115 protein-coding genes, 1 pseudogene and 2 riboswitches (1 of these 118 running past the window's edge) are annotated in these 115,343 nt (G+C 61.5%); of the genes and pseudogenes, 8 read left to right on the top strand and 108 right to left on the bottom strand.

Going from position 1 to position 115,343, the window contains the following annotated elements:
• The 8 genes from recA to AMA01_RS05815 form a co-directional block, all read right to left on the bottom strand.
• Nucleotides 1–677 carry the 5' portion of a recombinase RecA gene (gene recA / locus AMA01_RS05850; RefSeq protein WP_067848738.1) on the bottom strand. 391 nt of this gene lie to the left of the window's left edge, so 677 of the gene's 1,068 nt are visible here — the first part of the coding sequence; it begins with the start codon at nucleotides 675–677; the stop codon falls past the left edge of the window.
• 227 nt (nucleotides 678–904) lie between these two features.
• A complete protein-coding gene (locus AMA01_RS05845) occupies nucleotides 905–2,485 on the bottom strand; it encodes a DEAD/DEAH box helicase (RefSeq protein WP_067848736.1) in 1,581 nt (526 codons plus the stop codon).
• A 4-nt stretch (nucleotides 2,486–2,489) separates the two neighbouring features.
• Nucleotides 2,490–3,788 carry a competence/damage-inducible protein A gene (locus tag AMA01_RS05840; RefSeq protein ID WP_082744012.1) on the bottom strand — a complete coding sequence of 433 codons (1,299 nt, stop codon included), beginning with the start codon at nucleotides 3,786–3,788 and terminating at the stop codon, nucleotides 2,490–2,492.
• 28 nt (nucleotides 3,789–3,816) lie between these two features.
• On the bottom strand, nucleotides 3,817–4,398 hold the full coding sequence (gene pgsA, locus AMA01_RS05835; protein WP_067848732.1) for a CDP-diacylglycerol--glycerol-3-phosphate 3-phosphatidyltransferase: 582 nt from the start codon (nucleotides 4,396–4,398) through the stop codon (nucleotides 3,817–3,819).
• Nucleotides 4,399–4,440: 42 nt separating this feature from the next.
• Nucleotides 4,441–4,935, bottom strand: coding sequence for a YajQ family cyclic di-GMP-binding protein (locus tag AMA01_RS05830; RefSeq protein ID WP_067848730.1), 495 nt, complete (start codon nucleotides 4,933–4,935; stop codon nucleotides 4,441–4,443).
• Between the two features lie 45 nt (nucleotides 4,936–4,980).
• Nucleotides 4,981–5,919, bottom strand: coding sequence for a helix-turn-helix domain-containing protein (locus tag AMA01_RS05825; protein WP_067848728.1), 939 nt, complete (start codon nucleotides 5,917–5,919; stop codon nucleotides 4,981–4,983).
• Nucleotides 5,920–5,948: 29 nt separating this feature from the next.
• Complete coding sequence (locus tag AMA01_RS05820) at nucleotides 5,949–6,719, bottom strand: DUF3388 domain-containing protein (RefSeq protein ID WP_067848725.1); 771 nt, start codon at nucleotides 6,717–6,719, stop codon at nucleotides 5,949–5,951.
• 24 nt (nucleotides 6,720–6,743) lie between these two features.
• Nucleotides 6,744–7,781 (bottom strand): hypothetical protein, encoded by a 1,038-nt coding sequence (locus tag AMA01_RS05815; protein WP_067848723.1) that lies wholly within the window; start codon nucleotides 7,779–7,781, stop codon nucleotides 6,744–6,746.
• Between the two features lie 148 nt (nucleotides 7,782–7,929).
• On the opposite strand from AMA01_RS05815, the gene AMA01_RS05810 reads away from it, so the two are divergent.
• Nucleotides 7,930–8,280 (top strand): hypothetical protein, encoded by a 351-nt coding sequence (locus tag AMA01_RS05810; protein ID WP_067848721.1) that lies wholly within the window; start codon nucleotides 7,930–7,932, stop codon nucleotides 8,278–8,280.
• Nucleotides 8,281–8,325: 45 nt separating this feature from the next.
• On the opposite strand, the gene AMA01_RS05805 is transcribed toward AMA01_RS05810, so the two are convergent.
• From AMA01_RS05805 to AMA01_RS05785, 5 genes are all read right to left on the bottom strand, one after another.
• On the bottom strand, nucleotides 8,326–8,907 hold the full coding sequence (locus AMA01_RS05805) for a hypothetical protein (protein ID WP_067848719.1): 582 nt from the start codon (nucleotides 8,905–8,907) through the stop codon (nucleotides 8,326–8,328).
• A 62-nt stretch (nucleotides 8,908–8,969) separates the two neighbouring features.
• The gene (locus AMA01_RS05800) at nucleotides 8,970–11,396 is read right to left on the bottom strand and encodes an FtsK/SpoIIIE family DNA translocase (protein WP_067848828.1); all 2,427 of its coding nucleotides are present in this window, start codon (nucleotides 11,394–11,396) and stop codon (nucleotides 8,970–8,972) included.
• 63 nt (nucleotides 11,397–11,459) lie between these two features.
• Entirely contained in the window at nucleotides 11,460–11,663 is a 204-nt protein-coding gene (locus tag AMA01_RS05795; RefSeq protein ID WP_067848825.1) for a YlzJ-like family protein, read from the bottom strand.
• Nucleotides 11,663–12,442, bottom strand: a complete 780-nt coding sequence (locus AMA01_RS05790; RefSeq protein WP_067848717.1) for a ClpP family protease — start codon at nucleotides 12,440–12,442, stop codon at nucleotides 11,663–11,665. The genes AMA01_RS05795 and AMA01_RS05790 overlap by 1 nt, the downstream gene beginning before the upstream one ends.
• 168 nt (nucleotides 12,443–12,610) lie before the next feature.
• A complete protein-coding gene (locus AMA01_RS05785; protein ID WP_067848715.1) occupies nucleotides 12,611–14,266 on the bottom strand; it encodes a ribonuclease J in 1,656 nt (551 codons plus the stop codon).
• A 521-nt stretch (nucleotides 14,267–14,787) separates the two neighbouring features.
• On the opposite strand from AMA01_RS05785, the gene AMA01_RS05775 reads away from it, so the two are divergent.
• Complete coding sequence (locus AMA01_RS05775) at nucleotides 14,788–15,882, top strand: Leu/Phe/Val dehydrogenase (protein WP_067848711.1); 1,095 nt, start codon at nucleotides 14,788–14,790, stop codon at nucleotides 15,880–15,882.
• A gap of 53 nt (nucleotides 15,883–15,935) precedes the next feature.
• Here AMA01_RS05775 and AMA01_RS05770 read toward each other — a convergent pair whose 3' ends face one another.
• The 27 genes from AMA01_RS05770 to rimP form a co-directional block, all read right to left on the bottom strand.
• On the bottom strand, nucleotides 15,936–16,694 hold the full coding sequence (locus AMA01_RS05770; protein WP_067848709.1) for a 3-hydroxyacyl-CoA dehydrogenase: 759 nt from the start codon (nucleotides 16,692–16,694) through the stop codon (nucleotides 15,936–15,938).
• Between the two features lie 32 nt (nucleotides 16,695–16,726).
• Complete coding sequence (locus tag AMA01_RS05765; protein WP_067848707.1) at nucleotides 16,727–17,905, bottom strand: thiolase family protein; 1,179 nt, start codon at nucleotides 17,903–17,905, stop codon at nucleotides 16,727–16,729.
• Between the two features lie 4 nt (nucleotides 17,906–17,909).
• Nucleotides 17,910–19,556, bottom strand: a complete 1,647-nt coding sequence (locus AMA01_RS05760) for an acyl-CoA synthetase (RefSeq protein ID WP_067848704.1) — start codon at nucleotides 19,554–19,556, stop codon at nucleotides 17,910–17,912.
• 36 nt (nucleotides 19,557–19,592) lie between these two features.
• Complete coding sequence (locus AMA01_RS05755) at nucleotides 19,593–20,663, bottom strand: enoyl-CoA hydratase/isomerase family protein (protein WP_067848701.1); 1,071 nt, start codon at nucleotides 20,661–20,663, stop codon at nucleotides 19,593–19,595.
• 18 nt (nucleotides 20,664–20,681) lie between these two features.
• Nucleotides 20,682–22,124 (bottom strand): CoA-acylating methylmalonate-semialdehyde dehydrogenase, encoded by a 1,443-nt coding sequence (locus AMA01_RS05750; RefSeq protein ID WP_067848698.1) that lies wholly within the window; start codon nucleotides 22,122–22,124, stop codon nucleotides 20,682–20,684.
• 24 nt (nucleotides 22,125–22,148) lie between these two features.
• Entirely contained in the window at nucleotides 22,149–23,039 is an 891-nt protein-coding gene (locus AMA01_RS05745; protein WP_067848691.1) for an NAD(P)-dependent oxidoreductase, read from the bottom strand.
• Between the two features lie 7 nt (nucleotides 23,040–23,046).
• Nucleotides 23,047–24,783: an acyl-CoA dehydrogenase family protein gene (locus AMA01_RS05740; protein ID WP_231862833.1), complete on the bottom strand. Its 1,737-nt coding sequence runs from the start codon at nucleotides 24,781–24,783 to the stop codon at nucleotides 23,047–23,049.
• A 167-nt stretch (nucleotides 24,784–24,950) separates the two neighbouring features.
• Nucleotides 24,951–26,192, bottom strand: a complete 1,242-nt coding sequence (locus AMA01_RS05735) for a class I SAM-dependent rRNA methyltransferase (RefSeq protein WP_067848682.1) — start codon at nucleotides 26,190–26,192, stop codon at nucleotides 24,951–24,953.
• A gap of 20 nt (nucleotides 26,193–26,212) precedes the next feature.
• Nucleotides 26,213–27,103 (bottom strand): 4-hydroxy-tetrahydrodipicolinate synthase, encoded by an 891-nt coding sequence (dapA, locus tag AMA01_RS05730; RefSeq protein ID WP_067848679.1) that lies wholly within the window; start codon nucleotides 27,101–27,103, stop codon nucleotides 26,213–26,215.
• Between the two features lie 15 nt (nucleotides 27,104–27,118).
• Entirely contained in the window at nucleotides 27,119–28,336 is a 1,218-nt protein-coding gene (gene dapG / locus AMA01_RS05725) for an aspartate kinase (protein ID WP_067848668.1), read from the bottom strand.
• 19 nt (nucleotides 28,337–28,355) lie between these two features.
• The gene (locus AMA01_RS05720; protein WP_067848665.1) at nucleotides 28,356–29,393 is read right to left on the bottom strand and encodes an aspartate-semialdehyde dehydrogenase; all 1,038 of its coding nucleotides are present in this window, start codon (nucleotides 29,391–29,393) and stop codon (nucleotides 28,356–28,358) included.
• A 29-nt stretch (nucleotides 29,394–29,422) separates the two neighbouring features.
• Nucleotides 29,423–30,025 (bottom strand): dipicolinate synthase subunit B, encoded by a 603-nt coding sequence (locus AMA01_RS05715; protein WP_067848662.1) that lies wholly within the window; start codon nucleotides 30,023–30,025, stop codon nucleotides 29,423–29,425.
• A complete protein-coding gene (dpsA, locus tag AMA01_RS05710) occupies nucleotides 30,016–30,927 on the bottom strand; it encodes a dipicolinate synthase subunit DpsA (RefSeq protein ID WP_067848660.1) in 912 nt (303 codons plus the stop codon). The genes AMA01_RS05715 and dpsA overlap by 10 nt, the downstream gene beginning before the upstream one ends.
• 122 nt (nucleotides 30,928–31,049) lie before the next feature.
• Nucleotides 31,050–31,499: a dUTP diphosphatase gene (gene dut, locus AMA01_RS05705; RefSeq protein ID WP_067848822.1), complete on the bottom strand. Its 450-nt coding sequence runs from the start codon at nucleotides 31,497–31,499 to the stop codon at nucleotides 31,050–31,052.
• Between the two features lie 14 nt (nucleotides 31,500–31,513).
• On the bottom strand, nucleotides 31,514–32,779 hold the full coding sequence (locus AMA01_RS05700) for a M16 family metallopeptidase (RefSeq protein ID WP_156468413.1): 1,266 nt from the start codon (nucleotides 32,777–32,779) through the stop codon (nucleotides 31,514–31,516).
• A 48-nt stretch (nucleotides 32,780–32,827) separates the two neighbouring features.
• Nucleotides 32,828–33,790, bottom strand: a complete 963-nt coding sequence (locus AMA01_RS05695) for a polysaccharide deacetylase family protein (protein WP_067848658.1) — start codon at nucleotides 33,788–33,790, stop codon at nucleotides 32,828–32,830.
• 61 nt (nucleotides 33,791–33,851) lie between these two features.
• A complete protein-coding gene (locus tag AMA01_RS05690; RefSeq protein WP_082744004.1) occupies nucleotides 33,852–36,059 on the bottom strand; it encodes a polyribonucleotide nucleotidyltransferase in 2,208 nt (735 codons plus the stop codon).
• A 110-nt stretch (nucleotides 36,060–36,169) separates the two neighbouring features.
• Entirely contained in the window at nucleotides 36,170–36,436 is a 267-nt protein-coding gene (gene rpsO / locus AMA01_RS05685; protein ID WP_082744002.1) for a 30S ribosomal protein S15, read from the bottom strand.
• A gap of 189 nt (nucleotides 36,437–36,625) precedes the next feature.
• Nucleotides 36,626–37,612 carry a bifunctional riboflavin kinase/FAD synthetase gene (locus AMA01_RS05680; protein WP_067848647.1) on the bottom strand — a complete coding sequence of 329 codons (987 nt, stop codon included), beginning with the start codon at nucleotides 37,610–37,612 and terminating at the stop codon, nucleotides 36,626–36,628.
• 4 nt (nucleotides 37,613–37,616) lie between these two features.
• Entirely contained in the window at nucleotides 37,617–38,525 is a 909-nt protein-coding gene (gene truB, locus AMA01_RS05675; RefSeq protein ID WP_067848644.1) for a tRNA pseudouridine(55) synthase TruB, read from the bottom strand.
• Nucleotides 38,513–39,532: a DHH family phosphoesterase gene (locus tag AMA01_RS05670; protein WP_067848640.1), complete on the bottom strand. Its 1,020-nt coding sequence runs from the start codon at nucleotides 39,530–39,532 to the stop codon at nucleotides 38,513–38,515. The genes truB and AMA01_RS05670 overlap by 13 nt, the downstream gene beginning before the upstream one ends.
• 21 nt (nucleotides 39,533–39,553) lie before the next feature.
• Entirely contained in the window at nucleotides 39,554–39,910 is a 357-nt protein-coding gene (gene rbfA / locus AMA01_RS05665; RefSeq protein ID WP_067848637.1) for a 30S ribosome-binding factor RbfA, read from the bottom strand.
• 28 nt (nucleotides 39,911–39,938) lie between these two features.
• On the bottom strand, nucleotides 39,939–42,539 hold the full coding sequence (gene infB / locus AMA01_RS05660; RefSeq protein WP_269447886.1) for a translation initiation factor IF-2: 2,601 nt from the start codon (nucleotides 42,537–42,539) through the stop codon (nucleotides 39,939–39,941).
• Nucleotides 42,454–42,903, bottom strand: a complete 450-nt coding sequence (locus AMA01_RS13550) for a L7Ae/L30e/S12e/Gadd45 family ribosomal protein (RefSeq protein ID WP_230087840.1) — start codon at nucleotides 42,901–42,903, stop codon at nucleotides 42,454–42,456. The genes infB and AMA01_RS13550 overlap by 86 nt, the downstream gene beginning before the upstream one ends.
• The gene (gene rnpM, locus AMA01_RS05655; RefSeq protein ID WP_067848634.1) at nucleotides 42,893–43,174 is read right to left on the bottom strand and encodes an RNase P modulator RnpM; all 282 of its coding nucleotides are present in this window, start codon (nucleotides 43,172–43,174) and stop codon (nucleotides 42,893–42,895) included. The genes AMA01_RS13550 and rnpM overlap by 11 nt, the downstream gene beginning before the upstream one ends.
• 16 nt (nucleotides 43,175–43,190) lie before the next feature.
• Complete coding sequence (gene nusA, locus AMA01_RS05650; RefSeq protein WP_067848630.1) at nucleotides 43,191–44,309, bottom strand: transcription termination factor NusA; 1,119 nt, start codon at nucleotides 44,307–44,309, stop codon at nucleotides 43,191–43,193.
• 43 nt (nucleotides 44,310–44,352) lie between these two features.
• Entirely contained in the window at nucleotides 44,353–44,826 is a 474-nt protein-coding gene (gene rimP / locus AMA01_RS05645) for a ribosome maturation factor RimP (protein WP_067848627.1), read from the bottom strand.
• Nucleotides 44,827–45,064: 238 nt separating this feature from the next.
• On the opposite strand from rimP, the gene typA reads away from it, so the two are divergent.
• The gene (gene typA, locus AMA01_RS05640) at nucleotides 45,065–46,894 is read left to right on the top strand and encodes a translational GTPase TypA (protein ID WP_067848624.1); all 1,830 of its coding nucleotides are present in this window, start codon (nucleotides 45,065–45,067) and stop codon (nucleotides 46,892–46,894) included.
• Between the two features lie 16 nt (nucleotides 46,895–46,910).
• Here typA and AMA01_RS05635 read toward each other — a convergent pair whose 3' ends face one another.
• The 11 genes from AMA01_RS05635 to rpsB all read right to left on the bottom strand — a co-directional run bounded on the left by AMA01_RS05635 (nucleotide 46,911) and on the right by rpsB (nucleotide 59,452).
• Nucleotides 46,911–47,807: a prephenate dehydratase gene (locus AMA01_RS05635; RefSeq protein WP_067848623.1), complete on the bottom strand. Its 897-nt coding sequence runs from the start codon at nucleotides 47,805–47,807 to the stop codon at nucleotides 46,911–46,913.
• Between the two features lie 16 nt (nucleotides 47,808–47,823).
• Nucleotides 47,824–48,213: a VOC family protein gene (locus AMA01_RS05630; protein ID WP_067848622.1), complete on the bottom strand. Its 390-nt coding sequence runs from the start codon at nucleotides 48,211–48,213 to the stop codon at nucleotides 47,824–47,826.
• A 14-nt stretch (nucleotides 48,214–48,227) separates the two neighbouring features.
• Nucleotides 48,228–52,550 (bottom strand): PolC-type DNA polymerase III, encoded by a 4,323-nt coding sequence (locus tag AMA01_RS05625; RefSeq protein WP_067848621.1) that lies wholly within the window; start codon nucleotides 52,548–52,550, stop codon nucleotides 48,228–48,230.
• A 21-nt stretch (nucleotides 52,551–52,571) separates the two neighbouring features.
• Nucleotides 52,572–53,834, bottom strand: coding sequence for an RIP metalloprotease RseP (gene rseP / locus AMA01_RS05620; RefSeq protein ID WP_230087857.1), 1,263 nt, complete (start codon nucleotides 53,832–53,834; stop codon nucleotides 52,572–52,574).
• Nucleotides 53,835–53,847: 13 nt separating this feature from the next.
• Entirely contained in the window at nucleotides 53,848–54,996 is a 1,149-nt protein-coding gene (locus tag AMA01_RS05615) for a 1-deoxy-D-xylulose-5-phosphate reductoisomerase (protein ID WP_067848620.1), read from the bottom strand.
• Between the two features lie 23 nt (nucleotides 54,997–55,019).
• On the bottom strand, nucleotides 55,020–55,814 hold the full coding sequence (locus AMA01_RS05610) for a phosphatidate cytidylyltransferase (protein WP_067848813.1): 795 nt from the start codon (nucleotides 55,812–55,814) through the stop codon (nucleotides 55,020–55,022).
• A gap of 12 nt (nucleotides 55,815–55,826) precedes the next feature.
• A complete protein-coding gene (locus AMA01_RS05605) occupies nucleotides 55,827–56,594 on the bottom strand; it encodes an isoprenyl transferase (RefSeq protein ID WP_082744000.1) in 768 nt (255 codons plus the stop codon).
• Nucleotides 56,595–56,629: 35 nt separating this feature from the next.
• Nucleotides 56,630–57,187, bottom strand: a complete 558-nt coding sequence (gene frr, locus AMA01_RS05600) for a ribosome recycling factor (RefSeq protein ID WP_067848606.1) — start codon at nucleotides 57,185–57,187, stop codon at nucleotides 56,630–56,632.
• Complete coding sequence (gene pyrH, locus AMA01_RS05595; RefSeq protein WP_067848602.1) at nucleotides 57,180–57,914, bottom strand: UMP kinase; 735 nt, start codon at nucleotides 57,912–57,914, stop codon at nucleotides 57,180–57,182. Before pyrH ends, frr begins: the two co-directional genes overlap by 8 nt.
• Nucleotides 57,915–57,998: 84 nt before the next feature.
• Nucleotides 57,999–58,652: a translation elongation factor Ts gene (tsf, locus tag AMA01_RS05590; RefSeq protein WP_082743998.1), complete on the bottom strand. Its 654-nt coding sequence runs from the start codon at nucleotides 58,650–58,652 to the stop codon at nucleotides 57,999–58,001.
• A gap of 98 nt (nucleotides 58,653–58,750) precedes the next feature.
• Nucleotides 58,751–59,452: a 30S ribosomal protein S2 gene (gene rpsB, locus AMA01_RS05585; RefSeq protein ID WP_067848806.1), complete on the bottom strand. Its 702-nt coding sequence runs from the start codon at nucleotides 59,450–59,452 to the stop codon at nucleotides 58,751–58,753.
• A 320-nt stretch (nucleotides 59,453–59,772) separates the two neighbouring features.
• Between rpsB and AMA01_RS05580 the strand changes: the two genes are divergently transcribed.
• On the top strand, nucleotides 59,773–60,051 hold the full coding sequence (locus tag AMA01_RS05580) for a hypothetical protein (RefSeq protein ID WP_067848599.1): 279 nt from the start codon (nucleotides 59,773–59,775) through the stop codon (nucleotides 60,049–60,051).
• A gap of 53 nt (nucleotides 60,052–60,104) precedes the next feature.
• Here the strand turns inward: AMA01_RS05580 and AMA01_RS05575 are convergent, their stop codons facing one another.
• From AMA01_RS05575 to topA, 38 genes are all read right to left on the bottom strand, one after another.
• Nucleotides 60,105–60,569, bottom strand: a complete 465-nt coding sequence (locus tag AMA01_RS05575) for a hypothetical protein (RefSeq protein ID WP_156468412.1) — start codon at nucleotides 60,567–60,569, stop codon at nucleotides 60,105–60,107.
• Nucleotides 60,570–60,732: 163 nt separating this feature from the next.
• A complete protein-coding gene (locus AMA01_RS05570; RefSeq protein WP_231862832.1) occupies nucleotides 60,733–61,335 on the bottom strand; it encodes a hypothetical protein in 603 nt (200 codons plus the stop codon).
• Between the two features lie 15 nt (nucleotides 61,336–61,350).
• On the bottom strand, nucleotides 61,351–61,788 hold the full coding sequence (locus tag AMA01_RS05565) for a chemotaxis protein CheD (RefSeq protein ID WP_067848803.1): 438 nt from the start codon (nucleotides 61,786–61,788) through the stop codon (nucleotides 61,351–61,353).
• A 43-nt stretch (nucleotides 61,789–61,831) separates the two neighbouring features.
• Nucleotides 61,832–62,452, bottom strand: coding sequence for a chemotaxis protein CheC (locus AMA01_RS05560; RefSeq protein WP_067848589.1), 621 nt, complete (start codon nucleotides 62,450–62,452; stop codon nucleotides 61,832–61,834).
• Nucleotides 62,449–62,916, bottom strand: a complete 468-nt coding sequence (locus tag AMA01_RS05555) for a chemotaxis protein CheW (RefSeq protein ID WP_082743996.1) — start codon at nucleotides 62,914–62,916, stop codon at nucleotides 62,449–62,451. Before AMA01_RS05555 ends, AMA01_RS05560 begins: the two co-directional genes overlap by 4 nt.
• A gap of 17 nt (nucleotides 62,917–62,933) precedes the next feature.
• Nucleotides 62,934–64,928 (bottom strand): chemotaxis protein CheA, encoded by a 1,995-nt coding sequence (locus tag AMA01_RS05550; protein WP_082743994.1) that lies wholly within the window; start codon nucleotides 64,926–64,928, stop codon nucleotides 62,934–62,936.
• 4 nt (nucleotides 64,929–64,932) lie between these two features.
• Complete coding sequence (locus AMA01_RS05545; protein ID WP_067848586.1) at nucleotides 64,933–65,532, bottom strand: CheB methylesterase domain-containing protein; 600 nt, start codon at nucleotides 65,530–65,532, stop codon at nucleotides 64,933–64,935.
• Complete coding sequence (locus tag AMA01_RS05540) at nucleotides 65,529–66,416, bottom strand: AAA family ATPase (protein WP_067848582.1); 888 nt, start codon at nucleotides 66,414–66,416, stop codon at nucleotides 65,529–65,531. Before AMA01_RS05540 ends, AMA01_RS05545 begins: the two co-directional genes overlap by 4 nt.
• Nucleotides 66,409–67,557 (bottom strand): flagellar biosynthesis protein FlhF, encoded by a 1,149-nt coding sequence (gene flhF, locus AMA01_RS05535; RefSeq protein WP_067848579.1) that lies wholly within the window; start codon nucleotides 67,555–67,557, stop codon nucleotides 66,409–66,411. The genes AMA01_RS05540 and flhF overlap by 8 nt, the downstream gene beginning before the upstream one ends.
• Nucleotides 67,554–69,602: a flagellar biosynthesis protein FlhA gene (flhA, locus tag AMA01_RS05530; RefSeq protein ID WP_067848574.1), complete on the bottom strand. Its 2,049-nt coding sequence runs from the start codon at nucleotides 69,600–69,602 to the stop codon at nucleotides 67,554–67,556. Before flhA ends, flhF begins: the two co-directional genes overlap by 4 nt.
• A gap of 6 nt (nucleotides 69,603–69,608) precedes the next feature.
• Nucleotides 69,609–70,694 (bottom strand): flagellar biosynthesis protein FlhB, encoded by a 1,086-nt coding sequence (flhB, locus tag AMA01_RS05525; RefSeq protein ID WP_067848569.1) that lies wholly within the window; start codon nucleotides 70,692–70,694, stop codon nucleotides 69,609–69,611.
• 3 nt (nucleotides 70,695–70,697) lie between these two features.
• The gene (locus AMA01_RS05520) at nucleotides 70,698–71,474 is read right to left on the bottom strand and encodes a flagellar biosynthetic protein FliR (RefSeq protein WP_067848566.1); all 777 of its coding nucleotides are present in this window, start codon (nucleotides 71,472–71,474) and stop codon (nucleotides 70,698–70,700) included.
• Nucleotides 71,475–71,744: a flagellar biosynthesis protein FliQ gene (fliQ, locus tag AMA01_RS05515; RefSeq protein WP_067848562.1), complete on the bottom strand. Its 270-nt coding sequence runs from the start codon at nucleotides 71,742–71,744 to the stop codon at nucleotides 71,475–71,477.
• A gap of 17 nt (nucleotides 71,745–71,761) precedes the next feature.
• Nucleotides 71,762–72,580 (bottom strand): flagellar type III secretion system pore protein FliP, encoded by an 819-nt coding sequence (fliP, locus tag AMA01_RS05510; RefSeq protein WP_195867276.1) that lies wholly within the window; start codon nucleotides 72,578–72,580, stop codon nucleotides 71,762–71,764.
• Nucleotides 72,577–73,038 carry a flagellar biosynthetic protein FliO gene (locus AMA01_RS05505; protein ID WP_067848793.1) on the bottom strand — a complete coding sequence of 154 codons (462 nt, stop codon included), beginning with the start codon at nucleotides 73,036–73,038 and terminating at the stop codon, nucleotides 72,577–72,579. Before AMA01_RS05505 ends, fliP begins: the two co-directional genes overlap by 4 nt.
• Entirely contained in the window at nucleotides 73,038–73,397 is a 360-nt protein-coding gene (locus AMA01_RS05500) for a response regulator (RefSeq protein ID WP_067848559.1), read from the bottom strand. The genes AMA01_RS05505 and AMA01_RS05500 overlap by 1 nt, the downstream gene beginning before the upstream one ends.
• Before the next feature lie 30 nt (nucleotides 73,398–73,427).
• Entirely contained in the window at nucleotides 73,428–74,570 is a 1,143-nt protein-coding gene (gene fliY, locus AMA01_RS05495) for a flagellar motor switch phosphatase FliY (RefSeq protein WP_067848554.1), read from the bottom strand.
• A complete protein-coding gene (gene fliM / locus AMA01_RS05490) occupies nucleotides 74,557–75,543 on the bottom strand; it encodes a flagellar motor switch protein FliM (RefSeq protein ID WP_231862835.1) in 987 nt (328 codons plus the stop codon). The genes fliY and fliM overlap by 14 nt, the downstream gene beginning before the upstream one ends.
• A 21-nt stretch (nucleotides 75,544–75,564) precedes the next feature.
• Nucleotides 75,565–75,999, bottom strand: a complete 435-nt coding sequence (locus AMA01_RS05485; protein WP_067848548.1) for a flagellar basal body-associated FliL family protein — start codon at nucleotides 75,997–75,999, stop codon at nucleotides 75,565–75,567.
• Nucleotides 75,996–76,214 carry a flagellar FlbD family protein gene (locus tag AMA01_RS05480; RefSeq protein WP_067848545.1) on the bottom strand — a complete coding sequence of 73 codons (219 nt, stop codon included), beginning with the start codon at nucleotides 76,212–76,214 and terminating at the stop codon, nucleotides 75,996–75,998. The genes AMA01_RS05485 and AMA01_RS05480 overlap by 4 nt, the downstream gene beginning before the upstream one ends.
• A 45-nt stretch (nucleotides 76,215–76,259) precedes the next feature.
• The gene (locus AMA01_RS05475) at nucleotides 76,260–77,171 is read right to left on the bottom strand and encodes a flagellar hook-basal body complex protein (protein ID WP_067848542.1); all 912 of its coding nucleotides are present in this window, start codon (nucleotides 77,169–77,171) and stop codon (nucleotides 76,260–76,262) included.
• Nucleotides 77,172–77,231: 60 nt separating this feature from the next.
• On the bottom strand, nucleotides 77,232–77,615 hold the full coding sequence (locus AMA01_RS05470; RefSeq protein ID WP_067848539.1) for a hypothetical protein: 384 nt from the start codon (nucleotides 77,613–77,615) through the stop codon (nucleotides 77,232–77,234).
• Nucleotides 77,612–78,103: a flagellar hook capping FlgD N-terminal domain-containing protein gene (locus tag AMA01_RS05465; protein WP_067848536.1), complete on the bottom strand. Its 492-nt coding sequence runs from the start codon at nucleotides 78,101–78,103 to the stop codon at nucleotides 77,612–77,614. The genes AMA01_RS05470 and AMA01_RS05465 overlap by 4 nt, the downstream gene beginning before the upstream one ends.
• Nucleotides 78,104–78,114: 11 nt before the next feature.
• Entirely contained in the window at nucleotides 78,115–79,377 is a 1,263-nt protein-coding gene (locus AMA01_RS05460) for a flagellar hook-length control protein FliK (RefSeq protein ID WP_067848533.1), read from the bottom strand.
• Between the two features lie 26 nt (nucleotides 79,378–79,403).
• Nucleotides 79,404–80,138: a MotE family protein gene (locus tag AMA01_RS05455; protein WP_067848530.1), complete on the bottom strand. Its 735-nt coding sequence runs from the start codon at nucleotides 80,136–80,138 to the stop codon at nucleotides 79,404–79,406.
• On the bottom strand, nucleotides 80,114–80,569 hold the full coding sequence (locus tag AMA01_RS05450) for a flagellar FliJ family protein (RefSeq protein WP_067848527.1): 456 nt from the start codon (nucleotides 80,567–80,569) through the stop codon (nucleotides 80,114–80,116). Before AMA01_RS05450 ends, AMA01_RS05455 begins: the two co-directional genes overlap by 25 nt.
• Nucleotides 80,566–81,888 carry a FliI/YscN family ATPase gene (locus AMA01_RS05445; protein ID WP_067848524.1) on the bottom strand — a complete coding sequence of 441 codons (1,323 nt, stop codon included), beginning with the start codon at nucleotides 81,886–81,888 and terminating at the stop codon, nucleotides 80,566–80,568. The genes AMA01_RS05450 and AMA01_RS05445 overlap by 4 nt, the downstream gene beginning before the upstream one ends.
• Nucleotides 81,878–82,540 carry a FliH/SctL family protein gene (locus tag AMA01_RS05440; RefSeq protein ID WP_231862831.1) on the bottom strand — a complete coding sequence of 221 codons (663 nt, stop codon included), beginning with the start codon at nucleotides 82,538–82,540 and terminating at the stop codon, nucleotides 81,878–81,880. Before AMA01_RS05440 ends, AMA01_RS05445 begins: the two co-directional genes overlap by 11 nt.
• 118 nt (nucleotides 82,541–82,658) lie before the next feature.
• Nucleotides 82,659–83,669, bottom strand: coding sequence for a flagellar motor switch protein FliG (gene fliG / locus AMA01_RS05435; RefSeq protein ID WP_067848519.1), 1,011 nt, complete (start codon nucleotides 83,667–83,669; stop codon nucleotides 82,659–82,661).
• A gap of 39 nt (nucleotides 83,670–83,708) precedes the next feature.
• Nucleotides 83,709–85,232, bottom strand: a complete 1,524-nt coding sequence (fliF, locus tag AMA01_RS05430) for a flagellar basal-body MS-ring/collar protein FliF (RefSeq protein ID WP_067848516.1) — start codon at nucleotides 85,230–85,232, stop codon at nucleotides 83,709–83,711.
• A 31-nt stretch (nucleotides 85,233–85,263) separates the two neighbouring features.
• Nucleotides 85,264–85,560, bottom strand: a complete 297-nt coding sequence (locus AMA01_RS05425) for a flagellar hook-basal body complex protein FliE (protein ID WP_067848513.1) — start codon at nucleotides 85,558–85,560, stop codon at nucleotides 85,264–85,266.
• 11 nt (nucleotides 85,561–85,571) lie between these two features.
• A complete protein-coding gene (flgC, locus tag AMA01_RS05420) occupies nucleotides 85,572–86,006 on the bottom strand; it encodes a flagellar basal body rod protein FlgC (protein ID WP_067848510.1) in 435 nt (144 codons plus the stop codon).
• Nucleotides 86,007–86,011: 5 nt separating this feature from the next.
• Complete coding sequence (gene flgB / locus AMA01_RS05415; RefSeq protein ID WP_067848505.1) at nucleotides 86,012–86,416, bottom strand: flagellar basal body rod protein FlgB; 405 nt, start codon at nucleotides 86,414–86,416, stop codon at nucleotides 86,012–86,014.
• Between the two features lie 193 nt (nucleotides 86,417–86,609).
• Nucleotides 86,610–88,004: an ATP-dependent protease ATPase subunit HslU gene (hslU, locus tag AMA01_RS05410; RefSeq protein ID WP_067848501.1), complete on the bottom strand. Its 1,395-nt coding sequence runs from the start codon at nucleotides 88,002–88,004 to the stop codon at nucleotides 86,610–86,612.
• A gap of 11 nt (nucleotides 88,005–88,015) precedes the next feature.
• A complete protein-coding gene (hslV, locus tag AMA01_RS05405; RefSeq protein WP_067848497.1) occupies nucleotides 88,016–88,561 on the bottom strand; it encodes an ATP-dependent protease subunit HslV in 546 nt (181 codons plus the stop codon).
• Nucleotides 88,551–89,474 (bottom strand): tyrosine recombinase XerC, encoded by a 924-nt coding sequence (locus AMA01_RS05400; RefSeq protein WP_067848492.1) that lies wholly within the window; start codon nucleotides 89,472–89,474, stop codon nucleotides 88,551–88,553. The genes hslV and AMA01_RS05400 overlap by 11 nt, the downstream gene beginning before the upstream one ends.
• Nucleotides 89,471–90,784 carry an FADH(2)-oxidizing methylenetetrahydrofolate--tRNA-(uracil(54)-C(5))-methyltransferase TrmFO gene (trmFO, locus tag AMA01_RS05395; protein WP_067848489.1) on the bottom strand — a complete coding sequence of 438 codons (1,314 nt, stop codon included), beginning with the start codon at nucleotides 90,782–90,784 and terminating at the stop codon, nucleotides 89,471–89,473. Before trmFO ends, AMA01_RS05400 begins: the two co-directional genes overlap by 4 nt.
• A 12-nt stretch (nucleotides 90,785–90,796) precedes the next feature.
• Nucleotides 90,797–92,887, bottom strand: coding sequence for a type I DNA topoisomerase (topA, locus tag AMA01_RS05390; RefSeq protein WP_067848484.1), 2,091 nt, complete (start codon nucleotides 92,885–92,887; stop codon nucleotides 90,797–90,799).
• Nucleotides 92,888–93,127: 240 nt separating this feature from the next.
• Between topA and AMA01_RS05385 the strand changes: the two genes are divergently transcribed.
• Nucleotides 93,128–94,015 carry an MYG1 family protein gene (locus AMA01_RS05385; protein WP_067848481.1) on the top strand — a complete coding sequence of 296 codons (888 nt, stop codon included), beginning with the start codon at nucleotides 93,128–93,130 and terminating at the stop codon, nucleotides 94,013–94,015.
• 75 nt (nucleotides 94,016–94,090) lie between these two features.
• Here the strand turns inward: AMA01_RS05385 and AMA01_RS05380 are convergent, their stop codons facing one another.
• From AMA01_RS05380 to AMA01_RS05355, 6 genes are all read right to left on the bottom strand, one after another.
• The gene (locus AMA01_RS05380) at nucleotides 94,091–94,879 is read right to left on the bottom strand and encodes a cell wall hydrolase (RefSeq protein WP_067848477.1); all 789 of its coding nucleotides are present in this window, start codon (nucleotides 94,877–94,879) and stop codon (nucleotides 94,091–94,093) included.
• 5 nt (nucleotides 94,880–94,884) lie between these two features.
• Nucleotides 94,885–95,026: riboswitch (cyclic di-AMP (ydaO/yuaA leader) on the bottom strand.
• 78 nt (nucleotides 95,027–95,104) lie between these two features.
• Nucleotides 95,105–95,743, bottom strand: a complete 639-nt coding sequence (locus AMA01_RS14035; RefSeq protein ID WP_376738332.1) for a L,D-transpeptidase — start codon at nucleotides 95,741–95,743, stop codon at nucleotides 95,105–95,107.
• A gap of 325 nt (nucleotides 95,744–96,068) precedes the next feature.
• Nucleotides 96,069–97,169 (bottom strand): DNA-processing protein DprA, encoded by a 1,101-nt coding sequence (gene dprA / locus AMA01_RS05370; protein ID WP_067848472.1) that lies wholly within the window; start codon nucleotides 97,167–97,169, stop codon nucleotides 96,069–96,071.
• Nucleotides 97,170–97,303: 134 nt separating this feature from the next.
• Complete coding sequence (gene sucD / locus AMA01_RS05365) at nucleotides 97,304–98,203, bottom strand: succinate--CoA ligase subunit alpha (RefSeq protein ID WP_067848470.1); 900 nt, start codon at nucleotides 98,201–98,203, stop codon at nucleotides 97,304–97,306.
• 15 nt (nucleotides 98,204–98,218) lie between these two features.
• Nucleotides 98,219–99,373 (bottom strand): ADP-forming succinate--CoA ligase subunit beta, encoded by a 1,155-nt coding sequence (sucC, locus tag AMA01_RS05360; protein WP_067848467.1) that lies wholly within the window; start codon nucleotides 99,371–99,373, stop codon nucleotides 98,219–98,221.
• A gap of 187 nt (nucleotides 99,374–99,560) precedes the next feature.
• Nucleotides 99,561–99,938, bottom strand: a complete 378-nt coding sequence (locus AMA01_RS05355) for a hypothetical protein (RefSeq protein ID WP_067848463.1) — start codon at nucleotides 99,936–99,938, stop codon at nucleotides 99,561–99,563.
• 127 nt (nucleotides 99,939–100,065) lie between these two features.
• Here AMA01_RS05355 and AMA01_RS05350 point away from each other — a divergent pair, with 127 nt between their 5' ends.
• Together AMA01_RS05350 and AMA01_RS05345 are read left to right on the top strand one after the other, a co-directional pair.
• Nucleotides 100,066–101,517 carry a YifB family Mg chelatase-like AAA ATPase gene (locus tag AMA01_RS05350; RefSeq protein WP_067848461.1) on the top strand — a complete coding sequence of 484 codons (1,452 nt, stop codon included), beginning with the start codon at nucleotides 100,066–100,068 and terminating at the stop codon, nucleotides 101,515–101,517.
• A 79-nt stretch (nucleotides 101,518–101,596) separates the two neighbouring features.
• Nucleotides 101,597–102,391 (top strand): polysaccharide deacetylase family protein, encoded by a 795-nt coding sequence (locus AMA01_RS05345; protein WP_231862829.1) that lies wholly within the window; start codon nucleotides 101,597–101,599, stop codon nucleotides 102,389–102,391.
• Here the strand turns inward: AMA01_RS05345 and AMA01_RS14250 are convergent.
• The 11 genes and pseudogenes from AMA01_RS14250 to AMA01_RS05295 form a co-directional block, all read right to left on the bottom strand.
• Nucleotides 102,377–102,622 (bottom strand): annotated as a pseudogene (locus AMA01_RS14250) (YraN family protein); the annotation flags it as partial. The gene AMA01_RS05345 and the pseudogene AMA01_RS14250 sit on opposite strands and share 15 nt — an antisense overlap.
• A 7-nt stretch (nucleotides 102,623–102,629) precedes the next feature.
• Entirely contained in the window at nucleotides 102,630–102,887 is a 258-nt protein-coding gene (locus AMA01_RS05340; RefSeq protein ID WP_067848458.1) for an EscU/YscU/HrcU family type III secretion system export apparatus switch protein, read from the bottom strand.
• On the bottom strand, nucleotides 102,874–103,716 hold the full coding sequence (locus AMA01_RS05335) for a hypothetical protein (protein ID WP_231862828.1): 843 nt from the start codon (nucleotides 103,714–103,716) through the stop codon (nucleotides 102,874–102,876). Before AMA01_RS05335 ends, AMA01_RS05340 begins: the two co-directional genes overlap by 14 nt.
• A gap of 241 nt (nucleotides 103,717–103,957) precedes the next feature.
• A complete protein-coding gene (locus AMA01_RS05330) occupies nucleotides 103,958–104,608 on the bottom strand; it encodes a ribonuclease HII (RefSeq protein ID WP_067848452.1) in 651 nt (216 codons plus the stop codon).
• Nucleotides 104,609–104,680: 72 nt separating this feature from the next.
• Nucleotides 104,681–105,571 carry a ribosome biogenesis GTPase YlqF gene (gene ylqF / locus AMA01_RS05325; RefSeq protein ID WP_230087844.1) on the bottom strand — a complete coding sequence of 297 codons (891 nt, stop codon included), beginning with the start codon at nucleotides 105,569–105,571 and terminating at the stop codon, nucleotides 104,681–104,683.
• Between the two features lie 68 nt (nucleotides 105,572–105,639).
• Nucleotides 105,640–105,984 (bottom strand): 50S ribosomal protein L19, encoded by a 345-nt coding sequence (gene rplS, locus AMA01_RS05320; RefSeq protein ID WP_008336457.1) that lies wholly within the window; start codon nucleotides 105,982–105,984, stop codon nucleotides 105,640–105,642.
• A 380-nt stretch (nucleotides 105,985–106,364) separates the two neighbouring features.
• Nucleotides 106,365–106,497, bottom strand: a riboswitch (cyclic di-AMP (ydaO/yuaA leader).
• Nucleotides 106,498–106,532: 35 nt separating this feature from the next.
• Nucleotides 106,533–107,234 (bottom strand): hypothetical protein, encoded by a 702-nt coding sequence (locus AMA01_RS05315; RefSeq protein ID WP_231862827.1) that lies wholly within the window; start codon nucleotides 107,232–107,234, stop codon nucleotides 106,533–106,535.
• A gap of 80 nt (nucleotides 107,235–107,314) precedes the next feature.
• Entirely contained in the window at nucleotides 107,315–108,973 is a 1,659-nt protein-coding gene (locus tag AMA01_RS05310; RefSeq protein ID WP_067848444.1) for a hypothetical protein, read from the bottom strand.
• Nucleotides 108,966–110,243 carry an O-antigen ligase family protein gene (locus AMA01_RS05305; protein WP_067848441.1) on the bottom strand — a complete coding sequence of 426 codons (1,278 nt, stop codon included), beginning with the start codon at nucleotides 110,241–110,243 and terminating at the stop codon, nucleotides 108,966–108,968. Before AMA01_RS05305 ends, AMA01_RS05310 begins: the two co-directional genes overlap by 8 nt.
• A gap of 40 nt (nucleotides 110,244–110,283) precedes the next feature.
• Nucleotides 110,284–110,778, bottom strand: a complete 495-nt coding sequence (locus tag AMA01_RS05300) for an acyl-CoA thioesterase (protein ID WP_067848438.1) — start codon at nucleotides 110,776–110,778, stop codon at nucleotides 110,284–110,286.
• 160 nt (nucleotides 110,779–110,938) lie between these two features.
• Entirely contained in the window at nucleotides 110,939–111,889 is a 951-nt protein-coding gene (locus tag AMA01_RS05295; protein ID WP_082744008.1) for a M23 family metallopeptidase, read from the bottom strand.
• A 177-nt stretch (nucleotides 111,890–112,066) separates the two neighbouring features.
• Between AMA01_RS05295 and AMA01_RS05290 the strand changes: the two genes are divergently transcribed.
• Entirely contained in the window at nucleotides 112,067–112,471 is a 405-nt protein-coding gene (locus AMA01_RS05290) for an acyl-CoA thioesterase (RefSeq protein ID WP_067848435.1), read from the top strand.
• Nucleotides 112,472–112,485: 14 nt separating this feature from the next.
• Here AMA01_RS05290 and AMA01_RS05285 read toward each other — a convergent pair whose 3' ends face one another.
• Together AMA01_RS05285 and pabB are read right to left on the bottom strand one after the other, a co-directional pair.
• Complete coding sequence (locus tag AMA01_RS05285) at nucleotides 112,486–113,397, bottom strand: RluA family pseudouridine synthase (RefSeq protein ID WP_067848432.1); 912 nt, start codon at nucleotides 113,395–113,397, stop codon at nucleotides 112,486–112,488.
• Nucleotides 113,390–115,303 carry an aminodeoxychorismate synthase component I gene (pabB, locus tag AMA01_RS05280; protein ID WP_067848429.1) on the bottom strand — a complete coding sequence of 638 codons (1,914 nt, stop codon included), beginning with the start codon at nucleotides 115,301–115,303 and terminating at the stop codon, nucleotides 113,390–113,392. The genes AMA01_RS05285 and pabB overlap by 8 nt, the downstream gene beginning before the upstream one ends.
• Between the last annotated feature and the right edge of the window lie 40 nt (nucleotides 115,304–115,343).

Here is a 115,343-nt window from a genome sequence, read left to right as displayed (position 1 = left end):
ACGCGCCGGACCTCCAACCGGACAGAAGCGTAAAATTTCAACGCTCGTCCGCCCGTCGTCGTCTCTGGATTACCGAACATGACGCCGACCTTTTCGCGGATTTGGTTGATAAAGATGGCAATGGTCTTCGATTTGCTGATGGCGCCAGCCAACTTGCGCAGCGCCTGCGACATCAGGCGGGCCTGCAATCCGACATGCGAATCACCCATGTCGCCTTCCAGTTCATTCTTCGGAACCAGGGCTGCCACGGAATCCACCACAATCACGTCCACCGCGCCACTCCGAACGAGCGCCTCGGCGATTTCGAGCGCCTGCTCCCCCGTGTCCGGCTGAGAAATCAAAAGCTCGTCGATGTTGACGCCGAGCTTTTGGGCGTACACCGGATCCAGCGCGTGTTCCGCGTCGATGAACGCCGCCTGACCGCCGAGTTTCTGCACCTCCGCGACAACGTGCAGCGCGACAGTCGTCTTGCCTGACGACTCGGGCCCGTAGATTTCCACGATTCTGCCACGAGGGAGCCCTCCGACGCCGAGCGCAATGTCAAGCGCAATCGACCCCGTCGGCACGGTCTCCACCGTCATTGCAGCCGCTTCACCGAGCCGCATGATGGAGCCCTTCCCAAATTCCTTCTCAATTTTTCGCAGGGCTTGTTCCAAAGCCGCCTTTTTGTCTCCCATGACACACCATCCCTCAATTTCTTCAAGCGCGTATGCCCGTGAGCCTCTTCTCCGCTCGCTCCCGAACACGGGAACCTATTCGCGAACGCTCGCAGGAATCCTTCGATCCGATTGTACACGTTCCTGCGAAAAATGCAAACAAACGTTCGCATCGACGTTTCCGGACCCCCAGGCGAAGCAAGAGCCGGACACTCGCGTGTCCGGCTCTCTCCCTGCTCGACCTGCGTTCAGCGGCGCGACGAGCGCGGCTTCGCGGGCTCCAAATTCACCCGCGTGCCATTGATTCGGCTTTGGCGCAGCGCCTCGTAGACGAAAGGCGCGCTCTCTTCCTCCACCTCGATGAACGTAAACTTCTCGAACATGTCGATCCGGCCGACCGCGTCGCCCGGCACGCCGGCCTCTTCCGAGATGGCGCGGACGAAGTCCTGTGGGCTCATCCGAGCTGTGCGGCCGACATTGACGAAGAACCGCACCATCCCCGGCCGCGCGCCCGTGTCTCCGAAGTCGTATTCGTCCGCCTCCGACCGGTTCCCATCGCCTGAGGAAGCGAGTTTCAGCAAGGCCGACGCGATATCGATGGGATCGTGCTCGTCCACGAGGCCGCTCAGGATCGCACGATACGGCGCGAGGCCGCCCTCGCGGATGACGTCCACGATTTTGCTGCGCCACATCTCCGCCTGCCGCTCGGCCACGTCCTCCAGCGACGGCACCTCGCGGACCGTGATCTTCTGCTTGATTTCCCGCTCAATCTGCTTCAACAGTTTGTATTCGCGGGGCGTCACCAGCGTAATCGCGAGACCTCGCTTGCCAGCGCGCCCGGTGCGGCCAATGCGATGCACGTACGACTCGGGATCCTGTGGGACGTCGTAGTTGATGACGTGCGTCACGTCGTCGACGTCCAGCCCGCGAGCCGCCACGTCTGTCGCGACCAACAGCTCGATTTCATTCTTGCGGAACTTGCGCATGACCCTGTCGCGCTGAGCCTGGCTCAGGTCTCCGTGCAGACCATCCGCGAGGTAGCCGCGCGCGAGCAGGGCCTCGACGAGATCGTCCACACCGCGCTTCGTCCGGCAGAAAATGATCCCGAGCTGGATGTCCTCGCTGTCCACGATGCGGCAGAGGCTGTCGAGCTTGTTGCGCTCCAGCACCTTGTAGCAGACCTGATCGATTTGCGGTACGGTCACCTCGCCGCGATTGACCGTGATGTGCTGCGGATCCTGCATGTAACGCAGCGCGAGCCGCTTGACCTCGTTCGGGAAGGTGGCCGAGAACAGCATGGTCTGTCTGTCGCTCGGCGTCTCGCGCAAAATCGCCTCGATGTCTTCGATGAAGCCCATGTCGAGCATCTCGTCGGCTTCGTCGAGCACAACCATCTTCACGTCGTTCAGCGACAGCGTTCCGCGGTGGATGTGATCCAACACCCGCCCAGGCGTGCCGATGACAATTTGCACGCCTTGCTTCAACGCGCGGATCTGGTGCACGATGGACTGTCCGCCGTAAATCGGGACGGATCGGACGCGCTTGTATTTCGCGATTTTGCGGACCTCACCAGCCACCTGGATCGCCAACTCGCGCGTCGGCGTCAGCACGATGGCCTGCACGCGCGGCTCGGTCGACACCCGTTCCACCAACGGGATGCCGAACGCGGCGGTCTTCCCTGTGCCGGTCTGTGCCTGGCCGATCACGTCCCGGCCCTCCAGCACGACAGGAATACACGCCGCCTGAATCGGCGATGGCTCTTCAAACCCCATATCGTGAATCGCCTGCAGTACGCGGCGGTTCAACCCAAAAGACTCAAACGATGACATACTCTCAACCTTTCTCTCCTCTGCCTGTCTTGTCTCTTCCCACATCAGAATCTCCATTCAACTCCTGCCACAGTCTCCATAGCGCCTGTTTGCAGCTGCGGATCCGAATCTGGGCGCGCGATCCACGCAGCCTGAGTTCATAAACTCGACAGCCTCGAGGACCCGCGAGCCCAACGTACACGAGTCCAACGGGTTTCTCCGGCGTGCCGCCTCCGGGGCCCGCGATGCCCGTCACGCCAATGCCATACGTCGCACCGAGCTTGTCGCGGACACCTTGAGCGAGTTCGCGCGCCGTCTGCTCCGACACGGCCCCGTGTGCGGCCAGGGTCTCCTCACGAACCCCCACCACGGACGCCTTGACCCGATTGTCATACGCCACGACACCGCCCAAAAACGACGATGAGCTGCCGGGCACGTCCGTGATCATCTCGGCCAGCATGCCGCCGGTGCAGCTTTCCGCCACGGCCAGCGTTGAGCCGGTCTCTTGGAGCCGCCGCAAAACGACCGATGCCAGCGAATCGGCATCTACCCCGTAAATGAAGGGGGCGAACCGTTTGCGCAACTCGTCTTCGACCGGGCGGATGAGTTCCCAGCACGCGTCCTCGGTCGGGCCGGACGCTGTAATCCGCAGGACCATCTCGCCCTCGCCAGCGTACGGCGCCACGGTCGGGTTATCCTTGCATGTCAGATCGGCGATTCTCGCATCCACATCTGACTCGCCGATGCCGCAGAAATGGAGAATCCGGGAAACCAACTTGCGCGTACCACCAAAGTGGTCTACCAGGCGAGGAATCACGTAATTTTGCAGCATGGGACGCATTTCGAGGGGCGGACCCGGAAGAAGAAAGTAATGCACGCCGTTGTCAAATACGTACTGTCCCGGTGCGGTCCCGTTCGGGTTCGGAATCCATTCTCCGCCTTCAATGACGAGGGCCTGCTTCCGGTTCTGCTCCGGCATGGGCCTGCCTCTTCGCTTGAAATACGATTCGACTTCCGTCAGCGCCTCCTGGGAAAGCACAAGGTTTCTACCCAGGAATTTCGCCAGTGCTTCCTTCGTCAAGTCGTCCTGCGTGGGCCCCAGTCCCCCTGTCGCAATCACGGCGTTCGAGCGCCGGGAAGCGATGGAGAACGTCTCAATAATCCGCGCCTCGTTGTCTCCTACCGCACTGTGATAGTACACGTACATTCCGTGCTTCGCAAGTTCCTGCGAAATCTCCCGGGCATGCCCGTTGTGAATCTGTCCGATGACAATCTCTGTACCCACCGCAATCAGTTCGGCGCGGCAAGGCTCTGCCAAGGCCACAGCCACCCTCTCCATCCCGACGTGCGCCTCACGAGGCGCGAGACAAGATCATCTCTCGATTCTTCATAAAATAGTCGATTGCCGACACCACGGTCATAATCACCATGACGTAAATCATCACCTGAGCAACCGGAACACGAATTACAGAAAACGGGAAATTGTTCAGCATCAACAGGACAATGCCCACCATCTGCGCGGTCGTCTTCCACTTCCCCCACTGGCTTGCGGCCACCACCACCCCGTCTCCCGCGGCGATAAGGCGAAGCCCGGTGACCGCGAACTCGCGGCTGATGATCACAATCGCGACCCACGCTGGCATGCGCTGCATTTGAACCAGAATGATGAGCACCGCCGAGACCAAAAGCTTATCCGCCAGTGGATCGAGGAACTTCCCGAAATTCGTGATCATGTTCCGCTTCCGCGCAATCCGCCCGTCCAACGCGTCCGTGGCCGCCGCTGCGATAAAGACCAGCGCGGCCAAGGCCTCATTCACGGTTGTGGTCTGCCCGTGAAACGTCACGGAGCCGATGTGAAAAGGGACCAACAAGATCACGCAGACGACCGGCACCAGCAAAATTCTGGCCAGTGTAATCCGATTTGCCAGATTCAATGGCCCACGCCCCTCTTGTCCGATTTGCGCACTGGCACCCGGTCACGAGCGATAGTTCGTGAATTGCAGCGGAACATCCAACTCTGCGCTGCGAAGCATCTGAATCACTGCCTGGAGGTCGTCGCGACTCTTGCCAGAGACGCGAATTTGGTCGCCCTGAATCTGAGCCTGAACTTTGATCTTAGAGTCTTTGATCAGCTTGGTGATCTGTTTGGCGTGATCGGCATCCAGGCCGTTCACGAGTTCCACCACCTGGCGAACCGTGCCCCCCGCGGCAGGCTCGACCTTACCCGGTCTGAGCGCCTTCAGCGACACGTTTCGCTTGACGAGTTTCGTCTGCAGAACATCCAACAGTTGTTCAAGCTTGTACTCGTCATCCGAGATCAGCGTAAGCCTGTCGCCGTCCAGGCGAATCTCGCTCTTCGAGCCTTTGAAGTCAAACCTCGTCTCGATCTCCCGCCGAGACTGTTGAACGGCGTTCGACACCTCCTGAAGATCCACCTTTGACACAATGTCGAACGAAGCCTCTTTGGCCATGTTCCCGCTCCTCTACACCCAGTGTACGCTTTCGACCGGTCCTCGTCACCCTCGCTCAATCACAACGACCGGCGCCCAATTGATATTCGGCAACTGGACCGGTTTCCCGTCCACCGTAATGGACACGCCCTGAACGTGGCCGAGGTGGAAGGTGACGTTGTTCTGCGCCGAGAACGATTTGGATTGCCCTTGGTTCAGGATGACGTTCGGCGCCACCGCCTGACCATCCGCGGTCGCGCTGAACCACAGTTCGCCCGTATTCACGGTAACCACCACCTGCAGATTCGAGGCGTGAAGCACCTTGTAGGTGTACATCCCGTTGGCATACGGCAGGGCGACCACCGCTGGCTGAGTCTGTTGAACGGGCTGCGTCGGTTGCTTACGCGGAGCCGTCTGGTGCGCGGCAGGCTTGGTGGCCTGCGTCTTCGGCGGACCCGACGAGGTCGTGTTGGTCGTGTGAGTGCCCTGGCCATGGTGGTGATGCAAAAGGACGTACACCCCTCCGACCACCACGAGCGCACCGACGATGAGCAGACCTTGTCCAAACCATGAGCCCACCGATCGCACAGGTCGGTCATACACGTCTCGCCGAGGCCGCTCAGCCCGTTCTTGCGTGCGGGACCGCGTGCGCTCCATTTCATTGAGCGATCTCGGCTCCACCATACGCGCCGCAGGTTTGCGGTCCATTACGGCGCCGTCGGACGTCCCTGGCGATGCGTCCGACTTCGTCCCCTGCTGAGCAGCGCTGGAATGACCGCTATCCACATATTTTTCCAAAAGGTCACTTCCGTCCAGACCGAGAACCTCAGCGTAACTCCGCACAAAACCGCGCGCATACACGCGGCCCGGCAGCACATCCCACTGGCCCGACTCCAGTGCTTCGATGTATCGCTTGCGAATTTTCGTCCGCTCTTCGACATCTTCCACCGTGAGTCCGAGCGATTCGCGCCTTGCGCGCAGAATTTGCCCCAACTGCTCGTGCACGCGTCGCCCTCCCTTGCCCATTGGCGCATCTATTCGTGAGCCCACGAGGCCTGTTCGTCTTCGAACATATCATAGCGAATTTCTTCCTGCGGATCTCGGCGCAGTTCGATCAGCATATCGAACAAATCCCAGGTGTAACGCGTACGCCGGACAAAGATGTCTGGATGCTCGATCACGACCGGCGCCTTCATCCGGAGGATTTCGTCCACGCAGCGCATGTGCTCTTCGCCGCCCCGCATGACCGATACGGCCCCATCGATGATGTAGACGAACGGTTCAGCTCGGAACGTGGCCGAAGGGAGCTCGCGCATGATGGTCTGCTTCAGAAGCGTGGACGACACGAAGAGCCAGCGCTTGTTGGCGTACACGCTCGCGGCCACGATGGCCTCGGTTTTACCGACGCGCGGCTGCCCACGCACGCCGATGATCTGCCGGCCCGGACGTTTCAGAATCTCGCCCAAAAAATCGACCAGCACCCCGAGCTCGTCCCGAACGAACCGGTATGTGCGTTTTTCCGTGTCACTCCGCTCAATAAACCGCCCGTGCCGAAGCGCAAGCCTGTCGCGAAGCGTCGGTTCCCTAAGCGCCGTGACTTCGATGTCTTCCATCGACTCGAGCATCGTTCGAAGCACATCGAGGATGTCCGCTCGATCCACATCGATCAGGAATCCTCTTCCATACTCCGACACTCCTGATAATTGTACGATGTTCACGCCAAGCATGCCAAGCAGGGAAGCGATGTCCCCCAACAGACCAGGTCTGTCCCGGCGAATATGATACTGAAAATAATACTCGGCCACGCCATCTCAACCTTTCTCGGGGTCCTAGGACAAATGAAAAGCGTTCTGAAGGTTGGCTCGCACGCTGGGGGCGAGCGAAGCGAAGGTGGCGTCCGCGCCCGCTGCTTCCGATTCGGCGCGAACCTGAAGCGCGGCCCACGACGTGACGACAGAAGCAGGCACCTGCTTGTCGTCCAAGGCGACAGAAGTCAAATCGAGCACCAGATGCTCTCCCGGCTTCCAGGAAGCAGGTGAAAGGAGCATTTGAAACGCTCGCAGGACCTCCGAGTCGGCGAGATGGCCCGGAGACACGGCGCACCCTGATGCGGACGTTGTGCCAAAACAGGCCCAGTTCGGCGTCAACGCATGAAGTGTCTGAAGCTGTCCCGGCGCCGCGTTGCCGCCGATGGCGCCGAGCTCGACTGCGTATCCGTAGCTCGACAGCGGCTGGGCGGAGGGCTGCGGAACTGCGACCACAGTCGCATTCGCATCTGCCTGATACAGACCCACAAAGAACGCTTTTTGTTCAGCAACGCTGGCACCGCCGGGTACGTACACCAAGCTGGGCACGCCGGTGTACACGGCCCCACTGGCCGAACCGGAACCGAGCGACGTCATCCAGTCTCCACAGAGCACCCCTATGCTGTACGCGACGCCGACCGGATCCTGAGCCATTTCCGCCACATTCGCGAGTGAGGACGGAGAAGCGGCTCGGTCGCTCACGACGAGAAAGTGTACTGACGGGTTTGCCGAAGCCATCTCGTTCACGCCCGACGCGAGAGGGTTCGCATCGTCACATACCAACATGACTCCGGTGAGTCGGCGCCTGGACAGCTCGCTCTGTGCTTCCGACTGCCATGCGCTCAAAGAAGTGTGCACCACTTCCACGGCCGTCGCTCCTGCGGCTCCCAACTCTGACGCCGACGGGGCGAACGGCGGCGCACCCACAATCTCCACCAGCACCGCGGGCTTATTGACCGTCGGGCGCATGGCCGCCAGATCAGGCGCGCCACAGCCCGCCGCACTGGCCGCGACTGCCGCCATCGCCACCGCGAGCCGCCACTTTCTTCGCACTTTTGCCATTCCACTCCTTTTGCGAGGGCTTCCGCAAATGTCGCTTCACCCTATTGTAAACCTTCTCGAACAGCTTGTCTCACCCAGGAGAAATCTCACGCTTGCCTTTCACGCGTCTCTCTCACATGATAAGGGTATACGAAAGGATGATGGCGCCGTGGGGGATATCAGTGGAGACCACGTGTCCGTAGCCAAAGCGCTCTACCAGCTTGACTTTTACTTGGAGCAGATCGACGCGCCGTTTGACATTTACGACCTCTACGAGGAGGCCTATCGAGAACTGCGCGGGAAGTATTACGACGAGAGCTGGCTCGATCATCTGGACGACCATCCGCATGTACGCGAGTCGCTCGACGAGAATTTTACGCTGCAGTCCATCGTGGATGCGCTGCTGCGCACAGGTCACGAGCCGGTGGTTCGCGCGTTGATGCGGTCGTTTCGCCGCGAGCAGATCTCCGTCACCCAGCGGTTTATCGACGGCGCAAGCCGACAAAAGGGACGCCCGTAGGCGTCCCTTTTGTCATTCACGTGTCCCGGTGCCCCGATAAGGACCTCAGTTTGCAAGAGGCTTCAGTTCCATCCAGCAGGCATGATCCACGCCCGTGGCGTCCTGAGCTGCCCCCTGCATCGCCTCTGCGAGGTCTTCTCCCGACGCTCGAGTGGCCAAATGCTCGTATGTGCTTCTCCCCAGCCCTGCCGTCCCCACGATGGTTCCACCCTCTGTGAAGGTGATCTCAGCTTCGGCAATCGGCTCCTTTAACAAGTACAAATTGCTCAAATAGGCGTCCGTAACCGCGCGCATGTCGCGGAAGGCAACCGTCGGATTGGAAATAGTGCCTGCGGGCGTTTCCACTTCCACCATCGCCGATACCACGAATTGGCCGTCGCCGCGATCGTCGGGCAGCACGGCGAGGTCATACAAGCCGGGGATATCGGCCAGACTCGCGGCGATGGTCTCCATCTCGGCCTCCGACGGCGCAGCTTCAACTGGCGCGACGGCGGCGCTGACGCCATGCGCGTCCGTCACATCGCGTCCCGCTCCCCGTTGCGAGAACGCGTGAGCCAGGCCCATGTAAGCGCACAGCGCGACGAACGCGACCGTCATGACTACAATGGACGATTTCTGGCGTACCACCCGTCGTCCTCTCCTCGTGTTGGACTAGGACATGTATACGGACGGGCGGACGGGTGTATGCCTCATTCCGCCTGATGCTGGCGCGTGAACGAGGACTTCGCCTGCAGCCACTGCTCCTTCGTGATGAGGACTTCCCGGGGTTTGCTGCCCTCGTACGGCCCCACAATGCCACTCTGCTCCATTTGATCAATGATGCGTGCGGCGCGCGAGTATCCGATGCGGAACCTCCGCTGCAAGAGGGATACGGACGCTTGCCCCATGTCCACGACGAGATCGACCGCGTCCATGAACAGGCTGTCGAGCTCCGGCCCTTCCTCGTCCTCCGGTTCATCCTCGATGGCAGTGCTCAGATCCATCGTGTAGACGGCGTGCTGCTGATTCTTGACGTACTCCACGAGCCGCTCAATTTCGCGTTCCGACACGTAGGCCCCCTGCACGCGCGTCGGTTTGGCCGCTCCGACCGGATAGTACAACATGTCGCCGCGGCCGAGCAGCTTCTCCGCACCGCCCATGTCGAGGATGGTGCGGGAGTCCGCCATGGACGAAACGGCGAACGCGATTCGGCTGGGAATATTCGCCTTGATAAGGCCCGTGATGACATCAACCGACGGCCGCTGCGTGGCGACGATGAGATGGATGCCCGCTGCGCGCGCCATCTGGGCCAGTCGGCAGATGGCATCTTCCACGTCGTGCGGCGCTACCATCATCAAATCGGCCAGTTCGTCCACAATCACGACGATGTAGGGAAGCGGGTCAAGTCCTTCATCGCGCATGATGTCGTTGAACCGATCGATGTCGCGCGCGCCTCGCTCCGCCATCAGCCGATACCGGTTCTCCATCTCCTGCACGATTTTCTTCAATGCCCCTGCCGCCAGCCTAGCGTCCGTCACGACCGGCGTCAAAAGGTGCGGAATGCCGTTGTAGATGCTCAATTCGACCATCTTGGGATCGATCATCATCAGCTTGACCTCGTGGGGCTTCGCGCGCACCAGGAGCGACGCGATCATCCCGTTGATGCAGACGCTCTTGCCCGAACCGGTGGCACCCGCCACAAGGAGGTGAGGCATCTTCTGCAGATCTCCGACAATCGGCGCACCGGTGATGTCTCGCCCAAGCGCGAGCGCCAGCTTTGCGGACGAATTCTGAAATTCCGGCGACTCCAGCACCTCGCGAAGCGTCACCACGGCGATCTCGTCGTTTGGGATCTCGATGCCGATCACCGATTTCCCTGGCACCGGCGCCTCGATGCGAATATCCCGCGCGGCCAGCGCGAGGGCAATGTCGTCCTGCAGCGACAGCACCCGCGCGACCTTTACGCCGGCCGCTGGCTGAATTTCGTACCGCGTGACCGTCGGTCCACGATGAATTTCCACCACCCGGGCCTGGACGTTGAACGACTGCAGCGTGGATTGGAGCTTTTGGGCGTTTTCCTGGACATTCGCAGTCGCGACAGGCGCGTGCTTGCCTGACGGCGGGTCGAGCAGGGTAAGCGGAGGGAGCTGATACGACTCGTCGTGGATCATCGGCCCAACTTCGTACTCCGGCACGACGGCTGTCGGTCGCTCCTCCTCGCGCACGGCGGGGGTCCGCTTTCGCTCGTTCCGCGAGGGAAACTTCACAACAAGCCCCTTCGCATCCGGTTCGACCACAGGTTCATCCGATTCCGCCCACGGGGGAACATCCTCCGACTTTTCGGGCCGACCGGCGCGCGCGGCAAAGTCGTGAATGATTGGCTCCGCCTCCACATGAGGAGCCTGCGGCTCCGCTTCCTCCAGCACGTCGCCGTCGATCACGACGGAAGGCCGCGTGGACCGCGGCGCGTCCTCAACGACTTCAGGCTCAGGGTCTTTCTCTCGCCGAAACACTTGCCCCGCCTGTCTACGCACGTTCGACCACATGCGATCCAACGTTTGCTCGGTGTACCGAGACCCGCGGCGGACGACACTCACGAGCGACACCTGGAACACCAGGGCGATGCCTATCAGTCCGCCCGCCACAATGATCAGGCGTGGTCCAAGCTCGTACGTCTGCGGCGAATTGAACAAGAGGTGCAAAAGTTGAAACACAAAAAAGCCGATGAGTCCCCCTCCGGCGCTTGGGGGTGCACCCGACGTCGGATGAAACACATAGGCCCGCAGGGCCTGGAGCGCATTCCACTCGCTCGACCAGAAGTACGACTGAAGTCCCTGATCCGCAAGGTTGGAGTAAAAATTCATCTCAATGAGTGCGAGCATGCACAAAAGGAGGATCAAAAGACCCAGGTGGCGTCCGTCCCACACGAAGCGGCTTCTCCGCACCATCATGTACACGGCCGCGTATCCGACCAAAATCGGAATGAGAAAATACCAACTTCCAGCGAGATAAATGCTTACGACGGCCAGAAACTGGCCCACGAGCCCTAACCTCCCGAGGGCTAAGGCACAGGCCGTGAGCATGGCCAGACCGGTGACTTCATATTTGAGGACATTTTTCTGCTGCTTGCGCGCCAACCTCACCAGTCCCTTCCTCAGACTGATGATTCGACCCTCGAGCGCAAACTCCTCCCGCCTTCCTCACCGAAGCGCGGCGCCAGGCTGCCACTCTGGCCTGAGATAGTCGCTGGCAACGGGGCTGATGAGCCTCACCAGCCTTGGGGTGCCGTATTCGTCCCGGGTTACAATCAGGGTTCGATGTCCGTCTCTCCATTCCTCGAAACGAGGGCTTTGGCTCCACCAGCCGCTGTAGATTTCGCCTTCCGCCAACGTGGTCCAGAGCATCACTGGATCACCCCCGGTTGAAGAGCTTGGGTTACCACCCCGTTTGGACGAGATTCCCTGCGTTCCCGAATGAGCGCTTTCAGCTTGTGCATCGCATGCCCGAGGCCGCCAACTTCGTCGCACAGGCCGTACTTCACGGCGTCTCGCCCAACAACGGTCGTACCAATGTCTTTCGCCATCTCCCCCGTGTTCAGCATCAGGTGGCGAAACATATCTTCGGAGATCCGCGAGTGCTCGACGACGAAGCGTATCACGCGATCCTGCATCTTCTCGAGGTACTCAAACGACTGTTGCACCCCGATCACGAGGCCGTTCAGGCGAATGGGATGAATGGTCATACTGGCGGATTCCGCGATGAAAGTGTAATCCGCCGCCACGGCGATGGGCACGCCGATGGAGTGCCCGCCACCCAACACGATGGACACCGTGGGTTTGGACATCGACGCCACCAGTTCGGCGATGGCCAGACCTGCCTCCACGTCGCCGCCGACCGTGTTGAGGATGATGAGGAGCCCGTCGATTTTATCGCTCTCCTCCACGGCAACAAGTTGGGGAATGACGTGTTCGTATTTGGTGGTCTTATTCTGGGGAGGGAGCACCATGTGACCCTCGATTTGACCAATGACCGTCAAACAGTAGATGTCGCCCGTCACGACTGCGGCGGGTTCATTCGCGCCGAGTGGCTCGATGGACGTGGACGCCTCCTTAGATTCCTGCGCGTCCGCGCTGCTCGCGGCCCCGGCCTTCATCACGCTCGCGTAGGCTGACTTTGAATCCATGAATGCATCCGCCTCCTGCCGTCAAAGTATCGGCATCGAGGTGTGCATCCATACGCAAACTTGGGCCCACTTGGGGGGAGAAGTGCAGATGTTATCCATGCGACAAAAGGCCATTCTGCGCCTCCAAGGGAAGGCGAAGAACGGCCTTTGACGGGAGAGGTGGTCTGATCACGCCTCCATGATGATGGGCAGGATCATCGGGCGCCGACGCGTCTGTTCATAAAGGTATCGGCCGAGTGTATCCCGCACAGCCGTCTTCAGCGACGACCACTCGCTCACGTTGTCGGAGACAAGTTTGCTGAGCGTGCTCTCCACGAGACGGTTGGCCTCATCCAATAGCGCCTCCGACTCGCGCACGTACACAAAGCCTCGCGAGATGATGTCCGGGCCCGAAAGGATATGCCCCGTCGTCTTGGACAGCGTGACCACGACAACCAGGATGCCGTCCTGGGACAACAACTTGCGATCTCGCAGCACGATGTTGCCGACATCCCCCACGCCGAGCCCGTCAATCATCACGGAGCCTGCTGGGACCTTGCCGCCGAGGCGGGCACGCCCGTCTTCAAACTCCACGACATCGCCGATCTCGGTGATGAAGATGTGATCTGGCTCAACGCCGAGCTGGATGGCGAGATCGGCGTGAATGCGCTGCATGCGAAACTCGCCGTGAACAGGCAGGAAATACTTCGGGCGCACGAGCTGCAGCATCCACTTCAGCTCTTCCTGGCTCCCATGGCCCGAGGCGTGCACGCCGCGGTAAATCACGTGAGCACCCGCCCGGAACAGCTGATCGATGGTCCTCGCCACGAACTTTTCGTTGCCCGGAATCGGCGAACTGGCCAAGACCACGGTGTCGCCCGGCACGATCTCGATCTTCCGATGCGCGGCACGAGCCATGCGCGTGAGCGCGGACATGGGCTCTCCTTGGCTGCCCGTCGAGAGGATGACCACCTTTTCTGGGGGCAGCTTATTGACCTCGTCGGGATCGACGAGCGTGTCCGGCTGCGCCTCCAGATATCCGAGTTGTAGCGAAGTCTGAACGTTGTTGACCATGCTCCGGCCGACAATGGCGACCTTCCGGCCGTGACGCTCGGCCGCCCGAATCATCAGCTGCAGGCGGTGGATGTTGGACGCAAAGGTGGACAGAATCACGCGCCCGGGAGCTTGGCTGATGATCTCGTCGATCTTCACGCCGACCGTCATTTCGGACGGCGTATAACCGGGACGTTCTGCGTTCGTGCTGTCTCCCACGAGCGCCAGGACGCCACGCGCTCCCCATTGCGCCAACTTGTGAACGTCCGCGTGCCGACCGTCAATGGGCGTCTGATCAAACTTATAGTCACCTGTGTGGATGACGACGCCTTCCGGCGTCTCGATGGCGAATCCGACGGTATCTGGAATGCTGTGATTCACGTAGAACGGGGATACCGAGAACTGGCCCAGTTGGACCCGCGACTTGCCGTCCATGGTGACAAGTTTCACGTCGTGCACACCCGCCTCGCGCAACTTGTTCTCCACGAGTCCGAGCGTCAGTCGCGTGCCATAGACCGGCACATTGATCTCCCGAAGCACATACGGAAGCCCACCGATATGATCCTCATGCCCGTGCGTCAGAAAGATGCCGCGAATTTTCTCGCGATTCTCGACCAAAAAGGTGATATCCGGAATGACGATGTCGATGCCGAGCATATCTTCGTCGGGGAACTTCAGCCCCGCATCGGCCACAATCATGTCCTGTCCGTACCAATAGAGCGTCATGTTCTTTCCGATCTCCCCGACTCCGCCGAGCGGGATGATGGAAAGTCTTGATCTGGATCTTGGCATTTTGCACCTCCGTTGCCACACTTATGGAATTCAGCGACACGATCACGACCCGCCCACCCGGTCTCCTTTCGCATTTTCCTCCACATGCAAAAAAAGCCCGCTCAGACCAAGGCCGTGTCTTTCTGTGCATCGAACGCGCTCAAGCGGACCACCCGACCCGTTCCATCCGCTTTCACGCCATTCGTTGTCTTCGCGCCGGGGTGCGCAACCCCTTGAGCGAATAAGCCGCACATGTCACTATCGGTGTTATTATACTCCCGTTCGGATCCTGACACAACCATCAATCAACACCTCAGATGCGACCGCTCGGGCGCCGGTGAGATACCTAGCACTTCAGCAACGCAAGGTCGGCGTGGTGACAAGGCGAGAAGTGGTGACAAGGGGAGAAGAGATGTAGTCTTGAATCAGAAATCATGCTACAATTGAGGTTGATTGAAAGCGCTTGCAATTATGCAGGCGCCGCCCTATCGTTCTGGTAGGACCGCCGGAGCGGTATACTCAGTGGGGAGGTCTTAAACGACATGGAACTCTTTTCCAGCATGGCCCAATACGACTACGAACAGGTGGTGTTCTGCTACGACGAGGCCTCCGGCTTGCGCGCCGTGATCGCCATCCACGACACGACACTCGGCCCTGCGCTCGGCGGGTGCCGGATGTGGACCTACGCGTCCGAAGAAGATGCGGTCGTCGACGCGCTTCGCTTGGCGCGCGGCATGACGTACAAGGCGGCCGCGGCCGGACTGAACCTCGGAGGCGGCAAGACCGTCATCATGGGAGATCCGCGAAAGGATAAGAGCGAGGCCCTGTTTCGCGCCTTGGGGCGTTACATCCACAGCTTGGGCGGGCGCTACATCACGGCCGAAGATGTGGGGACCACTGTCCAGGATATGGACCTCATTCACCTCGAGACACCGTACGTGTGCGGGATCTCCCCGAGCTATGGTTCGAGCGGCAACCCGAGCGGCATGACCGCCCTTGGTGTTTTCCGCGGCATTCAGGCGAGCGCCAAACACCTGTACGGCACGGACGATCTCGCCGGGCGCCGCGTCGCAATTCAAGGGCTGGGAAGCGTGGGATACGAGCTTGCTCGCCTCTTGCGCGGGGCCGGAGCAGACCTGCTTGTGGCCGACGTCAACCCTCTGCAGGTGGAACGTGCGGTCAACGAGTTTGCAGCACAGGCACTGTCTCCCCAAGACATCCTGAGTGCTGAATGTGACATCCTCGCGCCGTGCGCGCTGGGCGCGGTGTTGAACGATGAAACGATTCCGCGAATTCGGGCGCAGATCATCGCAGGCTCAGCCAACAACCAACTGGCCGAGGAGCGGCATGGGGACATGCTGCACGAGCGGGGGATTTTGTACGCACCGGATTACGTGATCAACGCCGGTGGATTAATCAACGTGGCGGACGAGCTCGAAGGCTATCATCCGGACCGCGCGCGATCCAAGGTGGAGCGCATTTACGACATCATGCTCCATCTGTACCAGCTCTCGTCGGAGCGACACATCCCGACCTATCGCGCAGCCGATGAGATGGCCATGAAGCGCATCGAGACCCTGCGGCAGGTGCGGAGCACGCACCTCGGGCATCACGAACCGATGCGGCGCGGGCGCTGACCTGTCAAAGCTTCAGGCGCGGGGGAGCCCCGCGCCTTTTGCATGTACCTCACTCACCTGGGTTGCATGCGCAACGCCCCGTCGAGGCGGATCACTTCGCCGTTCAGCATGGGGTTTTCCACGATGTGGCGCGCCAAGAACGCGTACTCGCGCGGTTGTCCCAGCCGCTGCGGGAACGGCACCTGCTGCCCGAGCGACTGGCGCGCGGCTTCGGGCAGGCCCATGAGAAGCGGCGTCTCGAAGATGCCCGGCGCGATGGCCATCACGCGAATGCCATACGCGGCCAGTTCCCGCGCTGCTGGCAGCGTGAGACCTGCAATCCCGCCCTTGGACGCCGAGTAGGCCGCCTGGCCAATCTGACCCTCGTAGGCCGCGATGGACGCGGTGTTGATGATGACCCCCCGCTCGCCGTCTTCCATCGCTGGCGCCTCGGCTACGCGCGCCGCCACGAGGCGCAACACGTTGAACGTACCGACGAGATTGATCTGGATCACGCGCGCGAAGCTCTCCAGCGCATGCACGCCGCGCTTCGAGAGGATCTTTTCCGCCGTGGCGATCCCGGCGCAGTTCACGGCGCCCCGGAGCACACCGCCCTCCGCTGCTTCGTCCACCGCGCGGCGCACGGCGTCCTCGTCCGTCACGTCGACCTGAAAAAACCGGCCGCCGATCTCCTCGGCCACTCGCTTGCCCCGTTCCTCCTGAATATCGAAGATGGCGACGCGCGCCCCGGCCTCAGCGAACACCCGCGCTGTCGCTTCGCCGAGCCCGGACCCGCCTCCCGTCACGATGAACGTCGCTCCGTCAAGTTTCATGCCGCAACCTCCCTGATCTTCCTACTGCCATTTCAGGCATTCAACCGTTCGATCACGGTCGCGTTCGCCATGCCCGCCCCTTCACAAATAGCGATGAGCCCGAAGCGCCCTCCGCGATCCTCGAGCGCGTTTAACAGCGTCGCCGCAATCCGGGTCCCCGTCGCGCCGAGCGGATGTCCGAGCGCGATGGCGCCGCCGTGAACGTTCACGCGATCCCACGGTGCGCCTACCTCCTTTTGCCACCCCAGGACCACGGGCGCGAACGCCTCGTTCACCTCGAACAGATCGATGTCATCCACCTTGAGCCCGGCGTTCTGCAGCACCTTTCGGGTCGCCGGAATTGGACCGGTCAACATCGTCACGGGGTTCACGCCCACCACGCTGAACGCGACAAACCGCGCGCGCGGCCGCAGTCCCAGCTTCTCGGCCGTCTCCTTGCGCATGACGAGGGCTGCGCTGGCCCCATCCGAGATCTGGCTCGCGTTGCCTGCGGTGATGCGCTCCAGATCGGGGAACGCCGGCTTCAGCGACAACATCTTCTCGAGGGAGGTGTCCGTCCGAATGCCCTCGTCCTGTTCAAAGAACCCGGACGAATCGGCGAGCGAAAGCGGGACCGGCACGATTTCGCGGCGAAACTTCCCTTCGGTCCTCGCCTTGGCCGCCAACTGATGACTCCGGAGACCAAATCGATCGAGATCTTCCCTGGAAAAGCCCCATTCCTTCGCCAAGAGCTCGGCACCGAGCGCCTGATCGAAGAAGGAGCGGTTGTACTGCCGCATGTGGTAGCGCGCTTCCAGCGATTCCGTCATCGGCGTGCCATAGACGCCAATGGAACACATCATCGGCACGCGCGACATTGCCTCGACGCCACAGGCGATGGCGATCTCGTACGCCCCGCTCATCACGCCCTGCGCGGCGAAGTGGAGCGCCTGCAGGCTCGATCCGCACTGGCGATCGATGGTGCACCCCGGCACCGACTCCGGGAGCCCCGCCGCGAGCCAGGCGTTTCGCGCGATGTTCACCGCCTGATCGCCAATCTGCGTCAAGCACCCTGCAATAACGTCGTCCACCGCCTCAGGCGGCAACTGGTTGCGCTCGACGATGGAGCGCAGGACGTGTCCCAAAAGATCCACCGGGTGCACGTCCTTCAGCGCGCCATTTCGGCGCCCGATGGGCGTGCGGATAGCGTCGACGATCACGGCCTCGTACATGGTGTCACCCTCCCTGCCCCTCGTTCAGCTTGCGGTGCCGTTTCCACTCTTGTTCTCTGAGCTCGACGCGGCGAATCTTCCCCGACGTCGTTTTCGGCAAATCATCCACAAACTCGATTGCGCGCGGATACTTGTAGGGCGCGGTGATCCGTTTGACGTGTTCCTGCAGTTCGCGCACCAGGGCTTCGCGCCGCTCGCCGTCGGATGCCAACGCTCGGTGAAGGTTGAGATCCTTTAAGACGACGAACGCCTTGACAATCGCGCCCCGCACCTCATCCGGGCTCGAAACCGCCGCGCACTCGCGCACCAGCGGATGCTTCACAAGCGCATCCTCCACCTCAAACGGCCCGATGGTGTATCCCGCGCTGATGATGATGTCGTCCGCCCGACCGCTGAACCACAGATAGCCGTCCTGGTCTTTCTCGGCGCGATCGCCCGTGATGTACCACGCGCCCCGAAACTGAGCCTCTGTCCGCTCGTCGTCCTTGTAGTAGCCCCGGAAGAGGGCCGGGAAGTCCCGCCTGACTGCGATGTCCCCCACCTGGCCCGGCGGAAGCGACCTGCCCTCTTCGACGACAATGTCGACGGCCCCTTCCACCGTCGGCAGCCCCATGGACCCGGGGCGCACCTCTGTATCGACGCACGTCGCGACAAGAAGCGTGTTCTCCGTCTGCCCGTACCCGTCGCGCACGGTGATCTGAAAATGGCGACGGAACGTGTCAATGACGTCCCGATTGAGAGGCTCGCCCGCACTCACGGCCTGGCGCAGCGACGAGAGGCGAAACCTGTCCAGTCCATCCACCTTCGCCATCATCCGATATTCCGTAGGGGTCGCGCAGAGCACATTCACGCCTTCCTCGTCGATGAGCCGAAGGAACGTCTCCGCGTCGAAACGGCCGCCGTAGTGAAACCCCGTGGCTCCCGACATGAGCGTGGCGACGAATGGACTCCAGATCCACTTCGCCCATCCGGGCCCGGCGGTGGCCCACACGACGTCGTCCGGCTCAATGCCAAGCCACCGCTTCGCCGCGATGTGCCAGTGCGCGTACGCCCAGCCGTGGACGTGCATCACGCCCTTGGGATAGCCCGTCGTGCCGGAGGTGTACGACAAGAAGGCGAGATCGTCCCGACGGGTCGGAACCACGTCCCACTCTCCGGACGCGCCGCGCACGAGGTCCTCGTACGCCAAAAAGCCTTCGCGCGGGCCCTCGACCACCACGCGCAACTGCAGCCACGGCGCCTCGGCGATGGCCGCCTCGGCCCGCTCCGCGAGTGCCGCGTGGGCGATCACGCCCTTCGCTTCCGCATGCTTCAGGCGATAGGCGATGTCGTTCGGCATGAGCAATTCCGACCCCGGCAGAACTACGGCGCCGAGCGAGAGGATCGCGAGATACACGGCGTACGTCTCCGGGCGGCGCGGCATCAACACCAGGACCCGGTCGCCTTTTCGAAGGCCGAGATCGTGAAGGGACTGCGCCAGGCGAAGGGACTCGCGGCGAAGCTCGCCGTAGGTCAGCGTCCGCTTCGCCCCGGCCTCCGAACGCCACACGAGCGCGCGCCTCGATTCGTCCCGGTCCAAAATGGCGCCCGCGATGTTAAACACGTCCGGCGCCAGAAGGTCCGTAAATGCGGCGGTTTGGGTTGGCTCCATGTCAAAACGCTCCTCTCCAGGAAGCTCGTCGGGCGCTCAATCGGCAAACGGGATGGAAAGGTGAGTGATGGGCTCAAAAAACGCCTCCACTTCCTCGTGCGTCACGCTCGCCAGGTCGGCGTGGCGCCACCTGGGGCGCCGGTCCTTGTCGACGAGCTGGGCGCGCACTCCTTCGACAAAATCGCCCCGGCGAATGAATTGAAGCGCGAGGTTGAGATCGGTCTCCAGGACCTCGCGGTACGTGGCGTTCCGCGCGCGGCGGAGCGCCTCGAAGGTCACCGCCAACGAGAGCGGCGAGCGCTGGCGCAAGATATCGAGCGCCTTCGCGGCGAACGGGTCGCGCGTGGATCCCTCCCGCAGGCGAGCCAAGATGTCGGAGAGCGACGGGCTGTCGAAGTACGCCTGCACCCGCTGGAGAAAGTCCGCGACGTCCTCCGCTGGCCGGTGCTCTGGGGTAAACCTTTCGTTCAACCAGCGCTGGAGTTGCTCCGCGGTTTCTCCCTGTTCACCTCGCTTGACGAGCTCCGCCTCAAAGGACGGGCGCTCGCCGCTCGCGAGCCAGCCGTTGGCCACGCCCGCCGCGAGGAGCACATCGGACCCAACGGACTCGCCGGTGAGCGCCAGATAGTGTCCGAGCCCACCCTGCATTCGGCTGAGCGCGTGGCACATGCCGACGTCCGGAAAGAAACCGATCCCGGTCTCGGGCATGGCGAACCGCGTGCGGTCCGTCGCCACCTTCCACGTCGCGCCATACGTGAGCCCAACGCCGCCTCCCATCACGATGCCGTCCCACAGCGCGACGACCGGCTTTGGAAACCGCGCGACGCGATCGTCGAGCGCGTACTCCTCGGAGAAAAAGGCGGCCGCGGTGTCGAGATTCGGTTCATCCTTGGCGTCGTACAGCGCCCGGATGTCGCCGCCGGCGCAGAAGGCGCGGTCGCCCTCGCCGTACAACACCACGAGTTGGATCGACGGATCCTGCGCCATCTCGTCCAACTGCTGGCGAAGAAGGCGAATCATCTCGAGGCTGAGCGCGTTCAACTGCTTCGGGCGATTGAGCCCGAGCCAAGCGACTGTACCTGTCTTGTCAGACACCACGCTATCCATAGTCCACCTCGCTTGAAGTCAAAACCACCGCGTCGAGACGACCTTCTTCCGCGTGAAGAACTGGACGAGCTCCTTGCCGTTCTCGCCTGTCACGCCGTAGAAGGAGTCCTTGTGCCCGCCGAACGGGAAGAAGGCCACGGGCAGCGGCACGTTGACGTTCACCCCGACCATGCCAGCGTCGATGCGATCGCGGAACACCTGTGCGGCCTTGCCGCTCTGCGTGTAGACGATCGCGCCGTTCGCGTAGCGCGAGCGATTCGCGATGGCGATGGCCTCGTCGAGATCGCGCGCCCGCACGACAGAGAGCACGGGGCCGAACAGCTCTTCCTGCCAGACGCGCATGTCAGGCGTGACGCAATCGAGCAGGCACGGGCCGAGATAAAATCCTTCGGGATGTTCCTCGATGGCCGGCCGACCGTCGACCACGAGCCGCGCAGACATCGCGGCCTCGTCGACGTAGGCCCGGACGCGATCGCGATGTTCCTTTCGAATCAGCGGCGTGACGTCGACACCTTCCTCAAAACCGTGGCCAATCTTCATGCGCCGCGCGCCTTCCGCCAGCCGCTCCACCACTTCATCCGCGACGGAGCCCACGGCCACGACGACGGACGTGGCCATGCAGCGCTGACCCCCGTTGTGAAACGCCGCGCGCAGAATGCCGTCGACGGTCGGGTCGAGCACCGCGTCCTCAAGCACAATGGCGTGGTTCTTCGCGCCCGCGAAGGCCTGCACCCGCTTGTGGTGGCGCGCGGCCGTCTCGTACACGTAGGCGGCCGTCCTCGTGGAGCCGGTGAAATTCACGGCGACAATCTCAGGATGCGTCAGGATGGCGTCCACGGCCTCCTTGCCGCCATTCACCGCCTGGAGCACACCCGACGGCAGCCCCGCTTCGTGGAACATCTCGATCAGGCGAAGCGTGGTCATCGGCGTCTGCTCCGACGGCTTCAAAATCAGCGCGTTGCCAGTGACCACCGCCCACCCCATCACCCAGAGGGGTATCATGGCCGGGAAGTTGAACGGCGTGATGCTCGCGACAACGCCCAAGGGATATCGGTAGTACGTCTGCTCCAGACCCTCGGACACCTCGGCGAGCGATTCGCCCATCATCAGCGTGGGCGCGGACAGGGCGTGCTCAATGCCCTCGATGCCGCGATCCACCTCGGCTTGCGCATCCACGTAGCTCTTTCCGTGCTCCGTCGTGATCATCTTCGCGATGTTGTCCCGCTCCGCCTTCAGCTTCGCCAGAAAATCGAATAACACCCGAGCCCGCTTGACGACGGGCACCCGGCTCCACGATGCAAACGCCCGCTTCGCGCCCTCGACGGCCCGCGCCACGTCGGCGTGCGTCGAAAGCGGCGTCTCGGCGATCACCTCGCCCGTCGCGGGATTGTAGACCGGTACGGCGCCTTCGCTCTCAACTTCCACCCAACTTCCATTCAAATAGTTGTTCAAGCGTCGCATGCACGTTCCCCTCTTTCCTTGCGATCACGCCTGGCGTTCGTTCTTGACCTCCTGGATGTAACGATACACGGCGGCCATGTCGAGATCGGCATATCCGCGCGCCGCGGCCTTTTCGTACATGCCGATGAGCACGTCCGTCATCGGCAGATCGAGCCCCTTGGCGGCGGCCATATCCTTGGCGAGGTGCAGGTCTTTGATGAGAAGCCTCGTGGTGAAGCCGGGTTCGTAAAAATCCTTCGAAATGAACAATTTCCAGTTGCGCTCGTAGATTCGGCTCTGCCCGTAGCTCACGCTGAGAATGGAGAACAACTGCTCCAAGTCCATCCCCATCTCGCCTGCGAGCGTGAGGGCCTCGGCCACCGCAAGTGTGTAATATCCAATGAAGTAATTGTTGACCAACTTCACCACCGATCCGGCGCCAACGTCCTCGCTGATGTGAAACACGTTTTGGCCGATGAGGTCAAGTAGCGGCTTCGCGCGGTCAAAGGCCGCCTTCGCCCCACCCACCATGACGGTGAGTGACCCGTCCACCGCTCGTTCGACGCCGCCCGAGACCGGGGCGCCGAGATAGTCGATGCCGCGGTTCGCGAGCGCCTCAGCGACTCGATGGTTGACCTGAGGCGACACGGTGCTGAAGTCAATCACAAGCTGCCCCGCGCGCCCCTCCTGGCTCACGAGTTCGCCGAACACCTGGGTCACTTCTGCGGGCCCTGGCAGGCTCGCGCACAACACGTCCGCCGCGCGCACCACGTCGAGAGCGGATTCACACGCTTTGCCGCCCTCTTGCGCGAACGCGTCTCGAGATCGCTGCACGACGTCGTAGCCGTACACTTCATACCCGCCGCGCACCAAATTCAGGCTCATGGGCAGCCCCATCTTGCCGAGCCCCAAAAATCCAACCACCGGTTTTTCCATGATCCTTTCACCTCACCCTATCCAATACGTACTCTGCGATGGCCTGAAGTTGGCCAATTTCGTCTGGATACGCCAAGTCGTGCAACTCCACGCCGACGTGGCGCGCGGCCTCGAGGAGCGGTGTGAAGCCAAGGCGAACGGCGTCCGCCCAGGCGACTGCGGCGAGCTCCGCGCCGAGATCGCGCGCGGGCCCTCGTCCGTCCGCGGCGAGAGCGACCCGCACAAGCGCGGACTCAAACGCGTACATCCACATGTGGGCATCCGCCAGGCGGCGCACGAGCGGCTGGTGATCCACGAGTCTCTCGCCCTCACGGGCGACTGCCGCCTCGACGACAGCATCGAACCCCGTCTTCATGGACCGAAGCACCTGCTCCGCCCCCTCGAGCGTCGCGCGGAGGCGGCCTGCGGGGAGGTGAGCGGCCAAAGACGGCGATGCCGCTTGCGACGAAGGATCGCTCAATGAACAAGCGCTTGCTTCACGAGCGCGAGACGAAAGCACATCCCGTACGACGGCCAGTCGGTTGATCTCGTTCGTCCCTTCAAAGATGCGGGTGATCCGCGCGTCCCGGTACATCCGCGCAATCTCGTAGTCCTCCATGTAGCCATAGCCGCCGTGAATCTGCACCGCCTCGTCGATGGCGAACGCCTGAACTTCCGTGGCAAGCACCTTGTTGAGCGAACACGCAGCGATGCACGACGACAGAGCCGACGCCACGCCGCGCACCTTCATCTCCGGCTCGAGATCCGCCCGGAGCGCGAGACCAAGTGCCTGCTTCTTGCCCGGGGCGAGTTCGCCCGCCGTTCGATAGGCCGCGCTCCGCGCCACAAAGTACCGCGCCGCCATGTAGCCGAGCTTTTCCCGGATCATGCCGAGCGAGGCGATGGTCACGCCAAATTGGCGGCGCTCCTTGGCATACGCCGCTGCAATCCGGATGGCTCGGCGCGTTTGGCCCAGCGCGTACAGCGCCATCTTGTGCCTCGCCAGATTGAGAACCGAAAGTGCAATGCGGTGTCCATGGCCGGGCGCGCCGAGCAGGGCCGACTCCGGTACTTCCACGTCGTCGAGGATGAGCGAGGCCGTCGGGCTCGCGTGAATGCCCACCTTGTGCTCCTCCTTGCCCACGGAGACACCTGGTCGATCTCGGTCCACAACGAAGGCGGTCATGCCACGATGGGCGAGCTGCGCGAACACCACGTACACGCCGGCCACGCGCGCGTTCGAGATCCACTGCTTTTGTCCAGAGAGCACGTAGCATCCGCGCCCTTCGTCCGGGCGCGCGCTGGTCTTGCCGTGGAGCGCATCAGAACCCGCATCCGGTTCCGTCAGCGCGTACGCCGCGATGACTTCGCCCGCCGCAAGCCGCGGAAGATACGAAGAACGCTGCGCTTCATCGCCGAAATAGAGAATTGGGTGAAGTGCGACCCCGCTGTGAATGTTGATGGACACGCCAAATCCCGCCGTTTCTCCGAGCGCCTCGGATACCAGCAGGGACGACAGGGGATCTAGTTCCAGCCCGCCGTACGCCTCCGGCAGATCCACGCCGATGAGGCCCAGTTCCCCGGCCTGTCGATAAAGCGCTTTCAGCAGGCCGATGTCGCCCGACTCGAGGGCCTCCATGCGCGGAAGCACGTCTCGCTCCACAAAGGCGCGGGCCGTCTCCTCGATGAGATCATGTTCGTCGCTTCGGATCTCCGGCGTCAGTGCGCGTTTCAGACCTGGGTGAAATTCTTGGATGACATCCACCGTGCGACGCATCCCCTTCCGCCGAACCGCTTGTGCAAGCGGTTTCAATTGAGTTAAAGCCTTACGCGTCCCGCATGGCGCGGCGCGCGAACAACATTATGCAATCATTGTATAGATTCACTATACCCCGACGGCGACGTTGAGCGCAAGGGTCCGGCGCAGTCGGCTCACCGCCGACTGCGCACCTCGTAGACGAGAAACTTTAGGTAGTGCTGCTCCGCCGCGCCGGCGATTTGGGGGTGATCGCTTGCGGCGCGCGCGTCTCGCACGACCCGCAGCACCTTGTGGGCATCGATCGCCGCGTCCAGGACCGTTTCGCGAAACCGATCGGGCGACATGTGGTACGAACAGCTCGCCGTGACGAGGAAGCCGCCCTCCCGCAGGATGCGCATGGCGCGCAGATTGATCTCCTTGTAGCCTCTCGCCGCGCTCTCGATGGACTGGCGGGATTTCGCAAACGCCGGGGGATCCAGGATGACCACGTCGTAACGCGCGCCGCGCGCATCCTGTTCGCGCAGGTAATCGAACGCGTTGGCCACGGCGAACTCCGCACCATCCAGCACGCCGTTTCGGCGAGCGTTCTGCCGCGCGAGTTCCACCGCGTCTGCGGAGATATCCACCGCTGTGACGCGCGCGGCCCCATAGTGCAGCGCGTGCACGGCGAACGCGCCCGTGTGGCAGAAGCAGTCGAGCACATGGGCGCCGTCCACATGGACCGGGTCCTCGCCGAACAGTTCGCGCCTCGCCCTCCAGCCGGTCATGAGCGGGCGAATCGCCGCCCGGTTCTCCGACTGATCCCAAAAATACCCCGTCTTTTGGCCTTCGCGAAGATCCACCGAAAACGTGAGGCCGTTGTCGATCACGTCGACCACGTCGGGGACCTCGCCGTAGGCCGTCTCCACCACCAGAGGCAGCCCCTCCAGCGCTCGCACAGGCACGTCGTTTCGCGCCAGGATCCCGGCAGGCTTGTACACTGCGACGAGCGCTTCAAGCACTTGGGCGAACAGCCGCTCCATCCCCGCCGTCAGCACCTGCGCGACGAGCACCTCGCCGAACCGATCCACGACGAGTCCAGGCACAAAGTCCGCTTCGCCGTAGACCGCGCGACCATAGGCGAGCGCTTGTGGGTGAAACCTGCGCCGGTATTCCTGCGCCTGGTGAAAGCGCCGGATGAAAAAGTCGGCGTCAATGGGTTTGCTCGGCCGATACGTCAGAACGCGGGCAAAAATCTGCGACTGAGGATTCGCGTAGCCGCGGGCCAAAAAGGCGCCTTGGTGGTTGACGATATCGACGAGATCGCCGGGAGCGAGCGGGCCTTCCACCCGCTCCACCTCCGAGCGATAAATCCAGGGATGACCTTGTTCCAAGCGCCGCCTTCGATCGCGGCGCAAGACGAGGCGCGTTGGCAACAGCCCGTCTCTCCTCTCTGTCATGCGCTTGGCTCGATGACGCCGAGCGCGTTCAAAAGCGTATACAGGTGCTCGCGGAGCGCCTTCGAGGCCGGCACAAGCGGTGAACGAACGGAGCCCACGTCGATCCCCACGATGGAGAGCGCCTCCTTTACCGGGGCCGGGCTCGCCTCCATGAACATCGCCTCGAAGACGGGCAACAGCCTTGCACTCCAGTAAGCCGCCTCGTCCACCTGCCCTTGCCAGAACAGATCCATCATCGTGCGGATCTGCCGGCCTACGACGTGGCCCGCGACGCTCACGACGCCCGCTGCGCCGATGGCGAGCATCGGCAGCGTGAACTTGTCATCCCCGCTGTAGAGCAGGAAGTCGTCCGGCTTCTCGGCCGCAATGCGGAGAATCTGCGAAAAGTCGCCGCTCGCCTCCTTAAGCGCCACGATGTTCGGAATGGCCGCCAGTTGAAGCGCAGTCTGTGGCTGAAGGTTCACCCCCGTCCGCCCCGGCACGTTGTACAACATGACGGGCAAAGTGGTGGACTCCGCGATGCTGGCAAAGTGCAAGTACAGCCCTTCTTGCGATGGGCGGTTGTAATACGGCGTCACGAGCATGACACCCTGCACGCCAAGCCGGGCCGCCTCGAGCGTGAGCTCAATCGAATCCTTGGTCGAATTCGTCCCCGTGCCCGCGATGACCGGGATCCGGCCGTCCACCGCCCGGAGGGTAGCGTCGAAGAGGCGCAGCTTTTCCGCGTGGCTCAGGGTAGGGGATTCACCTGTCGTCCCACACGCCACGACCGCGGTCGTGCCCGTGTCAATCAGATGATCCACCAACCGCCGCAGCCGTCCCTCGTCGAGCGCACCCGTGGCATCAAAGGGCGTGACCATCGCCGTGATCAGGCTTCCAAAATCCATACGCATCTCCCCTGTTCAGGTTCCCGAAAGCTGGAAGGCGCGGTGAAGAGCGCGAACCGAGTCTTCCATCTGAGTTCCATCCACGAGCACCCAGATGGTCGTGTGCGAATCCGCGGACTGCAAGATTTCGATCCCGGCCTCCGCCAGCGCGTCCACGATTCGAGCCATCACGCCGGGCACGCCCATCATGCCCGCGCCCACGGCCGACACTTTCGCGCATCCGGAGCGCGTCTCGACGCGGTAGCCGAGCTGAGACAGATGGTGAACGGCGGCGTCCGCGAGCGCGTCCGGCACCGTGAACGCGACCTCCGAAGGCGTCACCGAGATGAAGTCCACGGAGATGCGGTGTTCCGCCATCAGGCGGAAAATGGACGACGCCCCGATGCCCTCGCCGCGCACGCGAATCTGCGTGACGTTGGGCGTATGTGCAATGCCGGTGACGTAGCGGTCCATCACGCGGCCGTGTTCGAGATGCGAGGCGGCTTGCGTCACGAGCGTGCCGGGATCGTCCGAAAGGGTGCTCCGCACCCGAATGGGCACGTTGCCCTGCATCGCGAGCTCCACGGCCCGCGGGTGAATCACCTTCGCCCCCTGGTACGCCATGTTACAAATCTCAGTATACGTCACCTGGCGCAACTGGCGCGCGTCCTCGACAATGCGCGGATCCGCGGTCATGATGCCCGAGACGTCGGTGAAGATGTCCACGACCTCCGCCCCGAGCGCGACGCCGAGCGCCGTAGCTGTCGTGTCGCTGCCGCCTCGCCCGAGCGTGGTCACGTCGCCCGATTCCGTACTTCCCTGGAATCCCGTCACCACCGCGATCTCGCCCGCCGCTAGCGCGGCCCGCAGGCCATCCGTTCGCACGTCCAGGATGCGCGCGTTGCCGAAGTCGTCCGAGGTGACAATCCCGGCCTGCGCTCCCGTGAAGACGCGCACCTGGTGACCCCGAGCGCGAAGCTCGTGCGCGAACAGCACCGCCGAGATGATCTCGCCGCAGCTCATCAGAAGGTCGCGATCGCGCGGATGGGGTTCGCGCCCCGCCCCATCCCCCGAATCGAGCAGGCTGAGAAGCGTGTCCGTCGCGTACGGGTCTCCCCGCCGCCCCATGGCGGAGACCACGATGGCCACCGCATATCCTTCGTCCAGTGCGCGCTCCACATGGCGATACGCCGCCCGCCTCGTCTCGGGTGTCGCCACCGACGTGCCCCCAAACTTCTGCACCACAATTTTCACAGCGGTTCGACTCCTTCGCTCAACGCGCCATCTCCATCAGCTTTTCGGCGATTTGCACCGCGTTCCACGCCGCGCCCTTCAGCAGGTTGTCGGCGACGATGAACATGAGGACCCCGCAGGGATCATCCAGATCTTGTCGGATGCGACCGACGAACGTCTCTCCGCGCCCCTCCGCCAGGCGAGGATGCGGATAGGAGTAGGACGCCGGATCGTCAACCAAGACGACGTTTTCCGCGTTTGCCAGGCGCTCTCGCACCTGCTCCACGGTCACGGGCTGCTGGAAGCGAACGGAGACCGACTCCGCATGCCCGTACAGAACAGGCACCCGCACCGCGGTCGGTGTCACCCGCAGCGAAGGCAATTCCAGAATCTTGCGCGATTCATTGACGAGCTTCATTTCCTCCTTCGTGTAGCCGTTGTCGAGGAAGATGTCGCACTGCGGAACGACGTTGAACGCCATGGGTACGTGGCGGTCCTGCTTGACAACCGGGAACACCGTGGTGACGTCGGATTCACCTGCCTGCGTCCGCTGGACCTCCTCCAAGAGCGCGTCGATCGCGCGCTGTCCCATGCCGCTCACAGCCTGGTACGTCGAAATGGTCACATGCTCGAGGCCAAACTCGCGCAGCGCATGAAGCACCACCACCAACTGAATGGTGGAACAGTTCGGATTCGCGATAATGCCGCGATGGTGCGCGAGGGCGTGCGGGTTGACCTCCGGCACGACGAGCGGCACGTCCTCGTGCATCCGGAACGCCGACGAGTTGTCGATCACGACGGCGCCTCGCTCCACCGCGACGGGCGCCCATTCCGCACTGGCGGACGCACCGGCGCTGAACAGCGCGATATCCACCCCTTCGAAGGATTCGGGCGACACGGCCTCCACGACGAGATCCTCGCCACGAAACGAAATGGTGGTTCCCGCAGAACGAGGCGAGGCCAACAAGCGGATGTCTTCCACAGGCACTCCGCGGCGCTCCAAGGTCGAGAGCATGCGCCTGCCCACGGCCCCCGTCGCCCCGAGAATCGCCATGCGATAGCGGTTTTTTCTCTCCATCCCCAGACTCCTTCTCCCAAGATGCGCGCTCAGGGCCTGTCTTCACGCCAGCGTTCGATGAGAACGGGCTGCAGTTGGCGCCCTTCCATCGCGGCGGCGATCGTGTCTGGAATGAGCCGCATGAGCGCAACAAGCGAATTCATTTTAACATGCGGCGCATCCTGGCCAAACGGCACAAAATAGACGTTCTTCGCGTTCATGAGGGTGGCGATGTTGTACAAGCTCAAGCCTAGCCCATCGTTGGTCGAGATGGCAACCACGACAGGCCTGCCATTGCGCAGCGTGGCCTTGGCCGCCATGAGCACAGGGGAATCGGTGTTGGCTTGAGCGAATCTGCTCAAGGTGCTGGCTGTGCACGGCGCAATCACGAAGGCGTCAAGGGCCTTGCTCGGCCCGAGTGGCTCAGCTTCGGGAATGGTGGTGATGGCCCTGTTGCCCGTGACTTCCTCGATTTTTTGAGCCCACTCCCCCGCTTGCCCGAACCTCGTATCGGTATTCATGACGTGATGCGAAAACACCGGCACCACGCGCGCGCCGAGATCGCACAGACGTTTGACCTCCGGGAAAATTTCCTCATAGGTGCAGTGGCTCCCTGTGACTCCGAAGCCGATGGTCTTGCCGCTCAGATCCATAGTTCTTCCTCCTCGAACTCCGCTTCTTCGTCGTCCGCCAGCATGCGCGTGATGGATGCCGCGATGATTCGCCCCGCCGTCCTCGGCGCCACGAGCCCTGGCAGGCTTGGCGTGAGAATGGCCTTGATGCCGCGCCGCTCCGCGTATCGAAAGTCAGTGCCGCCCGGCTTCGACGCGATGTCAATGATGACCGCGTCTCGGCGCATGCGCTTGAGCACAGCCGCCGGCAGCACCATGGCGGGAATGGTGTTGAACACGATATCGGCGTCGTGGACGGCGTGCTCGATGTGCCTGAGCGAGACGGGGACGAGCGACCGCTCGTGGATCCGGGCGAGATCGCGCGGATCGGACGCGCAGACGTGTACGACGGCACCCATCGCGTGAAGTTTGTGCGCGAGTGTCTGGCCACAACGCCCGAACCCGAGCACGACGGTTTTGGCGCCGTGCAGCGTGATGTCCGTCTCCTGCATGGCGATGGCAATGGCGCCCTCAGCGGTCGGAATGGAGTTGAGAATGGCCACCTCGTCGAGCTCCATGAGCTTCACAAGCCGCAGCGAATAGCGGTCGCACCACTCTGTCAGCGCGCGGTGCGCGATGCCCGTGAACACAAAGGTGCCTGGCCGCATGGCCTGAAAATGCGACTCTTTCAACTCCACGGGATGAGGTGCGAACGAGGTTTCGACGCGCCCGTCGTCATCCATGCCGGCCACGGGCAGGACAAGGGCGTCCGCCTGGGCGAAGATCGCGTCGCTTGGCTCGGCGAACGTGGTGTCGGCAAACGTGCGACCGAGATCGGAGAATCCAATCAGCGTCGCACTGGCGTCGTTGTCCGTGATTTGCGCGATGACCTCGAGCTGGCGACGATCGCCGCCGACGAAAACCAGATGTTTTCCCGTGAGCATCGACCTCACCTCGCGATTGGCATGCGCCATAGCTTATGACACGCGCCCACGGGCGGTGAAAACGCAAAAAGCCCAGGTGCACGGGCACCTGGGTCTTCGGAAACGCGATTTTGTCGACCGTCTTACAGGCGACCGGTGGAGCCAAATCCACCGCCGCCGCGCGCCGTCGGGCCGAGATCGTCCACCGGCACGAGTCGCGCCACATAGATGGGGGCAATGACGAGCTGTGCGATGCGCTCTTTTGGCTGCAGCACGAAGTCCTGCGCGCCTTGATGGATGAGCGGCACGACGATCTCGCCCGTGTAGTCGCTGTCGATCACCCCGACGCCGTTCGCCAGCGCGATGCCATGCCTCGCGGCGAGCCCGCTTCGCGCGAACACCAGCGCCACGGCGTCGCGGCGAGGCAATTGAATGGCGAGTCCCGTCGGCACGGGCGCGATCTCGCCCGGCCTTATGATCAGAGGCGAATCCAAGCACGCGCGCAGATCCAGCCCGGCCGAGCCTTGCGTGGCATATCGCGGTAGGTCGTCGGCGGTGAGAAGCGGCGATACCATCTTGACGCGGACGTCCATCACCCACTCGTCCATCACGACGGCACACACACCTTTGCGGCGCGATCGAACGCGAATTCGGCAAGCGGACCGACGGCCGCGAGGGCGAAACCATGGCTCAGCACGTCCTCCGCCACGCGCTGGACGTCTTCCGGCGTGACCGCTTCGATACCCGCGATGGTCTCCTCGAGCGGCACCTCGCGGCCGAGCAGAATCTCGTTTTTCGCCAGCCGGCTCATGCGGCTGCCGGAGCTCTCGAGGCCGAGCATGAGCGCCCCTTTCACCTGCCGCTTCGCCTTTTCGAGCTCGTCGCGAGACATGGGCGCTTGCCACATGCGCGCCGTGACCTGCTGCACGAGCGCCAGCACTTCTTCAGCCGTCTCCGGCGACGTGCCCACGTAGATGCCGAACATGCCCGCATCGCGGTACCCGCTGTGAAACGAGTACACGGCGTAGGCCATGCCGCGCTCCTCGCGAATTTCCTGAAACAAGCGCGAGGATTGCGTACCTCCGAGCACGTTGTTGAGCAGAAGCAACGGATACAATTCGCGCGATCCGGCCGGATAGCCCGGCGCGGCCAGACAGATGTGAACCTGCTCGATATCCTTGTCCTCCGTGGTGACGGTCTTGCGGAATGGCGGAGGCGCCAGCGCAGGCGCCTTGTTCACACCCTTGCCCCAGCCGCCGAAGACGCGCTCCACCTCGCGAATCGCCACGTCCTGTGGAACATGGCCCGCGATCGAGACCACCATGCGCTCTGGCTGGTAGTGCCGGTCCACGTACCGGACGAGATCCTCCCGAGAGAAGCGGAGCAGGTTTTCGTCGCGGCCGAGAATGGTGTACCCGAGCGGATGATCTCCATAGACGCCACGCGCAATCAGGTCCATGACGAGTTCATCCGGCGTGTCCTCGTACATCCGGATCTCCTCGATCACGACGCGCTTCTCCTTCTCCATCTCCTCGGGCGCAAAGCGCGAGTCCGTGAGCATCTCCGCCAGCGTCTCGAGCGCCGTGGAAAAATGCTCGTCGAGCACGCGCGCGTAAAAGCAGGTGAACTCCTTCGCGGTGAACGCGTTCACCTGTCCGCCGAGATCGTCAAACAAATGCGCCAGTTCCTTGGCGGAGTGGCGCGACGTGCCCTTGAAGAACATGTGTTCAAGAAAGTGGCTGATGCCATTCTCGCTCTGGGATTCATAGCGGGAACCGGTCTCCACCCAGATTCCCAGGCTCACCGAGCGGATGGAGGACATCTCTTCCCCCACCACGCGCAGCCCGTTGTTCAAAGTCACTCGATAGGTCAACCGCATGGCCTCCTACATCGCTGTTGACGCCGTCGCGCGGCGCCGCGTTCAAGAACGGATGGTCTCCCGCGCAAGCGTCACGGGAGGCATGGCCGCAGGCCGCTCGTCGATCACGTCTTCCACCGTCTTCATCCGGTACCCACGCGCCTCAAGCCAGCGGATCATCGCCGGGAGCGCCTCGACGGTCGACGCCGTCGGATGCATGAGCACGAGCGCACCAGGCGTCACGTTTCGCTGCACGCGCTCCAGGATCGCAGCAGGCGGCGGGTTCTTCCAATCGACCGTGTCCGCCGTCCACAGAATGGCGTACATTCCTCGCGACTTGGCGAGTGGCGCGAGGCGTGCATCGTACGATCCAGCAGGCGGCGCAATGAGCCGCGGCGCTTTGCCAGTGATCTCCGCGAGCACTCGATTCGTCTCGTCGATTTGCGCGCGAAGTTTCGCCTCGCCAAGCCGGCGAAAATCCGGATGACCGTATCCGTGCGACTCCACCGCGTGCCCGTCTCGGGCGATGGCGCGCACGAGGTCGGGAAACTTGCTTGCCCATGCGCCGTCGATAAAAAACGTCGCCTTCACGTGCGCATCCCGTAAGATCTGAAGCATCTTTGGCACATACGCCTCGCCCCAGGACACGTTCACCATGAGGGCAACCGATTTTTCTGTCGACGGGCCGCGGTAGATCACGTCGGCCGGCAGATCGCAGAGCCTCACCTTGGGCGGCACGGTGCGCCACACGAGGTGCACTGCGCCGTCGTGCGCTCGCGTTGTCTCGCGCTCGCTCGCCGCCGTGTCCAGCGCGAAGCCCGACAGACCAGGGATGTTGTGCCACACGCGATCCCGCCTCGCGTCGACGGGCGGATTCGCCCACGCGCGGCTCGCCTCTTCCCAGACGCGCGCCGACAAGACCGACGCGGGTCGAGGCGACGTGTCAGCGCGCAGGAAGCGTCCGGCGTCGAACATCCAACTGCAGGCCGTGGCACACAGAGCGAGCGCCATTTGCTTGGACTTCATGAGGCATCCCCTCCATCCGCATTACACGCGGATTAGGATGCCTCCAGACCCAGACGGCCAATCAGGCGTTGGGCGTTCGAGGAGTTCCCTTGGGTCCGGCCGGATGGCCGTGATCGCGCCGCGCATGCCCGCCCTGCGGCCCGCGACCCGGTCCGCCCGCGGAGCGCGGGGGCTGAGGCGGCGACGGCGGCTGCATCGCCTTCAGCACCTCTTTCCGCGACAGGTTGATCCGCCCCTGGTTATCGATCTCGGTGACCTTGACGGTCAGGGTGTCACCCACTTGGCAGACGTCCTCCACCTTCGCCACGCGGTTCAGATCCAGCTGCGAGATGTGCACGAGGCCCTCCTTGCCAGGCAGGATCTCGACGAATGCGCCGTACTTCTCGACGCGCGTCACCTTCCCGTTGTACGTGGCGCCGACCTCGACGTCGCGTACGATGTTCTCCACCATCTCGCGGGCGCGGCTCGCCTGCTCGGCGTCTGTGCTGTGAATGTACACGCGGCCGTCCTGCTCGATGTCGATCTTGACGCCCGTCTCCTCGATAATCTTGTTGATCACACGCCCACCCGGGCCAATCACGTCGCGGATTTTGTCGGGATGGATCTTCACCGTGATGACCCGCGGCGCAAATTTCGAAAGGTCCGCGCGAGGCTCCGAAATGGCCTCCATCATCTTGCCCAGGATGAACATCCGGCCTTCCCGCGCCTGCTTCAGTGCGCGCTCCAGAATAGACCGGTCAATGCCGCTGATCTTGATGTCCATCTGCAGCGCCGTGACGCCGCGCTCGGTGCCCGCCACTTTAAAGTCCATATCGCCCAGGTGATCCTCGATACCCTGGATGTCGCTCAGAATGGCGACCTGGTCGCCCTCCTTCACGAGTCCCATCGCGATCCCGGCCACCGGCGCCTTGATGGGCACACCCGCATCCATGAGCGCCATGGTGCTGCCGCAGATGCTCGCCTGGGAGGTGGAACCGTTCGACTCGAGGATTTCGGATACCACGCGAATGGCGTACGGGAACTCCTCCGGCGAGGGAATGACGGGATCGAGCGCGCGCTCACCGAGCGCCCCATGGCCGATGTCCCGGCGGCTCGGTGCCCGAAGCGGTCTGGCCTCGCCGACGCTGAACGGCGGAAAGTTGTAATGGTGCATGTAGCGATTGGACTTTTCAACTTCCAGCCCGTCGAGGAGCTGCTCGTCGCCCATGGAGCCCAACGTGCAGACGGACAGTGCCTGCGTCTGGCCGCGCGTAAACAGCGCCGATCCGTGCGTCCTCGGCAGAAGTCCCACTTCGCAGGAGATGGGGCGAATCTCGTCCAGGCGGCGCCCGTCAGGGCGAATACCTTCTTGCAGAATGGCCTCGCGCACCCGCTCCTTGAGGATGGTGTGCATGACTTCGGCGATGTCCGCCTCCTTCTCGGGGAAGCTCTCCTTGAAGTGTTCCAACACTTCCGCGTTCAGATTGGCGAGCGCCTCTTCCCGCGCGAGCTTGTCCGGATTGCGGACCGCCGCGTTCACCTTGTCTGTCGCGTACTCGCGCACGGCAGCCTCCAGATCCGGGTCCACCCGATGAAGCTCTACCTCGCGCTTAGCCACACCGACCTTTTCGGCAAACGCGTTGATTTCGTCGCAGATGGTCTGAATGACCTGGTGTCCGTACAGGATGGCCTCAAGCACCACGTCTTCCGGCACCTGATTGGCGCCCGCCTCCACCATCACGATGGCGTCCTTCGTGCCGGCGACAACCAGGTGAAGGTCGCTCTTTTCAGCCTGTTCGACTGTGGGGTTGATGACAAATTCGCCGTCCACCAGCCCCACGATGACGCCCCCGATGGGACCGTTGAAGGGAATGTCCGAGATGGTGAGCGATGCGGACGTACCGATCATCGCCGCGATTTCCGGCGCGCAGTCTTGGTCGACGGAGAGGACGAGATCGACAATTTGCACGTCGTTGCGAAATCCATCCGGAAACAGCGGTCGAATGGGGCGGTCAATCAGACGGGACGCGAGAATTGCATGCTCACTCGGGCGCCCCTCGCGTTTGATGAAACCGCCGGGAATTTTCCCGACCGCGTACAATCGCTCTTCGTAGTTCACGGTGAGCGGGAAGAAGTCGAGCTCTTTTGGCTCTTTTGAAGCGGTGACCGTGGCGAGCACCACAGTTTCACCGTACTGCACGTGGACTGCAGCCGTCGCCTGTCGGGCCAGTTTCCCGGTCTCCAAGACAAAACGCCGGCCCGCCAGTTCAAACTCATGGCGAACCACCATGGATCTCCAACCTCCTACCATTCGAAGCGGCCGTCCGCCGCATGACATGCTATGTACAAACGGGGGTTCCACCACACATGCAAAAGAAGCGGGCCGAAGCCCGCCTCGTCTCAGTGGCGCAATCCGAGGGATTCAATCAACTGCCGATACCGGTTGACGTCCGTCTTGCGCAGGTAATTCAACAGGTTGCGGCGCCGGCCGATCAACTTGTACAGGCCGCGACGCGAATGATGATCCTTTTTGTGAACGCGGAAGTGCTCCGTCAGCGAGTTGATGCGCTCGGTCAGAAGCGCAATCTGCACTTCCGGCGAACCCGTGTCGAGATCGTGCAACTTATACTTTGCGATGATTTCCTTCTTCTTATCCGCTTCTAGCATGATGGTCCTCCTTGAACGTGAAATCGCTGCATCGAAGAACAGGCCGGAGGTTCCTGATCCGCGGTGCAGTTCATCGTGTTGCGCACACGGTCAACACTATACCACAGCGTGCATGTGAATGCCAGCGGCTCGGAAATCGCCCAACCGATGCTTGGCATCCACGGACACCGTGTGACGCCCCGGGCTCCTTCACCGCCCTCCATGGGAAGATGGCGGCATTGCCGACGCCCTGTTGGTCAAGCCGACCAGCGCCCGCGCGAGTTCGCAGTCGCGGGCAATCTGAGCTTTCAGCGCGTCGAGGCCGTCAAACTTCATCTCATCGCGAATGCGCCGGAGAAACGAGACGGAAAGCGTCTTGCCGTACAAATCGCCGTCGAAGTCGAGGAGATGCACCTCGAGTTGAAACACGCGGCCATCGACGGTCGGGCGATATCCGGCGTTCAGCACGCCAAACGCATGAGCCGCAAAGGCATGATGCGCGCCTTCCACTTCGACAAACGCGGCGTACACGCCGGTCTTCGGCAAGACGTACGCATCGATGCCGCCGAGGTTCGCGGTGGGGAAGCCAATGGTCCGGCCGCGCTTGTCCCCGTGGACCACCTCGCCCGAGATGGTGTACGGCCGTCCGAGAAGCGCCTGCGCCGCCTCGACACGACCTTCGCGAAGGTGCTCGCGAATGCGGGAACTTGAAATCTTGTGCCCATGTTCCTCCACGGGTTGGACCACATGCACATCGAAGCCTCGCGCATGGCCGAGCTGACGCAGAACGTCGACCGTGCCTTGACCACCTCGTCCAAACCGGAAGTCGGGGCCCACGACCACGCACCGCACTCGCAGCGGCACAAGATATCCGTCCACGAATTCCGCCGGTTCCAGCTGTTGAAATGCGCGGTTAAATTGAGCGACATAAAACGCGTCGACGCCGAGCTCGGTGAAGAGCCGAACGCGTTCGCGGCGAGGGGTAAGCCATCTGGCGTACTCCGGGTCTCCGGTGAGCACGAACGTTGGGTGCGGCTCAAAGCTCATCACGGCGAGACGCTCTCCCGGCCCCAACAGCGTCCTGGCTGTATTCAAAATGGCCCGATGGCCCAGGTGCACACCGTCGAACTTCCCGATGGCCAAAACCTGCGGTGCAGGCGAAGCGGGCGCCTGGTTCTCCATGATGACAAACTCCACGGACTCATCCCCTCTTCCAAAACACCTTCTTCGGCCGCACCATGGTCGGCTCGCCATCGGCGACTTCGCCGACTGCGGCCACGGTGCCGGCGTAAATCACGAGGACGAGAGCGCCCGGCGACACAGACAGCGCTTGCCCCAACTCCACCGCTTGGCCGTTGGCGAGGCGCTCCAACGCGTCGCGAGCGGGACGCCACATCGGCAGACCTTCCAGGTACAGCAGCGGATCGCGCAGGTGCGAAGCGGGATCATTCGAGGCCAACCAATCGTCGAGCGGGACAGCGTCCTCGACGCGCGCACAGCCGATGGCGAGTCTGCGAAGCGAGCGCATGTGAGCCGGCACGCCGAGAAGTGCGCCGAGATCTCGGCAGAGGGCACGGACGTAAGTGCCTTTGGAACAGCGCACGTGAAAGCGGGCGAGGGCGAGATCTCCTTCGTGCCGGAGATCGTCAATCTGGAACGCCTGCACGTGCACCGTGCGCTCCGGGAGTTCCACCTTTTTACCTTGGCGTGCAAGATCGTAAGCGCGGCGGCCGTCGACGTGGACCGCGGAGTATTGCGGTGGCCGCTGGCGGATCTCGCCGGTGAGCTGGCTCGCGGCCTCGCGCACCTTGGCGACGTCCAGGTGTAACGCGGACGCCTGTGCGACGACCGCGCCTTCCGCGTCGTCCGTATCCGTGCCGAGGCCGAACACCACGGTGCCCCCGTACGCCTTGTCGCCGTCGCCGAGGTACTCCAGCAGGCGGGTGACGCGGCCGACGCAGATCATTAGGAGACCGGTCGCCATCGGGTCGAGCGTCCCCGCGTGCCCAACGCGCCGCACGCCGAGCTTGCGGCGGACGTGGTTCACGACGTCGTGCGACGTCATTCCCTCCGGCTTATCGATGAGCAGGACGCCGTCTAGCGCTTGCACGCCTCATCCACTTCCCTCAGCGCCGCGATCACGGCTGATTCCACCGCCAGCTTCGCTTCTGCGAGCGTGCCTTTGAGTACGCACCCAGCCGCGCGCGCGTGACCGCCGCCGCCGAATTGCTGCGCGATGGCCGCCACGTCAACGCGCCGCTTCGAACGCAGGCTCGCCTTGACGAGCCCGTCTGGACGCTCCCGCAAGAGAACGCCCACTTCGACCGTCTCGACGGATCGCGCAAAGCCAACGAGCCCTTCCACGTCGTCCTCACTGGCATGGCAGGACGCCAGCATCTCCTGGCTCACGAGGATGAACGCGTACCGCCCGTCGGGTGCGATAGTCATGTCGCGGAGGGCAATCTGCAGCAGTCTCATCTGCTCGAGTGTCCGCGCCTCGAGGGCGGGCTCGGCGATGTCGTACGGCTGGACCCCGCTCGCCAGCAGTTCCGCGGCAATCTGGTGCACCTCGCGCGTCGTGTTGGGATAGCTGAAGCCACCCGTGTCAGTGAGAATCCCGGTGTAGAGGCATTTGGCGAGATCCACGTTGAGCGGCACATCGAGCGCCCTCGCCACGTGATACAGCACCTCGCAGGTCGCGGCTGCCAGCGGATCCACGCACGCCACCCACCCGTAACGGGGGTTGGTCTGATGGTGATCGATGTTCACGATCAACGGGTCGGTCGCGACGAGCGCCGCGACCGGCGCAAACCGCTGTTCGTCCGCGCAATCGACCGCGACGATGTGCTGAAACCGGCGCGGAGCTAGATCCTCCAGCGCTTGGACGCGGTCGTACATGGGCAGGAAGCGGAACCGCGGAGGCAGCGCCTCCCCTGCCGCGATCGCGAATCGCTTGCCGAGCGCATCCAGCATATGGGCCACCGCCAGTGCGCTCCCGAGCGCGTCCCCGTCCGGGCGCTCGTGCGTGACAATCAACCAATCATCGAGGCCGCGAAGCGCCTCTGCGGTGCGCGCGATGGCGTCCTTGTCCCGTGGCTCGGGCTGCCAACTCGTCATCCCCTGACTCCCCTCGGCCGCTCAATCGTTTGCGTCATGCTCGTTCAGCGACTTCAGCACCTGCTCAATGCGCTCGCTGTACTCGCCCGACTCATCCAGCCTGAACACCAGCTCGGGCGCCATACGCATGTGCAGCCTGCGCGCGATCTCGCCGCGAAGGAACCCCGCCGCCTTGCTCAGCACGCCGAGCGAGGTCTCCTTCGCCTCTTCCGCGCCGTACACGCTCACGTACACCTTGGCGTGCTGAAGATCGCCCGAGACGTCCACGCGCGTGATGGTGACAAACCCAAGCCGCGGATCCTTCAGCTCGTGCTGAAGGAGATCCGCGAGTTCTTTCTTCATCTGTTCGGCCACTTTCTGTGCCCGAATTCGCGTCAACGTTCACGCACCTCCACGGCGTTGGCTCTCAAACCCGCGCGACCTGTTCCATCGTGAACGCTTCGATCACGTCGCCCACCTTGATGTCGTTGAACTTCTCGATGGTCAGGCCGCACTCATAGCCTGACGCCACCTCGCGCACGTCATCCTTGAACCGGCGCAGAGACGACAGCTTGCCCTCGTAAATGACGATGCCGTCGCGCACCACCCGAACGTCCGCATCGCGAGGGACCCGCCCGTCGGTCACGTAGCAACCTGCGACGGTGCCGACCTTCGAGATGTTGAAGGTCTCGCGCACCTCCGCATGGCCGACGATGACCTCCTTGTACTCAGGCGCGAGCATACCCTTCATGGCCGACTCGATTTCGGCGATGGCGTCGTAAATCACGCGGTACAGGCGGATGTCAATCTTCTGCTGCTCCGCGACCCGCCGCGCGTTCGCATCTGGGCGCACATGGAAGCCAATGATGATGGCATTCGACGCGGAGGCGAGTTGCACGTCCGATTCCGTGATGGCGCCGACGCCCTTGTGAATCACGCGCACGCGGACGCCTTCGACGTTGATCTTTTCGATGGACTGGACCAGGGCCTCGACCGAGCCCTGCACGTCCGCCTTCACAATCACATTCAATTCCGCGACGTTGCCTTCCTTGATCTGGCGGTACAGATCGTCCAGCGTGACACGCGCCGTGGCCTGCATCTGCTGCCGCTCCCGCTCGAGGCGCTTCTCCACGACGGAACGGGCGCTCTTTTCATCATCGTACACCACGAACAGATCGCCCGCCTGCGGCACCCCGTTGAGCCCCTGAATCTCCACCGGCGTGGATGGCGGCGCGGCCTTCAGTCGCCGGCCGCTCTCGTTCACCATCGCGCGGACGCGGCCATACGTCGTGCCAGCGATCACGATGTCCCCGACCTTCAGCGTACCGTTCTGCACGAGCACCGTCGCCACCGGCCCACGGCCGCGATCGAGCTTCGCCTCAATGACGGTGCCGCGCGGGCGCGCATTCGGGTTCGCCTTGAGATCCTGCATGTCCGCGACGAGCAACACCATCTCGAGCAGAGTATCCAGGTTCAGGCGCTTGAGCGCGGAGATCTCGACGAAAACTGTGTCGCCGCCCCACGCCTCGGGAACGAGGCCGTACTGCACGAGTTCCTGCTTGACCCGGTCCGGATTGGCATCCGGCTTGTCGATCTTGTTGATGGCGACGATGATCGGCACGTTGGCGGCCTTCGCGTGGTTGACAGCCTCCACCGTCTGCGGCATGACGCCATCGTCCGCAGCCACGACGAGGATGGTCACGTCCGTTACCTGGGCACCGCGCGCCCGCATGGTGGTGAACGCCTCGTGCCCCGGCGTGTCGAGGAACGTGATGAGCCGACCGCCGACTTCAACCTGGTACGCGCCGATGTGCTGCGTGATGCCGCCGGCCTCACCAGCAGCCACGCGGCTCTCGCGCAGCGCGTCCAGCAGCGTCGTCTTTCCGTGATCGACGTGGCCCATGATGGTGACCACGGGCGGCCGCGACACGAGCTCGGACGGATCATCCGGCTCCACGAGGAGTTCGAGCGCCTCCTCGTCAACCGGTTCTTTCACGTGCACGGTGACGCCTAGGTCCGAACCGATGAGTTCCATCGTGTCCGTGTCGATGTCCTGGTTGATGGTGGCCATCACGCCAAGCATCAGCAGGCGCTTGATGATCTCCGCTGGCTCGCGCTGCAACAGCTTCGCGAACTCGCCGACCGTCATCGGACCCTCGACGGTCGCCTCGGTCGGCAGGGGCTTCTCCTGCCTGCCCGCGCGACGCTTCGGCGCCCGCTGGAGCTTCGTCTCGTTGAACTCTTCGTGGCGCTGATACCCGTCGCGATCCTTGCGCTCCTTCTCCTTGCGCTGCGATCCCGGCGCAACCGGCTTCTGCTGCGCGGCCTGCGCCGCCACCGCCTGCGGGGGCCGCGGCGCGCGGGGGAACCGAGCCCCTCCGCCGTTGCCCGGCGTGGAACGCTGACCGTCGCGCCCGCGCCCGTTGGGGCGGTCGCCGTGCCCCTGCTGGCCCTGTGGCCGCCCCGCATAGCCTCCTCGATGATCCCGATGCCTATCTCCCTGGCCCGGCGCGCCGTTGCGCCCGTGACCGCCATTCGGACCGCGCTGCCCGCCGGGTCGATCGCCGGGTCGATCGCCGGGTCGATCCGACCGCGACCGCTGATCCGGCCGCTGCTCCCCAGACCCGTTCGGCGCTCCTTCACGCCGATCGCGCCCGCGCCCTTGCGCACCGCCGCGATCCCTGCCTCCGTCGCGTTCGCGCCGCGGCGGATGCCCCTGATGGCTTGCGCTCGCGTGCTCCACATCCCGCTGCCCTTGAGCCTGGCGATCGCGCCCTCCGCTCGCCGGCGTCGCTGAAGCTCGGCCCTGCGTCTGTTCTGCCTGCGCCTCGGCCTTCGCCTTCTGCTGACGCTCGCGCAATTCCTTCTCCATCTCCTGAGCACGCCTTTCCGCCGCACGGCGCTTCACATCTTCGAAGAACTGCTCCACTTTTTGAACCATCTCATTGTCCATCACGCTCATGTGATTCGCGACGGGCACGCCGAGCCGATTGAGAATCGTCACAATCTCCTTGCTCGACATGTTCATCTGCTTCGCGTACTCGTACACTCTCAACTTCGTCAAACGCTCCACCTCCGTGGAATTCCCCAAGCCGCGCCACGACCTCGCGCGCAAATCCAGGCTCCACGACGGCAACGGCACCGGACGTATCCCGTCCAATGGCTCGACCGATCTCCGCTTTGGTCCCGAAACACACGACCTGAATGCCGTACGACGCCGCCTTGTCTGTCAGTTTCTTTCGGCCATTGTCTCCCGCGTCCTCCGCGATCATCACCAATTGGGCTCGCCGCGTTTTCACGGCGTCCAACACGCGCTTCTGGCCGTCGATCACGGCCCCGGCCCTGCGCGCCAAGCCGAGTAGCCCCAAGATGGTCTCCTTGTCAGTGCGCATCTCCGTCTCCCACCAGCTGGCGACGGAGAGATTCATGGATCTCCTGCGGAATGGCCGCTTTCAGCGCCCGTTCCAGCGCCCTTCGCTTGACGGCGATTTGAAGGCACGCTTCAGACCTGCACAAATACGCGCCTCGGCCATTTCGCTTGCCAGTCGAATCAAGCACGATGTCTCCCTCTGGCGTTCGAACAACGCGCGTGAGTTCCGCCTTCGGCTTCATTTCCTGGCAACCCACGCACTTGCGAAGCGGCACCTTTCTCACGCGATTCATGGGGCGCCCTCCCGATTCAGGGTTCGTTCAGCCAGTCGTCGGACAGCGTGGCAAACTCGGGCTCCTCGCTCGTGTCCTCAAGCTGATCGAGCAGCGAATGGGACGCCACCTGCGACTCGCTCTTGATGTCGATCTTCCAACCCGTCAGCCGCGCGGCAAGCCGGGCGTTCTGTCCCTCCTTCCCGATGGCTAGGGACAACTGATAATCCGGGACAATCGTCCGCGCCACGCGTTCGTCCTCATAGATGTGCACGTCCACCACTTTCGCCGGAGACAGCGCATTGGCCACGAACGTCGCCGGATCTTCGCTCCACTCCACGATGTCGACCTTTTCGCCGTTTAACTCATTCACAATCGCCTGAACGCGCGAACCCCGTGCGCCGACGCACGCCCCGATGGGATCCACCTCGGGATTGCGCGAGTGCACTGCGATTTTGGAACGCGATCCCGCCTCGCGGGCAACAGCCCTGATTTCTACGATGCCCTCGTAAATTTCCGGCACCTCGAGTTCAAACAAGCGGCGTAGCAGCCCTGGATGCGTGCGGGACACCACGATCTGCGGTCCCTTCGACGTCCGCTCCACCCGCGCGATGAACACCTTCAACCGCTTGCCGATCTGGAGCTTGTCAGACGCCATCTGCTCCGATTGGGGTAGGATGGCTTCCGTGTCGCCGATATCGACATACGCCACGCGCGGTTCGAGCCGACTGATGGTCCCGCTCACAACTTCCTCCTCGCGATCCGCGAATTTGCTGTAAATCACGGACCGTTCGGCTTCCTTCACGCGCTGCATGACCACCTGTTTCGCAGCTTGCGCGGCAATGCGCCCGAAATCCCGAGGGGTGACCTCAATTTCGACGACATCTCCGATTTGATAGCTTGGATTGATGTCCCGCGCTGCGTCGAGCGAGATCTCGAGGCGCGTGTCCTTCGGTTCCTCGACGACGGTCTTGCGCGCATACACGTGGACCTCACCGGAGTCGCGCTTCACCTCCACGCGCACGTTGGCCGCCGAGTGGAAGTTGCGGCGGTAGCTCGCGATGAGCGCCGCCTCAATGGCCTCGAGCAATACTTCTTTATCAATTCCCTTTTCGCGCGCCAGTTGGTCCAGCGCTTCCAGAAAATCTACATTCATGACCAGGGAACCTCCCCATCGCGAAATCTCAGGCGCGCTCGGGTCACCACTCCAGAGCCAGCCGCGCGTGCGCAATCTTTTCAATGGGCACAGCCAGGGTGGCGGTCTTGGAGCGGCGCTTGATCTCGAGGATCAAACGTTCCCCGTCGTAAGAGACGAGCGTCCCTTCGTGCGTCTTGGCTCCCATAAGCGGCTCGTACAGCGACACGTGTACGTACCTGCCCACGGCGCGTTCGAAGTCGGCCGGCCTCTTCAGAGGCCGCTCCGCGCCAGGCGAAGACACCTCGAGGAAGTACGCGTTGGGAATCGGGTCCACGCGGTCGAGCTCCTCGGACAGCTGCTCGCTCACGCGGCTGCAGTCGTCGATGTCGACGCCGCCCGGCTTGTCGATGTACACGCGCAGGTACCAGTTCTTCCCTTCCTTCGTGTACTCGATGTCCACCAATTCGACCGCTTCCCGCTCCACGATGGGCAGCACCAAGCGTTCGACGATTTCGGTCACGCGATCTCTCGTCACGCGTCATCCTCCCACATGCCGCTTGTGTCTCCAATCCTCGCCTCGCGTACGCCAAAAAGTGCCGAGCATAAATCAAAGAGTGGGGGGGCCCCACTCTTGTCCGCACACGGTATACGAAGCCTGACGCAGCCAGTATATCACTGCCGTCCGCATTTCGCAACGTGAAGCGCCTCCCTTCGTTGTCTTGCGCCGAACGACGTGTTATCGTGATTACCGCAACCGCGCAAAGGAGGACGTCATGCGTACCATTACGCCCGATCGATTGCGAAACGTGGCGATTGTCGCTCACGTCGATCACGGCAAGACCAGCCTTGTGGATCAAATGCTTCGCCAATCCGGCCTGTTCCGCGAAAATCAGCAACTTGCGGAGCGGGCGCTTGATTACAACGACCTCGAGCGCGAACGGGGGATCACGATTCTCGCGAAGGCGACGGCCATCCCGTACGACTCGTACCGCATCAACATCGTGGACACCCCCGGCCACGCCGACTTCGGCGGAGAGGTCGAGCGCATTCTCCGCATGGTGGACGGCGTGCTGCTCGTGGTGGATGCCTTTGAAGGCGTCATGCCGCAGACGCGCTTCGTCCTGGACAAGGCCTTGTCCGCCGATCTCGTCCCCATCGTGGTCATCAACAAGATGGATCGGCCGAACGCGCGGCCCGCGGACGTGATCGACGAGGTTCTCGAGCTGTTCATCGACCTCGGCGCGTCCGAGGAGCAGCTCGACTTTCCGGTGATTTATGCGTCGGCGCTCGAAGGCCGCGCCTCGACGGACCCCAACAACCTCGGCAGCGACATGCGGCCGCTCTTTGACGCCATCGTCGCCCACATCCCGAGCCCACAGGTGGATGCGGAAGGCCCCTTTCAGTGGCAGGCCACCATCATCGATTACGATGAGTACCTCGGTCGCATCGGCATCGGACGCGTGCACCGCGGCGATATCCGCCAAGGACAGGCGGTCATTCGCCTGCGCGAGGCGGAGGGCGCTGCGGAAGGGCGCGTACAGAAGCTGTTCGTGTATCAGGGTCTCCGCCGCGTGGAGGTCGAGTCCGCTTCCGCGGGCGACATCGTTGCGGTTGCCGGCGTCGGTGACATCACGGTCGGTGACACGCTTGCGTCGCCGGAACGACCCGAGGCACTCCCGGTCATCAAGATTGACCAGCCTACGCTCGAGATGACATTTCACGTCAACGACAGCCCGTTTGCGGGCCGCGAAGGGCAGCATGTGACGAGCCGGAAGCTGCGCGATCGCCTGAATCTGGCGATGGAATCGGACGTCAGCCTTCGAGTCGAGGACACGGACGACGCTGACGTGTTTCTCGTCAAAAGCCGCGGCGAGCTTCACCTCTCCATCCTGATTGAGACACTGCGCCGAGAAGGATACGAGCTCGCGGTGTCCAAGCCGCGCGTGATTTTGCGCGACGAAGGGGGCGAGCAGCACGAACCCATCGAAGAGCTCGTCGCCGACGTGCCCGAGGATGCCGCTGGCAGCGTGATTGCGGAAATCGGCCTTCGAAAGGGAGAGCTCGTGGCCATGCAGCCCATCGGCCAGGGCGGCATGGTGAGGCTCGTCTTCCAGGTGCCGACCCGAGGGCTCATCGGGTTTCGCTCCCTGTTCCTTACGATGACCCGCGGATACGGGATCATGCATCACCGATTCCAGGCGTACGCCCCTTGGCGAGGGCCCATCCAGGCGCGCCGGCAGGGCGTGCTCGTGGCGAGCGAGACGGGGCTCGCGACGGCGTACGCCATCGGCAACCTTGAGGACCGCGGAGTGATGTTCATCACGCCCGGGACACCGGTGTACGAAGGCATGATCGTCGGCGAACACAACCGCGAAAACGATCTGGTCGTGAACGTCACGAAGGAGAAGCACCAGACCAATATTCGATCCTCGACGAAGGAAGAGACGTTGAAACTGAAAGCGCCGCACCTGCTCTCGCTCGAAGAAGCCATCACGTACATCGAAGACGACGAGCTGTGCGAGGTGACACCCAAGTCCATCCGGCTTCGAAAGAAAATCCTCGGCAAGAGCGAGCGGGAAAAACTGAAACGGCGCCAGGGATGACCCGGCGCCGTTTCGATTATTCTGCAGGGCTGTACACAGGGTAGATGCCAAGCACGAGAATCTCCACGCCCTGGAGCGCCAAGAGCTCCCGAACTACAGAGAGCACCCGCTCGCCCCGGTCCTCGTAGGGCCGGACGGAGGCATCCAGGTAATACACGTAGTTCCCAATGGCGTCGCCCACCGGGCGCGACTCAAGGCGCGTGAGGTTCAGGTTGGCTGCCGCAAACGTGTGCAGCGCGAGCGCGAGTCCTCCCGGGCGATGCGGCACGCCGCGAAGACACAAGGACGCGGTCCAATCCGTCAGGCTCCATGATGGACTGGGCAACGCGACCTCGGGCGATCCGACGAGCGCAAAGCGCGTCACGTTCCCCGCTCGATCCTCGAAGGGCTCCGGCCAGACCGAGAGCCCGTACAACTGGGCGGCGCGCCGGCTGCCGATGGCCACCGCTCGGGCGCGCTCGCCCGTGGCGATCTGCCGCACGGCCTCGGCCGTGCTGGAGACCGCGACCTCCCGGGCGCCAGGGAAGCGGAGCCTGATGTGTTCCTTGCACTGGGCGAGCGCCTGGGGATGAGAGACCACCTCGTCCACGTGGTCGAGATCGAGCCCCTCCCGATAGATGGCGCATTGATGAATCGGCAACGTCACGGCGGCGAGGATTTGACGCGCGCCATCCCCGGGGTGCTCGCGCGTGAGCGCGTCCCACACCTGCCAGACCGATCCCTGAATGCTGTTTTCAATCGGGACGCAGGCGAGTCTTGCCGCAGACTTCGGCGCCTCGAAAACCTCGGCGAAGCTCTGCATCGCCACTTGCTTCACAGGCTGGTCCGCCAACAGGACCGACGCAATGCGGTCGGCAGCCTCGTGGCTGTGTGTGCCCTCAGGCCCGAGATACATGACTTCCCACGCGCTCACGACTCCACCTCACCTTTCAACCGCGCGCTGGCTGGAACAGCTCCAACCGCTCTCCGTCAGGCCCTGAAAAGAAGATGTATCGTGCGCCATTGCGGAGCGTCGTGATGGCCTCATCGAGAAAACGCACGCCCTCCGCGCGCAGCCGATCCACCTCGGCTTCGATGTCGTCGACCGTGATGGCCAGGTGATGCACCTGCCCCTCGTCCGGCAGCTCATCCGCATAGCCCTCGATGAGCTCGAGCTGCGCAGTCTGCCCCGGATACGACAGGAACGCGAGCCGGATGCCTGGCGTGTTGTGATCGAGCGTGCCCAGGAGTTCCATGCCGAGCACGTCGGTGTAAAACGCGATGGAGCGATCCAAATTCGACACCATGACGCCCGTATGTTCCAGCTTGATCATCGCCATGCGTGGGTACCTCCTCAGAACAAGGAAAGCTGGTTGGTCTCCGGCAGCCCGTCGAGGCAACCGAGTTCCATGAGCAAGTCGATCACGGCCCGCGACGCGCGCGCCCGCGACTGAAGGTCTTCGAGCGACAGGAATTCGCCCTGCTGGGCCGCTTCATACAGGTTGCGGGCCGCTGTCTCTCCAATTCCGGGGATGGCGGCGAAAGGCGGCCTGAGCCCCTGCGCCTCCTCCTCAATCAGGAACTGGGTCGCGTGCGACTTGTAGAGATCGATGGGCAAAAACCGGTACCCGCGGGCCACCATCTCCAGCGCGACTTCGAGCACCGTCAGGAAGCTCTTCTCCTTCGCCGAGGCCGCGCTGCCCTTCGCCTCGATCTCGTCGATCTTCTTCAAGATGGCCTCCCGGCCCGCGGTCATCACGGCCACGTCGAAGTCGTCCGCGCGCACCGTGAAATAGGTCGCGTAAAATGCGAGCGGCCGATGCACTTTGAACCATGCGATTCGGACGGCCATCAGCACGTAAGCCGCGGCGTGCGCCTTCGGAAACATGTACTTGATCTTCTTACCAGACTCGATGTACCAGTCCGGCACGCCATGCTCGCGCATGTACGCCTCGTCTTCCGGCTTGACGCCTTTGCCCTTACGGATACCTTCCATGATCTTGAATGCGCGCGCCGGATCGAGCCCCTTCTGAATGAGGTAGAGCATGATGTCGTCTCGCGCGCAGATCACTTCGGACAGCGTCGCGACCTGCTCGCGGATGAGCGTCTGGGCGTTGTTCAACCAGACGTCCGTACCATGCGACAGGCCGGAGATGCGCACGAGTTCCGAGAACGTCGTGGGCCGCGTGTCCTCAAGCATCTGGCGGACAAAGCGCGTACCGAACTCGGGAATGGCATACGTGCCCGTCGTGGATCGAATTTCCTCCGGGGTCACGCCGAGCGGCCGCGTGCTTCGGAATAGCTCCAGCACGTCGGGATCGTCAAGCGGGATGGACTTCGGATCGACGCCCGTGAGATCCTGAAGCATGCGGATGACGGTCGGATCGTCGTGACCGAGGATATCCAGTTTCAACAGGCAGTTCTCAAGCCCGGAGTGGTAATCGAAGTGCGTCGTGAGCGTCTCCGACGACGTATCGTCCGCCGGATACTGTATCGGCGTGAAGTCGTAGATCTCCACGTAATGCGGAACCACCACCTGCCCGCCGGGATGTTGTCCGGTGGTGCGCTTCACGCCCGTGCATCCCCGCACCAATCGGTCGATCTCGGCATTGCGAAGCACCAAGCCGCGCTCCTCGGCGAACTTCCGCACATACCCGTAAGCCGTCTTCTCGGCCACCACAGAGATGGTGCCCGCCCGAAACACGTGATCCTTTCCAAACAACTCCTCCGTGTACCGGTGCGCCCTCGGCTGATATTCCCCAGAGAAGTTCAGGTCGATATCCGGGACCTTGTCCCCATCAAAACCCATGAACGTCTCGAACGGAATGTCCTGCCCGTCCTTGTGCAACTTTGCACCGCAGTTCGGGCACGCCTTGTCCGGGAGGTCGAAGCCGGATCCGTACTCCCCGCGCAGGAAAAACTCGTGATAGTGACACGACAAACACACATAGTGCGGCGGCAGCGGGTTGACCTCGGTGATGTCCGTCATGGTGGCCACGAGGGATGAACCGACCGATCCGCGGCTGCCGACCAGGTACCCGTCGCTTAGAGACTTCGTGACGAGCTTGTGCGCAATCAGGTAGATGACCGCGTAGCCGTGCGAGATAATGGCGTTGAGCTCGCGCTCGAGCCGCTTCTCGACCAGCTCGGGCAGTGGATCCCCGTAGATGCGCTTGGCTTTGTCGTAGGCGAGCTTCCGGATCTCGTCTTCCGCCCCTTCAATGACCGGCGTGTGAAGATCGTCTGGAATCGGCTTCACGTCGTCGCACAGCGCCACCAGACGGCGTGGATGGTCGACCACGACGGCGCGCGCGTCCTCTTCTCCCAGAAACGCGAATTCCTCCAGCATTTCGTCGGTCGTGCGGAAGTGAAGTGGCGGCTGCTTCGTGTCGGCCTTTTGCGACTGAAGAAAGATCTCCCGATAGACGGCGTCCTGCTCGTCCAGAAAATGCACGTCGCCCGTGGCCACCACCGGCTTGTTCAGGCGCTTGCCGATGTCGACGATGTTTTTCAGCAGCTCGCGCACCTGCTCAAACGACGCGACGACACCCTCGCGGACCAGCGGCTCGTAGTGACTGACCGGCTGAATCTCCAGATAATCGTAGAACTCGAGCAGGGTGTCGATCTCGTCCTCGGATTTGCCGCGGAAGAAAGCCTCGACGAGCTCGCCTTGCCGACAGGCCGTGCCAATGAGCAGCCCCTCGCGGTGGCGCGCAAGCGCGCTTTTCGGAATGCGCGGCACGCGGTGCAGATACTGCGTATGCCCAATGGAGACGAGGCGGTACAGATTCCTCAGTCCCTCGCGATTGCGGACGAGCACGGTGGCGTGGAACGGCCGAACGCGCGAGATGTCAATCTGACCACGAAGATGGTTCATATCCAGCAGGTTCTGGATTCCGCGCGCCTTCGCGTCTTTGAGCATCTGCACGAACACCTTCGCGGTCGCTTCACTGTCGGCCAACGCGCGGTGGTGATTGACGAGCTCAACCGAAAACTTCTGGGTGAGCGTCTTCAGCTTGTAGTTCTTCTCGCCCGGGTATAGCACGCGCGCGAGGGCGAGGGTGTCGATTACAGGCTCCGTCCAAGGATCCATGCCCAGCCGCTCAGCACACTGATTCAAGAAACCGACGTCGAACTCCGCGTTGTGCGCCACCAACACAGCGCCGCGCACGAATTCGCGGAATCCGTCGAGCGCCTCGTGCAGCTTCGGCTGACCTGCCACCATCTCGTTCGTGATGCCCGTCAGCTCGACGATCTTCGCGTCCAGAGCGCGCTGCGGGTCGATGAGCGTCGCGTAGGTATCCACAATTTGTCCAGCCTTGACCTTCACCGCGGCGATCTCGATGAGCGTGTCTTCTCGCGCATTGAGCCCAGTCGTCTCCGTGTCGAACACGACGTACTCAGTTTCGTCGTCGAGCGCTCGATCACACTCCCGGTACACGAGCAGCCCGCCGTCGTCCACCACATACGCCTCCAGGCCAAGCACAAGACGCACCCCGTGTTTCTTAGCCGCCTGATACGCCTCCGGATACGCCTGACATACGCCGTGATCCGTGATGGCGATGGCGTCGTGCCCCCATTCCGCCGCGCGCCTCACCAGCGCTGCGGCGCCCACGACGCCATCGAGCGCCGACATGGTCGTGTGGGCATGCAACTCGACGCGCTTGACTTCCGCAGTGTCGGTGCGCCGAGGAGGATTGTGCGGGCGCATCGACTGCACCATGAACACAATTTCCTTGGCATACGGGTCGAACTGCACCTGACCCTGAATCTTCACCCACGCGCCGTCGGCGAGATGCGACGTGGCCTGCAAGTCTCGCTCCGACTGCACGAACATCTTTGCGGAGATGGAGTCTGTGTGATCCGTGATGGCAAATTGAATGAGCGTGCGGCCGCTCGGCAGCGTCCTTCGGTCCACGTTGAACACTTCACCCACCACAGTGGCGCGTCGCATCTCGTCGACGATGTCTCGCAATGAGATGGGCGAGGGTTCGTCGTACATCTGGCCGACCACAAGCGCCTCCGCGCCTTGCGAGGCGCCGCCCTCATTCTGCGCATCCGACTCTTTCTGCTGCTCTTTCGCCGCCTTCGCCTCTTCGGCGAGCTGACGCCTCCAGCGCGCCTCTGCCTCCTGCTTCAGCTTCTCGCCCGCCGCAAGGACATCCTCACAAGCCGTCTCGTCCACCTCGATGAGGACCGCGACGTCCAGGCCAAACGCGCGACGAGCCTCCGACGCGAGCCAATCCGCCACACCCTTCTGCACGAGCTGCTCGGCAATCGGCTGGCTGGGAACGTGAATTCTGGCGCGAAAACCACGCCGCTCGTCCACTTCCTCCACCATGAGTCTCGCCTGCGACAGCCATTTGCCCGAAAGATGAGACCGCGCCTCGTAGGCGGCAGCAAGGGCGAGCATCGCGGTCTCCGCTGCTGCCGCAGAAACCTTCTCCGGAGGCGTGACCGCGATTTCCCATGCGCACGAGGCACCGAACGTCGAGGCGCAAAGTTCGTGAATCTCGGCGAGATCGCGATAGAAAGAAGAGAACGCGTCCGCATCCAAGCCCGAAGACAAAAAGGGCGAATCCACGTGTACGCGGACTTCCCGGGTCGCCCTGCGGACACGGACGCTGCGAACCCTCGCCAGCGCCCGATCTCGGACAAGATGTTCGGGGATAGCCATGATTTCACCTCGCGCTACCGTCTAGAACCAGTGCGTCACGTCGCGATAGGTGATCACGACCGCGAACAGCATGACAATCGCAAAGCCCACAAAATGCACAAATCCTTCTTTTTCGGGATCCACTCGCCGCCCCCGGATGAGCTCAATCGCCATGAACAACAGCCGCCCGCCGTCGAGAGCAGGAATGGGAAGCAGATTGAACAAGCCGAGCCCCAGGCTGAGCGCACCGGTCACGGCAATCACGTTCCAGATGCCAAACCTCACCTGCTCGGTGATCACATGCGCGATGCCGACAGGACCGGACAGCGATTGAAACTGATGGTGCACAAACAGCCCCACATATCCCTGGATGGTCATGCCGATGTCCCGAACCAGCGCGGAGAAGCCGGCCGGAATGGTGTGAAGCGGGCTGTGAGAAATCTGGGCATCGATTCCGATCATCGGCGCTCCGCTCACCAAGTGTGGCGTCACGGCGATGGAACGCGCGCCATTGGCAGTTTTCACCTCGAGGACGAGCGGTTGCGGGTGGCCGCCGCGCACGCCGTCCTCCGACACCGCGCGCACGAGACCCGCCCAGGAGTGTATCGAGCGGCCGTCGACCGCCAAAATGGTGTCTCCGGGCACGAGACCCGCGTGCGCCGCGGGAGTGCCCGGCTCGACATGCCCCACGGTCGTGGTGGGGACACCCGTATACGTGTTGACGGCGGAGAACAGGACACCGGCCAAGATGAGGTTCATAATGGGACCCGCCAGAATGATGGCTGCTCGCTGCCACAGCGGCTTCCCGATCATCTGTTGCTCCTTCGGGACAACGGGAATGGATGAGCGGCGGCTCAACATCACCCGAGCGCCGCTTCTCACGTGAAAGCGCTGAATCCCATCCTCCGTCTCAAGCTTCATGATCATCCGGTCGGTCAAATCAACCTCGCGCACCACGCCCACGCGTCCGTTCGGCAGGTCCTTGGGCTCTCCGAGTGCCACAATCTCTCCGGCCGCGTCTTGTTCGTATGCGACCGACTGACCGATAGGAAACCACGACTCCTGCGGAGCTTCTCCCGCCAACTGCACGAATCCGCCGAGTGGAATGAGCCTGAGGGAATACTCCGTCCCTCCGCGCACCACGGATACGACCTTCGGGCCGAAGCCAATGGCAAACACGGGCACCGCGACGCCACATCGCTTGGCGACGTAGAAATGGCCGAACTCATGCAGCGTCACACAGACGCCAAACACAAGCACAATGGCGACCGCCGCTTCCGCATAGAACTCGAGGTGCGCTAACATTGGCAACTGTTCATCAGCCCTTTGCCACGTAAAGTTCGGCCAGACGCCGCGCTTGCCCATCCGCGCGAAGGACATCTTCCACCGACTGAGGCACCTCGTTCGGCACCCGCTCGAGCACCGCCTCGACGACCTCAGGGATCCGCAAAAACGGGATCTGTTCGCGCAAAAACGCCTCCACCGCCACCTCGTTCGCCGCGTTCAGAACGCACGGTGCGAGTCCCCCGGCGCGACCAGCCTCCATCGCCAGGCGAAGGCACGGAAATCGGTCGAAATCTGGCTCTTCGAAGTGCAGCGCTCCGACGCTCGCCAGGTTCAGCCTCGGCCAAGGCGCGGGTGATCGCTCGGGATATGTGATGGCGTATTGAATTGGCAAGCGCATGTCCGCCGTCGCGAGCTGTGCAACCATCGAGCCGTCCACAAACTCCGCCATGGAGTGCACGATGCTCTCCGGATGTACAAGCACAGCTATCTTATCATATGGCACGCCGAACAAATGATGCGCTTCGATCACCTCAAGCCCCTTGTTCATCATGGTGGCACTATCAATGGTGATCTTCTGTCCCATGTTCCAGTTGGGATGGCGAAGCGCGTCCCGGACCGTGACCTCTGCCATGCGATCTTTGGGCCATGACCGAAACGGTCCTCCCGAGGCCGTCAGGACGAGCCGCAGGACCTCCTCGGGCTGGCCGGATCGCAAGCACTGGTGAAGCGCACAGTGCTCGCTGTCCACGGGGACCATCTCTCCACCCGCATCGCGCATGGCGCGCAGGATGAGATCGCCCGCAGCCACGAGGCACTCCTTGTTGGCGAGCGCGAGGCGCGCACCGCGGCCGACCGTGGCAAGCGCAGGCAGAATGCCGCGAGCCCCTACGACCGCATTCAACACGATGTCCGATGGGTATGCGGCACACGCGACAAGACCCTCGTCCCCGACGACAATGTCCATCCGCTCACCCGGTAAAAGTTCGCGCAACGCGCGACGGGCCGCTTCGTCAGCAACGCCGACGACTTGCGGGCGATAGCGGCGAACCTGTTCCGCCAATCGCTCCACGTTTCGACCCGCCGCGAGCGCGACCACCTCGTATGTATCCAGATGTGACAGCACCTCGAGCGCCTGCACGCCGATGGTGCCCGTGCTCCCGAGGATGGCAATGCGCTTCATGTCTTCCCCTCCACCCGGCTCCGCTATATCAAGCCGCTCAAAACACCGGAGATGAACCACAAAGCGAAGGGCGCCGCGTACAGTAGGCTGTCGATTCGGTCCAGAACGCCCCCATGCCCCGGCAACATGCGTCCTGAGTCTTTCACGCCAGCAGCGCGTTTATAGGCGCTCTCCACCAGATCTCCCACCTGCCCGGTCACGGCCACCAAGAATCCCACTGCGGCAAACACCCAGGCGTCGTATTGCGGACCGGCGATCTCGCCGAACACCAAAGCACCGACCACCGCGCCGGCAACCCCGGCGAGCGCGCCGCTCACGGTCTTTTTCGGACTGATTGCGGGAAGCAGTTTGGGCCCCTGAACGAATCGCCCGACAAAATAAGCCGCTGTGTCGCACGTCCAGGCGGCGACGAGAAAAGTCCAAATCCAAAGCCAACCTTCCGGCAGCGCACGCAGACCGATGAGCGACACCCCGCCCGCCGCGAGGTAGAAAGCTCCGAAGGCCGTCACCGCGTAGGTACGCAGATCGTTCGGTCTGCGCGTGATGACCGGCAAGGTCAACACCACCGCCACGGCCAGAAAAAAAACAAACGGGTGAAACGCTTGCCTTGGGAACCAGTCCGCGAGCGAAATGGCGATGGCCCCAAACCATACAGCAGGGTCGTACCACCGCCGCCCGAACATCTGACAAAACTCCAGCACACCAGCCAGCGTCGCGATCCACACGAGACAGCGCCAGCCGGTCAGTCCCCCGAACAACAAGACGAGCAGGACCACGAGCCCTGCGATCACAGCCGTGACGACCCGCTGTTTGAGCATCTGAATGGACACCTACTCGAGTGCGCCGAACCTCCGCTTGCGCTTCGCGTAATCGCAAATCGCCTGATAGAGATCGTCGCGTGTAAAGTCCGGCCACAACACATCTGTAAACCAGAGTTCCGCGTACGCCGCCTGCCACAGCAAAAAGTTGCTCAACCGGATCTCGCCGCTCGTCCGAATGACAAGATCAAGCGGCGGTAGCCCGGCCGTATCGAGATATCGATCGCAGGAGGCTTCCGTCAGCTGTCCGACCGTCGCGCGCCCCTCGATAACCTCGCGGGCGTAGCGCTCCATCGCGGCGATGATCTCCATCCGCCCGCCGTAATTAAGCGCGAAGTTCACGATCATGCCCGTGTTGTGCTGCGTGCGATGAATGGCGCGGCGAACGGTGGCCTGCGTGTGCGCCGGAAGGCGCCCGGTATCGCCGATGAAGCGCACGCGCACGTTGCGCCTCACCAACTCGTCGATCTCGCTGCGAAAGAATTGCTCCGGCAGCCGCATCAAATAGTCGACTTCGGCCGCTGGCCTCTTCCAATTTTCAGTCGAGAAAGCATACAGCGTGACGCATTCGATGCCGAAATCGTCACACGCGCGGATGGCCTCTTTCATGGCCATCATTCCCGCGTGGTGACCCGCAATTCGGGGAAGACCGCGCTTTTGCGCCCAGCGGCCATTTCCGTCCATGATGAGACCGATATGCCGGGGCTTCACGTCGAGCGCTGGCTGCTGCTCGACCGCCGCCGCGCTGGCACGCTGCAAACGCCCAAAACCCTTGAACAAGGCTGGCATCCCCCTTAATCCAGCAACCTTGGAACTCAGACCTGCGTCACGTCCTTCTCCTTATCTTCCAACACACGGTCCACCTGTGCAATGGCCTTGTCAGTCAACTGCTGGACCCTGTCCATCAGACGGCGAACGTCGTCTTCCGAAATGTCGCCGGCCTTCTCGAGCTTCTTGATCTCTTCGTTGCCATCCCGGCGAATGTTGCGAATGGCAACCCGCGTTTCCTCCGCCATCTTCCGGACCTGTTTGACCAGTTCCTGACGCCTTTGTTCCGTGAGCGCAGGTATCGTCAACCGAATGACGCTGCCGTCGTTCGCCGGGTTCAATCCGAGATCCGACTTCTGAATCGCCTTTTCGATCTCGGCGAGCATAGACTTATCCCACGGGGAAATCACCAACAGGCGCGGTTCCGGCGATGTCACGCTCGCAACCTGATTGACGGGCATCTGAGAGCCGTAATACTCCACCATGACGTGGTCGAGCATGGAAGGCGTAGCCCGACCTGCGCGCACGGTCGCGAACTCGCGGCGCAGATTCTGAACGGCCTTCTCCATCCGCTCTTGGAGACTCTGAATCAATTCCTCATGCATGCGCGTCACCCTTTCCCACCAAGGTGCCGATTTTTTCGCCCATCACAGCGCGAAGGATGTTGCCGTCCTCGTTGATATTGAACACCAAAATGGGAATATCGTTATCCTTACACAAGCTCGCCGCGGTGGAATCCATCACAGCGAGCCCCTGCTTCAACACTTCCATGAAGTCGAGTTCGGCGTATTTGGTCGCTGTCGGATCCTTCTGCGGATCGGCCGTGTAGACCCCGTCCACGCCGTTTTTGGCCATCAGGATGACTTCTGCTTCGATCTCGGCGGCTCGCAACGCAGCCGTGGTGTCCGTCGAAAAGAACGGATTGCCCGTTCCGCCCGCGAAGATCACGACGCGCCCCTTCTCCAAATGACGAATGGCCCGGCGGCGGATGTAAGGCTCGGCCACTTCCGACATGTGAATGGAGCTCTGCACGCGCGTAGCCACCCCGAGCTTCTCAAGAGCGTCCTGCAGCGCCAAGGCATTCATGACGGTCGCCAACATGCCCATGTAATCTGCCGTCGCGCGGTCCATACCCATCTGGCTGCCGGTCGCACCTCGCCAGATATTCCCTGCCCCAACCACGATCGCGACCTGGACGTCGAGCTTCGCCACATCGGCTATCTGGCGAGCGATGTCCCGGATCACAGCCGGATCGATCCCGAACCCATGTCGCCCTGCGAGCGCCTCTCCGCTCAGCTTGAGAACGACGCGGCGGTATTTTGGAATCGTCACAAAGGCCCCTCCATTGCGCCAAAATAGGTGGCCAAAATGGCATGAAAGGGAACACGCGATGGTGTCCCCTCATGCACAGCCTCGTTACAGGCGAACCTGAGACATGACCTCTTCCACAAAATTCGTCTCTTGGCGCTCGATCCCTTCCCCGACCACGAACCGAGCAAACCGACGAATGGAAATATTTTCGCCAATCGTCGCGATTTTTTCCTTCACCAACGTATCGACCGTCTTGTCGGGATCCTTGACGAACGGCTGCTCCAGCAGACAATTCTCCTTGAAAAATTTCTCCAAGCGCCCTTCCACGATCTTGTCCACGACTTGTTCAGGTTTGCCCTCATTCAGCGTCTGGGCGCGAAGAATTTCCCGTTCACGCTCGATGACGTCCTGCGGCACCTCTTCACGGCGAACGTACTGCGGATTCGACGCCGCGATGTGCATCGCGATGTCTTTCACAAACGTGCGGAACTCCTCATTCTTGGCCACGAAGTCCGTCTCGCAGTTGACCTCCACGAGCACGCCAATGCGCCCACCGCCGTGAATGTAGGCCTCCACGAGTCCGTCCGCAGCGATGCGACCGGCCTTCTTCGCCGCTTGCGCAAGACCGCGCTCGCGCAAGATGACGATGGCCTGCTCCATATCGCCACCCGCCTCGGTCAGGGCCTTTTTGCAGTCCATCATGCCGGCGCCCGTGCGCTCGCGCAACTCCTTCACCATTGCTGCTGTGATTTCAGCCACGACTGTTTCCTCCTCAAACCTCTATATCTTCTATCCACACTTCCGCCGGGTGGCACAAAAAAGGTGACGAGAGCGCGACGCACCCGCCACCTTTCCCCTCACGCGGTGGTCTCTTCTCCACCCTGCGTGCCTTCCAGCACAGCGTCCGCAATCTTGCTCGTCAGAAGGCGCACGGCGCGAATCGCATCGTCGTTGCCCGGGATGACGTAGTCGATCTCGTCAGGATCACAGTTTGTATCGACAATCGCGACAATGGGAATCCCGAGCTTGCGAGCCTCTGCCACCGCGATACGTTCCTTGCGCGGGTCAATGATGAAGAGTGCGTCCGGGAGCTTCTTCATCCCCTTGATGCCGCCGAGAAACTTCTCCAGGCGCTCGCGCTCCTTCCGGAGCAGAATGACTTCCTTTTTCGGCAGGACTTCAAACGTCCCGTCCTCTTCCATCCGCTCAAGCTCTTGCAGACGGCGAATGCGCTTTTGGATGGTGTTGAAGTTGGTCAGCGTGCCGCCAAGCCAACGCTGGTTCACATAAAACATACCGCAGCGCTCGGCCTCTTCCTTGACGGCCTCCTGCGCCTGCTTCTTCGTGCCGACGAACAACACGGTGCCGCCCGCCGCAGCGAGATCCCGGACGAAGTTGTACGCCTCTTCGACCTTGCGAACGGTCTTTTGAAGGTCGATGATGTAGATGCCGTTGCGCTCGGTGAAGATGTACCGCGCCATTTTCGGATTCCAGCGGCGCGTCTGATGCCCGAAATGTACGCCCGCCTCGAGCAGTTGCTTCATCGAGATGATGGCCAAACCCATTTCCTCCTTTTGTTTTCCCTCCGGACCGATCATCCGCAGCGCCGACCCATTGGGCACCGAACACCGCATCCCGATCCGTGCGTATTCGATTCAAAGGTACGCACCGCCCCATACTATACCACATGAAAACGAGCAGCAGCAACTGTCGGTACGTGCCGCGGCCCTCGTCAACATCCACCCATTTGTGCTCGATCCTTCCACCTGCCCAGGCGGTTTGTCCGTGACCTCGCTTCCTACTTTTGCATTATCTACAGTGTGCCGCGAAAGGCGCGCGATTCGCGGCGCAATTTCCGCGTGGAAAGCGAGGGACGCACATGGCCACGAACAACTTCAACATCGCGGACTCGATTCGCCAACTTCACCTGGGCGAAGTCGTGACGGTGTTCACGAGCGCAGGCGGAACGGGCGGAGGCGGGTACACAGGAGCTATTGTCGGAATCGATAGCAACAACCTGTACCTGCTTCTCGCGCCCGCGTCAGCGCCGAGTGGCGTGACTGGGGCGTTCGGTACAGCCGGAAGCGGCACCACGTTCGGCGCTCTGGCGACCATTCCGCTCAGCCAGATTACGGCCATCGTCCAGAACGACTTGTGAAATCGCGTGAGCGAGAGGGGCGCCCCTCTCGCTCACCCCCGCATGTGGGGTTTTCATGCGAGGCGGCGCACCACACAGGAGACGTGATCGTAGCGAATGATGGCCTCGGCCACGATGGGGCGCTCGGGACCGTTCGACGCGTCCTCGTGCCCAAAGAGCCCAAGATGTAGATGAGAAGGGGTTGACTTCAGCACCACGCCCGTGAATCCCCCATGGAAAGACCCCGAACCGAGGATATACACGGTGATGACATCGCCCACGTGAATCTCCCGCGACGTAAGCCGGCCGAAAAGAGAGGCCTCACCGGACGTCTTCGCCGGATGGCTCTCCATGCCCACCTCGGATCCGCTTGTGGCGCGCGGATCGACGTCGCCTGGCGTGCCGCCGTCCTCTTGAAATGCCGTACAGCCAATGTCGCGGTTCCGTTTGCCGCGCCTCAGCGAAGGCGCGATCCACGCGTTCGATTCACAGAATCCTGCGCACCCTCGCGCGGCGCGGCGCTTCCATCTCGTCCGCATCCTCATCCGCGTCCCCTCACCTCGTCGCTCGGCTGCCACAAACCTGTCACGGGCAGCCGGTCGCGCGCTGCGATGGTCCATCGTACGCGGGGATGGCATGTTGCGGTGACGGAGTGACGAGCGAGAGGCACGTTCACACCATCTCCACGTCCGTCCTCATCCGTCAATGTAGACCGGACTCAGCACGCCCTGCGGTGCGCATCAGCTTCTCGACGGCCGCGATCTCGTCCGCCGACACCCCGAGCAAGGCACGAATCTCGTCGTGCGTCCGACCCTCGTGCAGGAGATCCAGAATGGAAAAGTACAACGTCTCCCGAGTGACCTCGCCCGGGGTCAGCTCACTTCCAGGTTCATGCCCCAATGCGACCGGTGCCCGCTCGACGTCGCGCTCGGCCTCCGCGGGTATCGTGCTCAGCCGAGCCAATGCCGTCTCCAGGACCCGAATCCGTGCCTCGAGCTCGCGGCTCCGCTGGTCCCATTCCTGGTACATTTCCTCGAGGACTTGAATTGCGGCAGCCACTCGCGAAGACTCGTCGGCGTTCGGATGGCTGCTTGCCCCGCGGTCGGCGCGCCATGGTCTATCCGTCGCCATTCTCGACGGTGCCGCCATCCCCGACCGTGGGCCGCCCGACCGAATTTGTGCAAGCACCCAGCGGATGAAACCCTTCGCGCCAGGGTGTGTTTTCCAGGCCCCGCTGATCGCGTACAGCATGGCAAAGAGCACCACGCAGACCAGGGCCAAAATGAGCGTCTCCCACACCTCCATACCTCCCTTCGTGTCTCAGAGCATGCGCATGTCTCCTCGGGCTGTCCGAACGGTCAGTAGGCAGGACGGCATCTCAAACCACACAGTTCTACCTTGATGACCGCCGACGTCCGTTCCCTCCACAAGAATCCCGCGATCCGCGAGTTCCTTCTGCACTGCCTGCACGTTCCGCTCGCCAATGCGAAGCGCCTCCATCTTCACGCCCTGAAACATTTGTGCGCCACCGGCGTATTTTGCTCGAAGCCGAAGTCGACTCGCGCCCGCTCGCATCATCTCGCGAACGAGCCAGTCAATCGCGGTGTCCGCATATTTCTGCGGCACATTCGTGACAGGAGACGGACTCCCGGGAAGCATCACGTGCGCCAATCCCGCAAGCCGAGCCTCGGCGTCGTAAATCACCACACCGACACACGACCCAAGACCCGCAGTCACGAGCCGGCCCGGCCCGCGCATGATGGCTCCCTCGGCAATCCCCACGCGGATCTCCGCCCGGTCCTCAACCACTTGACATCTTTCCTCGCAGGTTATCGAAGAGTTCCGATGAGCTATGGAAATCAGGCAGGAGGAAAAAATACGCTTGAATCTCGCGCCCCCCGTGCGTAAGCCTGGTCGAGATGAGAAGCACCTGGTTATCCTCTCCGCTCCCGTACATGAGCCCGATGTCGAGGAGCGCCGACGCCATATCCATGGCGACGGCCGGGATCGACTGCGTCATCCGAAAACCGCACAGATCGGAAATCGCAGCGACGTAAGCGCCGGAAAGGATGTTGCCGACCTCTCCCAGCGCCGAATACTCCATTTCGCCATACGGGTCGCCCGGTGTTCGTCCTGGAATCAGCTGATTCAGCAAGCGCTCCGCGCTTTCGGGGGACAGCACGACAAACATGTTGCCCTCGATCTCGCCTTCAATCCGGATATACACGGCGATGACCAGCGTGTCGCTGCCGCCGACGACTTCGACAACCTCTCCGAACGGACACAGGCGCGCATCGGTGACGGACATGCGCACGACGCCCCCTAAGAGCGTGGAAAACGCGGTCGCTGCGTGGCCCGCGCCGATGTTGCCAAATTCCCTCAGGGCGTCGAGATCAGCAGCGCTGAGATCATAAGGATTCATCCGTGCACCAACTTTTCCACCTGTCTAAGTTGCTCCGTTTCAACGGCCGAAAAGACCCGCTCGAGGTTCAGAAGAACGAGAAGATGTTCCCCCCATCGCGCCACGCCGCGGAGATAGACGGCCTCCAGCCCGCCCACGACGGAAGGCGGCGGTTCGATAGCCTCGGGCGCGATGGACACGACATCCTCCACCGCGTCAACGAGCATGCCGACGGCCATCTCGTCCACCTCCGCGACGACGATTCGCCGGTCCTCCTCGTCGCCATCCGCCGCGCGAGTCAAGCCGACGCGCTCCGCCAGGTCAATGACGGGAACAATGGCACCTCGCAGGTGCATCACGCCCTTGATGAAAGGCAAGGTGCGCGGCACAGGCGTGATATCGCCCACCCGTTCGACGGACCTCACCTGGGCGACGTGCGCGGCGTACCGTTCCGAACCCACTCGCATGACCACGTACGAATCCACAGAACCCCTCCTTCGCCCTACGCCGGATTTGCCATCGCGCGAACATCGAGAATCAGCGACACCCGACCGTCCCCGAGAACGGTGGCGCCAGCGAATTCCCGTACGTCCTCGAGGTATCGTCCGAGCGGCTTGTTGACAATTTCGAGCTCATCCAAGACGTGATCGACGATGAGCGCAAGCCTTCGCTTCCCTTCACGGCAGAGAATTGCAGTCTGAGGATACGAATCGCTGCGAGGCCCCAATGCCAATCGAGACGCAAGGTCCACAACGGGCACGATTCCCTCGTCATCGCTGAGAACCGGTCGTTCCTGCACGTGGCGAACATCGTCTCGCGTGATTTTCCGCACCTCGTCCACATTCGCGGTGGGAATGGCGAACACCTGCCCGCGCACGGACACCAACAGCGCCGACAGGATGGCGAGCGTCAGCGGAAGCTCGATGGTGAACGTCGAACCAGCGCCGGGAGATGAATCCAGCCGGATCTGACCGCCGAGCGCTTCGACCTTGTCCCGCACAGCATCCAAGCCCACGCCGCGGCCTGAGATGTCCGAGACGCGCTCCGCCGTGCTGAAGCCCGGGCGAAACAAAAGCGCGTAGACGGATTCATCCGGCAGCGCCGCGCCTTCTTCCAGGGTGACCCACCCCTTGGCGACGGCGGTCTCGAGGACGCGATGGCGGTCAATTCCTCGGCCGTCGTCCGATACCTCGAGATACACGTGGCCGCCGGCCGTGTACGCGGACAGCCGAATAGTACCCCGCTTTGGCTTGCCCAAGCGCTCGCGCTCGTCCGGTGGTTCCAAGCCGTGATCGGCCGCATTGCGCAGGAGATGCACGATGACCTCTCCCATCTCCTCCAGCACCACTCGGTCCATCTCCGTTTCGAGTCCGGTCATGACGAAGTCGAATTCCCGCTGCAGCCGCCGCTCCAGATCGCGCATCATGCGCGGATAACGATGGAAGATGGTTTCCACGGGCACCATTCGCAACTGGAGCCACCCATCCTGCATCTCTCCCACGAGGCGATCCAGCCGCTCGACGGTCTCCTTCAGCTCTGCGTCGCCGAGAGCTTGCACGAGCGTGGCAATCCGCGTCTTCGTGATGACAAGATCGCTCAGCGTATTCATCAGCGCATCCACCTTGCGAATCGGCACGCGGAGCGTGGCATCCATTCGCAGGTCGACCATCGCTTCGGACGGCCCGCTGCCGCCGTGCGCGCGCTGGGGCGCTTCGAGCGCGGGGCGCGTCTTCGCGGTGGCCGTATCGTGGCTGCTCGTGACAGACGGCAGGTCCGCCTTCGACACGTCGCAAGCCGCCATGTCCGTGATGTCAAGCACGGCCTGTCGCAGCCGTTCGATCTCGCCGGGCGCCACCGCGACGGCCGCGAACGCCTCCGGCCCCTCCGCCTGGCCTGCCATCACCTGCGCTTCGTCGGGATGGGCGCCGAACCAAGTGGCCGCCTCCCTCATCGCCTGATACGCCATGGCCAGCCGCACGCCGGGCATGATGCAGTCTTCCACAAGGCGCAGATGCACGAGGTACAGCTCTTTGCCCTCTGCCGCGGCCTGCCTCGCCCACTCGGAAAGGTTGACAAAAGGGACACGGTCCGGCTCGCCATGACCTCCCGCCTGCTCACCGGCTCGAAGGGCGTCCATGAGCATGTCCAGCACGTCGTCATCGGGCTCGTCCGGCTCCTTGGACGAGGCCGCGACGGCTCGGAGCCTCGAACGCATGCGGTCCACGGCCGACAGAAGGGCATCCACGTGTCGCGACTCCAGTGAAACGCGCGCGTCTCGCAGTGCGCCCAGGAGATCCTCAGCGCGGTGGGTCAAGGCAGCCAACTTGTCGAAGCCCATCGTGGCGCTCATGCCCTTCAACGTGTGCGCAGCCCGAAACATCTCATCCAGAAGACCGGGCTTCGCGCCTTCTCGCTCCAGCGTGAGACAAAATGCCTCCAGGCGTTCGACATTTTCCATCGATTCGGTCAAAAAAGCCTCCAAGTACGCCTCTTGCACCGTGTCACCTCCTGCCCTGACACAGCTCAGTCAACCGTCGAGCAAGGGCCCCGAGCGGGATAATCTCGTCCACGAATCCCGCTTCTCTCGCCCTGCGCGGCATGCCGTCGACCACAGCCGTCTCGGCGGCTTCCGCGATGGCAAATCCCCCGGATTCTCGAATCGCTCTGAGACCCTCTACCCCGTCCCGCCCCATGCCCGTTAACAGAACCCCGATGGTCCAGACCTTTGACAGGCGCGCGACGCTCGCAAACAGCGCGTCAATAGAAGGTAGATAAACGTCCGCCTTCGCCGGGGGCCGAACGGCGCAGCGAAGTCCATCGCCGTCCGCCACAATTTCGGTTCTCCTGCCACCGGGCGCGATATAGCAACACGCTTCCTCCACTTCCAAGCCGCTCCTCGCCTCGCGCACCGTCCAGGCGCTTTGCGCGTCCAGCCGCTCGGCAAACGATGCCGTGAAATTCCCAGGCAGATGCTGCGCGATCACGACCGCGCATGCGCGGAGACGGGGAAGCTCGCGCAGGATGGCCGCAACTGCCGCTGGCCCTCCCGTGGAAGCGCCGATGGCAATGATGGTTCGGACGGCACCATTCCAGCCGCTCATCGCGCAGCTCCTTTCGCACCCGCATCGCCGCCGAACGTCTGACCACATGCCCGAATCCAACGAGCCAATTGGCGATAATTCGACGCGGCGGGCGATCCCGGCGAGAGCTGCAGGAGCGGACGGCGCGCCATGACGCTCTTGACCACAGCCGGATCGTCCCGGATCCACCCGGCGTACACAACGCGCATCTTCAGAAATCTCTCCGCGGCATCCACCAGCCGCGAGGCTGTATCATCCGCCTCCGCCTTCGATTTCGCCCGGTTGACGACGAGCCACGGCTCGGCGCCAAGGTTTTTGACGTGCATCCATTTCAACAGCGCATAGCCATCCGTGATAGCGGTCGGCTCTGGTGTCACCACGCAGATGGGTGTGGCTCCGAATTTCAGCATTCGCTCCGCCAGCGCGTGCACGCCGGGCGCGCAATCCACGAGCACCCATGCGTATCGCGCCGAGACACGCGCGATGGCGCGCAAGAGCCGTGCCCATCCGTCCTCGCCGATCCCGTCAAAACATCGCCCGCTGCCGCCTGCCAAAAGATCCACGTGCGGCCTCGTCGCAAGCAGCGCCTCCTCCATCGACGCACCGGCGACGACGTCACACAGCGTGAGAAGGGGCGTCGAGTCAAACAGAATTTCCACATCGGCAAATCCGGTGTCTGCATCAATCACAAGCACCCGCATCTCGTCTTCGGCGAATGCGAGCGCGAGGTTCACGCACAAATTTGACTTGCCTACGCCCCCCTTCCCGCTCATCACGGCAAAGACGGGCGCGGACAGAACGCCCGCGTGTGCCTCGTCCCCTTCCGGCGGCGCATCGCGATGCAACTGCTGAGCCTGGATCCACTGGGACATCTGCTCTCGGAGGCGCGACGCCTGATCAGCCATCGGTGCTTAACTCCTTCCAAGCCGCCGCCAGAAGGTCCTGGACGGAGAGGATGTCGATATCGTCCGGCACGTTCTGCCCAGTGGTCACGTAGGCGACAGGCGTCTGACAAAGCGCCACGAGGCTGGGGATCATGCCGACGGATTGCGTCTCATCCAGCTTCGTGAAGATGAACTTGTCCACGTTCAGCGTTTTCGCCATGTTGGCGACTTTCAGTGCATCGGCCGGCTTCGTGGCGAGCGAGACGACGAGCAGAACCTCATCCGCCTCGACGGGTCCGAGGACGCGTTTGATCTGGTCGATGGAGGCCGCGCTCAGGAAGTTCCGCCCCGCGGTGTCCACCAGGACGAGATCGCAAGCTGCAAGCGAAGCCAGCGCAGACGGAACTTCGTCCGGCTCATCCGCGATGGCAATCGGGACGTTTAGAATCTCGGCGTACGTCTTCAGTTGCGCCACCGCCGCAATGCGAAACGTATCGGTGGTCAGAAGGCCGACGCGCCGCTGACCAGCCAGCACGTGGAGCGCGGCGATCTTGGCGATGGTCGTCGTCTTGCCGACGCCGGTAGGCCCCACGAAGGCCACGATTCGGCTGTCTCGCCGAATGGGGGATGGATGGGCGAGCGGGCCGAGATCGGCCTGAATCGCGCCAATGAGGTCTTGGGCCGAGGCGGTGCCGGATGAGGAGCGATGTGGATGGTCCATAGCCATGCGCGCCCACCGATCCGCGAGCACCCCATCCACACCCTCGTCCTGCAGGAATCCCCGCCACCGAAGGAGGGGCTCGACCTCAGCGCGCATCGGTTCGCGCTCGCGCGTGCGAACGTCCGCGAGCATCTGTTTGATTTCTGCGATTTCGCTGGCGAGCTGTGACCACATCTGCGGCTCCTGCCAAGAACTTGAGCGTTCGGCGGCGGGGTCCGTCATCGCCCTTTTGAGCGCCTGGCCGAAGCTCGCCCCAGCGGTGGCGGCGAGTTCTTCCTTCGCCGCCGCCATCACCTCGATGCGGCGCTCCGATCGAAGGCCGAGCCACTTGCGCACGCGGATATTCCGCGTGCTCAGGATCACCGCGTCTTGTCCCAGCTCGCGTCGGATGGACGCGACGGCCTCCGGCATTTCCTTGACGACATAACGGCGCACGATCACGTCACATTCACCACGCCTCCGCTATGAATCGAGATGGACGGATCCAATTCGGCAAACGACAGGACGGGCAAGTCGGGCACGTAACGGCGCAGCAGGCGACTGAGCGGGAGGCGGATCCGCGGATGCACCAACAGGACGGGGGATTTGCCCGTGCCCTGAAGATCGGTCCACAGTTCCTTGAGCTTGCGAAAAACCGCCTGCGCCCTGTGGGGTTCCAGGCCAATCGACATGGAACCGCCTTGTTCCACCACAGCCTGCTGCATCTCTCGCTCGAGGGCCGGATCGAACGTGAGAACCGTGAGCCCGTCTTCGCCCTGCATGTATTGCGCGCAGATATGGCGCGACAGACGCTGGCGCACCTTTTCGGTGAGCTGATCCACATCCTGCGTCTGGCGGCCCGCGTCGGCCAGCGCCTCGAGGATGGTCACGAGATCGCGAATGGGCACGCCCTCTTCGAGCAGATTGCATAGCACGCGCTGGATGTGGCCGAGCGAAAGCGTCCCGGGATAGACGTCGTCCACCACCGCAGGGTGCGTCTGTTTGAGATGTTCGAGCAGTTCCTTGACCTGCTGGCGGCCAAGCAACTCGTGCGCGTGGCGCCTAAGCACCTCGGTCAGGTGCGTGGCCATCACAGACGGCGGATCGACGACCGTATACCCACTCGCCTCCGCGCGCAACTTCATCTCGCCCGTCACCCAGAGCGCTGGCAGGCCGAACGTGGGGTCCTTCGTCGGAATGCCTTTGATTTCGGGGTTGTCCACCCCGGGGCTCAGCGCGAGCCAGTGTCCCATGAGAATTTCGCCTCGCGCGACCTCAACACCTTTTAACTTGATGACATACTGCGTTGGTTTGAGAAGCACGTTGTCTCGCATGCGCACCATGGGGAGCACGACGCCGAGATCCGTGGCGAGTTGTCTTCGGATCATCGCGACGCGCTCCATGAAATCCCCGCCCTGCCGCGCATCCACCAGCGGGATGAGGCCATAGCCGAATTCGAACTCTACCGGCTCGACCGTGATGAGTTGGTAGACGTTCTCTGGCTTCTTCGCCTCGGACCGCTTCTGCCGCGCCTTCTCCTCTTCCGCCCGCTTCTGCTCCTGCGCCCGACCGCGCTCGGCCCGCCGAGCCATTAGGATTGCACCGCCGGCGATAGGGATGACGGGCACGAGGCCAATGGGCGTGATGAGGCCCAGCAAAACCATGGCGCCGCTCACCACGTAGAGGGCGCGGGCGTATCCAAAGACCTGCTTGACCACGTCGGCGCCCATGTTTTGGTCTGTGGCGGCGCGCGATACCATGAGCCCCGTGGCCGTCGACAGGAGGAGGGCAGGAATCTGGCTGACCAAACCGTCGCCCACCGAGAGCATCGTGTACGTGTGCAACGCCTCGTTGAACGAGTCGTGCTGCATCGCGACGCCGATGATGAGCCCCGCGACGACGTTGATGGCCACGATGACCATGGACGCGATCGCGTCGCCCTTCACAAACTTCGAAGCGCCGTCCATCGCTCCGTAAAAGTCGGCCTCCTGCTGAATTTTCTCGCGCCGCCTGCGCGCCTCGGCCTCCTGAATCAATCCGGCGTTCAGATCCGCGTCAATGGCGAGCTGTTTGCCTGGCATCGCGTCGAGCGTGAAGCGGGCCGCCACCTCCGCCACGCGCTCCGCTCCGCGCGTAATGACCACGTATTGCACCACAATGATGATGAGGAACACGATAAATCCGACGACCGGGTTGTTTCCGATGACGAAATTGCCGAAGGTCTGAATGACGGCCCCCGCGTTGCCCTGGCTCAGGATGAGCCGCGTCGTCGAGATGTTGAGCGACAGTCGATACAGCGTGGTGACCAGGAGCAGCGACGGAAAAATGGAAAACTCGAGCGGCTCGGACGTGTTCATGGCGACGAGAAGAATGGTCATGGACACGAACATGTTGAACAGAATCAGCACGTCCAACAGCGGGCGCGGAATGGGAATGACGATCATCACGATGGTCCAAAGGACAAACAGCATAACCATCAGATCGGTCCGCTTCAACCACTTGGCCATCGCTCGTCACCTCCTCCCCTTCGCGCGCATGCGATACACATACGCGAGCACCTCCGCGACCGCCTGGTACAGGTCCGGAGGGATCTCTTGACCGACGTCGACCGTCCGATACAGCGCCTGCGCAAGCGGAGGATTCTCCACAAGTGGCACTTCATGCTCCTCGGCCCGCCTACGGATCTCCTGGGCGACAAAATCCGCGCCTTTCGCCACCACCTGCGGCGCGTTCATCGTCTCGCTCTGATACGCCAGGGCCACCGCATAGTGCGTTGGGTTCGTGATCACGACGTCCGCTTTCGCCACGTTCTGCATCATCCGCCGCGAGGCGATCTGCCGGGCGCGCCGGCGCACGGCGGACTTGAGGAGCGGATTGCCTTCCGTCTCTTTCAGTTCGTCCTTCAGCTCCTGCTTGGACATGCGAAGGCTGCGCTCCAGACTGTATCGTTGGTAAGCGTAGTCCAATGCCGCGATCACGACCATCGCGCACGCAACGCGAATCGCGAGGTTGAACACGGATCGGCCGATGAGCCCCGGGATTGCCTGAAGTTGGACGGAGGACAAGTTCACCAGCTCGTGGGAAAGCGACGCGAGTGACGTGTACGCGACGCCCGCCACGGCCGCGAGCTTGAGCAGCGACTTCAGCGCTTCGAGTGCGCCTTGAAGGCTTGCGATCCGACGCAATCCCGTCGCAGGCGAGATACGCTGGAAGTCTGGCAGCAGAAGCTGCGGGACAAACATCGGTCGCACCTGCATCACTGCCGCGGCGAGCCCGACCACAATGGCCACTGCCGCGATGGGCACCATGATTCTCGCCGCCGCCATGACCTGGGTCGCCATGAGAGCGCGGACGCCCTCGACCGTCCACGACTTCAGGCCGGAGCCGCCGAGATCGCGCTGAATCAGGTTTTCCCATTCACCCCACACGTCGGGCCCCAAAACGCGCAGCGCCACAAGCACCGCGGCAAACGCCACGGCGGAGGTGAGCTCGGGGCTGCGAGCCACTCGGCCTTCCTTGCGAGCTTCCTGCCGCCGCCTGGGCGTCGCCCGTTCGGTGCGCTCGCCCGCGGCGAATCGCTGGAGTTGCAGCGTACGCATCCTTCACCCTCCGACTAGGCGCATGACACTTTGCAGATCGAGAAACATGACGTTGAACAACTGGCGAAACAAGGCCACCGTGATGGGCATGGCGACAGCGAATGAAGCGAGTCCGACAAACAGTTTGGCCGGCAGTTCGACGACAAACGCGTTCATCTGCGGTACGGCCCTGGATAGAAGCGCGAACGTGACGTCGCAGAGAAACAGACTTGCGAACACAGGCAGCGCCACGTCCACGCCCATCAGCATCACCGTAGCCATGGTCTGTGCACAGAGCGCCATCCAGTCTGTCGGCAGGTGCCAATCGGCGATGGGAATGAGCCGGAACGACTCCATCACCGCGCTCGCCAGGCCGCCGAGCCCCCCCATGCCAATGAACAGAAGCGAGAACCACACGCTGTACACGCTGGTGAACACGCCGGCCTGCTGGGCAAAGCCCGGCATCGCGAGGTCCGCAACGGCCATGCCGATTTGGAGATCCACCAGTTGACCCGCGATGTTGATGGTGTTGAAAATCCACGTAGCCACAAAACCCAGCAATACCCCGACGACCGCCTCGAGCGCGAAGTCGACCAGAAAAGCCCCCGGCTCGTTCGAGAGGTCGGGTACCGTTGCGTGGACGGAAGGAACCGCAAACGCGGCCAATGCTAGCGCAAGGGCCACCTTGGCGAAATTCGGCCAATACACGCTCGACAAAATGGGGGCGGCGAGGATGAATCCGCTTGTCCTTGCGGCCATAAGCAGATACAGATTGAAATGCGCGAGCACGTCGTTTGCCATTTACATCACATACTGCATCAAGTTTCCTAGGATCGCATTCGTGAAGTCGAGCAGGTTCTGCAGCATCCAAGGCCCGAAGGCCAGGAGAGCGATCACGACGGCGATAATCTTCGGTATGAATGCCAGCGTCTGCTCCTGCAGCTGCGTCGTCGCCTGAAAAATGCTCACGACGAGCCCCATGGCCAATCCGAGCAGAAGGACCGGTGCCGTGATTTTCACGACGAGCCACATCACCTGGGCCGCAAGGCCGATCACGTACGTATCGGTCATCGGAGTCCCTCCTTGCGCTATGAGGCATAGCCAGCCAACAGCGATTTGACGACGAGGTACCAGCCGTTGACCATCACAAACAACAGCACCTTGAACGGAAGCGAGATCATCACCGGTGGCAACATCATCATGCCCATGGACATGAGCGTCGTGGATACGACGAGATCGATGACCAGGAACGGAAGGTAGATCATGAAGCCAATTTGGAACGCCGTCTGCAACTCACTCAGGGTGAACGCCGGCACCAACGCAGACATCGCGATGCTTTCAGGGTGGCGCTCCATCTCGGTGGTCAGCGTCTCATGCCGATAAGCGAGAAAGAGTTCCAAATCCTGCGTCCGCGTCTGCTTCGCCATGAACACCTTGAACGGGGCCTCCGCCCGCTCGATGGCCGCCGTCTGGGAGATCTGCCCCCGCAAATACGGCTGCAGCGCCTCATGATTTGCCTGTTGCAGCGTGGGCTGCATCACGAAGAGCGTGATGAACAGCGCGAGGCCGACCAGCACCTGGTTCGGCGGCGAGGTCTGCAGCGATAGTGCGTTGCGCACGAAGGATAAGACCACAATGACGCGTGTGAAGCAAGTCATCAGGATGAGCGCGGCCGGCGCAAGCGTCAGAACGGTCAGGAGGAGAACGATTTTCACCGTATTGGCAACAGAGGTGGGCCCCGAACCGCCGACGGACACACTCACCCCCGGAATGGCGGGTACGCTCGGCGAGGTCTGCGCGTGCACAAATGACGGATGAAACGCCATGAGGCAGAGTGCTATCCACAGCGCGACACCGGAAGCCCCCGCAAAGCGCAACCGCTGCCGCGCCTTTTTTGTCCACCTCATTCGTCCCGCCGCCTTTCTCTCAACCGCTCCAAAGCCTCGCGCAGTGCGGCGCCAAAGCCATCCGCGTCGTCCGCGAGTTCCTCGTGCAAACCGATGTAGGCGTCCGTCACATCCGCCAAGAGCCGCACATCCTCGCCCACCCCTATCAGAAACAGCCTCTCGCCTACCTGCACCACTTGCACCGACTTGTTGGGCGCCACTTGGCGAGCGGCCACCACCTCGATCTGACCGCGCGCCGCAACGCCTGCGCGCCTTCCCAGCACTCGAAACAGGACCGCGATGAGCAACAGCACGAGCACAAGTGCCACCACGAGCTGAATGTACGCCCACACACCGCCACTCGCCGCGATGGGCTCCGCCTTGGCGGCCCATGCGGTGCGCGGCATCATCAGGACGATGGCAGGCGCCAGTGCGCTCCCCGCCTGCCCAACCGCGGTCCAACGCCCCAACCGATGCATCACCTGAGCGCCTTCTGCACCGCTTCGACGACGCGATCGGCCTGAAACGGCTTGACGATAAAGTCCTTGGCGCCCGCCTGAATCGCCTCGATGACCATCGCCTGCTGCCCCATGGCGGAGCACACGATAATGCGCGCGTTCGGGTCGATTTGCCGAATGCGCTTGATCGCTTCGATCCCGTCCACCTCTGGCATGGTGATGTCCATCGTCACGAGGTCTGGCTGAAGCTCTTGATAACGCTCGACGGCCTGCGCGCCGTCCGCCGCCTCTCCCACGACCTCGTGTCCGTTCTTGGTCAGGATGTCCTTGATCATCATCCGCATGAAGGCAGCGTCGTCCACCACCAGAATGTTTGCCATCGCTCATGCCTCCCACCTTGTGTTCCGCATTTAGGGCAGCGGATCGATCCGCTTGTCCGCCTGCACGATGTCCGTGACGCGCACTCCGAAATTTTCGTCGATCACGACCACTTCCCCAATCGCGATCTTCTTTTGGTTCACGTAGATGTCCACCGGTTCACCAGCGAGTTTGTCCAGTTCCAGAATGGAGCCTGGGGCAAGCTCCAGGATCTCACGAATCAATTTTCTCGCCCGGCCGAGCTCCACCGTCACATTGAGCGGGACGTCGTACAACAGCGACAGATTGGCCACTGAGCGCCCGTCGCGGGGCGAAGGCCCGTCGTCAAAATCTGCAAACGCCGGTCGCCGGACAGAGACGCTCGGGACCTCCTCTTCGCGCCCGCGAGCCGCCTGCCCACCGTCCCCAACCTTCTCAAGCGTCTTTGCGCTCTCCGTGGCGCCTCCATCGCCATCGCGCCGGTCGTCCGAATCCGGCGGCTCAGGTGCGATGGCCTCGGTATGTATGTGCATGGACTGGACCAACTCGCGCGCAAACGGGACAGGCATCAACTGCATGATGTGCGAATCGATGAGTTCGTGGACGTGAAGGCGAAACTCGACGTTGACCAACTGTTCCGCCGATCCAAAAGCGGCCTGCGCCTCGTCTGGCGTGAACGTCACCACCCGCACGGATGGCGGAGAGATGTTGATGTACCGGCCGAACAGCTGGCTCATGGCCGTCGCCGCACTGCCCATCATCTGATTCATCGCCTCGCCGACGGCGCTCAACTCCAGCTCGCCAAGGTCGCCCGTGGACTCCCCCGGCGTGCGCCCTATCATGAGATCCGCGATTCGCCTGGCGTCCTCAATTTCGATCGCCAGCGCGTTCGTTCCCTGCAGGCCTTCCGTAAAATCCACCTGCACCAACACATACGGAGTCGGGAATCGGCTCTCCACCTCAGAGCGAGGGAGGATGCTCACGACGGGCGTGGTGATGTCGACCCGTCGGCCGAGCAAGGACGAGAGCGAAGTGGCAGCCGATCCGAAACAAATATTCCCGAGCTCCCCGAGGACGTCGATTTCTCCCTCCGTCAACGGCCCCTGCCCACCGCCGGCGGCCGCTTGCTCAGCCACACCGGCCCTCAGCAGGGCGTCGATCTCGTCCTGGGACAGCTTCATCTCACCGTCCACCATCCGCATCCGCCTCCCACTGACCCACGATTTTCACCGCATACACGCGGTTTCGCTTGCCCACGCTTCCCCAGAACGCAGGTCGTCCGTCGACATAGACGAGGGCCGGATCGCGAATCGTTTGGCGCAACACGATGGTGTCGCCCTCGCTCAGGTCGAGGATCTCGCGCACGGTCAACTCCGCTTGCCCGACTTCCACGCGAACGTCGACAGGAACACCGAGAAGTTTCGCGCGCAGCTCATCGTTCACCTGCCGCCTGCCGCTCTGAAAGGCGGGATCCATGTAATACCGGTTGCTGAGCTTGGACAGGACAGGCTCGATGGTCACGTGTGGGATGCACAGATTGATAAGACCGGTCGTTTCGCCCACGCGCACGCTGATGGTCACCACGAGCACCGTCTCGTTCGGCGTGGTGAGCTGCAAGAACTGTGGGTTGCTCTCCAACGACACAAACTGGGGATCCAGGTCCATCACGCTCTTCCAGGCCTCGACCAGGATGGACGGCACGTTTTCGAACAACCGGCGAAACAGCGAGACTTCAATGTCCGTCAACTCTCGCACGCGGTATGGACCCGCGCTGTCCCCTCCCATGTACTTGTCCAGCATGGCGAACACGACCTGAGGATTCATCTCCATCACCATGCGCCCCTCGAGGGGATGCATGTCGTAAACCTGGAGCACCGTGAGCGGCGGAATGGAGCGAATGAACTCGTCATACGGCACTTGATCGACCGATTCCACCTGGATCTGGGGAACCGACCTGAGTTGCCCTGACAGCTGGCTCGTGAGCAGCCGGCAAAAGTGCTCGTGCATGCGCCGCAGCACGCGCAGATGATCCTTCGAAAAGCGCATCGCACGCCGAAAATCGTAGACCCGCACCCGCGGATGCGCATTCGCGCGTTGCTCGGCGGCGGGATCGATCTCGCCCGTGCGAATCGCGTACAGCAGCGCGTCGATCTCGGACTGAGAAAGCACGTCGGACAACGTCTCACCTCCTCACTGCACCAGGACCTGCGAAAGATACGCCGCCGTAACTCGCCCCGTTGGGAGGAGGCGGTTGACCTGGCTCACAATCGTCGCCTTCAGGCGATTCAAACCGGCGTCGGTGCGAAGTTCGTCCGACGTAAACTCGCGCATGATGCCGTTCACCGCGTCTGAAATCTGTGGCTCCATCAGATTTAACTCGTTCTTCGTGCCCTTTGAGTCCGCCTGCAAGGTCAGCGTGAATTGAATGATCCCGCTTCCGGCCAGATTCGTGGTCATCTGAGGCAACGTGACCTGAAGATCCGCCATCTGTTTCGCGGAAAGCTTGGGCGGAGCGCCGCCTGCAGCGTGATGCTTCTTGGAATACAGCAAATAGCCGATGGCCGCTCCTGCGATCACGACGATGCCGAGGACGATCATCAGCATCGTGCGCACAGCCTTCTTCATGCCCCGCCCCCCTCATCGCGCACGGGCGCCGCGACGAGGCCAATCCGCCGGTACACCTCGATCATCTTTGACGCGATGGTCTCGGGATCCTCCAAGACCACGTACTTGTGTCCGTTGGTCAGTGTCACCACGGAGTCAGGCGTCCCTTCGACCAACTCGATATGCAGCGGATTGAGCCAAACGACGGTCCCATTTAATCGCGTCAAAGCAATCATGTGCGCATCTCCCTGGGGCGCGGCCGTGCCGCGCCCTCACTTATCTCACGAGTTCTTCATGTTGACAAGCGCCTGCAGGATGGCGTTGTCAGTGCCGATCATGTGCGTGTTTGCCACGTATGCGTTCTGCGCCACAATCATTTCCGCAAACTGCTGCGACAAGTCCACGTTGGAACCCTCCAGTTCGCCTGACGCGAGCGTGCCGTACGTCCCCTGACCTGGTGTCCAATAGGTCGGCTGCCCAGCCGCCGGGCTCGACGCGCTGAACAGGTTGTCACCGACGCTCACAAGCCCTTGCGGATTCGGAACCTGCGCGAGGGCAAGGTAACCAATGACTTTCGTCGTGGTGGTGGTTCCGTTCGTGATGGTCGCCGTGATCGAACCGTCGGAACCGATGCTCACGTTTGAGACGGTGTTGCCTGATCCCTGCGTCACCCCCGCAAGCTGATACACGTTGATTTCGGTGGTCGGCTGAGTGGTGCTCGCCGAGGACGGCATGCTGCTGCTACTGTACCCCTCCGCAATCACCCCGTTGGGCAGCACGAGGTTGCCGGCGCTGTCCACCGAAAAGTTCCCGGCCCGGGTCAGATACGTGTTCGTCCCATTCGTCACCACGAAGAAGCCGTTGCCCTGAATGGCGACGTTTGTCGGAACGCCTGTGGTCTCGTCCGGCCCCTGCGACATGTCCATCTGGGTCGCGCCCACCTGCACGCCGAGGCCGACCTGCTCTGGGTTGGTCCCGCCCATGCCAGTCGTCGCACTTGATCCGCCCGTGCTCGAGCCAGACGCCGTCCCGGCTGTGCCCAGGGACATCGTCTGGCTCAGCAGGTCCGCGAATTGCACGTCCGACTGCTTAAATCCGACCGTCTCGACATTGGCGATGTTGTTGCCCACCACGTCGAGATCGGTTTGAAAGGCCTGCATACCTGAGATGGCCGAATTCATGGAACGAAGCATGTCGAGTTCCCTCCAGTCGCGCCGTCCCCGGAGTTCAGTCGATCCCCCCGGGCAGGCCCCCTAACGGTCCGGCCTGGACACAAAGACGACGCTGTCAATTTGGGTTACAATTGGATGTTCCTCGTGCTTCAGGGCCGTCACCAGCGTTCGAGATGGCAGGTGAACCACGAAACCCACGTCTCCCATCACCATGTAGGTGTCCCGCGCGCCCTTCGATTCGGCCTGCTTCGCCGCTTGCTCCATGGCGCGCCAATCCCCTGCGGTCAGCGAAATGCCGCGCTCCTCCATACGATGGTTAGCGTGCTGACTCACGCGCCAAGACGCGATCGTGTCCTGCATCACCTGCCGAAAAGAGCCAGGTTCGCCGCGCTGACCCGAACTGGGTGCACCTCCACGGATCGAAAGGTCCGTGCCCTGCCATGCCCAGGAAACGGGATCGATCACGACGTGCCGACCACCTGCGTCAACGGATACGACGTGCCATTGACCACGATTTCGGGGCTGCCTTGATTCATGGTCACGGATGAGACCGTTCCCTGAACCTGATTCCCACTCGCGTCCTGGACCGTGACCGACGCCCCGATGAGGCTGTGCGCCATCAGCAGGCTCATCTCGCTCCCCAAGCTTTGCACGGCGCTGAGAACCTGCGCATCGGTCTGCGCCACCTGGGTCATTTCTTCCAGAGCGCTGAACTGCGCTAGCTGCGCCAGCATTTGCGTGTTGTCAACGGGATTGAGCGGATCCTGATTTTGCAGCTGCGTCACCAACAGCTGCATGAAGTCGTTCTCGTTGAGCGAATTGAGGCCGGTCTGCGAGACGGAGTTACCTGCACTGTTCGTCGTCCCACTCGCGGCTCCAGCCTGGGAGATGGCTTGTCCGCTCAACGAGTTGCTGGTTGTGGACCCAAGCGATGAGGTTGCATTGACCGTCACAATCTCACTCCTCACGCGTAGAGATTGATGAGCGACACTGATCCCTCGTCTTCAGCGCCATATTTCGCGCGAAACGCGCGGGCAGCGCCGATGCTCCCGACGTTCGCGGTCCCCGCCTTCGACGCATCCTCTCCGTCTCGTTGCCGTCCCCCGCTGCCCGTTTGGCCTGCATCCGTATCCAATCCGACGCTCACTTCATGTACGGATAGTCCGCCTTGCGCCATCTGCTGGACGAGTGCTGGAAGCTGTGCAGCCAGCAGGTTTGCGCTTGCCGAACTGGACGCCACCAGCTGGATCTGAAGCCCATCGTCACCGTGGTGGACAATGACTTTCAGCGCGCCCAACTCCTTCGGCTCAAGCGCCACCATCAACGTCTTCGGTTCGGCCTCGCCGGCCGACGTCACCCATGCACGCAGGTCGTCGCCGAGCGCGCCGAGGTTCGACGTCACCACCGGCGCTGTGTCCGGCTTCTTGGCCTCGTCGAACTGTGTACCATAGACAACCGATCCGCTGACCGGTGACGCAATCGGCGTACGCAGATCCACTTCCTTGTCGGCATGTGAGGATGGCGAGCCGCCCGACGACAGTGTCGCGCGCTCCATTTGCCGATGCAGGCTTCGCGCGGCGGTCAGCGGCATGTCACCTTCGGCGACGGCTAGGTGCGGCTTTGCGCTTGAGTCGGTGCTGCTCGCGACGCTCGCCTGTTGCCTTTCGACTTCACGGCCGAAGACACGCGCAACGCTTTGCACCGTGCGAGGAGCGAGATCGAAGGCTTGTGGCGCCTGGCGCGGAGCGACGTGCTCGACGTCTAGCGTTCCGGTCTCGTCACCTACGTCTGCGCTTTGAACCGAATGCGCCAATACCGCAGGATCTGGCGAAATCACCCGTTTGTCCGCCGCCTCACGGGCACCCTCCGCAGCCGTGTTCGCTCGCTTCATGGTATCGGAAAACATCACCTCGGACGACTGCGAAGCGCTCGTCTGTACGTTCTGTGCGCGAGGAGATGAAGGCTCGACATCCATATGGGCTGTCCCAGCGAGTGTCGCGCGGACGACAGACGTGTTCACCGCGGATGGCGTTTTGCTTTGCCCCGCCGAGGCGTCCGGTTCGCTCGCATCCACGGGCGATCCGGCGTGCGCCAACGCACCGAACTGCGCGAAGATGGCCGCCCAGACTTCCGACACGTCCAACTGACGCTTGTCCTTTGACCCGGGCTTACCAGGCGAATCCCCTGCATTTCCCTGACTCGACGCCGCCACATTCGTCACATTCACATATTCACCTCCTTTCAACGCCAAGTTCATGGAGACGCAGTGGCAGTTGCCGTTGCATTTGACAGCGCGGCAATTTGACTATCCCGCGCCGACTGTTGCAACAAGGCGCTCGCCGTCGCCGGAGGAAGCGCCTGAAGGATTGGCCCCGAAGCATCGGGACTCAAGGACTCAATCGCCCAGGCCGCTTGAGAGGCGGGCATGTGCTCGATGACCTGCGCTGCCGCCGCCGGATCCATCTGGGCGAGAATCTTCGCTTCGGCCGAACCTTGCTTCTCACCGTTGGAGATGGAGGCCAGTTCCGCGCGCAAACTCTTCACCTGATCCTGCAGCGAGGCCGCGTGTTCTCGCGACGCGGACAACTGGTTGTTGAGTGACGCCACCTGCGACTCGAGCGATTGAATCTGCGACCGCTCAATGCTGATGGTCTGCCGCAGGGCCTGATCCTGCGCCGAAACGGGCTGACTGCGTTTGCCACCGAACCAATGCTGCACGTCCTGCCACAGGGGCACCCCGAGCACCACGAGCACAGCGGCAAGGGCGGCGGCTGCCACGACGAGCGGAATGAAGATTAGAAGAAGCATGGTGACCATCCTGCGGCCAAAGCTTGGCTTTTTTTCATCCAACGAATCATGGAGTTGAACGCCCTGTTGGTCCGTGGCGCGCCCGGTGCGCCCGGGGACTGGTTGGCTCTCGCGCGGCGCTCTCGGCGGCGCCGATTCGGGCTTGGCTCGCCCGGTCACCGAAGATCGCTTGGCTTCCATGAGCGCCGTGCCCCCCGCATGACGGCATGTTCATCCAACTCGGCCTGCAGGACTCGTTCTTCGCCCCGCCGCGCCGCGTCGTCAAGGCGCATTCGCAGTGACTTCCATCGCTCCGCCTCGCGATAGCGCGCCTGCAATGCTTCCCTCCTGTATTCCGCTTCTCGCGCGCTCGCCTCGCTCTCCGCAGTCAATTCGCTCTCCTGTTGTTCAAGACGCTTCGCAAACGCCTCCACCACGCCCCAATCTCTCGCATGGCACAGTTCCGATGTGGTCGCAAGCGTTTGGATGAGCCGCGCTTCTGTCTCCCGCAGTCGGTCAGAGACCTCGTTCTGCAGGCGCACAGCGGCGGCGAACTCCGCTTCCGCAATTGTTTGCCACTTCGCGCAAATCGCCTCGTATCGCTTGGCCAACCGATGAATGGACGTGTTCATTGACGTTCCCTCGCAAGATTGATCAATTGCGTGATGGCTTCCTCAAATGCGACGACTTCACCCTTCTTCTGCCTTAGAAATGACAGGATGTCGGGCATCCGCTCGATGGCTTCGTCCACCGCCGGATCGGAACCCTGACGGTACGCGCCAATTCGAAGCAGATCCTCGATTTCTCCATACCTCGCCATCCATTCCCTCAGGCGCTCGGCAGCCAAGCGATGACCATCGGTCGCGATGGACGGGAAGAGGCGCGACAGGCTCTGAAGGACGTCGATGGCGGGAAACTGCCCCCGGTTGGCGAGCGCACGAGAAAGCACGATGTGCCCGTCCAGAATGCCTCGCACCGCATCCGCAATCGGATCGTGAATGTCGTCAGCTTCGACGAGGACCGTGTATACGGCCGTAATGGCGCCCACAGGGCCCGGGCCCGCGCGTTCGAGCAGAACTGGCAGCTTGGCGAACACGCTGGGCGTATAACCGCGGGACGACGGGGGCTCTCCCATGGCGAGACCGACCTCGCGTTCCGCCATCGCGAACCTCGTCAGGGAGTCCATCATCAACGTCACGTCCTTGCCCTCGTCGCGAAAGTACTCGGCGATAGCCGTGGCCACAAAAGCTGCCTTGCTGCGCACGTAGGCGGGCTCATCGGACGTCGACACAATCACGACACTGCGCCTCAGCCCGTCTTCCCCAAGATCGTCCTCGAGGAATTCCCTCACCTCTCGCCCTCGCTCGCCCACGAGCGCAATGACGTGGACGTCCGCCCGTCCGCCGCGAGCCATCATGCTGACCAGCGTACTCTTTCCCACACCGCTTCCCGCGAACAGCCCAATGCGCTGGCCCCGACCGATGGTGAGAAGCGCGTCGATGGCTCGCACGCCCGTTGCATAAGGCGCGCGGATTCGCCCCCGGCGGAGTGGAGAAATGGAGGGTGCGTCCACAGTTCTCCACACCAGTGGGCCGGCCAACGGCCCCCGCTCATCGATGGGCTCGCCGAGCCCATTCAGCACACGGCCCACCAGCCCCGGCCCACAGCGGATGCGGAAGGGTTGGTCCAGAAAGCGCACCGGCGTCCCTGGCGACACGTCCGGCAGCGGACCCAGCGGGACCACATACAGCCGCCCTTCGTGAAATCCGATGACCTCGCCCAGCCCTTCCAGCTCGCCGCCGATGGCGCACAGTTCCCCGAGCGACGCCGTCGGCCCGGTGACCTCGAGCGTGTGCCCGATGATGCGCATCACCCGCCCTGCGCGGCGAACCAAACGCCTTTGCTCGACGGCTCGAATCGCCTCCGCGACCCACCCCGGATCATGCGCCATGAGGCCCCTCCTCTGTGATTTCCGCCAGCACGCGGGATAGCTCGTCCAAACGAGCCTCCACGCGCGCGTCGATCTCGACCCCGTCCGAGGCGATCACACAATCGCCAGGGCTGAGCGAAAGGTCCGGCACGACCTGGACAGCGAGGTTCCCGCCGTGTCGGAGCGAAAGAACTGGGGCCGCCTCGCGAAGCGCCTCGCAATCCGCAGGGTGAACGCGCACGTACACCGTGGAGGCTGCCACGACGTGTCCGAGGAACTCGTCGACCAGTTTGGCCACATCCGCAGACTCAAGCGCCAATTCTCGCTGCAGGATCCTGCGCGCGATCGCGACGACAAGCTGCAGCACAGCTTCGCGCTGATGCACAAGGCGATGCGTGGATTCCCGGCGAAGTTCGTCCGCCAGCGAGTCCACCTGGACCTGAAGTCGCGCGCGCTCTTGTGCGAGTTCGCGCTGCGCCTCCAGCCGTCCCTCTCGGATGCCCTGTTCCCGCCCCTCCCGTTCAGCTGCTTGTGCGCGCCGTTCACCCTCCAGGCGAGCCTCCTCCAGGATGGCGGACGCCTTCTCCATGGCTTCCGCGACGATTTGTTGAGCCCTTCGTTCCGCATCCGCCAGGATATTTGCGGCCACCTGCCCCCAGGCCTCGTCGTCCACTGATGGCTCCCGCATCGACGCCGCAGATTCCGATACTGAATCTGAAATCAGAGCTTCGGTAAAGGCCGGGATCGGGATGGAGTCCGTCAATGGCGCGATCCGGCCTCGTTTGACGACGCTAGACAATGATGTCGTCACCTCCCCCGCGCGACACGACGATCTCGCCCAGATCCTCGAGATGGCGGATCACGCCGACGATGCGCTGCTGCGCGTCCTCGACGTCGCGAAGGCGGACAGGGCCCATGTACTCCATGTCCTCCTTGAACTGTTCCGCCATTCGCTTGGACATGTTGTTGAAAATGACCTCCTTGACGTCGTCCCTCGCGACGCGGAGCGCGAGTTGAAGGTCTCTCGCATCCACCTCGCGAATGACGCGCTGAATGGCCTTCGAGTCGAGGAAAATAATGTCCTCGAAGACAAACATCCGCTTCTTGATCTCGTCGACGAGTTCCGGGTCCCGTTTGGCCAATTCCTCGAGAATGGTCTTCTCCGTAGCGCGATCCACGCCATTCAAAATCTCGACAATCGCCTCGATGCCGCCCGCCTGCTGGTTATCCACGCTCGTCATGGTCGAGAGTTTGCTCTCCAAAATTTCTTCCACCTCAGCCACGACGTCCGGGGAAGTTCCTTTCATGGTCGCAATTCTCCGGGCCACTTCGGCCTGAAGCTCAGACGGCAGGGCGGAAAGAACGGCCGCCGCCTGGCTCGACTCCAGGTAGGCCAACACCAGGGCAATGGTTTGCGGATGTTCGTCCTGCAAAAAGCTCAGAATTTGGCTTGGGTCCGCCTTGCGCGCAAAGTGAAAAGGTCGAACCTGTAAGGACGACGTCAGCCGCGCCAGAACCTCCTGCGCCCCCTGTGCGCCCAACGCCCGCTCCAAAACCTCGCGGGCATAGTCGATGCCGCCCGTCTGGATGTAATCCCGAGCCATGGCGAGATCGCGGAACTCCTCAAGGATAGACTCGCGCTGCTCCATGCCCACCTTGTTGACGTTCGCGATCTCGAACGTGAGCTGTTCCACCTCTTCCGGCGACAAACGCTTCATGACCTGTGCTGCCACCTCTTGGCCCAGCGCGATCATGAGCACCGCTGCTTTCTGCCTCCCGGTCAACGACGACCGCCGCTGCACACCCACCGCCTCCTGTCTCTCTACGGGATGGCGATCGCCTCATTCGGACAGCCATGTCCTCAACAAGCTCGCGAAGTCCTCCGGTCGATGTTGCGCAAGATGCGTGAGCTGATTTCGAAGGACCTCTTCCTGCGTCAACGGCAACTCTTCGAGTGGTTGCTCGAACGTCTCACCCGCCGGAATTTCAATCACCTCGCCAGACGGATGCCGGCGCCGGCGGAAGACCAAGTAACCAACCACGACCAAGGCCGCGAGCAACAGTCCGCCGAGCGCGTACACCCACGTCCGCCCGCCGGGCGCCGCAGGTACGGTTTGCAGCGAGTTGGTGAACGGAACCGCCGACACGCTCACGACATTTTTTCCCTGCGAAGGCGTGGATCCCAGCACGCTCAGCACGAAGTTTCGAATTTGCGCCTGGACAGCAGGGGTGATGCTCTTGTCATTGCTGTTCAACAGCACGCCAACCGAGTAACCCAACACCTGCATTGGATCCGCGGTGGTCTGCTGATTTTGATAGCTGTACGCGTAGTTCGTAATCGTGTTCGACGACGTGGTATTCGTCGCACCGCCGCCCGTTGCCGCGTACGTGCTGTTTAAATTCGGATTGCTTCCCGCTTGTCCAGCCGCACCGCCAGGCGCGCCGCTCGTCGACTGTGATTTCTGGACCTCTTGACTCGTGATAAACCCCGTGCTCGATCCCGGCGCATTGATCAGCGTGTGCGTCGTGGTCTCGGTCTGATTGAACGTCACGTTCGCGTGTACCACGACAACGGCGTTCTGGGCACCCACAATCTGCTGCAGACCGGAGATAAGCGTCTGCTGCAAGTCGTTTTCTAGTTTTTCTCGCATCGCCAACTCCGACGATGCTGCCCCCACAGTGCTCGAGGAACCATTCTGCGCCACATCGCTCGACAGCACATTCCCGTACTGGTCGACGACCGTCACATTACCCACCGTGAGCCCCTGCACGGAATGAGCCACCAACTGTTGAATGCCATAGACCTGTGCGGCCGAGAGCTGCACGCCAGGGCCGAGATCGACGAATACGGATGCCTTGGCGTCCGTCGTTGGCTGAGAAACGAACAGCTGCTGCTCAGGCATCACAATGTGCACCTGCGCCGACTGCACGCCGTTGATATCGCTGATGGTGGTCGACAGGCTCTGTTGCAGCGCGTTGAGCACCTGCAGATTGAACTGATCCTGGGTCTCGCCGAGCGAGGTTGTGATCCCCGAGTACGCGTCGTAGCCGCTCTGGGGAAGCCCCGCCATCGACAGTTGAATGCGCGCTTCGTCCGCGTCGCGCGCGGGCACCAGCACCGCTGTGCCCTGTATCTCGTTTGGGATTTTCAGCGTGTCCAGTTCTTGCTGGACCTGGCCAAGCGATTTATCATCCAGGCCCTCCATGATGGTCACATAGTGCGGCCGAGTCGCCGCGAACACCACCACGAGAAGGGCCACCAGGAGCGCGGCCGCGGCGATCAACAGATTGCGGCGCGATCGCGCTGGAAGCCCCGCCCATTTCCCCCGAGCCTGGGTCCAGATGTTTCGCAGGGCTTCGTTCAACGCATCTCACCCTATCCCCCTCGTGATAGAACTAGATCTGCATGTTCATCAGCGTCGAGTACGCCTGTTGCACGCGCGTGGCCGTCTGCGACAGAAGATCCACCGCGAGCGACGCCTGCGTCTCGGCGATCATCAAGTCTGCAGTGGACACAGGGCCGCCGCTGGCGTATGCCACCGCCAAATTGTCGGCCCTATTCGCCACCTGACTCACCTCGTCGAGGGCCCTGCCGAGGTAGTCAGAAAAACTCATGTTGCCCGAGGAACCGCTCGCCCCGGGCGCCGCACTTCCCAAACTGGTCGTCAGGGTCGTAGACACCGGAACAATCATGGCCACCCTCCTCACTTGCCAATGCCGAGAGCCGTCACGGCCATCTCCTTCGCCGCGTCAAACGCGGTGGCGTTCGCCTGATAGGCGCGGGTCGCCTGGATCATGTCGACCATTTGCGTGGTCAGGTTGACATTTGAACTCTCCACGTAGCCGTTGACCGCATCGGGGTTTGTCGGATCGTAAATCAACTGAAAGGGACTCGTGTCCTGCGTGATGCTCGTCACCTGCACACCCCCACCGATCCCCTGGACGGCCTGTCCCAGCGCCGTCTGAAAGGTGACATTCGTGCCGACGGGCGCGAAGTTCACGATCTCGGCACGATACGGGCCGCCCTGCGGCGTGCGCGTGGTATTGACGTTCGCAATATTGTTGGCGATCACGTTCAACCACAGCTGGTTCGCCGCGAGACCGCTCGCCGAGATGTTCATGCTGCTGTTGTCAAACATGCCACTCAGCTCCCGGTGATGGCCGTCCGGAGGCGATCCAGACGGTCGGAGATGTCCTGCACCAGCGTGTCGTACTTCACCTGATTTTCGGCCATCAACACCATTTCTTCGGTGATGTCCACGTTATTGCCGTTACTGTTCACGGTTGTGGACGTATCGGTGTACACCTGAGGCGTGACGTTTGGCAACGCGGTCAGGTTGTAACTCGGCTGTTCCGCGCCGATGGGAATGTGGGTCTCGCCAAGCGCGTCGGAACCCTCACTCCCGAGAGCGCTCTGAAGCATCGATTCAAACGCCACGTCCTGGCGCTTGTACCCCGGCGTACCTGCGTTGGCGATGTTGTTTGCGTAGACCGCCTGCCGGAGCGTCGAAGCGTCGAGCGCGCTCTGCAACAATTCAAACACCGTCATGGCTCTGTGCTCTCCCCCGACAAAATTCGACGAACTTCAGGTCGAAACTACAAATTCGTCGAATGTGAGCCGAATCCTGCTCGGGGCAGTTAAGTTTTTCTTATGAATCGAGCCCAGAGGTCGCTCAGCGATTACAGGACCAACAAAGATAAAAAAAGGATGGCCCACGGCCATCCGACGTCGTTCCATCACGTTAAAGAATGAACTGACTCAAATCGCGATTTTGCACAATATCGCCGAGCTTCTCATCGACATACGCTTGCGTGATCTTGATCTCGCCGAGGTGAATTTCCGGCGCCTCAAAGGACAAGTCTTCCAGCACTTTCTCGACCAGCGTATGCAGGCGGCGCGCCCCGATGTTTTCGGTCTCCTCGTTCACCGTTTGCGCCATCTCGGCGATGCGCTCAATCGCCTCGGACGTAAACTCCACCCGAATGCCCTCGGTCTCGAGGAGCGCGGTATACTGCTTCATCAGCGAGTTTTCCGGCTCACGCAAGATGCGGATGAAGTCGTCCTTCGTCAACGGTTCCAGTTCCACGCGAATCGGAAACCGTCCCTGAAGCTCTGGAATCAGGTCGGACGGCTTCGCGATGTGGAACGCACCCGCACCAATGAACAGCATGTAATCCGTCTTCACCGCGCCGTATTTTGTCGATACGGTCGAGCCTTCGACAATAGGCAAAATGTCCCGCTGCACGCCCTCGCGCGACACGTCCGGCCCGTGCGATTCACGGCCCGCGATTTTATCCATCTCGTCGATAAAGATAATCCCGTGATTTTCCGCTCGATAGATGGCCTCGGCCGTCACGGCATCCATATCGATCAGCTTCTGCGCCTCTTCCTGCGTGAGCACTTTGCGGGCCTCTCGCACGGTCATCTTCCGCTTCTTCGTCGATTTCGGCAACAGGTTGCCGAGCATCTCTTGGAGATTGCCCAGGCTTTCCGCACCCATGCCCGGCATGAATCCCAGCGCCATGGGGCCCGCCTGCTCCTCGACGTCCACCTCGACGTAGTGGTCTTCAAGCGCCCCCATCAGCAACTTCTGCTTCACGCGCCGGCGTTCCTCTCGCACCTGATCAGACGATGGCTCCTGCGGGCGATCCGCCGAGAATCCCCCGCTGAACAGCATCTCAAGCGGATTCCTCCCGCGCGACCGCGCGCCTGGATCCGGCACCAGCGCTTCAACAATTCGTTCGTTGGCGCGGGTCTCGGCCTCGCTTTTCACCCGTTCCGCGTGCTCCGCCTTGACCATCCGCACAGCCGTCTCCACAAGGTCTCGAACCATCGATTCCACGTCGCGGCCGACATAGCCCACTTCGGTGAACTTCGTGGCTTCCACCTTGATAAACGGTGCACCGACGAGCTTACTCAGCCTGCGCGCAATTTCCGTCTTTCCGACGCCCGTTGGTCCAATCATCAGGATGTTCTTTGGCGTCACCTCGGCCTGCATTTCGGGCGATAGCTTCGACCGGCGATACCGATTTCTCAAGGCAATCGCGACGGCTCGCTTTGCCTTCTTCTGGCCCACGATGTACCGGTCCAGGTACTCGACAATTTCTCTGGGCGTCAACTCTCGCTCACTGGGCATGAGTCATCCCCCTATACCCCGACAGTCTCAAGGACAATGTGGTCGTTCGTGTACACACAAATCTCAGAAGCGATGAGTAGAGACTGCTTCGCAATCTCGGCAGGCTCGAGTTGCGTATTCCGGGCCAATGCGCGACCGGCCGCGAGTGCGTATCCGCCGCCCGATCCGATAGCGCATATGCCGTCGTCCGGCTGAATCACCTCTCCGCCCCCTGAGACGATGAGGAGATCCCGCGAATCCATGACAATCAACATCGCTTCGAGTTTTTGCAGCACTTTGTCAGACCGCCACTCCTTCGCAAGTTCCACGGCCGCCCGGGGCAGGTTCCCTTGAAATTCAACCAGTTTCTTCTCGAACTTCTCAAACAACGTGAACGCGTCTGCTACAGAGCCCGCGAACCCCGCAACCACGCGATCGTGATACAGCCTGCGCACCTTTCGAGCCCCATGTTTCATGACCATGCTGTTCCCAAACGTAACCTGGCCGTCGCCTGCCATGGCACCGCGCCCGTCTCTCAACATCGCAAAGATCGTGGTTCCGTGCATTTCATATGCCATCTTCGCTCGACTCCCGTCCCTGTTTGCCTCGACGTGCACGGGGATGCGCCGCGTAATACGCTCGAGCCAGTTGCTCGCGGCTCGTGTGGGTATAAATCTGCGTGCTCGACAAACTCGCGTGCCCCAACAATTCCTGAACGCTCCGGAGATCCGCCCCTCCATTCAGCATGTGCGTCGCGAACGAATGGCGCAAGCCATGCACATGGACAGAACGAAGACCAGGAACCTCTCCGATGCGCCGAGCTAACACCCGGCGCACGCTGCGGTCGGTCAAGCGCCCTCCGCGACGATGGATGAAGACAGCCGGGCAGGAGGCCACTCGCTCGCGAAGCGGGAGATAGTTTCGAATGGCTTCCGCAGCCCGCCGCCCGATGATCACGTAGCGCTCGCGCCCTCCCTTGCCGAGAACGCGCGCAAAACCTGTGTCCAAGTCGAGATCGGCTACGTCCAAATGCACACATTCGCTGACGCGAACCCCCGTCGCGTAGAGAAACTCCAATAGAGCGCGATCCCGTAGGGTCGAGAAATCGTCGCCCTTGAGGTGATCGAGGAGCGCAGCCACCTCTTCCTCGTGCAAGTAGCGTGGCAGACGCCGTTCCCTCTTTGGAAGGCGAACGTGTTCTGCCATGCCCGGGCGCAACCAACCTCGATCGGCGCAAAAACGCATAAACGTTCGCAAACACGAGAGCCGCCTCGCCACACTCGACTTGGCGGCCCCTTTCGCCAGCAGGTCGCTCGCGTGCATACGCACATCCCGCGTCGAGAGCTCGCTCATACAACGGATGTTACGATGATCCAGCCACTGCCGAAACGCCTCGAGATCCTGCCCATAACTGCGCACGGTGCGCGGGCTGAATTGAAGCGCCGCATCACGCAGGAAGTCCTCAATGGCCATTTGGACCGTTGGACTCACACCCGTTCCAACTCCCTCATCAAAGCCTGGAGATCCTCCAGCGCCCGCGCGGCGTACCGCTCGTAACGAGCCTTCTTATCTTTGACCGGCGGATCGAGTGGCGGAAAAATGCCAAAGGTCGCATTCATCGGTTGGAAGCCTTCGGGCGAGGCATGCGTGATATAGTGCGCCAAACTGCCTATCGACGTGGTTGCCGGGAATTCGAGCGCCTCCTGACCTGCCGCGACGCGAGCCGCATTGATGCCCGCAATGAGGCCAGAAGCTGCGGATTCGACGTACCCCTCGACGCCCGTCATCTGGCCTGCAAAAAACAGCGACCGGCGCGCCTTCGACTGGTACGTGGGAAGGAGCGCGACCGGGCTGTTGATATACGTATTCCGATGCATCACTCCGTATCGCACGAATTCAGCCTGTTCAAGTCCAGGGATCATGCGGAACACCCGCTTCTGCTCGCCCCACTTCAGGTGCGTCTGAAAACCCACCATGTTGTACAGCGTAGCGGCCGCATTGTCCTGCCTCAGTTGCACAACCGCAAACGGACGCTTCCCCGTCTTGGGATCGCGGAGGCCGACCGGCTTCATGGGGCCAAAAAGCAGCGTCTGTTTGCCGCGCTTCGCCAACGTCTCGATGGGCATGCAACCCTCGAAGTACCGCTCCTCTTCAAAATCCTTCAGCTCAGCGCACTCCGCATGGACGAGGGCGTCGTAAAACGCATCAAATTCCTCTTCGGTCATGGGGCAGTTGATGTAGGCAGCATCGCCCTGATCGTATCTCGACTGCAGGAACACCTTCGACATGTCGATGGATTCCTTGGTGACAATGGGCGCGGCAGCATCGTAGAAATACAGATCCCCATGTCCCACGAGCTGGCGGATGTCCTCGGATAACGCCTGAGACGTGAGGGGGCCCGTTGCAACAATCGTGACGCCATCCTTCGGGATCTCTTCCATTTCGCGACGAATGACCTTGATGTTCGGATGGTTCGAGACGAGTTCCGTCACACGCTGCGAAAAGCCGTCTCGGTCGACGGCAAGGGCGTTACCGGCCGGTACGGCGTGCGCGTCCGCGGCCTGGATAATCACCGAATTGAGCCTGCGCATTTCCTCCTTCAACAGACCCACGGCGTTCGTGATACTGTTGGACCTGAGCGAATTGGTGCACACAAGTTCCGCGAATCGGTCAGTGTGATGGGCTGGCGTCATATGAACCGGGCGCATCTCGTACAGCGTGACCTCAGCACCTCGATTCGCGGCTTGCCAAGCCGCCTCCGATCCAGCCAGTCCCGCGCCGATCACCGTGACACGAGCCACGCTGACACCTCCTCATTTCGCCTGTGCCTGTGTCTCCAACGCCGAGTGAGCCTTTTCATTGCTGCACACGACGACGGTCTTCCCCTTGCCTCCCTTTTCAATCATGGGGTGACCGCAGATCGGGCACGTCTGCCCCGTCGGGCGCTGCCATAGCACGTAGTCGCATTCGGGATACCCGCTGCACCCGTAAAAGACTTTTCTCGACTTCCCTCTGCGCTCCACGAGCGGTTTACCGCACTTCGGACACGGCACAGGAATTTCCTTCAGGATGGGTTTCGTATTTCGGCACTCTGGGAACCCGGGGCACGCGAGAAACTTTCCGTACTTCCCCGTCTTGTACACCATCAGACGGCCGCATTTTTCACAGCGGACATCCGACACCTCATCCTTCAGCTCGACATGCCCCAGGGCGCTTTCCGCCTTCTTTAAATCCTTCTCAAAGTCATGATAAAACTGATCGAGCAACTGGATCCAGTTCGCGTCGCCCTCTTCGACCTTATCCAACCTGTTCTCCATGTCGGCCGTAAACGACACGTCGATGAGCTGCGGAAAGTGATCCTTCAGGATGTTCACCACGATTTCCCCGAGTTCGGTCGGGACAAACCGCTTCTGCTCCAAAACAACGTATCCGCGCTTCAACAGAATGTCGATGGTCGGCGCGTATGTGCTCGGCCGGCCAATCCCCAGCTCTTCCATCGCCTTGACGAGAGACGACTCCGAGTAACGCGGAGGCGGCTGGGTGAAATGTTGTTCCGGCTTCCAAGACTTCACCTGAACGACATCGCCCTCTTCGAGAGGCGGCAGCAGCTTACCCTCCTCTTCCTCCCCGTCGTCATCACGTCCTTCGGTGTAGAGCGCCATGAATCCAGGAAACCGGACCACCGAGCCCGTCGCGCGAAACCACGCGCCGTTCGCCTCGAAATCGACCGATGTCGTGTCGAGCACGGCCGACTCCATCTGGCTTGCGACAAATCGCTCCCAAATCAGCTTGTAGAGGCGATACTGATCGCGCGACACGTGTTCCTTCAACTGATCAGGATGGCGCATCACGGAAGTGGGACGAATGGCCTCATGTGCGTCCTGAGCGTCCTCGTTCTTGGCATACTGCCGTGGACGATCCGGCACGTAATCTTCACCAAACGACCGCCGAATGTATGCCCTCGCTTCTTCCTGCGCGGACTGTGCGATGCGCGTGGAGTCGGTTCGCATGTAGGTAATCAGACCGACCGTTCCTTCTCCCGGCACATCGAGACCTTCATACAGCTGTTGCGCAATTTGCATGGTCTTGTACGCGCGAAACCCCAGTTTACGAGCGGCTTCCTGCTGAAGGCTGCTCGTGGTGAACGGCGCCGCCGGATTTCGCTTGCGCTCCGACTTCTTGACCCGACGAACCACCAGCGAATGGCCTTCCACGCGAGCCAACAGTTCCCGCACGGCCGCTTCGTTTGGAAGCGGTGTCTTTTCCTCGTGATAACCGTAAAACCGCGCCACCAGCTTCTTCCCATGCACCTGGCCATGCGCATCGACGGTCCAATACTCCTCCGGTTGAAACGAACGAATTTCATGCTCGCGATCGACGACGAGTCGTAACGCAACAGACTGCACCCGGCCGGCCGACAGGCCTTTCTTAACCTTTCGCCAGAGCAACGGGCTCAGCTTGTACCCTACAAGTCGGTCCAAGATTCGCCGAGTCTGCTGCGCGTTGACGAGATCGCGATTAATTTTTCGAGGGTGCTGAAACGCCTGTTTGACAGCATCCTTGGTGATCTCGTGAAAGACGACACGGCAATCGTCGTCAGGGTTCAAATCGAGAAGATGCTGCAGGTGCCAAGCGATTGCCTCTCCTTCGCGGTCAGGGTCGGCCGCGAGATACACTTTTTTGGCTTTCTTGCTCGCCTCTCGAAGCGCTTTAATGACGTCACCCTTGCCGCGAATGGTGATATATTTCGGTTCAAACCCATGTTCCACATCGACGCCGAGCTGGCTCTTCGGCAAGTCGCGCACGTGGCCCATGGAAGCTTTCACGGTGTATTTGCTCCCCAAATATTTCCCAATCGTCTTCGCCTTGGCAGGCGACTCGACGATGACCAGATAGTCTGACACGCCACGATCCTCCATTCGTCGCAGCCTTGGCAAACCCTGTCCTTGGTTCAAACCATATTATCACCGCGATCCTTTCCTTTGCAAACCATACGCATGTGGCCCCGTGGGACCCGTTCATGGTCAACCGACCTTCGGTGGGTAGAGCGAAAGTTCCAGTTGTGCTCCCCACGACGTGAATGGTAACGTGAAGGCAGAGGCGGGTCGCGCCGTCCATCCGTTGGCAAGGTGGTTCATATCCTTATGAAAATAGGTACGCACCATGGAAAGTTCCATGCAGATGAAGTGTTTGCTGTCGCCATTCTGCGAACCATTTATCCAGACGCCGTTATCGTGCGAACGCGAAACAAGTCCATTCTGGCCAAGTGCGATCTCGTCGTTGATGTCGGCGGCGGGCCGTACGATCACCACACTGTGCACAAAACACACCGCCCGAACGGAATTCCCTATGCCGCGGCAGGCCTCATCTGGCGGGATTTTGGAGATCGGTTTCTAACGGCGCTCGGCGTCGAACGCGAAGAAGATCGCGCCTTGGTGTGCAACAACATCGATGACAAACTGTTCCAGGCCATTGACGCGATCGACAACGGCATCGAACTCGAACGCGACATGCGCATTAAGGGGATATCGGAACTCGTCGGTTCGTTTAACCCCACTTGGAACTCGCAGGAAGACGAAAACCGCGCATTTGAACGGGCATTGGAGTTTGCCACGCAGATCCTCATGAACTACGCCAACCACGAGATCAGCAGAATACAGGCGACCGAAATCGTGAAAACGGCGTATGCGGCGCGGAAAGAGCCTGCGCTCCTGGTCTTGCCAACTTGCTGCCCGTGGACGGAAACACTCCTCGAGATCGATCCATCTGGAGAAGTGTTGTACGTCGCCTTTCCGGACAAGACGGGCCAATATCGTCTGCAGGTCGTCCCGAAAGGCCCTGGGACCTTCGAAGCGCGAAAACCGTTGCCGAGCGAGTGGGCGGGAAAAGAAGGGGAAGAGCTCGTGTCCGTCTGTGGCGTGGAAGATGCAGTATTTTGCCATCCTGCGCGGTTCATCGCTGGCGCAGAGAGTTTGCACGGTATCTTACAAATGGCAGAAGAAGCACTGGCAGCCGAGCCGTCCAACCCTTGACGTCGGCGCAACGCCCGAAAACGCGCAAGAGCCAGGGTTCGGCATCTAAGCGACCTGGCTCTTGTCAGCGCTCTGTTATTTGGCGAAGACGAGATGACCGATTTCCGCGATCACGGGCTGCTGCCAGACCCAGCTCCCGGCGGGCGTTTCGGAGGGATTGTAGAACACCAACGCGCCCGGGACGATATCGTCCCCCTTCAAGACGTCGAGAGCAGCCTGTACGTTCTGCGCATTCGGCTGAGAGTAAATATAGCCATTCGCGACGCTTTCAAATTGGTAGTGGCCGTCACTGACCTGAAATACAACCTGTTGCACCGTGCTCCCGTATCCACCTGCGGCGATTCGATGCATGATCACGTCGCCAACAGCGATTTGCGCCTGAAGCGACTCGCCACCGGCTTCCGCATGAATCACATGCTCTAGCCAGTACAGGTCACTGGACGACGCGGAGGTGGATGCGGCAACATGGGCCTGTAGCATGTGTGAAGTCTGCGCTAAGCCAACCGGAACCCGGACGGTGGATCCAATCGGAAGATTCAGGGGATCGACAGAGGGATTCGCAGCCAACATCTCTTTCGTGGAGATGCCGAACCGTTTGCCAATGAGGAACAGCGTGTCGCCCGACTTGACCGTGACGTTTTGAACCTCTGGGATTTGCACCGACGAGCCAATGGGCAGATTCTGCGGGGTCACGTCTGGGTTTGCGTCTTCCAACAACTGAACGGGAAGGTCGTGCGCCTGTGCGATAGTCCATAGTGACTGCCCAGGCTCCACGGTGGTGGTTGCCGCGAACGCGGAGGAAACGCCAACCCCTGCCGTCAACGCCATGGCGCATCCCGCGAGACACCAAGATCGAAAACGCATGTCATCCATCCTCTCGTTTTCCGCCTCCGAGGTTAGTTGTCGGGTTCGGGTAACGAGTCCCCTTCGCGCCCTGTGACGCGTTCACCCCAAGGCCCGAGGCCTTTCATCCCCCGTACGCGCGCGTGCGCGATTCGGCAAAGTCTTGGACGACGACCATCATACCAACCTGACTGTCGCGCGAAAACCCAAACTTGTTGACATCACAGGTGACTTCTGCTCTTTCGCCTACCCCGTTCCATTGGCCTTGTGTTGCGACACGAATACCAGTGTGCCGTACCCGGTGAGTTGCCACACCCGCTCGGCTGCTGCAATCGGAAGCTCCACACACCCTGCGCTCTGAGGCCCGCCATAGACAGTCCGAGGGAAGCCGTGAATGGCCTGTTCTCCGTAAAAGAAGCTGACATACGGAACATGTTCCACCCGGTACGGGCGACCGCTTGGCCCTCCCCCCTGCATGGTCTGTTCACGATTGCGCAGGAAGATGACATGCAGACCAGGTTGTGTAGGAGCTGATGGAAGCCCCGTGCTGCACAACGTTTGGAAGACCACACCGCGGCCATCTTCCCACACGCAAAGCCGCTGTGGAACAGCTTGATCCACCATCACCAAGCGATACGGTTGCGCCGTACGCAGATGAAGCGCCATGGCAAGTTGGAGCATTCGGCGCACGCGAGGCCCCGCATAGCCATCCACGCGCAGGCCATGGTCCGACTCGAAGCGCATGACCGCACCTTTCGTGATCTCGGTAAATTGATTTGGATCCCACGTTCGCCGTAACACAGGGGGCAGGTCGGACGAATTCCAGGTCCAGGCGCCCAATGGGGCATGTGACCAGTCCTGAGCATACAGGCGGTCCGTGGGCATTACGCAGTGATAGGTGAATGGCAAGTAACCCAGTTCTGCAAGAACCACGTGCAATACCCAGATGTGCTCGCCGCGATCGCCCACAGTCCATACAGACTGCGCTGCGGCGTGCGTTTCCGAATCACTCGGGCGCTCAGCATGGTTCCACCTTCCCAGCGTGGCTCCACAAGACTCGGGAAGACACAACCATGCGCATAAAACCGCCCAACTCATCGCCAGCAACGAAGGGAACAACCTAGAACGGCGATATCCTTGCATACCATCGCCCCCAATCCCATGTGTAGGATGGGCGGCGAGGAACGTAAATAACATGCCATTCATTGGCTTATCCATCACTGGCGAAGCTCGCGGGCCGAAGATGGTACGTTCCGTCGGGCAGTCGTTCAACCATCCGCGCAAGTTCCATCTCGAGCAAGGCGCCGAACACGTATCCGGCGTCCAACTCGGCGACAATCGCGAGTTCTCCTGCGCGGATGGGCTGGTGCCGACCTAACGCCCGATAGCACGGTTCAAGGTGCGCAGGAACTTTCCCCACATGCTGTTCACGAACGCCCGCTTCTCCGGGCCACAGGTCACTAGGGTCAACGAGTGGGATGGCACCGTCAAACATCAGCCTGTTCACTCCGCGACTGGCTCGCGACGTGATGGGCCCCGGCACAGCGTACACGTCCCGCCCCAACTCGAGCGCATACTGAGCGGTGATCAGAGCTCCGCTCCGGTCCCCCGCCTGGACTACGACGACCGCTCCACTTAGCGATGCAATTAATCGGTTTCGCTCGGGAAAGTGATATTTGCGAACAGGTGTACCTGGTGGGTATTCGCTGACAAGCGCTCCGGAGGAAGCGATTTGGTCGTACAGGCGCCGATTGGACGGCGGATAACATCGGTCAATACCACACCCGAGCACGGCGACCGTATCGCCTCCCATCTCAAGGGCAGCAGCATGCGCCGTCGCATCGACGCCCAGGGCAAGTCCCGAGACGATGACCGCCTCCCGTCGTGCCATCTCGCCGGCGATCCATCGCGCCGCTTCCATACCATAACCTGTCATGCGCCGCGTCCCGACAATTGCGAATGTCTGCCGCTCCGCGACAAGAAGTTCCGCCCGCCCGCGCACAAACAAGGCTATGGGCGGGTCCGCGAGCTGCAACAGGCGGTCCGGATAGTTCTTCGCACCACGCCCGATCACGACAATGCCCCGCGATGCCAACTGCCGCTTCAGGTGATCTGGACAAGGCAGCGTTCGCCGCCAGGCGTCCATGCGACTCACCTGAGCGTCTTCCACTCCCCCGCTTGCCGCCCAGTCCCCCACCTGCGCCTCGTGAAATGCCCGAATCCCGCCAAAGATACGCACCAGCCGCCGCAGGGTGCTCGGCGCCAACCCTGGACAGAGCGACCACAGAATTGCGAGTTCCTCGTCGCTCACAGGAATCCCTCCATGCCTTATTGACTGTCATGGTATCCTCGTTCGCTGGCTCCGTCGATGACGCAAAGAAAAAAGAGTTCGCTTGCAAGAACAAGCGAACTCTTTTTTCTTTGGGATACGATGTACGGGACTGCTCAAGACTTGCAGCGTTCCAGGAGTCCCCGCTCTTCGAGCACCTGGTACAACGTGGAACCCATCTCTGATGGGGTCGGAGCCACGCGAATCCCGCATTCCTTCATCTTTTCGATTTTGGATTGCGCTGTACCAGAACCACCGGACACAATTGCGCCAGCATGCCCCATGCGCCGCCCCGGAGGCGCTGTTGCGCCAGCGATAAAGCCCACGACCGGCTTCTTCATGTTCGCCTTGATCCACTCCGCCGCGTCTTCTTCCGCCGATCCGCCGATCTCGCCGATCATAATCACGGCTTCCGTATCCGGATCGTCATTGAACATCTTCAAGACGTCGACGAAGTTGGTCCCATTGACCGGATCGCCGCCAATTCCGACGGCCGTCGACTGGCCGAGTCCCAGTTGCGTCAACTGGTACACGGCTTCGTAGGTCAGCGTACCCGAGCGGGACACGACGCCGATTTTTCCCGGCGTATGAATATATCCGGGCATGATGCCGATTTTGCACTCGTTCGGCGTGATCACGCCAGGACAGTTTGGCCCAATCAACCGCGTCTTCTTGCCCTCCATGTACCGCTTGACTTTCACCATGTCCAGAATCGGAATGCCTTCCGTGATACACACGACGAGATCCAGGCCAGCCGCCACCGCTTCCATGATGGCATCAGCCGCGAATGCAGGCGGGACGTAAATCACCGAAGCGTTCGCCCCCGTCTCGCGCACTGCCTCTTCGACCGTGTTGAAGACCGGCAGCCCTTCAACCTTCGTGCCGCCCTTGCCTGGGGAGGTGCCACCGACGACCTTCGTGCCGTAGGCTAGCGCCTGCTGCGTGTGAAACAAACCGGCAGATCCCGTGATGCCCTGTGTAATGACGCGCGTTTCCTTGTTCACCAGAATGCTCATCGCGAGTGTCCCTCCTCAGACCAGCGCCACGATCTTTTGGGCCGCATCAGCGAGTGAATCAGCCGCCACCAACTTGAGACCCGATTCGTTCAAGATTTTCTTGCCGGCCTCGACGTTCGTACCTTCCAGACGAACCACGAGCGGCTTGTCCAAGCCCACCTGCTTGGCCGCGGCGACGACACCGTTCGCGATCACGTCGCACTTCATGATGCCGCCGAAGATGTTGACAAGAATCCCCTTCACCTTCGGATCGGACAGGATGATTTTAAACGCCGCCGTTACCTTTTCTTCGCTCGCGCCTCCGCCCACATCCAGGAAGTTGGCAGGCTCGCCGCCGTAGTACTTGATAGTGTCCATCGTGGCCATGGCCAAGCCTGCGCCGTTGACCATGCATCCGATGTTTCCGTCAAGCGCAATGTAACTCAACCCGTATTTCGACGCCTCAATTTCCTTCGGATCCTCTTCATCTTCGTCGCGCAGGTTCACGATTTCCGGATGCCGGTACAGGGCGTTGTCGTCGAAGTTCAGCTTGGCATCCAGCGCGATGATATCCCCCTCCGCCGTCAGCACGAGCGGGTTAATTTCCGCGATGGAGCAATCCTTTGCAACGTACGCGTTGTAAAGCGCCATCATGAATTGGGCGGCCTTCTTCACCGCATCCTGAGGCAGTTCTAGTTTGTACGCCAGGTTGTTTGCCTGGAACGGCGTGAGTCCCGTCAGAGGATCGATGGTTTCACGGAAGATTTTTTCAGGGTGCGTGGCGGCCACCTCTTCAATTTCGACGCCGCCTTCCTGGGAAGCCATCATCACGAGGCGCCCCTGGGAACGATCAAGGACGAGTCCTATGTAGTACTCCTTCTGGATGTTCGTCAGCTCTTCGATGAGAAGTCGACGTACAATTCGACCTTGCGGTCCCGTCTGGTGCGTGACGAGGCACTTGCCGAGGAGCTCGCGGGCGTTCGCCTCCACTTCCTCCAGCGATTTCGAGACTTTGACGCCGCCCGCCTTGCCGCGCCCGCCTGCATGAATCTGAGCCTTCACCACGGCCTTTCCGCCAAGTTCCTTTGCCGCTTCCACGGCCTCTTCGACCGTGAAAGCCACTTTCCCGCGCGGGACTTTGACGCCAAATTCAGCCAGGATGGCTTTCGCTTGATACTCGTGGATGTTCACGATGTCCGTCCTCCTTTGTCCCCCTACGGATACGGCGCACAAAAAAACCGGACAAACGTTGCCATGGCGTCTGCCGACCTTGTGCCATCTATCAGGATAGAACTTCGCGGCACGTTTGACAACGTCTTGACCGGTTGAGACGATGAAAACGCATACAGAAAACCTTGACAAATTCTTGACATTCTATCTATAACGCGCTGTGAAGCAGACTGCACAAATACGAAAACGCAAACACGCCGACGAGCGCGCCGAGAAGGCGCATCGCCGCTCGATCCCTTACTACATGAAGGATGACGCCAATGGCCAGCGCGAGGGTGTCGGCGAAGAGGCTGGCGACGAGCGCATTATCCTTCCACGGAACCGGCGTCAGCCCGAAAATCGCGAGAACCACGGACGCAGCAGCAAGGACTATGGCGCTTCCTCGAAGAATCAGGTAGTCCTCCCCGACAGGCCGTATGCCGCGATGCCGACGATGACGCCGCTTTTGATATGCGCGAAAGTCAATCACCTGCCCGCGGCGACCCTCAGCGTCCCCTCTCGCCATCCGTTTCCTCGGGTTCTCCATGACGGCTCCCTCCTGAGACTCGCCATACCTCGACGATGCGAACGAGATTCTTCCCTACATTATGGCTCATGCACCGAGAAATTGCTATACGTAGGTTGTGAAAAGTTCCGAAAGCGAGGCGAAGCACGTGTTGGGTGATGCACTCGGCGCCATCCGCCACGGAGCGGATGTCCATCTTGTCCGCGTCCAGGCCGACGTCGGCCCTGGATTCCCTCGGTTCACCATCGTCGGCCTTCCCGACTCGTCAGTCAGTGAGGCCAAGGCGCGCGTCCGGTCCGCGTTTCATCACGCGGGCCTGCCCTTTCCCAAGGGCAGGATCACCTTGAATCTTCAGCCTGCAAGCCTCAAGAAACAAGGGTCTTGGCTCGACCTCGCGATGGCCGTCGCGATCCTTCGCGCATCGGCGACACCACCCATCCCGCGGGACGAGACCGTCTTCGTCGGCGAACTCGCGCTCGACGGCACCATTGTTCCCCAACAAGGACTCAGCGCCATCGGACTTCGCATGCGCGACGAAGGACTTTCGTCTCTTTGTGTGAGCGCGGATCAGTCACTGCCGTGGCCGTTTGACGACATGTTTCAAATCTCCCGCACGTCTAACCTGGCTGATGTCGCGGTCATGCTACGCCAGAACCAAGTCCGCGGCGTGGTGTCGTCTTCCCGAAGCGCCAAGCGTGTCGCAGAAGACCGCCGGGCACCTCTGCTCTGCGGGCATCAAGTGGAGCAAAGATTGCTCGCCATCTGTGCCGCTGGTCGGCACTCGCTTCTGCTGGTCGGATCGCCAGGCGTCGGCAAGACCACGCTTGCGGACTCGCTGTCGTATCTTCTCCCCGACCTGACGGAGGAACACGCACTGGAAGTGGCGGCGTGGCAGGAAATTACAAATCCAACCTACGCCTTTTCTCTTCGCCCGCCGGTGCGCAGACCTCATCACAGCGTTTCTCAACGAAGCCTCTTAGGAGGCGGCAGATTCGGAATGCCTGGAGAAGCCACGTTGGCACATCACGGCGTTTTACTGCTGGATGAGATGCTGGAGTTTTCGCACGCCGTGATCAATGCGCTTCGAGAACCCATGGACACTGGTGTCATCGAATGTACCGTAAACGGCAAGCTCACCCGGTTCCCTGCTTCCTTTCAGCTCATCGCGACGGCCAACCCCTGTCCGTGCGGGTACCGTGGCTATGGAGATTGCTCATGTGCCGAACTGGATGTCAGAAGATATTGGATGCGCTGCCCCGGACCCATCCTGGATCGAATCGACATGGTTCATCACGTGAACCGCCAGACCAATGTCGGACAAAGAGGGGATCCACTCGACACCTGGGCCGAGAAGGTGCGAAAAGCCAGAACACTCCTACAGGGCGGATCGTCGGTTCTGACAAACGACGCCAAGCACCTGTTGTGGCGCACGTGTGAGCGGCTTCATGCATCCGAGCGAGATCGAGCAAAAGTCGCGGCACTCGCCACCACCATCGCCGCACTCGACGGACGCCAGGAAGTATCGAGCCCTGATATCGAAGAGGCCATCGCCTGGCGACGGCCGGGATCGCTGTCCCCATCGCGCAACGCCGCGACGTGACAGCATACAGGCATAGGTGGCGCTGTTTGACACAAGTTATATCCACCAAGGGGATTTGCACAGAAAGGAGGTACGGCATGTGTTGCGCGAGATGGGAGTAACGTTCATGGCCACACTTGCATGTACTGCCGGCTTCAACGATGTCATGCCTCTTGCACGCGCAAACGCGGGTAGCCCGGCAAAGGTCGTCTATTTGACCTTCGACGACGGACCCAGCCAGCGTTACACGCCCAAAATCCTCGACATCCTGCACAGCCAACACATCACTGCGACATTTTTTGTGGTGGGTTATCGATGCGAACAATTTCCCTCTTTGGTCCGAAGAATACAAGAGGATGGACACGAAATCGGAAACCACGGATTCTCGCACTTCGACCCTAAAAAACATGCACTGAACGAGGTCATCCTCGACATCCAAAAGACCGATGCAGCCGTTTGGAACGCTTGCGGCACCAAGCCCGTGTATTACAGACCTCCGTATGGTTCCATCAACGCGTCCGAGGTCGAATGCGTACAAAAGCTCGGCCACCCCATTGCGCTGTGGACCGTCGACTCGATGGACTGGAAGGCAAAATCGGCAAGCGCGATTGTTGCCCAAGTGGAACAGCACGCGCAGCCGGGTTCCATCATTTTGTTTCATGATGGCATTAGCTCGAGTCGCCTCACGGTCGAGGCCATGCCGCGCATCATTCGCGACCTGCGTCGAGCTGGATACACGTTTCAAATGCTCCCCATTCGCGATTCAATGCGGATACAGGCGCTCGTGCCGAAAGCCGACGACGACTCCATGCTGCCATGTGACACCCACGACGTCCAGCGCCACCGCCGACCACCGGTCGGAACGCGCAGCATAGGCCGTCAAGGCCGCGACTAGCCTCGCGATCTGCGCCGGGCGCAGCGCGCACACGCTGTCGCCCTCGATGGGTGACGTGCGCGTCTTCACTTCGACAGCGACGAGCTCGTCTTCGTTTTCCGCAACCAGGTCCAGTTCGCCAAAACGAGTTCTCCAATTTTTCTCGATCACGTGCCAACCCAGGCAACGCTCGAGGTATTGTCTTACAAACGATTCCCCGAGTGCGCCCAGTTCACGCCGCCCGAGCTGCACAGTGCGTTCACGTCCTTCGGTACCGATAAATGTAAGCCAAGATCTCTGCCACAGCCTGATAAAGTTCCGGCGGTATCACCTGGTCCACTTCGAGAGCAAACAAAGCATCCACAAGTTCTGTCTGCTCCACAACAGGGACACGATGCCCCTCGGCCGTGCGGACGATGGCATTCGCGACGGCTTCTGCGCCCTTCGCCACGACGCGAGGCGCAAGGTCCTTTTGGGTGTCATATCGCAACGCCACCGCTCGTTTAGCTCGTTGCATCGGAACCCTCTCCTTCGTGATCGACAGTCCAGGACGTAAGTTCCCAGCCGCAGGCCTCTAATGAAGGCGCGACGTGCTGTCCTGCGGCCTGCAGATACTTGACGAATGGAGCGTCTGGGGAACAGGTGATGTGTACATGAAGCGCGGGCCGCTGCGCGGTGAGCACACAAGCCAAGGCGTGGCCGTCCACCTCCAGGTCAAGGCGGAGCCTGTGTACCAGCTTGCCTCGGGATCCCATTCGAGTCCTGCGCTCGGCGCGCCAACGAACGGCGACCGGATGCTCTCGCGCATTCGAATGTGGAACTAAGAACAGGCCCGAACCGCGGCGATCGAACGGATGTGGCGCGACCGACGCAATGAGACGGTCCATCATGACCCACTGCACCAAACGCATTCGGTCCGCAGGTCCCAATCCCTGCTCGAGCCATTCGCGACCCATGGATGCGAATGACACCAGAGGCGACGAAGGGCATTCGCGCAAGCGGACCAGAGTGTGACGTTCAGTCGACTGGGCGAGTTCCCGCATCACGGACCATAGATGCGTCACGGACACCTTGAGCATCTCGGCGTCTGGAGCACCTACGTCGTACAGCTTCGCAGCGGGATAGAGGGGTTCCTCTCCCTCTGAAGCACCCGAAGACGCCATGAAGGACGGCTTGAGAGCGCCAAAACCTCGCTGCGTACCGGCCAGGTTGCTCTCCACAAGTCCCGAATGTGCTTCGTGTAGTTCGGCAGCTGGCGGGAATTTGGGCGACGTCCCTGCGGCGTTGTGCGCACCGCCCTCCTCCGGCCGTCCCTGCTCTGCGCCCACCTGCAGCAGTGCGCTCAACAGCGCCGCCCTCCATCCGCGCTCACTGGCCAATAGCGCTTCATCGCGCAGAATTTCGTATGGCACAAGGTCCGAGGGATCCAGCGGTACATCAGATACCTGTTCACCGACCGCTGGCGATGGCCCTTCAGTACCTTTCGCTGGATGTGCCGTGCTCTCCGCACGATCGGCGCCAACGGGAGGTGCGCGGTCCACACTGCGCGTGATAGGTCCGAGCTCAGCCGACGGAATGCGATGGATGCTAGGATCCATATCGCGTCATCTCCGTTTTTCCCAGACATGCGCGAACGGGGGCGAAGGAAAGGCGATGGATGACAGAGGGTCCGAGGCGCTGCAGTGCTTCTAAATGCGCACGTGTCCCATAACCCACGTGATCTGAGAAGCCGTAACCAGGAAACCCCTCATCCAGCTTCGCCATCAGACGATCGCGAAAGACCTTGGCGATCACGGACGCCGCCGCAATCAAGAGTGACCGCGCATCACCGTCCACAACTGGTAGAACAGGAACCCGATGCCGAAATGCGCGATTCCCGTCGACCAGCGCCAGTTCCGGGTGAATGTGGAGGGCGTCGAGCGACCGCTTCATGGCAAGCTGGGTAGCCTGCAGGATGTTGAGACGGTCAATTTCTTCAGGGCTTGCCACGCCAATGCCGACCGCAAGCGCTTTTGCCCGAATGCGATCCGCCATCTCTTCCCGCGCGCCCGGCTTGAGCTGCTTAGAATCCATCACATCTTTCAGATCCGCATACACCGCCAATTCCAACGGGAGAACGACGCTCGCCGCGACCACGGGCCCCGCAAGGCAGCCCCTGCCCACTTCATCGACGCCTGCGGCTCGAAGACCGTCGCTCAGCGCCACGTCCAATCGGTATCGCCTCATCCAGCCGTCCATCTCACACCTCCTCGGCGTTAGTCTACCTCGTCTCCAATGGATCCGCCATTGCAGCAAGAAGAATTTCATTGCTCACGAAGGAGATTCGTCTTCCGGCCATTCAAGCGATACAGGTCCGAGTCTTCCGTCTTGGAGATCGTGAATCACCATCCTCGCCACACGTTCCTCGTCGATCACGCCACCAGCTAAGAGCGCGCCGCGCGATCGCCCGATTCGTTCGAACCACGGCTGGACGGCTGGCCAAACATCCTGCAGGGTGGTCCACGCGACGGGCTCCTCCACGCGCAGACCGTAGCGATCAGCCAGTGCATCAGGATACCGCTGACTCATGTACGCGAGCACAAAGGCGCATACTTCGTAAACCTCAAAGATCTCTTCTTTCACGGCCCCACTTGCGGCTAGCTTCAACCCTTGTTCCTCGTTTGCCAACTTGGGCGCTAAAACGCCCGGCGTGTCGAGCAACTCAGTCCGGTCCACACGGATCCATTGTAACGACCGAGTCACACCTGGCCGGTCCCCCGTCTTGGCTACGGCCCGTCCCGCAAGCTGATTGACGAACGTCGATTTCCCGACGTTCGGAATGCCACAGACCATCCCCCGCGTGATCACCTTCTCAATCCCGCGGGCGCGGGCGCGGTTTAACTTGGCTTCCACCACCTCATCCAGTGCACGCCTGAACGCGCGCAACCCCTGTCCGCTTTTCGCGTTCACCGGAATGGCCGTCACGCCCTCATCGCGAAACACCTGCACCCAACGTTCCGTACATGTCCGATCGGCTAGGTCCACCCGCGTCAACACGAGGATCCGCGGCTTGTTTTGCGCGAGTTCATCCAGGACGGGACTGCGACTCGACACAGGCAACCGTGCGTCGGCCAATTCAACAACGACGTCAATCCCGCGCAGTTCTTCTGCCATCAGCCGTTTGGCCTTCGCCATGTGGCCAGGAAACCATTGAATAGGCAACCTGCTATCACCTTCCATTTTACGAAACACGAAAAAAGCGCAGGTCGTCTCCTGCGCTTTCTAACGCCTTACCGCCGAACTTCTGCAATCCGCGCTGCCTTACCGGATAGCCCACGAAGATAATGCAACTTCGCCCGGCGCACCTTGCCTCGGCGGACCACTTCAATCTTGTCCACCTTCGGCGAATGCAGCGGAAACGTCCGCTCGACGCCGACCCCATACGAAACTTTCCGCACGGTGTAGGTTTCGCTGATGCCGCTCCCGCGGCGCCGAATCACCACGCCCTCGAAGACCTGAATACGTTCACGCCCGCCTTCACGCACCTTGACGTGAACCCGCACCGTATCTCCGGGACGGAAATCCGGAATGTCCTTGCGGAGTTGGTCTTCCACCACTGAACGCAGCAAGTTCATGGTAGACCTCCCTTCCCAGCCAGTGTTCATGTCTCATCGGACAGAGGACCACTGTGATTACCCGCATTATTATAGCGTACACCGTCAACGAACGCTAGACCTTTGGGAATTGGTCGTGACATGCAGACATATGCGCACGTCACACGCCCACAATGAAATTGGGCGCCCACAGGCGCCCAGCTCATTCGTCAAACCTCAACGCTTCTCCTCAACTTCCGTGTGCCCTTGGACGTCCCACGGTCATCGCCGCGTTCCATGCGCTTCAACGCATGCTGGATCTCCAAGTCACGCGCGTACTGCGTCAACTCCGGCTTCATGACCATTTCGATCAGCTCCTTGACTGAAAGATTGCCTCTCAGCCAAGTTCCGATATGGAAAGCCTGACCTTCCTACAACGCTTACGGAGTTAGCTGACGGGTTCGGGTGTAGGAGCCCCTACGCAGCTACGCGCTGCGATTCACCCCGCGATCCTGGGTCCTCCGCTTCCAATCCGGAACTCAGCGATAGGTCATGAATTCACTATACCATGTATGAGAAAGCTCACGCAATCATTGGACACCCTGTTCGAGCTGCTGAGCGAGCGATACAGGGATCTGGACCTTTGCCAATTGCGTGTTGTCAATATCCTGAAAGATGGTGCTCGTCTGCATGATGAGCGAGCCGACTGAATCCACGACACCGACGGATTGCGTCTGGATCTGGCGAATATATCCGGTCGTTTGGCCCACATAAAATACGTACGCAACTTCACTCGCGTGACTGGATAGCTCTGTGGAGGAAGCGCCAGGCGCTCCGCCCAGGAACGCGGGCAGCGACACGGTGCCGTTAGGAACAATCACGCGGTAAACATTACAGTATTCATCCACCACATAGGTCCGGTTCATTTGGACCAAAGGGAAATGATGCGCCATCGCATACTCCACGACGTCGCGATAGCCGGCGTACGCGTTGAGCGTTGAAACAGGTTGCGCCGGAGACCAGATGGTCCCGTCTTGCTGATAAGCGACCTGACCCTGTTGGTAGAAGGCGATATTAAAATTGTTTTCGTGCACTTGGATGCTCGCCATATCCGGTTGCTGGATTGTGCCATATACCGTAAAGCTCGTGTGCAGATTGCCGTTTTGGATGTTCACAGCTGTCTGCAACTTGTACATGGACGCAGCCTCGCTCTTCTCAATCGCCTGCACAAGCGGGCCCCACGCGGCTTGACGGCTCACGACCTGTGTCGCAGTCCCGGACGCGATGGACACAGACTGTACTCCCGGGGTGCACCCTGTGGCAAGAAGAGTCGCACCGATCGCGAGGCCAAGCAGTCGCCAACGAGACGATTTCATCGGGAACCCTCCTCCTCATTTCGGCGAGGGCGATACAACCATCCGCCGACGATGATCGCCGCCAGTGCGGCACAAGCTGCCGGCAGGACCGGCGTGTTTGACGGAGCAATAATCAGGTAATCGCCTGTCCCATAGATATCCAGAGCCAACACTTCACTCGGCACACCTTGCAAATGCAGTGGCGTCTCGTTGACCACGTTCGTCCGAAACACGCGCCAGACCCGAACCAATTGGCCGTCACCGTCGGCACTTGGCACAAACCGATATGCGGAAAAGTAGCGAACCGGCGAATTTCGGATGTAAGAAGGATCGTTTGTCAGAATCTCCGGGTATAGGCGAACCCCCGTCAGCACGGTTTCAAATCGGAACGACTGGCTCGGAGCGGTATACACGCGTTTCCATGTGCCCTGAGGGCTGACGGTCAAGATGTAGGCCGGGCTCGCATTGACAAACACGGCATCTCGGCCGCCGGACACCAGGGGCCCAATTCGAATATCATTTGGCACGGGATTGTCTGCAGAACCCTGGTAACTCGCCACGATCCGGCCCAGGTTCACGTCGTACACGTGAAGCGAATTGTCTCCAACTAGAAGAATTTGGTTGTCCTGAGCAGTTGTAAAATGCCCTTCTCCCACGACGCTCTCGGCCTGCATGGTTACGGCCGAGCCTCGAGCAGCGCCAAGGCCCATGAGCCGATCATTCGAAATGTACACACCCGATCGATCCGGCTTCACGCCGAGTTGCGCGAGGCAATCGTCCCAGTTGGCAACTTCTTTGGCGCTCGCCTGGTTAGCAATAGCCTGAAAGCTGGCCGGATAGGACGCGGGATCAAGCGCAGCCTCAACGGCCTGTTGGTCCGTCAGAAACGGCGTGAGATACTCGTAAACGCGACCGTTCTCGACGTACCAATTCGCCAATTCGTACGGAAAGAAGGCCCGGACGAGATCGAGCGGATTCACACGTGCCAAATCCTGCGGCGAAGGAACTACCTTCTTCAGGTGCCCTCCCACCGACTTCAACTCGACGATCTCGTACTCCCCTTGAGCCGTCTGAAGCACGTTGTACAACGCATCCGGCGAGTCGGTGGCCGAGATGGCGCGTTGCTCCAATTCCTGCTTCGTCGGAATGTGGCTATCGATGGTGATGATGGCCTGTCCGCCCTTGACCGGGATCACCGCAAACGGGGCCTCAGGCGAGTTCTGAACGCGGAGATTCACCTGCGCATCCTGTAAGACCCTGAAGTGCGTGAGGAACGCCCAGTCATTGAGCGGCAGAAACACCTGCGCGATGAGAACACTCGCCCCTCCGAGGAGCGACGCCACCGGCCGGACACGGCCGATGAGCATCGCGAGAAGCCACAACAGCACGAGCATCACAATCGCGACCAACGCCTGCTTGAGCTTACTGGCAAAGGCAAGCGTACTATATCCTTCTGCCACGATGAGCACGAACAATGTGTACATCAACCAACGTCGGCGAATCGGTCGCTTGAGAGACGTCATCCACAGCAGGATGATGGCGATCACGGCCAACACGCCGTACAACGCGAGGTCGTCCACCAATGGGCGGAGAATCCACACGTAGACGGCGTTTGCGAAGAGCGCCCAAAATACGTACCAAACCCACAGACCGACGGTCTTCCACGACTTAACCATGGTTCTCCTCCTGACCATCGAAGGTGCGGCTCCACAGGAGCAGCAGCCCGACCATGAGGAAATAATTGAGACAGTTTGCCGGATATTCAAACACGTTCTCCACCACGTTGTGCACCAACAGCGCGATCACGCCCACCAGTCCGCCCAAGGCAATGGGGCGATGGGCTCCGGCCGCCCTGCGGACGACTTTCTGGACGACTTCGCCGACAATGCGCACGTGCAGGGCAAAGAACAAGACCAATCCAACAAGTCCCGACTCGCCCAGCACCTTGGCGTAGTAGTTGTCCGAGTAGATGGACAGCCCTTTGTCAGACGCCACGGCGCCACCGTACCGCCCCAGTCCTGCGCCAAACAACGGACTTCCAGCAAGTTGATCAAACGCCTGCTGCCAACGCACCAGTCGCCCGCCCTGAGACGACTTGATGTAGTAAACCTGCGAAAACAGGTCCATGATCCGGTGATGAATGGGCGGCAGGAAAAAGCCGACGACCCCCAAGACGACGACCACCGCGAGCAAACGTCGTTCAAACGCCAGTGCCACCAAAACCACGCCTACGCCGAGCCCAAGCCAGGCCCCTCGAGTATATGTAAGTAGCAATGTGATCAGGCAGATGAGCCCTCCAACAAGAAAGACGACCTTTCGAACGCGATGTTTTTCTGCCAAGCCCATGCCGATGATGAGAGGGGCCATCATCTCCATGTAGGCGCCAAGCTCGTTTGGAGACTTGAGGACGGAAAATACCCTTGTCCGAACATGCTCTCCGACGTCCACCCAACCGGGCGGGATAGGCACAGCAAGCACATATTGAAGCAGGCCATCGAGTCCAATGAGCATCGCCAACGCAGCCGCCACGTACAAAAAGAACGGCGCATCCTCAGGTTCCACTACGAACGGCAGCACAAGGCCAAACAGCATGTCGTACATGTCTGCTCGAAATCCGTCGAACGACGTGCCGGGGCTGCCGAGGCCCATGAACAGAAGTGCGACGAGATACGCAATGTACCACCCGGCATATTTTGACCAAGCGAACACCTGCGGACGATGCCCGCACATCACGCGATTCAGCGCGACAAGCGCGAGAAGTAAGAGCACGATTTTGTCCCAAATCGAGCCGAGCGGATGCACGAACTGTCGAAGCGTGTAGTCCACGATGGGAAATGCTGCGAGCAGCGTGACACATGCCCTGGCCAGCCGCCTGCCCACAAGTCGCGATTGTGCGGGCGCTGCGCGATACACGGTATCCGCGATTCCAAGAAAACGATTTTGCATGTCGCCCACTCCTACCTAACCAGCATAATGGCAGCCCTCTTCAGGGCATGGGGAAGTCACCTTGCGAAGCCGCCTGACGGCGGGCAAGTCGGTGTTCCCTGCGGCGGGGAGCCGAATCGTAGTGCGCCTTCTCCTCTTCCGTCTCCGGAAGCACGGGTGGCACTTCAACGGGTCGCCCCTGTTCATCAATGGCGACAAACGTCAGATACGATCTCGCCGTAAGGACCGTTTCTCCGGTGAGCAAGTTCTCGGCCAGAACTTTTACAAAGACCTCCATAGAAGTCTTGTGCGTGTACGTGACAAACGCCTCGAGGTGAATCGCTTGTCCGACACGAATGGGCGCCAAGAAATCCAAACTGTCGCTCGACGCGGTGACGACTCGTTGACGCGCGTGCCGCATGGCGCTGATGGCCGCGATCTTGTCGATATACGCCATCACCTTGCCGCCAAAGATGGTCTCAAACTGATTGGTATCCGGTGGCAACACCAAGTCGGTCATGTAGGTCCGAGACAAACGAGCAGGTCTTGGTTCCACGGTCCGCCCCCTTCCGCTGGTCCTATGGATACACAAAAGAAAACGGGTACGGACCACCCTGGGTACCCGTTTCCTAGGTCTGTCGTATGCATTCCGTCCTATACAATATCACATTGTCGACATCGCTGGACAGATCTCGACCTCATTTTCGTACGGCGGATCAGGTAGCGGGAACGGGGCTGCGCGTCACGATCTGCGGTTGCCGCTGCCATTGCAAGAGGTACCCCGAAGGGTTAAATGCCCATTCACGTCGCCCCGTGTCCTTATACATCCCGAAGTGGAGATGTGGAGGAAATTTGCCCGCTGTTCCCGGGGGGCCGTATCCCGTGGAACCGACGTAGCCAATGACCTGCCCGGGCCGAACCAGATCACCCACGCGAAGCGATTTTGCGTAGGCTGACAGATGTGCGTAGTAATAGTACGTATTGTTTGCGTCCCGGATCCCAATCCGCCAGCCACCAAATCGGTTCCAACCCATCAGTTCCACGTAGCCGTATGCGCAAGCAAGGACGGGTGTGCCGTAACTCGCGAAGATATCCACACCCTCGTGAATTCGCCGTCCGCCGTAGCTGCGACCGGCCCCAAACGTGTGTTTCACGGTGTAGTTATATCGTTTGTCGATTGGAAACGTGTGCCCCTGAGGGTCAATTCCGAAGGTCCGAAAAATCCGCGCAAACGCGCTGACCCGTTCCACAGCCACCGGATCTTGAAACAGCGTCCACACGGCCTGCTCCTCGTCCTCACCAGCCTCTTCGTCGATGAACCTCGCCAGTGACTTGATCCGATCCTCCGGGTCAAAGGGAAGCGCGAGGCGATCGCCATCCGCGTCCTGACCCAGGCCGCCAAACAGGGCGATGGTGGGGGCGAATACGTCCTGCGGATTCGGATTGCCCGGACCGCTCCAAGCCGGATCGTCCATGGCATAGCCGTAATAAGGCGCTCGTTCCCGGGCCTCGTTCGATTTGGTCAGTTCGGCATACCGATCGATGGCGGCTAACACAGACCAGTCAACGTCGTACGCTTCGCCGTACGCCTTATAGACGGGTACGAGCTGCGCCTGAGGATGACCGGCCCGCGTCTGAGCCGCGTCCGTCTGGGCCGGAAGCGCCAAGATGACGACACCCCACACACATGCATTGACCCTCAGGAGACATGTGAACCAGGGACGGCGCGTGATAGAATGAGTGCGGCGCAACAACACCACCCCTTCACCGGACTCTACGTGTTACCGTCCCCAGATGCGCCGTTTGTATGCCGGGGATGACGAAGGAGAAAGAGGCATCGAGCCATGAATCTCACACAGATGGAAATCGTGGTCCGCTGTACCGAAATCGACGTGAACGGACATGTGAATAACGCGAAGTACCTAGAGTACTACGAGTGGGGGCGAGAAGATTGGTTTGAGCAGCAGGGGCTGGACTACCACACGCTGAAAGGGCTCGGCGCTGTCACAGTCGTCGCGCGCGCGGAGGTCGATTATCATCAGGCGGCACACCAGAACGACCGCCTCGTCATCACGACGTGGCTCGACGGAGTGGGGCGCACAAGTCTGCGGATGCGGCAGCGTCTCACTGGTCCATTCGGCGCACTCGTCGGCGAAGCCCTGTTTATCATCGTCACAGTGTCTCCAGAAACCGGGAAACCTGTTCTGGTGCCGGAGCCGTTGCGCGCGCTCGCAGCACCTGGAACCTGACGGATACAACGAAGTTAGACGAGGTCGTCCAGCTTGTAACCGAGCGAACGCAATTTGTCCTTCAGACGACCGGGAAGCGGCGCCTTCACATCGACGTCATGCCATCTCACCCTGTGCGCGTGCAGATAAAAACTTTCCTCCCGGATGGGACGAGCGCCATACTTCCGATCCGCCAATAGCGGATGACCTAGGTGCGCCATGTGCACGCGAATCTGATGTGTCCGCCCCGTCAGCAGGCGCAGCCGCACAAGCGATGTTCCGCGGCTCGAGGCGATGACCTCGTAAGCCGTTTCACTCGGCTTCCCGCTGTCTTGCACGACGCGAGTCACATTCCCCTCCCGCCGAACCTCGACGGCCACGCGCCCGGCTCCCGACCAAGCACCCTCCACAATCGCGAGATATTCCTTTTCTACCTCGCCGCGCTGGAATGCCTCAGTCCACGCCTTGGCTGCGCGCGCGGTCTTGGCGAAAATGACGACACCACTTGTGTTGCGATCGAGGCGATGAACCGGTGCGGCGCGAAAGGCCCCTTCGCTGCCGCCTTGATCGTACACATACGCTTCCACCTGCGCGGCAAGGCTGGTCTTGTACTCCCCATCCGCCGGATGGGTGAGAATGCCGGCAGGTTTGTTGACCGCGACGATCTCGTCGTCCTCATACAGCACATCGATGGCGCGCGAAACGCCTTGGTATTTTGCAACGGGGTGCTCTCGGAGCGACGCGAAATCCTCCTCGTTGAAGTACAGGTGCACGACGTCACCCTCTTGCAAACGCGTGTCTTGCTTCGCGCGTTTTCCGTTGACCTTCACGCGTCCGGTGCGAATGCTCTTGTACACACCCGACAGAGGTAGACCCGGCAGAAGCAGCCGAAGCCACTTATGAACCAATTTCCCGTCATCCGAGGAACTGATGGTCAGTTCAATCACGAGAGCCTCTCCCTTCGATTCGAGCGCCACGGTTAACGGCCCAATCGCTCGCTTGTCCGTCCCTTGCCGGCATTCCGTCCACCAACACCTCGGTAACGCCGCGAAGTCCGTTCAACCAACACCAGCGAGTGACACGGTCGATCTCGTTCAAATGGAGCGCGCGTTCGCGCAACTCCCCGTCGCGGATCAGGCGAGATCGCAGGGTGCCAGGCAACAGTCCACATTCCACCGGAGGCGTGTACCAGACATTTTCGAGTTCATACGCAATGTTCCCGAACGTGCCTTCCGTCAATTCCCCGTCTTCGTTATACAGCAACACGTCCCACGCGCCCGGAGCTCCGCTTCGAATGCGTTCATAAAATTCACGGTCTGTGGTCTTATGGTACAGCCAGATCCAGCGTCGATCGACTGCTTGCGGCGAGATCGCGAGCGCGCGGCGATCGCCCTGTCGAATGGCCTCGCGGATGGTCGCCACAAAACCGGAACCATCGAACGGCGCGGTCTCGCAGACAACATCTCCTGAAAGGGTTACACGGACTCTCACACGCCAAGTTCCTTCTGAATGGCTCGCCGCACACGCGGAGAGTGCTTGGTCAAGCGCCTCCGGACAAAGCGGGATGCCGAACGTGCGGGCAGACGCCAACACGCGGGCGCGGTGTTCCTGATACAGGAACCACGCCCCCTCATGAAGCCTCATCGTTTCAAGCAGCTCCAGAAAGGAAGCGACGCCCGCGCGCCTGAGCACAGCCGCTTTCAAGATCACCTCGGCTTCCTCGCGCTGCGGCACTGAGTCCCACGTCACACCGCTCCCCGTGCCGTACACCCAGGTCGCGCGATCTCGCCGTCCGAGGAGCGTCCGAATCGCGACGCTCCAAAGCTCTTGATGGTCGGGTGTCCAAAGCCCAATGGCTCCGCAGTACACGCCGCGCGGCGACGTCTCTGCTTTGACAATAGCCTCCATGGCTGCCGCCTTCGGTGCGCCCGTGACGGAACCGCACGGAAAGAGAGCACGGAAGATATCCACCGTGTCGATCTCGTCACGCAGCGTCGCGGTGATGGTGGATGTCATCTGCCACACGGTGGGATAAGCCTCGATGTCAAACAGCTTCTCCACCTTCACCGAACCGGGTTCAGCAATTTGCCCAAGATCGTTGCGCAAAAGATCGACGATCATGAGGTTCTCCGCCCGTTCCTTCTCCGACCGCTCAAGATTGACGCGATGAACGGCATCTTCCGTCTCTGCCCTGCCCCTGGGCGAAGTCCCCTTCATTGGCCGCGTCACGATGGCCTTCCCACAGCGCTGATAGAAAAGTTCCGGTGAAACCGACACAATGTCCCATGATTCTAGGCGCAGCCATGCAGCATACTTGGCTCGCTGCGACCGACGCAAGTCCTCATATGCGAGTTCCGACACGAGCAGCCCTCGAAATTGAGAGCGGCCCGTGACGTTCACTTGATACACTTCTCCACGAGCAATCGACTGGCGAATAGCCTCAACTGTCGCACGATACGGTCGCGACAGGCCGCTCCACCACATCGGAGATATGCCTCGACCATCAGGTGCACCTGTCTGTTCGGCGATCATCAGCGCGGGATTTAGCTGCTCGTCCCACTCGCACTTAGCGCCTACTCGCGGTTCATCAAACGCGGCAAACCAAGCCAGCGGCAACCCCGCCCACGGGCGACGGACTGGAAGATGCGATTGAAAAGCAGGAGCAGCTTCGTAAGTCACAAAGCCGCACACCCAGGCACCGTTTTTCGCACAATCCGCAGCTGCCTCCATCGCAGCCACCACGTCACCCACATCGGTAACGCTCCACACCTGACGAGGGCTCTCAAACACGAGGCGTTTCGGCCTCTCGCCATCCCATGCAAAATCGTACACAAGCCTGACTGGCTCAGCCATTTGAACACACCTCGGTTACCACTAAAAAAGGCCAGGCTAG

It is taken from the genome of Alicyclobacillus mali NBRC 102425 (genome assembly GCF_001570745.1).
GTDB lineage: Bacteria > Bacillota > Bacilli > Alicyclobacillales > Alicyclobacillaceae > Alicyclobacillus > Alicyclobacillus mali.
Note: the sequence above shows the minus strand (reverse complement) of the source record. Positions and strands in the feature narration are given on the sequence as shown.

Excerpts from the sequence above, each read along its gene's own strand:
- AMA01_RS05845 (WP_067848736.1), bottom strand. The coding sequence starts at position 2,485 with ATGTCATCGTTTGAGTCTTTTGGGTTGAACCGCCGCGTACTGCAGGCG.
- AMA01_RS05830 (WP_067848730.1), bottom strand. The coding sequence starts at position 4,935 with ATGGCCAAAGAGGCTTCGTTCGACATTGTGTCAAAGGTGGATCTTCAG.
- AMA01_RS05815 (WP_067848723.1), bottom strand. The coding sequence starts at position 7,781 with ATGGCAAAAGTGCGAAGAAAGTGGCGGCTCGCGGTGGCGATGGCGGCA.
- AMA01_RS05795 (WP_067848825.1), bottom strand. The coding sequence starts at position 11,663 with ATGCTCTGGACCACGTTGGCGGAAGGCGAAATCTACAGCGGCTGGTGG.
- AMA01_RS05790 (WP_067848717.1), bottom strand. The coding sequence starts at position 12,442 with ATGGATTCAAAGTCAGCCTACGCGAGCGTGATGAAGGCCGGGGCCGCG.
- AMA01_RS05785 (WP_067848715.1), bottom strand. The coding sequence starts at position 14,266 with ATGCCAAGATCCAGATCAAGACTTTCCATCATCCCGCTCGGCGGAGTC.
- AMA01_RS05775 (WP_067848711.1), top strand. The coding sequence starts at position 14,788 with ATGGAACTCTTTTCCAGCATGGCCCAATACGACTACGAACAGGTGGTG.
- AMA01_RS05770 (WP_067848709.1), bottom strand. The coding sequence starts at position 16,694 with ATGAAACTTGACGGAGCGACGTTCATCGTGACGGGAGGCGGGTCCGGG.
- AMA01_RS05765 (WP_067848707.1), bottom strand. The coding sequence starts at position 17,905 with ATGTACGAGGCCGTGATCGTCGACGCTATCCGCACGCCCATCGGGCGC.
- AMA01_RS05760 (WP_067848704.1), bottom strand. The coding sequence starts at position 19,556 with ATGGAGCCAACCCAAACCGCCGCATTTACGGACCTTCTGGCGCCGGAC.
- AMA01_RS05755 (WP_067848701.1), bottom strand. The coding sequence starts at position 20,663 with ATGGATAGCGTGGTGTCTGACAAGACAGGTACAGTCGCTTGGCTCGGG.
- AMA01_RS05750 (WP_067848698.1), bottom strand. The coding sequence starts at position 22,124 with ATGCGACGCTTGAACAACTATTTGAATGGAAGTTGGGTGGAAGTTGAG.
- AMA01_RS05745 (WP_067848691.1), bottom strand. The coding sequence starts at position 23,039 with ATGGAAAAACCGGTGGTTGGATTTTTGGGGCTCGGCAAGATGGGGCTG.
- dapA (WP_067848679.1), bottom strand. The coding sequence starts at position 27,103 with ATGGATTTTGGAAGCCTGATCACGGCGATGGTCACGCCCTTTGATGCC.
- AMA01_RS05720 (WP_067848665.1), bottom strand. The coding sequence starts at position 29,393 with ATGGAGAGAAAAAACCGCTATCGCATGGCGATTCTCGGGGCGACGGGG.
- AMA01_RS05715 (WP_067848662.1), bottom strand. The coding sequence starts at position 30,025 with ATGGATCTGAGCGGCAAGACCATCGGCTTCGGAGTCACAGGGAGCCAC.
- dpsA (WP_067848660.1), bottom strand. The coding sequence starts at position 30,927 with ATGCTCACGGGAAAACATCTGGTTTTCGTCGGCGGCGATCGTCGCCAG.
- dut (WP_067848822.1), bottom strand. The coding sequence starts at position 31,499 with ATGGACGTCCGCGTCAAGATGGTATCGCCGCTTCTCACCGCCGACGAC.
- AMA01_RS05695 (WP_067848658.1), bottom strand. The coding sequence starts at position 33,790 with ATGAAGTCCAAGCAAATGGCGCTCGCTCTGTGTGCCACGGCCTGCAGT.
- AMA01_RS05690 (WP_082744004.1), bottom strand. The coding sequence starts at position 36,059 with ATGGTGGTTCGCCATGAGTTTGAACTGGCGGGCCGGCGTTTTGTCTTG.
- rpsO (WP_082744002.1), bottom strand. The coding sequence starts at position 36,436 with ATGCTAGAAGCGGATAAGAAGAAGGAAATCATCGCAAAGTATAAGTTG.
- AMA01_RS05670 (WP_067848640.1), bottom strand. The coding sequence starts at position 39,532 with ATGACGAGTTGGCAGCCCGAGCCACGGGACAAGGACGCCATCGCGCGC.
- infB (WP_269447886.1), bottom strand. The coding sequence starts at position 42,539 with ATGAACATGTCGAGCAAGGAGATTGTGACGATTCTCAATCGGCTCGGC.
- AMA01_RS13550 (WP_230087840.1), bottom strand. The coding sequence starts at position 42,903 with ATGCGCACTGACAAGGAGACCATCTTGGGGCTACTCGGCTTGGCGCGC.
- rnpM (WP_067848634.1), bottom strand. The coding sequence starts at position 43,174 with ATGAATCGCGTGAGAAAGGTGCCGCTTCGCAAGTGCGTGGGTTGCCAG.
- nusA (WP_067848630.1), bottom strand. The coding sequence starts at position 44,309 with ATGAATGTAGATTTTCTGGAAGCGCTGGACCAACTGGCGCGCGAAAAG.
- typA (WP_067848624.1), top strand. The coding sequence starts at position 45,065 with ATGCGTACCATTACGCCCGATCGATTGCGAAACGTGGCGATTGTCGCT.
- AMA01_RS05630 (WP_067848622.1), bottom strand. The coding sequence starts at position 48,213 with ATGGCGATGATCAAGCTGGAACATACGGGCGTCATGGTGTCGAATTTG.
- AMA01_RS05625 (WP_067848621.1), bottom strand. The coding sequence starts at position 52,550 with ATGGCTATCCCCGAACATCTTGTCCGAGATCGGGCGCTGGCGAGGGTT.
- rseP (WP_230087857.1), bottom strand. The coding sequence starts at position 53,834 with ATGTTAGCGCACCTCGAGTTCTATGCGGAAGCGGCGGTCGCCATTGTG.
- AMA01_RS05615 (WP_067848620.1), bottom strand. The coding sequence starts at position 54,996 with ATGAAGCGCATTGCCATCCTCGGGAGCACGGGCACCATCGGCGTGCAG.
- AMA01_RS05610 (WP_067848813.1), bottom strand. The coding sequence starts at position 55,814 with ATGCTCAAACAGCGGGTCGTCACGGCTGTGATCGCAGGGCTCGTGGTC.
- frr (WP_067848606.1), bottom strand. The coding sequence starts at position 57,187 with ATGCATGAGGAATTGATTCAGAGTCTCCAAGAGCGGATGGAGAAGGCC.
- AMA01_RS05580 (WP_067848599.1), top strand. The coding sequence starts at position 59,773 with ATGGCCACGAACAACTTCAACATCGCGGACTCGATTCGCCAACTTCAC.
- AMA01_RS05575 (WP_156468412.1), bottom strand. The coding sequence starts at position 60,569 with ATGCGGACGAGATGGAAGCGCCGCGCCGCGCGAGGGTGCGCAGGATTC.
- AMA01_RS05570 (WP_231862832.1), bottom strand. The coding sequence starts at position 61,335 with ATGGAGGTGTGGGAGACGCTCATTTTGGCCCTGGTCTGCGTGGTGCTC.
- AMA01_RS05565 (WP_067848803.1), bottom strand. The coding sequence starts at position 61,788 with ATGCGCGGGCCGGGCCGGCTCGTGACTGCGGGTCTTGGGTCGTGTGTC.
- AMA01_RS05560 (WP_067848589.1), bottom strand. The coding sequence starts at position 62,452 with ATGAATCCTTATGATCTCAGCGCTGCTGATCTCGACGCCCTGAGGGAA.
- AMA01_RS05545 (WP_067848586.1), bottom strand. The coding sequence starts at position 65,532 with ATGAGCGGCTGGAATGGTGCCGTCCGAACCATCATTGCCATCGGCGCT.
- AMA01_RS05540 (WP_067848582.1), bottom strand. The coding sequence starts at position 66,416 with ATGGCTGATCAGGCGTCGCGCCTCCGAGAGCAGATGTCCCAGTGGATC.
- flhA (WP_067848574.1), bottom strand. The coding sequence starts at position 69,602 with ATGGCCAAGTGGTTGAAGCGGACCGATCTGATGGTTATGCTGTTTGTC.
- flhB (WP_067848569.1), bottom strand. The coding sequence starts at position 70,694 with ATGCGTACGCTGCAACTCCAGCGATTCGCCGCGGGCGAGCGCACCGAA.
- AMA01_RS05520 (WP_067848566.1), bottom strand. The coding sequence starts at position 71,474 with ATGGCAAACGACGTGCTCGCGCATTTCAATCTGTATCTGCTTATGGCC.
- fliQ (WP_067848562.1), bottom strand. The coding sequence starts at position 71,744 with ATGACCGATACGTACGTGATCGGCCTTGCGGCCCAGGTGATGTGGCTC.
- fliP (WP_195867276.1), bottom strand. The coding sequence starts at position 72,580 with ATGAGGTGGACAAAAAAGGCGCGGCAGCGGTTGCGCTTTGCGGGGGCT.
- AMA01_RS05505 (WP_067848793.1), bottom strand. The coding sequence starts at position 73,038 with ATGCATCGGTTGGGGCGTTGGACCGCGGTTGGGCAGGCGGGGAGCGCA.
- AMA01_RS05500 (WP_067848559.1), bottom strand. The coding sequence starts at position 73,397 with ATGGCAAACATTCTGGTGGTGGACGACGCTGCCTTCATGCGGATGATG.
- fliY (WP_067848554.1), bottom strand. The coding sequence starts at position 74,570 with ATGGTGGACGGTGAGATGAAGCTGTCCCAGGACGAGATCGACGCCCTG.
- AMA01_RS05485 (WP_067848548.1), bottom strand. The coding sequence starts at position 75,999 with ATGAAGAAGGCTGTGCGCACGATGCTGATGATCGTCCTCGGCATCGTC.
- AMA01_RS05480 (WP_067848545.1), bottom strand. The coding sequence starts at position 76,214 with ATGATTGCTTTGACGCGATTAAATGGGACCGTCGTTTGGCTCAATCCG.
- AMA01_RS05475 (WP_067848542.1), bottom strand. The coding sequence starts at position 77,171 with ATGCTTCGTTCCATGAATTCGGCCATCTCAGGTATGCAGGCCTTTCAA.
- AMA01_RS05455 (WP_067848530.1), bottom strand. The coding sequence starts at position 80,138 with ATGGAAGCCAAGCGATCTTCGGTGACCGGGCGAGCCAAGCCCGAATCG.
- AMA01_RS05450 (WP_067848527.1), bottom strand. The coding sequence starts at position 80,569 with ATGAACACGTCCATTCATCGGTTGGCCAAGCGATACGAGGCGATTTGC.
- AMA01_RS05445 (WP_067848524.1), bottom strand. The coding sequence starts at position 81,888 with ATGGCGCATGATCCGGGGTGGGTCGCGGAGGCGATTCGAGCCGTCGAG.
- AMA01_RS05425 (WP_067848513.1), bottom strand. The coding sequence starts at position 85,560 with ATGATTGTTCCGGTGTCTACGACCCTGACGACCAGTTTGGGAAGTGCG.
- flgC (WP_067848510.1), bottom strand. The coding sequence starts at position 86,006 with ATGTTTGACAACAGCAGCATGAACATCTCGGCGAGCGGTCTCGCGGCG.
- flgB (WP_067848505.1), bottom strand. The coding sequence starts at position 86,416 with ATGACGGTGTTTGAATTGTTGCAGAGCGCGCTCGACGCTTCGACGCTC.
- hslU (WP_067848501.1), bottom strand. The coding sequence starts at position 88,004 with ATGCCCAGTGAGCGAGAGTTGACGCCCAGAGAAATTGTCGAGTACCTG.
- hslV (WP_067848497.1), bottom strand. The coding sequence starts at position 88,561 with ATGGCATATGAAATGCACGGAACCACGATCTTTGCGATGTTGAGAGAC.
- AMA01_RS05385 (WP_067848481.1), top strand. The coding sequence starts at position 93,128 with ATGAAAATAGGTACGCACCATGGAAAGTTCCATGCAGATGAAGTGTTT.
- AMA01_RS05380 (WP_067848477.1), bottom strand. The coding sequence starts at position 94,879 with ATGCGTTTTCGATCTTGGTGTCTCGCGGGATGCGCCATGGCGTTGACG.
- AMA01_RS14035 (WP_376738332.1), bottom strand. The coding sequence starts at position 95,743 with ATGCCCACGGACCGCCTGTATGCTCAGGACTGGTCACATGCCCCATTG.
- sucD (WP_067848470.1), bottom strand. The coding sequence starts at position 98,203 with ATGAGCATTCTGGTGAACAAGGAAACGCGCGTCATTACACAGGGCATC.
- AMA01_RS05355 (WP_067848463.1), bottom strand. The coding sequence starts at position 99,938 with ATGGAGAACCCGAGGAAACGGATGGCGAGAGGGGACGCTGAGGGTCGC.
- AMA01_RS05340 (WP_067848458.1), bottom strand. The coding sequence starts at position 102,887 with ATGCAACGAGCTAAACGAGCGGTGGCGTTGCGATATGACACCCAAAAG.
- AMA01_RS05330 (WP_067848452.1), bottom strand. The coding sequence starts at position 104,608 with ATGGACGGCTGGATGAGGCGATACCGATTGGACGTGGCGCTGAGCGAC.
- rplS (WP_008336457.1), bottom strand. The coding sequence starts at position 105,984 with ATGAACTTGCTGCGTTCAGTGGTGGAAGACCAACTCCGCAAGGACATT.
- AMA01_RS05310 (WP_067848444.1), bottom strand. The coding sequence starts at position 108,973 with ATGGTTAAGTCGTGGAAGACCGTCGGTCTGTGGGTTTGGTACGTATTT.
- AMA01_RS05305 (WP_067848441.1), bottom strand. The coding sequence starts at position 110,243 with ATGCAAAATCGTTTTCTTGGAATCGCGGATACCGTGTATCGCGCAGCG.
- AMA01_RS05290 (WP_067848435.1), top strand. The coding sequence starts at position 112,067 with ATGAATCTCACACAGATGGAAATCGTGGTCCGCTGTACCGAAATCGAC.
- pabB (WP_067848429.1), bottom strand. The coding sequence starts at position 115,303 with ATGGCTGAGCCAGTCAGGCTTGTGTACGATTTTGCATGGGATGGCGAG.